Raw genomic sequence first — 115,343 nt, 5'->3', positions numbered from 1 at the left:
TGGCGCGTCGATCAGGATGTGCTGTACGAGCATCGCGCGCCACGCGACGAAGCGGGCCCGGCGACGCATTGAGCGCGTGGCGCCACGCGCGTAAAACCGCCCCTTATCTGACGCCGAGCTTGTTCGAGAGCTCGGCCAGCAGCAGCGAAGGACGCACGGGTTTCTCGACGCACGCGACGTCGTAACGCTCGATCACGCCGGCGATGTCGTTCTCGTCGGCATTGCCCGTCACGAGTTCACCGGTCAGCAGGAAGATCGGCGCCTCCTCGTCTTCCGATTCGCGAATCGTCCCGATCACGTCGGCCGCCGTCTCGTTGCCAAACAGCCAGTCGAGCACGAAACCGTCGAACATCTCGGTCTCCAAGGCCTCGCGAAAGCTCTGGAGTCCGTAATAAGGCTGGGCACGCAAGCCGCGCGCGTTGAAGTAATCGCAGATCGATTCGGCGATGTCGTGGCTGTCGTCGACGACCGCGATCAGAGGCTTGTCGGCCTCGGCATGGCGCCCCACGATCTCGATGCGCTCGACGTCGAAGCGCTGCCCCCCCGTTGGCGCATCCTGAACCGGATACACGAGCCACTGCCCCGCCTCGTCGACGGCCACGAGATCGCCGCCGGCCGGCCTCGCATCCAAGGCCTCTGCACGCCACAGCAGGCAAGCGAAACGTCGTCCGCCGACGACGAACTGCCCCTCTTGCGCCGTGCCCGCGAGGCCGCCTTCCTGAGTCGTTGCAGCGCCCAGCAGCACGCTGGCCGGCTCGCCGAAAGCGCTCGCCACCTCGCCTATCTGCTCGAGCTTCCACGGCAGTTGCCCTTTGATCTTGCGCGTGGCGGCCGAGTAGCTGATCGCGAGAATGCGCGCCAACTCCTTCGCCTGACTGCGCTTCGGTACACCATGAGCGTCCATCAGCTCCCTTACCCGTTGACTGATCTGCAGGTCGTCGGTGCCCATGTTTTCGCGTGCCTCCTCGCGCTGTTCTTTTAGAGGTACACAACGTACGCTTAAATTGCGCGGCGCGCAACATCAGCGAGAATATCGACTATATATTGCTTGACGCGTCACATTCTCAGCGATACATTGTCCCTCGCGCAACTTTTCCGCCGGAAGAACAAAAACCCTGGAGCGACGCTCCCCGGCACCCAACGTAAGGAAGGAAAGGTTAGCCGAGGGCAGGACCAACCGGCGCCGATGTTGCGAGCATCGGTCCCGGCATAGCCACGGATGTTTGAACGAGACCACCCGTGGCTGTCCAGTGTGATGAGGCAAGGCCTGCGTGGCGAAGCGCGATGCTTCGCCACGCAGGGCCGCCTCCCGATTTTTGAGCGGGCGCACCGCGTCAAGGTGTGCGCCCGCCGCAGCTCAACGCTCGACCTCACGATGGCCCCAGGGCCGCGATCGTCGACAACGTTCCCTACCGGCACACGCCGAACGCGTCGTGTCCCGTCTGCTTGAAGACCCCGATCCAGCGTCGGAATGCAGACGGCTTTTGCCGCGCGGCGCCCGCTTCTCGAGCGAGCGTGCGCGGCGCTATTTATTCCTGGCCGGGTCGATCACGAACGTGTCGGTCACGGCACCGGCAACGGCGGCTCTTCAAGCACTTCGATACGGGTCGCTTCGGCCTCCTCATAATCGCCGCCCCGCTTCGACACCATCCGCACTGCCGACAAGACCGCTTCCTCACGCGCAGCGCGCGTCATACATAGTTGCGCGGCAACAGACTTTACAGACTGTTACGCAGCGCCTCGCATACACGACGGTCGGCTTTTTCTATACTCACGCCGGATTTCCAAGCGGGCCCGATCCCGCGCTCCACGAACCCACCGGATGTCGAGACTTGCCATGACGCGCCTCACCCTCACCAAGACCGCTGTGCTTCTTCCCCTGGCTGCTGGTTTAGCGCTGTCGCTAAGCGCGTGCGTGGCACCGAATCCGTATGCGTCGTATCCGGGATATGCGGCGCCGCAACCGCAGTACGCGCAGCCGGCTTATGCACAGCCGCAGCCGGCCTATGCCCAACCCGCCTACTCACAGCCCGCTTACGCTCCTCAGCCGGCTTATGACCAAGGACAGTCCTCGTACCAGCCGTACGCCCCGGTGTACGGCACGATCGTGGCCGTGCAACCGATCGGCGGCGCCACGAGCCCGTCGGGCGTAGCAGGCACGGTCGTTGGCGCCCTCGTGGGCGGTGTGCTCGGCAACCAGGTCGGACGCGGCCACGGACGCGACGCAGCCACCGTCATCGGCGCGCTCGGCGGTGCCGTCGCGGGTAATCAGCTCGGCCAGCAACTCGGCCAGCAAACGGCCGGCTATCGCGTCGACGTGCAGTTGAACGACGGGACGTCGCGCTCGTTCGACATGCCGAGCCCCGGCGATCTGCGGCCCGGCGACCGCGTCCGCGTCGACGGCGGCCAGCTCTCGCGGTATTGAAACGCTGCGCGTTCTTATCGCCTAGGGTGCGAGTTCGCTCCCACGAACAGGGGGCGAACCTCCGTCGGCAGCGCACGCCGCGCAATCGTAGGAGGAAATTTCCATGCGCCAGCTGCCTGATCGTCTGCCTGTGCAGACGCCGGGCCGCGGCCTCGTCGAGATCACCTCGCCAGGCCGCACACGCGCGACCTCGTGCTACATGCGATCGGCACCTGGCAGCCTTCCGCAAGCCCCCGCTCCTACCCACATCTCCCCGAACGCGGCATCCGGAAAAACGCTTAGTGCCTGAATAGTAAAGAATCCGCGCGCGTTTGCCGATAAGCTACGGGGTGCTCGCCGAATCTCGGGCGAGCACCCCGATGTCCGTGCCTTGCGCTGCATCGCCAAGCAATAAAGCCGTTGCGCGTGTCGCGCGTGCCGGCCGGACCCACCATGATCAAGATCTTGTTGCCCGGAATGCCGGTGAGCAGGCGCTTCGGCGTCAGCGTCGCACTCGCCCTCGTACCGATCCTTTCGTTGTCCTACTGGCTTCTCGTGCACGAGTGGTTCGCCTATCGTGCCGCCAATACGTCCGCCATCCGCTTCCATGCCGTCCAGGCGACCCTGCTGTCGATGGAAAAGGTGTCGGCCGAACGCGGCCCGACCAACGGCGTACTCGGCGAGGACCTGCCGATCCCGCCGGCCCGTCTCGCGGCGCTCGCTCGCGCGCGCGCCGACAGCGACAACTTGCTCGCCCGGTTGATCGGCACCTTGCGCCCCGAACACTGCTCGGGCTGCGCAGACGATTTCGCGGCCGTGACGAAGCTGCGCCGTGATCTTGCCGCGGCGCGCGCGAACGTCGACCGGCTCGCGCGCCTGCCGCGCACGTCCCGGGGCGACTGGGCCGTGCAGAATGCCGTCGACCGCATGATCGCGCTGGTGCCCGAGTTTCTTCCGGTCGCAACGGCCCAGACGTCGGTCATCGGCCAGGGTGCCCCCAATACGCTGAACAGTCTGATCATTGCCCGCCTGGCTGCCGATCTGCGCGAGCAGGCCGGGCAACTGGGCTCACGCTTCACGAGCGCGCTGGCGATGCACCGGCCGCTCACGAACGCCGAGCGCTTCGAGATCGAGCGCACGCGCGGCCGCATCGATCAACTGCATGACATGATCGACGCGCGCATGGTCGACCGCCTCATGCTGTCGAACACGCCCTATACCGCGATGAACACGCTGTATTTCGGCGACGGCCAACGCTACGTCGACACCGTGCAAGCGCTCGCGGACGAGGCCGGCGGCGTCGCGACCACGACCGGCGAATTCGCCGAGCAATATGTGCCGACGATGCACCCGATCTCCGTGTTCCGCGACGACGTGCTCGAACGCTCGCACGACGAGCTGCGCCGCAACCGCGACGCCGCACTCGCCGCAGTCGTCGGCACGGCCGCCGGCGAGGCGCTGATTCTGGCCGCCTTCGTCTGGATGATCTTCAAATTCCGGCGCGACGTCATCACCCCTTTCATTTCGGCCACACGCGCGATCCGCGCCATCGCGAAAGGCGACTTGACGACCGAGATCCCCTCTTCGTTCACGCGCGAGGAAATCCGCAACATGTTCGATGCGATCCGCGTGCTCAAGGCCAACAGCGAAAAGCGCATGCAACTCGAGATCGAGCGCGCGCAGCTGATGCAGGAGCTCGCGCACATGGCCGAGACCGATTCGCTGACCCAACTGCTGAACCGTCGCGCGTTCGAGAGCCGCGCCCGCGAGCTGTGCAGCCGCACCGACACAGGCCTGCCCCACTTCGCGCTCGTGATGTTCGACGTCGACCACTTCAAGACCATCAACGATACCTACGGGCACGCGGTCGGCGACGAGGCGTTGCGCACGATCGCCACGCTGTGCCGCACGCACTGGCGCCAGTCGGATATCGTCGCGCGGATCGGCGGCGAAGAGTTCGCGATCATGACGCGCGTACGCGCTCCCGAGGACGCCCGCGCGCTGGCCGAGCGGATGCGCGCGAGCATCGGCGAGGCCTATGTGTCGACCGACGACGGCACCGGCTGCCGCATGACGGCGAGCTTCGGCGTCGCCGTCACCGGTGCCCATGCGCCCGAGCAGCCCGATCTGGCGCTGCTCCTCAAACGCGCCGATCGTTTGCTCTACGAAGCGAAGGTGGTCGGACGCGATCGCGTGATGTGCGATGCGGACGACGCCATCGTCAGCCCCTCGTAAGCTCGCGCACCGGGCACGGAGATTTGCCGATTTTCGATAACGCCCCCGATATATGGCTCACTACCATCGAACGAACCTTTCTCGTTCAGGCTGCACCGCGCAGCGATATCAGGGGAGATTCCGATGGGAGCAACATCGACAGACCGGCCTGCAGGTGTCATCACGCACCATGAACTCAAGCAGACGCTCGGCACCTGGCAGTTGTGGGGTATCGCCGTCGGGCTCGTCATCTCGGGCGAGTACTTCGGCTGGAGCTACGGCTGGGCCAGCGCCGGCACGCTCGGCTTCGTCGTCACCGCGCTGTTCATCGCCGCGATGTACACGACGTTCATTTTCAGCTTCACCGAACTCACGACCTCGATCCCGCACGCGGGCGGCCCGTTCGCGTATGCACGCCATGCCTTCGGGCCGGTGGGCGGCTACGTTGCGGGCGTAGCGACGCTGGTCGAGTTCGTGTTCGCGCCGCCTGCCATCGCGCTCGCGATCGGCGCCTATTTGCACGTGCAGTTTCCAGGTCTCGAGCCCAAGCATGCGGCCATGGCTGCCTATCTGGTGTTCATGGCGCTCAATATCGTCGGCGTGCAGGTCGCGGCCGCCTTCGAGCTGTGCGTGACGCTGCTCGCGATCTTCGAACTGCTCGTCTTCATGGGCGTCGTCTCACCGGGCTTTCAGTGGGCCCATTTCGCCAAGGGCGGCTGGGCCGGTGCCGAGCACTTCAGCGTCGGCACCTGGCACGGCATCTTCGCGGCCATCCCGTTCGCGATCTGGTTCTTCCTGGCCATCGAAGGCGTCGCGATGGCCGCCGAGGAAGCCAAGCAACCCAAGCGCTCGATTCCGATCGCCTACGTGACGGGCATTCTCACGCTCGTGGTGCTGGCGATCGGCGTCATGGTGTTCGCGGGCGGCGCCGGCGACTGGACCCGCCTCTCGAACATCAACGACCCGCTGCCGCAAGCGATGAAGTACATCGTCGGCGAACACAGCGGCTGGATGCACATGCTCGTGTGGCTCGGCCTGTTCGGCCTCGTCGCGTCGTTTCACGGGATCATCCTCGGCTACTCGCGGCAGATCTTCGCGCTCGCGCGTGCCGGCTATCTGCCCGATTGGCTCGCGAAGGTGCATCCGCGCTTCAAGACCCCGCATCGCGCCATCATCGCGGGCGGCGTGATCGGCATCGCCGCCATCTACAGCGACGAGCTGGTCCAGTTCGCGGGCCAGACGCTCACGGCCAACATCGTGACGATGTCGGTCTTCGGCGCGATCGTCATGTACATCGTCAGCATGCTCGCGCTGTTCAAGCTGCGCCGCGCCGAGCCCCACCTGGAGCGGCCATTCCGCGCGCCGCTGTTTCCGTACTTCCCGGCGTTCGCGCTGTTCGCGGCCGTGGTCTCGCTCGCGACCATGATTTACTTCAATTGGCAGGTGGCGATCGTCTTTGCGGTCTTCGTCGCGCTCGGCTATGGTTATTTCCTGACGACGCGCGAGCAGCGCGCGCTCGCGCCGACCGACGCACTGCTGGAAGAATGAGTCCGCCACGCGGCCCGGGGGCGGCAAGCGCCTCGCGCACCGGCCGCGCTTGCGCTACGTTGGCGATCGCCACGCGACGATGTGGAGCACCCAAGCATGAGCTATACGGAGCGAATCGGCACGCGCACTTACCGCTTCGCCGATCTCAAGACGCTGCTCGCCAAGGCCAGCCCGCTGCGCTCGGGCGATCAGCTCGCCGGTATCGCCGCCGAACGTGAGGAGGAGCGCGTCGCGGCCAAGATGGCGCTCGCCTGCGTACCGCTGCGCACGTTCCTCGACGACGCGCTGATCCCCTACGAAAGCGACGAAGTCACCCGTCTGATCGTCGATACGCACGATGCGAACGCCTTCGCCGAGATTGCCCATCTGACCGTCGGCGATTTCCGCGACTGGCTGCTCGCCGGCACCACCGGCACCGATGCGCTCGTGCGCATCGCCGGAGGCCTCACGCCCGAGATGGTCGCGGCTGTCTCCAAACTCATGCGCAACCAGGATCTCATCGCCGTCGCGCGCAAGCGCCCCGTCGTCACGCGCTTTCGCAACACGATCGGACTGCCCGGACGCCTGGCCGTGCGCCTGCAACCGAATCACCCGACCGACGACGTCAAGGGCATCGCCGCATCGATGCTCGACGGGCTCATGTACGGCTGCGGCGACGCGGTCATCGGCATCAATCCGGCCACCGACAGCCTGCAAGCGATCACGCGACTCCTCGAGATGATCGACGAGTTCCGCCAGCGCTACGACGTGCCTACGCAATCGTGCGTGCTCACGCATGTCACGAACACGATCGCGGCGATCGAGCGCGGCGCGCCCGTCGATCTGGTGTTCCAGTCGATCGCCGGCACCGAAAAGGCCAACGCGGGCTTCGGCATTTCGCTCTCGCTGCTCGAAGAGGCGCGCGACGCGGCACGCTCGCTCAAGCGCGGCACCGTCGGCGACAACGTGATGTACTTCGAGACCGGCCAGGGCAGCGCGCTGTCGGCCGATGCGCATCACGGCGTCGATCAGCAGACCTGCGAGGCGCGCGCCTATGCGGTCGCGCGACGCTTCGCCCCGCTGCTCACGAACACCGTAGTGGGCTTCATCGGCCCCGAGTATCTGTACGATGGCAAGCAGATCACGCGCGCGGGCCTCGAAGACCATTTCTGCGGCAAGCTCCTCGGTGTGCCGATGGGTTGCGACATCTGCTACACGAACCATGCACAGGCCGATCAGGACGACATGGACGATCTGCTCACGCTGCTCGGCGTAGCCGGCGTGAACTTCATCATGGGCATACCGGGCGCCGACGACGTGATGCTGAACTACCAAAGCACGTCCTTCCACGACGCGCTCTACGTGCGTGAGGTGCTGGGCTTGCGCCGTGCGCCCGAGTTCGAGGCCTGGCTGCAAACGATGGGCATCGTCGACGCACACGGCGCGCTGCTGCCCGCATCGCCGCGCCAGCCGCTGCTCGAAGGCACCCGGCAGTGGGTGGAGGCGCGATGAGCGAGCCACTCGAACCCGATCCGTGGCAGGCGCTGCGGCGCTTCACTCAGGCACGCATCGCGCTCGGCCGCACCGGCAACGGCTTGCCCACCGCGCCGCTGCTCGCGTTCAACCTGTCGCATGCGCAGGCCCGCGACGCCGTGCATCAGCCACTCGACAGTGCGAAGCTGCACGAGCAGTTGCATGCGCACGGCTTCGCCACGCTCGATGCCCATAGTGCCGCGCCCGACCGTGAGCACTACCTGCGGCGGCCCGACCTCGGGCGTCGGCTGTCGGATGCGAGCCGCGCCGAGCTGGCCCGGGCCGCACCAGGCGAGCCCGACGTGGTGTTCGTCGTGGCCGACGGCTTGTCGGCCTCGGCTGCTTCCAAACAAGCGCTGCCGCTGCTGCTCGAAGTGCGAGCGAAGCTCGCCGACTGGCGCATCGGGCCCGTCGTGGTCGCGCAGCAGTCGCGCGTAGCGCTCGGCGACGAGATCGGCCAGGTGCTGCGCGCGCAATTGGTCGTCATGCTGATCGGCGAGCGGCCCGGGCTCAGTTCGCCCGACAGTCTCGGCATCTATGTCACCTACGCGCCGAAGATCGGGCGCAGCGACGCCGAGCGCAATTGCATCTCGAACGTCCGCCCTGAAGGACTCGGCTATGAAGCTGCCGCGCACAAGCTCCACTACCTGCTCACGCGCGCGCGCCGACTTCGCTTGACCGGCGTGGCACTGAAGGACGACAGCGATACGGTGCTGGCGGCCGCGCCCGCGCCTCAATCGCTCGGCGCGCAGGTGCCGGAGGCAAAGCACAGATGAGCGTCGCCCCCCGACGCGAGGCGATGCGTCGGGCACGGTAATTGCATGCTGGATGTGTTTCGCGCGACGTCGCACGCATCGGGTCAGGTTGCGTCGCGTCGAGCGCCGTTCCCGACCCACTTCGCGCGTGCGCGACTTTCGTGCTGATTCCCGCCATGACGATCGACCTCTCCTGCCTTGATGCGCCCGTCCACGTCACGGCACCGCGTCCGCCTGCACGCGTCACCGCCTGCGCGCGTGTGCACACGTCGGTGGCTCATGACGCCGACGAACAAGCGCGCAACTTGCATGGCTGGCGCCAGACCTACGATCAGCTGAGCCCGGGCCGCTTCACGGGCACGTTGACGGAGTGCTTTCTCGACGACTTGACGGTGTTTCGCGAAGTGACGAGCCACGCGTTGCGACAAACCTGCGAGATCGATTCGGATGCCTACTGGTTCGGCATCCCGATTCTCCGCGACGGCATGGGACGCATCGACGGCCATGCGATCGACGGCGAGGCGCTGGCGTTCCGGCCCGGCGGCATCGAGTTCGAGTTGACGACGCCGGCCGACTACGAATTTTTCGGGATCGTGATCGGCGGCGAACGACTGCGCCGACATGCGGCTGCACTCGCGCATCTGGGCCTGGTCGACCGTGCGCCGCGCACCGAGCTCGTGCATATCGACGAGCCGCACAAGGTGCAGTTGTGCGCGTGGCTGCGCGCCGTGCTCGAAGAAAGCACGCGCGGCGCATTGTCGCTGACGGGCTGCGCGCTCGAGCATCTGCAAGCATCGGTGCTCGAGACGCTCGTCGCGTTGATCGAGCCACGCCAGCCCGAGCCGCTTGCAGCCAGCACACATCAAAGGCGCCAGGCGATCGTCGCGCACGCGCGCGAGTACGCGATCGCCCATCGCGAGCGCGCGATCAACGTGCCGGAGCTGTGCGAACAGCTGCACGTGAGCCGGCGCACGCTTCAATACTGCTTTCAGGATGTGCTGGGCATGACGCCGGCTGCTTATCTGCGCACGCTGCGTCTGAACGGTGCGCGCCGCGATCTTGCCAACGCGGCGCGCGGGACGCTTGATCCGCGTGCGACGCACTCGGTCCAGGAAATCGCGGCAAGCTGGGGCTTCTGGCATCTGAGCCAGTTCGCGGCGGACTATCGGCGCCTGTTCGGTGTGCGACCGTCGGAGACGCTCAAGGGCATGGCTGGTGCGCCGCTGCGCTCGAACTGAGCGACGGTAACGGCAGTCCCCCTTAGATTGAGATCATGTGCGTTACACCATGCGCAAGAAGGCGCAGCTCGTCGAATTGCGTCGTGAGCTCGAAACTCAGCGCGAACGCGGCGGCGAAGAACGTGCCCGGATAGCGCTCCGCGAATGCAAGGAACGGCGCGGCCAAACGTGTACGAACGGGCTGCGCGTTCAGCATGCAGGCGATGCCAAAGCCGAGCACGCAGCCAGCCAGGACGTCGCTCGGATAGTGCAGGCCCAGATAGATGCGCGGCAAGCCGATCAGCAACAGCGTGTGCAGCCATGCGTAAAGACCGACCGGCCGCGACGCGAGAAAGATGCCGGTTGCAATCGCAGACCAGAGCATCGCGTGATCGCTTGGAAACGCGCTCCAGGTGCGTGGCAGCAGCTCGTGAATGCTGGCCACCGGATACAGTGACTGCAGTTGCGGCTCGTAGATCGGCCGCAGCCGGAACGGCATGTAGTGAGCCAGCAGACGCCCCGCGGCCAGCGCGATCAGGCCGCTGGCGATCGCCACGACGACGATCTCACGCTCGCGGTGCCGCACGGCCTCACTCGAGCGCGCATCCGCGCGCTCGTGGCGGAACCAGACCCACCACAGCAGCGCCATCAGCACGAGACCCTTGCAAACGTACAGGTTCGTGATCATCTCGACGGCATGCGTAAAAGCAGGTGAATGCTGCCCCATGCCGGTGATCAGCGCGATCAGACGCGTGTCGAACGCGTGCATATTCGTTTGCCCTCCTGATCATCTCCTACCGATGGCGCCACGTATCGTTGGACCTTGGCGGCGGTCCTTGTGCGTCGTCGCATTGTCCGGCGCGCATAAAACGTGCCGCATCATGTTGCCGTGCATCATGCGCGCCGTCCGCCGACTGCTCCACCTGCCCCGATATCACAGGACAAGACGCAAGACGATACGGCAAAGCCCGCAGAACCTACACGTCCTGGGCGGCAACATCAGCGGCGGCTAAGGGATGGGATACAACGGAGCCCGAACGGGTCCTGGGCGGAGGAGACGGCAGACATCGGGGTCGCGGAGGCAACTGCGGGGTTCAGTCGCAATGAAAAAGCCAAGGCGACGACGAAGTCGTCACGGCATGCAGCGCGGCGACAAGCCGGGCACTCGATCGTGAGCCGGGCTTGTCGCCGCAGCAAGGCTTAGCTTTGTTCGAACAAATCCGCGCCAGCGAGGATCGACTCCCAGAAGTTCGATGGGTCCTGCGGCGTGCTCGACATATTCCAGAGGCTGTAGATATAGAGATCGCCTTGCGGATCGCTGAGCAGCAGACCGTTCCAGCTCGTCACCGAGCTGTATGTCGGCTGCCAGTTGACGGTGAACGCGAGTGCGTCACCGGCAATCGTGCCGGCCAGCGTGCCCTTCACCGATTGCCCGCCGCTGCTGACCGCGCTCTTGTAGGTCCCCCCGAACGTCGAACCACTTGTTTGCGTGATCAACATCGTCGAGCCCAGTTCGTTGGTCCACGTGCCCTCGAGACTGCTCGTCGCGGCCTGCTCGGACTTGAGCTGGAGCGAGAAAGGTTTCAGCTTCTTGCGATCGACCGCCATGATGGCCTCCTCTGCCTTGTAACAAAGCAATGTCGCAAAGCACGCCCGATCACGTGCCTGCGCGGTGCGTCGGGAACCCCAGCCAACGCTACTCGCGCAGTCCGCGGGCGGGTACTGTCAAAGATGACAGGCCATCCGCGAGTCGCTGGCAAAGACCGCTTAACCTGCCAACCCGAGGTCGATAAAAAAATGGGACACGCCTCTCGCGTGTCCCCAAGTCCCAGCGTTGCCTCGTTGCATCCCATGCTGTGGTTGGTAGGAGTTAGCGCTTCAGCACTTACCCCTGCCCCATGCAGAGCACTTACTCCTACCCCTCAGCGGTCGACCAGAGTTAGCGCTTCATCACTTACTCTGGTCCCATGCAAAGCTGTCCGGCCACCGCCGTGGCCGTGCCCTCTAAAAATCGCATTCAGCCGTGTACCGCCTCCGGCACAGGCATGGACGCTTCATGCTCTGCGACGGCCCGTGCGCGCCCCACCGGCGCCTGCTGCGACGCGCCGAGCAGATGAAACACGCTGACGGCCGATTCGAGCGACTGCGTCTGCTGACGCAATCCCATCGACGCGGCCGCCGATTGCTCGACAAGCGCCGCGTTGCGCTGCGTAAGCTCGGCCACCTGCCCCACCGCGTCGTTGATCTGCGCGATCTGCGCGCTCTGGCCGCGGCTGGCACGCGCGATATCGGCGAGCGTATCGGTGAGCCGCGTGACGAAACGATCGACCGTGCTCATCGTTTCGCCAGCGCTGCTCGCGGCCTGCGCCGCCACCCCGACCGTATCGAGCGATGCATCGACGAGCGCCTTGATCTCCTTGGCCGCCGCCGCACTGCGCTGCGCAAGGCTGCGCACCTCGCCGGCCACCACCGCGAACCCCCGGCCCTGCTCGCCCGCGCGCGCCGCCTCGACGGCCGCATTGAGCGCCAGGATGTTGGTCTGGAAAGCGATGCCATCGATCAGCGTCGTGATCTCGGCGATCTTGCTCGCGTGGTCGCGCACGCGCGCCATCACCTCGACCGTGCGCTGCACCTCGCGTGCGGCCATCTCGGCCGATTTGGCCGTTTCGATCCCGGTCGCGTTGGCTTGCTCCGCGCCGAGCGCGTTGTGCTCGGCCGTCTCGGTGATCTCGGCCAGGCTGGCCGTCGTCTGCTCGATCGCGCTGGCCTGTTCGTCGGTGCGATTGGCGAGATCGGCCGTCCCGTTGGCGAACTCCTGCGTCGCACGCTCAATCACGTCGATCGAGAGCTTCGCGTCGATGAGGATGCCCACGAGCTTCGCGTTCATCTGATTGAGCATGCGGCCGAGCCGTCGCGCCTGCGCGTCGCCCTGCTCGGGAAAAGCTTCCTGAATATGACCGCACAGCACGTTGAGCGCACTGCGGTTGAGCGCCTTGAGCGGCTCCAGTACCGCACGCATGAGATAGAGGCCCATACCGGCTGAGCAGGCGATGCCGAGCGCGCCGATGAGCCAGCCCTGCGCCGACGGCGGCAGGCCCGGCCACACCGCCTGCGCGCCGAGCGCTTGCAGCAGGAACAGCAGCATCAGCAGCGCGATGACGCCCCACAGCCGCAGCGCGACGGGCAGGCCCAGCGCGCGGTCGAGCAGGCCCGGCATGCCGTTGCGCAAGACCTCGCCGCCCACCAGACGCACGCGTGCGCTGGCCGGCTCGCGCAGCGCATCGTAAAGGCGCGTGGCTTGAGCGATCTGCTCGCGCGAAGGCTTCGTGCGCACCGACATGTAGCCGACCTTGCGCCCGCCTTCGAACACGGGCGTGACGTTCGCGATGACCCAATAGAAACGGCCGTCCTTGCAGCGGTTCTTGACGATGCCGGTCCAGGGCCGGTTACGGCCGATCGTCGCCCACAGGTCGCGAAACACGTCCTTGGGCATGTCGGGATGACGCACGATGTTCTGCGGCTGGCCGATGACTTCATCACGCGTAAAGCCGCTGGTTTTGAGGAACGCCTCGTTGGCGTACAAGATGCGGCCCGATACGTCGGTCCGCGTGATGATGACGTCCTGCTCCGACAGGACAGACTCTTCGCCGGCTGTAGCCAAGTTCTCGCGCATGTTCTAAAGGCCGCCGCGAAAGGCAGCGATAAGGGAATCGAACGCAATGCGATCGTGGCGCGCGACGGGTGGGTGCGGTCACGATCGATCAGACGTCGATGCGTACCTTATCGAAAAACCACAGGGCGCCACCTTGACCCAGATCAAGATCGCTCGGAAAGCAATGGGCGGGTGGCCTCGCGTTCGTGCTAAACGCAACACCGTCGTGCATACAGGTGGGTTCCGCTCGAGCTTGGGCGCTTATGCGCTGCTGGCGAGTGAGAAAGAGGGGAGCCGAATGCCGGCGTCAAACGTTTGCCATCGAACTGAGGGGGCGGACGACCGCAGGTGCGGTCCCCGGGCCGTCGCACCGGTGTGCGACGTGCGTGACGCTAGCGCGCGATGCGAAAAAACAGAACGGTACTGCCGGTGAAGATGCCGAACAGCGCGATTCCCATTGCCATGGCGAGATCCATAGGTCCTCCTGAGACGCCGCCGGCGCGCCAAGGCGCCGGGTGCCGCATACGAGCGGCCATTATGCGTGCGTGAAAGCGTTGCGCGGCAGTCGCGATTTCCCGACCAAGGGTTTGCCCGTAACACGACTCACGGCACAATGGCCTCTTTACGTTCCACGGCGCCACACGCCGCTTCCCCGATTCGCCATGACGCGCTTTCAACAGCAAGACATCGTAGAACTCCATTGCGACGGCGCCCGCGTGCGCGTCGCCCCTCAATTCGGCGGCCGCTTGCTGTCGTGGAGCGTCGGCGGCGAGCCGATCATCCACTGGCCCGACGACGCCGACTGGTCGAACGTCGCTCGCGTGCGCGGCGGCAATCCGCTGCTGTTCCCGTTCCTCGGGCGCCACCGCGTGGACGGCCGCATCGGCGAGTGGCGCGACGGCGCGGGCGTCGTGCGCGCGCTGCCGGCGCACGGCTTTGCGCGCGACCTGCCGTTCACGCCGACGCTCGACGCCGACGGCCGGGGCCTGCGCATGACGCTCGTCGACGACGCCGCGACCCGCGCGCAATATCCGTTCGCGTTCAGCTTCGAGGCCGCCTACCGCTGCGTCGACGCGCATACCCTCGAGGTCGCGCTGACGACCACCAATCGCGGCGATGAGGCACTGCCCTACTACGCTGGCCATCACTTCTACTTCGCGCTGCCGCACACCGTCCGTGCACAGACGACGCTCGAGCTGCCGCCGACCGAACGGCGCCTCCAGCGCGAGGACGGCTCGATTGCTCCGGCGGTGTCTGGCGCACCGCGCTATACGCTCGATGACCCCGAGATCCACGACCGCTTTCATTGCCTGACCAGCATCCCGAGCGAGCCCGTCCGCCTGTCGTGTCCGCCGCTGAACCAGCACATCGAACTCGATCTGCACCGCCCGGGCTCGGTGCCGTGGTACGCGATCACGACGTGGACCGAAACGCCGGCCTCGAACTTCTACTGCGTCGAGCCGTGGCTCGGCCTGCCCGATGCGATCCACAACGGCTTCGGCCTGCGCTGGCTTGCACCGGGCAGCACCGAAACGGCCGCGTTGCGCATCAAGGTCGTCGCTGGCGCTGCCTGAGTGGGCGAGGCTCGGCCTTCACGACCCGCGCATGATTGCTGTGCGCGCCGATTGCGCGCCATGCACGACGGCCCGTTAAAATCTCCTGTTTTTTTACCCGCCGCGCGGCTCGCGCGCGGCGCAGCTTCATGAAGTTCGAGCGAGGTTCAATGTTGCGAAAAACCATTACGCGGCTCGCTTGCCTGCCGCTCGCGGCCGTGCTGGCCGCATGCGGCTCGGCCCCGGTCGCGCCGGGCTACTACCGCGTCGAGCAAGGCGACACGGTCACGAAGATCGCGCGTGTGCACCGTCAATCGGTGCAAAGCATCGTGCGCTGGAATAATCTGCCGAACCCCGATTCGATCGAAGTCGGCCAGACGCTGCGCGTGGTGCCGCCCGGGACCACGCCGGCTGCAGGCGGCCCGGCACGCACCGGCAACGCCCCCGTGACGGCGGCGACCGCGCCCGGCGAAGCACCGGCTCGCACGCCAGCCGCGAGCACCGCGCCCACCAGCGCCCCGGCCACCGGCATCGCGTTGATCTGGCCGACCCAGGGCACCGTCGTGCGCACGTTCAACGGCGCGAACTCGAAGGGCATCGACATCGCCAACGCGGCGGGCACGCCCGTCGTCGCGGCAGCGCCAGGCACGATCGTCTATGCAGGCAACGGCTTGCGCGGCTACGGCAATCTGCTGATCGTCAAGCACAACGCCGACTTCCTGACCGCCTACGCGCACAACCGCGCGCTGCTGGTGAAGGAAGGCGATCGCGTGACCCAGGGGCAGAAAATCGCGGAGATGGGCGATACCGACAACGACCGCGTCGCGCTGCACTTCGAACTGCGTTATGGCGGCAGTTCGATCGACCCGTCCCGCTACCTGCCGACCCGCTAAGCGCAATACACTGACGACTGACGACCGAGGGCTGCCGTATGCGCGATCCGCCTACGGCAGCGGCACATGGACAAAAAAAGCCCGGACGCAGCCGGGCAAACGGGGGTTCGGCGCATTGAGGCAAAGGACCGGTTCGCCATGCGCCAATAGCAATCTAATCGCCATTGAAAACATCAGCAACGGCGTTGATTGGTGAAGCGAACATAATTTGCCAATTAAATTTCAAATCAGGTCGGAGCAATGCGAAGAAACATGCAAAAAAGCAGGCAAATGGCGCATGCCGATCGGGCGAACCCCTCGCACCACAAGGCAGCGAAGACCTCGTCAGGCTAAAATCATTCCATCAATCAATAACCTGATTTTTAACTCGAAAAGCAAGCAATCTTCTGGACTATCGGATATCGAAAATCAAACCGAATAATCGGAAATATCCAACCCAATATATAGGAGGAGACGACGGCATGCTGACCCGAACCGATAGTTACGAGGCGCTCGCAGCAGGATTCGCGTGGCGTATTCCGGCGCGCTACAACATCGGCGTCGACGCCTGCGACAAGTGGGCGGACGGCAACGCACGCCTCGCGCTCATCTATGAGCGACGCGACGGCTCGGTGCACCGCTACAGCTTCGACGAGCTCAAAGCCTGGTCGAACCAGCTCGCGAACAGCTTCGCGCGGTACGGCGTCGCGCGCGGCGAGCGCGTCGGCATCTTCCTGCCACAGGCACCCGAAACGGCGCTTGCCCATCTGGCCACCTACAAGCTCGGCGCCGTTGCCGTGCCGCTGTTCGCCCTGTTCGGCGTCGAAGCGCTGCAATACCGGCTAGCCAATAGCGGCGCCGTCGCGCTCGTCACCGACCTGGCGGGCCTCGAAAAAATCGCGGCCATCCGCGCGGCGTTGCCCGAACTCAAAACCGTCTACTGCATCGATGGTGATGCTGCGGCCGTCGAGGCTGCCGGCGCGATGCCGTTCGCCCGAGCCGTCGCTAACGAATCGACGTCGTTCACGCCCGTCGACACGGCCGCCGACGACCCGGCCGTCATCATCTACACATCGGGCACGACCGGCAAACCGAAGGGCGCCCTGCACGCGCATCGCGTGCTGTTGGGTCATCTACCCGGCGTCGAGATGCCGCAAGCGTTCTTCCCCGATCAGGCCCGCCTCATGTGGACGCCGGCCGACTGGGCCTGGATCGGCGGCCTGCTCGACGTCCTGTTGCCGGCCTGGCACCACGGAGTGCCCGTGCTGGCGAGGCGCTTCGAGAAGTTCGATCCCGAGGCGGCGTTCGATCTGATGGCGCGTCACGGCGTCACGCATGCGTTCCTGCCCCCGACGGCACTCAAGATGCTGCGCACGGTCGAGCAGCCGCGCGAACGTCATGCCCTCTCGCTCGTCGCGGTTTCGAGCGGTGGCGAGTCGCTCGGCGAAGAGCTCATCGAATGGGGCCGCGCCGCGCTGGGTGTCACGCTCAACGAGTTCTACGGGCAAACCGAATGCAACGTGGTGCTCAGCTCGTGCGGCACGCTGTTCGAACCGCGCATCGGATCGATCGGCAAAGCCGTGCCGGGCCACGTCGTAGCCATCGTCGACGACGCAGGACTCGAGCTGCCACGCGGCACCGAGGGCAACATCGGCATCCGCGCGCCGGACCCGGTCATGTTCCTCGGCTATTGGCGTAACCCCGAGGCCACGCGCGAAAAGTTCGCCGGCGACTATCTCGTCACCGGCGACATCGGCGTGATGGACGGAGAGGGCTTCGTGCGCTTCGTCGGGCGCAACGACGATGTGATCACGAGTGCGGGCTACCGCATCGGCCCGGGGCCGATCGAGGACTGCCTGCTCGGCCACCCGGCCGTGCGCATGGCCGCCGTGGTCGGCGTACCCGATGCGACGCGGACCGAGATCGTCAAGGCGTTCATCGTGCTCAACGACGGCTATGCCGCCAGCGATGCGCTCGTGCGCGAGATCCAGGAACACGTGAAGACGCGCCTGGCGGCGCACGAGTATCCTCGTGCCATTGCATTCGTCGACAGTTTGCCGATGACGACAACGGGCAAGATCGTACGCAAGGCGCTGCGCGAAGCGGCCACCTCGCCACATTGAAGGCGGCGCTCGCCTGCTGTCAGGCCATGCGTCGCAGCACGCCGTCGCGCAGAACGAAGTGATGAAAGAGCGCGGCGGCGACGTGCAGCCCGATCAGCCCCAACATGGCCCAGGCGAGCACGCCATGCAGGTCGCCAAGCACGTGGCCGAGCCGCGAGCCGGTCGGTGCGAGCGCCGGCAGCGGCACCGCGCCGAACAACGTGAGCGACCAGCCGCGCGACGAGGCGTTCGCCCAGCCCATCAGCGGCTGCACGATCAGGAGTGCGTAGAGCAACCCATGCGTGAGATGCGCCACCTGACGCGTGAACGGCGAACCTTCGGCGGCGTCCGGCTCGCGCCGCACGATGCGCCACACCGTGCGCACGACCATGACGGCCACGATGGCCGTGCCGAGTTCGAGATGCCAGGCGATCAAGCCGACCGGCTGCGTGCCGTGATGAATTCCGGGCATCGTCCATGCGACGACATACTGCGCGACGACGAGCAGCACGATGAGCCAATGCAGCAGGCGGGCAAACGGATCGTATTGGCGAGAAGCGTCGGAGTGCATGCAATCCTCGGGAAGCGTGGAAGCGATAACGGACGAATCGGACCGCTGGCGAAGCCGGTCCAGGCGATTCTAACGTAGCGCCATTCGTCAGACGACGCGCCACCGGCGACTCGCACAGCGCAAAGCTCGACACCCCGCGCTATGGTTTATAGTGACGCCCCTTTCGGCGCATCCTCTTCTGTTTCTGTTCCTGTTCGAGTTCCTTCAGCCATGACCTCCGGCAACGACATCCCCGCGGGCGAGCACAGCCCGCTCTACTTGAAGCTCCTCGCGGAAACGGCCAAGATCGGCTGGGGCGAGCTCGAGCGCTTTTTCGCGCGCGGCGTGCTGCTGCGCGTCACGCGCGATCTCGATCTCGTGAGCGTCGCCGAAGCGATCGCCGCCGACGATACCGCGCAAGTCACGACATGGCTCTCGAGCGGCCTGGTCGAGCGCGTGCAGGCCGAGACGGCTGCCGATTTCGCGGCGCGCGATCCCGACCTGTGGGCGGTCGTCGTCTCGCCGTGGGTCTGCGTGCAGGAGCGCGGCTGACCTGCACGACGCACGCGTGCCGTCAATGAGCCGGCGCGGTCGTACTGGCGGCGCTGGCAGCGGCGGCAGGTGCAGATAACGCCGGCGCCTCGTCGAGCATCGCGGGCGGCCGGTCGTCGGTCGGCACGCCGCGGTAATCAGGCGGATCCTGCGGCACGCGCGCGCGATGTCCGTTGTCGGCGGCGGCGCATCCTGCCAGCACACTCACGGCAGCCAATACGGCGATCGGGGCGGACCATGCCATTCGCTTCATCCAAGACTCCCGCAGTGAAAAAGTAAGAGAGCGGCGAGTCTAAACGAAAACTGCCGCGAAAACCGCGGTCGCATTGGTCACACCAATGCATACCGCCCCCTTCGATTTCACGCGCGGTGTCCTAGTATGTATTCGTGGCAATCCTCATCAAGGAGGCTGTCATGGATGCTGAATCGATCGCCGGCCTCGTCGGCCTCGCAGTGGGCTTGCTCGTGCTGCTCGCGCTGACGATTTTCGAATCGCGCAGCTACAAGCGCGAACACAACGGCGAAGGGATGATCCATCACTGGCTCGCGGCGCACCATATGCTCGACTGGCGGCGGCCGAAGCACTGAGCCGTTTCACGTCGCCCAACGCGTCAAACGCGTTCAACGCCCCCAAGCGACGCCTCCCGTGCGCGCATCGTGCGCGCATCGTGCGCGCACGGGTACTCATGCGCGCGTGAATTCGCGCAACGCCGCTTGCTCGGCCGCGAGCGTTGCCGGCAGTTCGTCGTACAGGAAATCCACCCAGGTACGAATCTTCGCGTCCAGATATTGCCGCGACGGATAGAGCGCGTAGATGCTCATCGGCTGCGACGTGTACTCGGGCAGCACCCAGACGAGCTGACCGCTCTTGAGCCAGTGCATCGCCGCATAGGTCGGCAGCACGGCAATGCCCATCCCCTCGCTCACCGCAATCGCCATCGCCTCGGCGCCATTCACTTGAAAGGTCGAGGTCGGCAAGGTGTACGTCTCGACGCCTTTCGGGCCGTCGAAATTCCATCTGTCGAACGAGAATGCCGGCGTGGCGAGGCGCAAGCAGACATGATGCGCGAGGTCGGCCGGCGTCCTGGGCACGCCGCGCCGCTCGAGATAGGCCGGCGACGCGCAGGCGATGCTGAAGGCGGTGCCCAGGCGCTGCGAGATCAACCCCGAATCGGGCAGGTCGTAGCCGAGCACAAGGGAGACGTCGTAACCTTCATCGAGCAGGTCGGGGATACGCTGCGACAGCGTCAGCTCGATGTGCACGTCGGGATAGCGCTGCTGATAGCGGCCGATGGCCGGCACGACATAATGCGCGCCGAAGCTGGCCATCGCGTGCATGCGCAGCTTGCCGCACGGCCGGGCGTGGGCGTCGCTGGCCTCGGCTTCCGCCTCCTCGACGTAGGCGAGGATCTGCTGGCAACGTTGCAAATAGCGCTCACCGGCTTCGGTCAGCGCGATGCGGCGCGTCGTGCGGTTCAGCAGGCGGGTGTGCAGATGCGCTTCGAGATCGGAGACGGCGCGCGAGGCATAGGCCGTCGTGGTGTTGAGGTGCTGCGCCGCCGCCGTGAAACTGCCCGATTCGACGACGCGCACGAACACTCGCATGTTTTGAAGCGTATCCATCGCTCTCCCCTTGGTCTTCGCGCCGCGATTGTTGCACGATCAGCAACGGCGATTATCTCAATATCGGTAAAAATGCATTGCATTTTTACGGCTTATTCACTAATTAGGTCAAAAATATAATTCATTCTGATCTATATCGTCGCCCAGGGAGAAAATCGTGCAGTCGCCGATCGGAAAACGCAATGTTTCACTCGCGTTTCTTGCACTGTCGATAATAATTGCAGGCTGCGCCGATACCCAAGGCATCGCACCGCAAAGTCGTGCGCTCCCCCCTGCCTCGCTCGATGCCGGCGCTGCCGTGCGCGCCGCCGCAGCAAGCGCCCGTTGGCCCGAATCCGACTGGTGGCGCGCCTATGGCGACGCGCAACTGAACACCCTGATCGAAACGGCCGAGGCCGGCAGCCCGACGCTGGCCGCCGCGCGTGCCCGCGTGCGTGAGGCTGCCGCGTTCGCCCAGGCCGCTGCCGGTGCGCTCGCGCCGCAGGTCAACGGCAATCTGTCCGTCACGCGCCAGCACTGGCCCGACAACGTCTATTACGGCCCCGGTCCACTGGCCGACACGAACACCTGGAACAACACGGGCGCGCTGAGCCTGTCCTATGGACTCGATCTGTGGGGCCGCGACGAGCACGCCGCCGAGCGCGCCCTCGATGCGGCACAGGCACGCGCGCTCGACGCGCGCGCCGCGCAACTCGAACTCGAAGTCAACATCGTGCGCACCTATGTCGAGCTGTCGAAGCAGTACGCGCTCGTCGACATCGCCACGACCACGCTCGCACGCCAGCGCCAACTCGTGGAGCTCGCGCGCAAGCGGCTCGCCGGCGGCATCGGCACGCAACTCGATCTCAGTCAGGCCGAAGCACCGCTGCCCGAGTACGAACGGCAGCTCGACGCGCTGCGTGAGCAAATTGCGCTGGCGCACAACGAGCTCGCCGCGCTGGCCGGCAAAGGTCCGGGCGCCGGCGACGCCTTGCTGCGCCCGACGCTGCAATTGAATGCCGATGCTGCCCTGCCCTCGACACTCCCGGCCGAACTGATCGGCCATCGTCCCGACGTCGTCGCGGCACGCTGGAGCGTCGCGGGGCAGGCGCGCGGCATCGAAGTCGCACGCGCGGCGTTCTATCCGAACGTCGACCTGATCGCGTCGCTCGGCGGTTTCGCCGTCAGCACGTCGATGCTGCAGTTCCTGCATGCGGCCAACGGCGGCTGGAGCGCCGGTCCCGCGCTGTCGCTGCCGATTTTCAATGGCGGCACGCTCAGGGCGCAACTCGGGGCAGCCTCGGCCGGTTACGACGAAGCGGTCGAGCACTACAACGCGACGCTCGTGACGGCCCTCAAGCAGGTCGCCGATGCGATCGTGCGCGTGCGTTCACTGGCGACGCAAGCGCAGGACGCCGAACGCTCGGCCGACCTCGCCGAGCGCAGCTTTCGCTTGTCGGAGACCGGCTTTCGGCGCGGTCTCAGCGACTACGTCAACGTGATCGTCAGCGAAACGCGCTGGCTCGACGCGCAGCAGCGCGTGGCCCAGATTCGCGCCGAGCGGCTGGCCGCCTATGCTTCGCTGATGAGCGCGCTCGGCGGTGGCCTCGCCGTGCCGAGCGACGGCCCTGGCGATGCCAGCCTGGTGCCGGCGCGACGCCTCTCGTCGCTCGACGCGCTCGTGCACGGCGAAGCACCACGCGCGCACGAAGCAAAAGGCCACGAGTAACCACGGCAACGGAGCGCACGATGTCCACCAGCCCTTCTTCCGCGTCACGCATGCTGGCCGGCCTGCGCGAAGCCGCCGTGCAATGGTGGCGCACCGATCGCCTGACGTGGATCTATCTGCTCAAGGCGCTCGCGGCCGCTTTTCTCGCGCTCGGCGTGGCGATGAAGCTCGATCTGCCGCAGCCGCGCACGGCCATGACGACGGTGTTCATCGTCATGCAGCCGCAAAGCGGCGCGGTACTCGCCAAGAGCTTTTACCGGATCGGCGGCACGTTCGTGGGCCTCGTCGCGACACTCACGCTGATCGCGCTGCTCTCGCAGCAGCCTGAGTTGTTCCTGGCCGCACTCGCGGTCTGGACCGGCATTTGCACGGCCGGCGCCGCGCGCAACCGCAACCTGCGTTCGTATGGCTTCCTGCTGGCCGGCTACACGGCCGCCCTGATCGGCATTCCGGCCGCGCAGCACCCCGACGGTGCCTTTCTGGCTGCGCTCACGCGGGCCGCCGAAGTGACGCTCGGCGTGCTGAGCGCGGGCTTCGTCAGCGCGCTCGTGCTGCCGGAACATGCGAGCGAGCAAATACGCGGCACCGTGCGCGCGCGCTTTTCGAAGTTCGTCGAATACGTCGCAGCCGCGCTCGGCGGACGGATCGAGCGCGACCAGATCGAACGCACGAACGCCCGGTTTCTGGGCGAAATCGTCGGCTTCGAAGCGATGCGCAGCATCGCCGTGTTCGAAACCCATGACTCGCGCGTGCGCAGCGGACGTCTGGCGCGGCTCAACAACGAGTTCATGACGGCCTCGACGCGCTTTCACGCACTGCACCAGCTGATGAACCGACTGCGGGCGGCCGGCGCGACCCAGGCTGTCGACGCGCTCGAGCCCTACTTCCGCGAGCTGGCGCCACTGCTATACGAGCCGAGCGAGCCCGTCCTGACGGCGCTCGATGCCGCGCGTTCGGCCGCCAAGCTCGACACGTTCAAGGCCGCGCTGCCGCGCCGCGTGCGCGAGACGCGCGCCCTGCTCGCCGCGCAGCCCGATTTTCCGCTGCTCGACTTCGATACGGCCGCCGAGCTGCTGTACCGGTTCGTCGACGACATGCATGCGTACGCCGACACCTACGCGTCGCTCGCGACGGCCTCGCATGAGCGTGAGCGCTCGCCCGAGCGCTACGAGCCGAAGACGAGCGCATTCGTGACGGCCGTGGCCGGGCTGCGCGGCGCCGTCGTGATGGCCGCGCTGAGCGCTTTCTGGATCGCGTCGGCGTGGCCGAGCGGCTCGACGCTCGTGCTGAACGCGGCGGCCGTGTGCGCGCTGGCCTCGTCCTCGCCGCGGCCCACGCGCATGTCGTTGCAGATGGCCGGCGGCACCGCGCTCGCCGCACTCGTGGGCTTCATCGTCGTGTTCGGCGTGTATCCGCACATCGACGGCTTCGTGCTGCTGTGCCTGGCGCTTGCCGCGCCGCTCGCACTCGGCATCCTCCTGTCCACACGGCCGACGCTGGCCGGCTATGGCGCCGGCTACTGCATTTTCTTCTGCGTGCTCGCGGGTCCTGACAACGTGATGCACTACGACCCGGCCGGCTACATGAACGATGCGCTGGCGCTGTTGGTGTCGATGGCGGCGAGCGCGCTGGCGTTCGCGGTGCTGCTGCCGCCGTCGGCGCCGTGGCTGCGCCGCCACTTGACCGCCGAGCTGCGCCGCCAGGTCGTGCTGGCATGCCGCGCGCCGCTCGCCCGCGTACGTTCGCGCTTCGAAACGCGGGCACGCGATCTGGCCTTCCAGACGCATGCGCTGACCCCAGACGCGCCCGAGGCGCAGCAGCAGACCCTGGCCTGGCTCGTCGCCGTGCTCGAAGTCGGCCACGCGGTGATCGACTTGCGCCGCGAGCTGGCCGACCTGCCACCCGATGCGCGCTACGCGCCGACGATGCCCTGGCGGCGCAGCATCGCCCGAACCCGCAAGGCGCTCGTCACGCTGTTTGCGCAGCCGGGCGCGGGGCGTCTCGACGCCGCCCTGGCCGCGAGCTTCGATGCGATCGCGGCCGTGCAGCAGACGCTCGCCGCCTTTGCGCCGCCGCGCGAGGAACGGCATCGCCTGCAACGCATCCTGAGCCACCTGCATTTCGTGCGCACCGCGCTGATCGATCCGCAGTCGCCGCTGGCCGCGTTCGCGGGCCAAGCGCGCCGCAGCGATACGCCGAACTCTCCGGGAGCCCTCCATGCCTCGTGAAATCGCCATTCTCGGCGCCTACGTGCCGGCCGTCGTCGTCTTGTGCCTCGGCGGTGCCGCGCTCACGTGGGTACTGGACCGGTTGCTGGCCGCGACCGGCCTCTATCGCTTCGTCTGGCACCCGTCACTGTTTCGCGCGAGCCTGCTCGTATGCGTGTGCGGCCTGCTCGGTCTGGCCGTCTATCGTTGACCGTCGTTCGTTTGTTATCGCCCTGAGCCGAACCATGACACTAAAAAAACTCCTTGGCTTCATCGCGACGGCGCTCGTGTTCGTCGTCGCGCTGACGATCGGCCGTGCCCTGTGGATCCACTACATGGACGAGCCGTGGACACGCGACGGCCGCGTGCGGGCCGAGATCGTCAACATCGCGCCTGACGTCTCGGGCGCCGTCGTCGAGCTCGATGTCGCCGATAACCAGCTCGTCAAGAAAGGCCAGGTGCTCATGCGCATCGATCCGGCCCACTATCAGGTGGCCGTCGAACAGGCCGAGGCGGCCGTGGCGGCCCGTCTCGCCGAATGGCAGATGCGCCGCCAGGATGCCGCGCGGCGCGCCGACCTCGACAGCCTCGTCGTCTCGAAGGAAAGCCGCGAGAACGCCTCGCAGACGGCAGCGAGTGCCGAAGCGCAATACCGGCAGGCGCTCGCCGCGCTCGATGCCGCCAAGCTGAACCTCGCTCGCACGACGATCAATGCGCCGGTCGACGGCTACGTCACGAACCTCGCCGTGTACCGCGGCGACTACGCGACGGCCGGCACGCCCAAGCTCGCCATCGTCGACAGCCATTCGTTCTGGGTCTACGGCTACTTCGAAGAAACCAAGCTGCCGCGCGTGAAGATCGGCGCCAAGGCCGAGATGCGGCTCATGAGCGGCATCACGCTGAAGGGCCACGTCGAAAGCATCTCGCACGGCATCTACGACCGCGACAATCCGCAAAGCCGCGAACTCGTTGCCGACGTCAACCCGACGTTCAACTGGGTGCGCCTCGCGCAGCGCGTGCCCGTGCGGATCCACATCGACGAAGTGCCGGCCGGCGTCGAGCTGTCGGCCGGCACGACGTGCACGGTGGTCGTATCGCCGAAATGAGCGACCGGATCGATCGCGTGTGCGTGCGATCGGCCCTAGCCTACCGCTACGGCGCCGGACCGCGGAACCCAGGTAACTGCGGCAGCTTCTCGGCCAGGAAGGCCAGTAACGCGCGAGCCCTCTGCGGCTGATATCGCCGGCTCGAGTACACGAGGTGCATCGATTGCGGCGCCATCTCCCAGCGTGGCAGCAGGCGCACGAGTGTGCCGGCGTCGATCAGATCCTGAACGAGCCACGCGGGAGCCGACCCCAAGCCGATGCCCTCGACAAAACACTGCCGCAGCGCGAGCGAACTGTTCACGCGATAGCGTCCCGTCGTCGCAACGGCGACCGTTTCGGTGCCCTTGAAGAATTCGATCCGATCACCGGGCGCGAGCCCGGCGAAGCGAATGTATTCATGGGCGCTCAAGTCTTCCGGTTTCCGCAGGACCGGCGAGCGCCGAAGGTACGCCGGCGTCGCGACGAGCACGCGCGGCGAGACACCGAGCGAGCGTGCCACGGCATTGGGCGGTAGTGCTCCGCCCAGCCGGATCGCGACATCGACGCCCTCTTCGACGAGGTCGATCATGCGATCGTTGAGGATCAGCTCGATGTCGATCTCGGGATGGGCCGCGAGGAACTCGACGAACAGGCCGTTCAAGCGCAGCTCGCCGAGTCCTACCGGCGCGTTGACCCGCAGCGAGCCGGACAGCCGCTGCACCTGCCCCTTCGCCTCCGCGACGGCCTCGGCATACGCTTCGATCACACGCTTGCCGCGATCGTAGAACTGCTTGCCTTCCTCGGTCGGCGTCATGTGCGTCGTCGTCCTTTCGAGCAACCGGACGCCGAGGCTGCGTTCCAAGGCCGCGATGGCTTTGCTGACGGCGGGCTGTCCGATGCCTTCTTCGCGGGCGACGGCCGAAAAGCTCCCTAGCTCGAGTACACGCGTGAACAGTCGTAGCGAATCGAGTGAATCCAAATCATTCCCCCATGGAATGAGCCACATTCCATTGCAGCCCATATCTGACTTGAGGAGAATAACCTAGGCTTCGTCTGACGTTCCATCCCTTATCGAAAGGACAACTCAGATGAACGCAGGAGCACGCGCCGCACTCGACGGCGCTCATGTGGTCGTGATCGGTGGAAGTTCGGGAATCGGCCTGGCCGCGGCGGCGGCAATCAAGGCCCAAGGCGGGCACCTGACGCTCGTCGGCCGCTCGGCTTCGAAGCTCGAGGCTGCGGCCCAGCAGCTCGGCGGTGCACGGACCGTCGTCGCAGATATCGCCAGTCGGACGAGCATCGAAGCCTCGTTCGCCAGCATGACGCGCATCGATCATCTCGTGATCACGGCAGGCAGCCTGCATACGGGCAAACTCGTCGACACCGATCCCGACCCGCTGCTGGTCGATCTGCACGAGCGCCTCGCGGGACCGCTGTACTCGATCAAGGCGGCCCTGCCGTGGCTGCATGCACGCAGCTCGATCGTCTTGACCGGAGGGCAGTATGCGGACCGGCCGCCCAGCAGCGGCGCAGCGATCGTAGCGGCGGCCGTGAGCGGCGTGGAAGCGCTCGCACGCGCGCTGGCGCTCGAGCTCAAGCCGATCCGTGTCAACGTCGTCGCGCCCGGCCTCGTCGATACGCCGCTATTCGATGTTTTCGGCCAGGAGACGCGCTCGGCGATCTTCAAGCAGGCGGCCGACAGCTTGCCCGTCGGCCGCGCGGGCCGGCCCGAGGAGATCGCCGAGGCGATCTCTTTTCTGATGAGCAACGGCTATGTGACCGGCGAGGTCCTGCACGTCGACGGAGGCGGACGCCTCGTCTAAGCGAGCACACCGTGGCGCACCGTATTCGAGGCCGGCCGACCTGCCCGATTACGCGCGCAGCAGCGCCACGGCCTGCCGCCCGTAGCGCACGACGTAGCCGCCGTGCTGGGCCTGCCAGGCGCGCGCGGTCGGCTCATCGGGAAACCAGTTCAAGGTGAAATCGCCGGGCGGCGCCGCCTCGAACCGATAGGCGTCGAGCACGGCCGGATCGCGACCGTCGATGTCGTTCTTGCAGGTGTGCCAGTCGGCATAGCCGAGTTCGGTCGCCAGCATCGAGAACACGTGTTTCAAGCGCACCTCGGTACGCGCGGCGTAAAGCGCCGTGAGGCTATGGGCGGGAATCACGCCGGCCGCCACGATACGCCTGAGCACCGGCAAGGCGCGGGTCATATCGCCGTGGACCGCGCGCAGCAAACGGCGCGCGTGATGACGCAGGAACTGCGTGTGACTCGGCGTGGAATCGAAAGGACAGGTGGTGGACCACATCAACGTTTCTCCTTTGGTCGTGCCGTTCTCGCTGCGGCTCAAAGGTTCGACGTCGGAATACGTCCGGGGGGTGATGCGGATGACGGCAGGTGCGGCGGCTTTCGCGAGAATGGGCGCCCTGCCGCGCCCGCTGCGCATTGTAGCCGAGATACGCCTCGCGCCGCCATACCCTTTGCGCAACGTGCTAGGTATGGCGGCGCAGCGTCCCCCACCGCGGTGCGATGTCTCTGCCCGGCTGCGGCTTACAAGCTGAACTTGCCGACGAGGCGCTTGAGCGCCTTGGCCTGATCGTCGAGCGAACGCGCGGCGGCCGTCGCCTCCTCGACGAGCGCGGCGTTCTGCTGGGTGCCGGCATCCATCTGCGTGACTGCTCGATTGACTTCTTCGATGCCGGCGCTCTGCTCCGACGATGCCGCCGAAATCTCGCCCATGATGTCGGTCACGCGGCGCACGGCCTTCACCACTTCGTCCATCGTGCGGCCCGCATCCTCGGCCAGATGCGAACCGTTGGCGACGCGATCGAGCGAGGCGCTGATCAGCGTCTTGATCTCCTTGGCCGCCGCGGCGCTACGCTGCGCGAGGCTGCGCACTTCCCCGGCCACCACGGCGAAACCGCGACCCTGCTCGCCCGCACGCGCTGCTTCGACGGCCGCATTGAGCGCCAGGATGTTGGTCTGGAAGGCGATGCCGTCGATCACGCCGATGATGTCGCCGATGCTCTTGGCGCTGTCGTTGATCTCGCCCATCGTCGTGACCACGCGCGAGACGACGTCGCCGCAGGTCGAAGCGATCTCCGACGCGTTGTTGGCGAGTGAGCTGGCCTGCTTCGCGTTGTCGGCGTTCTGACGCACGGTCGAGGTCAGTTGCTCCATGCTCGTGGCCGTGCGCTCGAGCGAAACGGCCTGTAGCTCGGTGCGCTGCGACAGGTCGAGGTTGCCCATCGAGATCTCGCCTGCCGCCGAGGCGATCGCCTCGGCACTCGCGGAGATTTCGCCGACGGTCGCGGCAAGCCCCGTCTGCATGTCCGACAGTGCGTACAGCATGCTCGAGCGGTCGTTCTTCGCGAGCGCGATCGGATGCGCCAGATCGCCGGCCGCGATGTGCGTCGCGATGTCCTTGGCGTAGCCGGGCTCGCCGCCGAGCTGACGCGTCAGGCGGCGCACGACCCACTCGCTGACGACGAATGCGACGACGATCAACACGCCCGTCATGACCGCCATCATCACGAACGACGACTTGAAGATGAACGCAGAAGCATCGATCGTGGCCTTGGCCGCCGTGCCGCGCTGCGACACGAGCTCATCGACGAGTTTCTCGAGCTTGCCGGTTTCGACGAGCAGCGACACGTCCTGCATGCCGACCTGCCAGTTCATCTGCGACAGATCCAGCGACTGGGCCTTCACGAGCGTCACGAAGTCGTGCAAATGCCCGCTCCAGGTCGTGACGGCTTGCGCGAACTTCTTCTGCTGGTCGATTTGCGCACTGTCGGAGGCGTCGGTGTACTCCTGCAGCGTCGCCAGCTCGTGATTGATCGCGCTCAGGCCGCTTTCGATGTCGGTGCCGAGGTCGTCACGCTCCTTGGCCGTCGTCGCCGTCAGCAGCATCTTCTGGGCACGGCTCGCGCGCACCACGTTCGCGCGCACCTCTTCAGCCGCGCGGCTCGCCACGTGGCCTTGGTCGTAGATCGATTTGGTCGAGGCATTCAGACGGCTGATCTGCATGAGCGAGAACAGGCCGATCACCAGCGTGCCGATCAAAAGCAGCGCAAACGCAAGCCGCAGCGATGCCTTCACCGACAAGCCGTTGAGCTTGGCCTGCACCCCGCGCTTTTGCGATCGACCGCCGGTTCCTGGGTCATCCGGAACAAAGTTCGCCCCTGAACGCCTGCCCAGCGAAACTGCCTTCATATTCATTTCCCCTGTCGTAACTGCCGCCGTGATGGTCGGTTCACGGCGTTGCATGCTTGTCTTCCCTGTTCGGGTCAACGGCAACCGGTATCTCGGTCTTTAGTAGGTACTTGCCCAATGTCGACACCAGCATCGCCCGTGGGACGGGCCTCGACGCTTTATACCCGGACAAAAAGCCGCACGGCAAAACGGGCATCCGACCCGCTATTTATGACCGTATTTCATCACATGAATAAGCCACTTTGCACCTTGTGGTTGCTCCTCCAATGTCTCGTTCGCGACAAACTTTGTCCGTATATTTCGTTCGAGCCAAACTACACTGCTGAAGTACTCAGCAACAGCCTGTCGCGCGCCGCCTCGGCGACGCGCGTTTTTTATTTTTCATTCGGTCCGTCCCACGATGCAAACGAGTGTTCAAAACGAGACGCTTGCCGCAGGCTCGGCGAGCGAGATGCCCGCCCCGGCACAGCCAGCGGCCTCGAAAGTTCAACGCACCGCCTACTCGGTGCTCGGCGCGATCAGCTTCTCGCATCTGCTCAACGACATGATCCAGTCGCTGATCCTCGCCATCTATCCGATGCTGAAGCAGAACTTCTCGCTTTCGTTTGCGCAGATCGGCCTCATCACGCTCACGTATCAGATCACCGCGTCCCTGCTCCAGCCGGTCGTCGGCCTGTATACCGACAAGCGTCCGATGCCTTATTCGCTGCCGGTCGGCATGGGCTTCACGCTGACGGGCCTGCTGCTGATGTCGGTCGCACCGAGCTTTCCGGTGCTGCTCGTGGCGGCCGCGCTCGTCGGCTGCGGTTCGTCGGTGTTTCACCCTGAGTCGTCGCGCGTTGCACGCATGGCCTCGGGCGGCCGCTACGGGCTCGCGCAATCGCTGTTCCAAGTCGGCGGCAACGCGGGTTCCTCGCTGGGGCCGCTGCTGGCCGCGCTGATCGTCATTCCGCACGGCCAGCGCAGTATCGCGTGGTTCTCCGCGGCGGCGCTCGTGGGGATGTTCGTGCTGTTCAACATCGGCCGCTGGTACAGCCAGCACCCGGCAACGAAGAAGAAGAGCCAGGCGCCCGCCGCGCATCCGACGCTCTCGCGTCACCGTGTCGCACTCGCAATCGGTGTGCTCGTGCTGCTCGTATTCTCGAAGTACTTCTACTTGGCCAGCATCAACAGCTATTTCACGTTCTATCTGATCGACAAGTTCCACTTGAGCGTGCAGGCCGCGCAGATTCACCTGTTCGTGTTCCTCGCCGCCGTCGCGGCCGGCACCATCGTCGGCGGGCCGATCGGCGACCGCGTGGGCCGCAAGTACGTCATCTGGGTATCGATCCTCGGCGTCGCGCCATTCACGCTGCTGCTGCCCTACGCGAACCTGTTCTGGACCGGCGTGTTGACGGTCGTCATCGGCGTCGTGCTGGCCTCGGCATTCTCGGCCATCCTCGTCTATGCGCAGGAGCTGATTCCGGGCAAGGTCGGCATGATTGCCGGCCTGTTCTTCGGTTTCGCGTTCGGGCTCGGCGGTGTCGGTGCCGCGGTGCTCGGCCACCTGGCCGACGCGACGAGCATCAGCTACGTCTACAAGGTCTGTTCGTTCCTGCCGCTGATCGGCCTGCTGACGGTGCTGCTGCCCAACCTCGAACGCAAAGAAAAGAAAGCGTGACGGGATAGGGCCAGCCGCAGGTCGGCAGGCCCGGTGCTCAAACGCAAGAAAGCGCCGCGGCTACTCGAGCCGCGGCGCCTTTCGTTTTGGCGTGCCGTGTGTCAACGCGCCGCCCGTCAGGCGGGTGCGTACGCGGCCAGGAACCGCCGCAGGATGCCCGACGAGTAGGCCCCCGCGATGTCGGTCAGAAACGACGTGAACGACGCGGTGGCGTGATCGTCGGCCGTGTCGGAAATCGTCCGCACGATCGCGCATGCGACATCGTGCTCGTAGCACACCTGCGCAATGGCGGCGCCCTCCATCTCGACCGCGAGCGCGTCGGGCAGCGCGGCTGCAAGCGAGCGCACTTCCTGCGCGCTCGACACGAAGCGGTCGCCGCTCACGATGAGCCCGCGATGCACGCGCGCGCCGTGCAACCGAAAGCGCTCGACGAGCGCAGCGCCCTCATCGGCCACGAAGCGCTCGCAGGCTGCCGCAAGCTGGTTCGAGAGCCCGGTATCGGCCGCAAAGCGCGCGTGCCCGAGCAGCGGCACCTCGTAGCGCGGAAACAGCGGCGAGGCATCGAGATCGTGCTGCATGAGCGTTTCGCCAACCACGATGTCGCCCACGCGCACACCGGGGCCGACGCCGCCCGCCACGCCCGTGAAGATCATCTGCCTGACGCCGAACACGTGAATCAGCGCACTCGCGCTGGCCGCGGCCGCCACCTTGCCGATGCGTGCAAGCGTGACGACGCACGGCGTACCGTGCACGGTGCCGACGTGATAATCGCGCCGGCCGATGGTGACCGTGCGCATCGTGCCCTCGGCACGCATCGCATCGACGAGATCGCCGAGCTCCTGCGGCAGCGCCGCGAGTACGCCGAGCGGCGGCGTGCTTGTTACTGGATCGTGAGGATTCACCGTTGCCTTATGCCTTGGCGTTCGTTGGAGTGGGAGTGGGCGCTCGATCGAGGCGGTGCGATTCGACCTGCTTCGGTTCGATGCATCGCCTCACTCGACGACTTGCAGCTTCGCGACCGACAGCGCCAGCCACTTCTCGCCGTGCCGCTTGAAGCGCACCTGCGCGCGCGCGTCCGGGCCGCTGCCTTCGAGCGCCGTGATCGCCCCTTCGCCGAACTTCGTATGGAAAACTTGCTGGCCGACGCGAAAACCCGTCTCGGCCGCGCGCTGTTCATTCGCGAATGCCGGCAGCGGCGCCGACACGGCCGCGTCCCCAGCGTAGCTGCCATAGCCGCCGTGGCGCGCTTCACGATCGGGCCGCGAGAACCAGTCGCGCCCCCAGCCTGCGTTGTCCGAGCGGCCGCCCCAGCGCGTGCCGGCCTCGACCTTCGGCGTGAGCCACTTGAGCGTCGCCTGCGGCAGCTCGTCGAAAAAGCGCGAGCGCACGTTGTAGCGCGTCTGGCCGTGCAGCATGCGGCTTTGCGCGAACGACAGGTACAGGCGCTCCTTGGCGCGCGTGATCGCGACATACATCAGGCGGCGTTCTTCTTCGAGACCGTCGGCCTCGATCGCGCTGTTCTCGTGCGGGAACAGCCCTTCCTCGAGGCCCGTGATGAATACGGCCGTGAATTCGAGGCCCTTGGCCGCATGCACGGTCATCAACTGGATGGCATCCTGCCCCGCCTGCGCCTGATTCTCGCCGGCCTCGAGCGAGGCATGCGACAGGAAGCCCGCCAGCGGCGTCATCGTGTCGGGATTCTGAGCGGGCTCGGTCAGGCTGGCCGCATCGAGCACGACCACCTCACCCTGCCCGCCGACCTCGGGCGCGGCCGTTGCGCCGGGCGCCAGCGGAATCGAGCGCGCCGGCGTATCGAGGCCGTAGCCTTCTTCGCTGACGAACGCGGTGGCCGCGTTGACGAGTTCCTGCAAGTTCTCGAGCCGGTCCTGGCCTTCGCGCTCGCCTTGGTAAAAATCCGCAAGCCCGCTTGCACGCACGACGTATTCGACGGTCTCGGGCAGGCTCATGCGCTCCGTTTCGGCGCGCATCTTCGCGATCAGATTCGCAAACGCGCCGAGGCTCGAACCGGCCTTGCCGGTCACGTAAGGAATCGCCGCGGCCATCGAGCAGTTGTACAGGCGCGCCGCATCGGCGAGCTGTTCGATCGAGCGCGCACCGATGCCGCGCGTCGGGAAGTTGACGACGCGCGCGAACGCCGTGTCGTCATTGGGATTGTCGATCAGACGCAGATACGCGAGCGCGTGCTTGACTTCCTGGCGCTCGAAAAAGCGCAGGCCGCCATAGACGCGGTACGGAATGCCCGCGTTCACGAGCGTGTGCTCGATCGTGCGCGATTGCGCATTGCTGCGATACAGGACGGCGATCTCGGTGCGCGCGAGACCGCTCTGGTTCATCAGCGCGCGGATCTCCTCGACGATCCAGCCGGCTTCCTGCGTATCGGTGGCCGCCTCGTACACGCGCACGGGCTCGCCATGGCCTGCGTCGGTGCGCAGATTCTTGCCGAGGCGCCGCGAGTTGTTCGAGATGAGCTCGTTGGCGGCATCGAGAATGTGACCGTGCGAGCGATAGTTCTGCTCGAGCTTGATCAGATGGCGCACGTTGAACTCGCGCTCGAAGTCGAGCATGTTGCCGACGTTCGCGCCGCGAAACGCATAGATCGATTGATCATCGTCGCCGACTGCGAAGATCGCGTTCGACTGCCCCGCGAGCAGCTTGAGCCACGCGTACTGGAGCTTGTTGGTGTCCTGGAACTCGTCGACGAGGATATGCCTGAAGCGCGCCTGGTAATGCGCGCGCAGCGGCGCATTGTGCGCAAGCAGCTCGTAGCAGCGCAGCAGCAGCTCGGGAAAGTCGACGACGCCCTCGCGCTGACACTGCTGCTCGTAGGCGCGATAGAGCTCGACGAACTTCAGGTTGAAGTTGTCGCTCGCGTCGACCTGATCGGGCCGCAAGCCCTGCTCCTTCGCGTTGTTGATGAAGTACTGCAGATTTTTCGGCGGGTACTTTTCATCATCGACATTCAGGCCCTTCATGAGCCGCTTGATCGCCGAGAGCTGGTCGGCCGTATCGAGAATCTGGAACGTCGCGGGCAGCCCTGCGTCGCGGTGATGAGCCCGCAGCATGCGGTTGCAGAGCCCGTGAAACGTGCCGATCCACATGCCGCGCGTATCGATCGGCAGCAGCGCGGAAAGGCGCGCCATCATCTCGCGCGCGGCCTTGTTCGTGAACGTGACCGCGAGCACCGTCGAGGGCGACGCGAGCCCCTGCTGGATCAGCCATGCGATGCGCGTGATCAGGACGCGCGTCTTGCCGCTGCCGGCACCGGCCAGGATCAGCGCCGGTTCGTTCGGCAGCGTGACGGCCGCATATTGTTCAGGGTTCAGGTTCGCGAGCAGTTCGGGCATGGAAGACGGTGAGAAGCGACGAGGGAGCGCACTACGGTGGCGCACAAGCGAGGCGCGGCGCTCATTATAAGTCGCCATGTGCGGTCCCGTGCGGCGCGCGACGCTGCCGTCCCTTTATAATCATCGGTTTCTGTGCTGTTGCACCCGGCGGCACACCACGATATTCACACGCATTTTTCGGCGGATTTCCAACCATGACCGACACCACGCTGGCGAAGAGCTTCGAGCCCCAGACGATCGAGGCCCAATGGGGCCCCGAATGGGAAAAACGCGGCTATGCGGCGCCCCAATTCGAGCCCGGCCGTCCCAATTTCTCGATCCAGCTTCCGCCGCCGAACGTCACGGGCACGCTGCACATGGGCCACGCGTTCAACCAGACGATCATGGACGGCCTCACGCGCTACCACCGCATGCTCGGCGCGAATACGCTGTGGCTGCCCGGCACCGATCACGCGGGCATCGCCACGCAGATCGTCGTCGAGCGCCAGCTCGATGCCCAAGGCATCTCGCGCCACGACCTCGGCCGCGAGAAGTTCGTCGAGCGCGTCTGGGACTGGAAGCAGGAATCGGGCTCCACGATCACGCGCCAGGTGCGCCGGCTCGGCGCCTCGATCGATTGGTCGCGCGAGTACTTCACGATGGACGACAAGATGTCGCCCGTCGTCGCCGAAGTGTTCGTGCGGCTCTACGAGCAGGGCCTCATCTATCGCGGCAAACGGCTCGTGAACTGGGATCCGGTGCTGATGACGGCCGTCTCCGATCTCGAAGTCGCGAGCGAAGAGGAAAACGGCCATCTGTGGCACATCCGCTACCCGCTCGCCGACGGTAGCGGCCATCTGACGGTCGCCACGACGCGCCCCGAGACGATGCTCGGCGACGTGGCCGTGATGGTGCACCCCGAGGACGAACGCTACGCCCATCTGATCGGCAAGCAGGTGAAGCTGCCGCTGACGGATCGCGAGATTCCGATCATCGCCGACGACTACGTCGACCGCGAATTCGGCACGGGCGTCGTGAAAGTCACACCCGCGCACGACTTCAACGATTACCAGGTGGGCCAGCGCCACGGCCTGCCCCAGATCGAAATCCTCACGCTCGAGGCCAAGATCAACGACAACGCGCCGGCCGCATATCGTGGTCTCGACCGTTTCGACGCGCGCAAGGCGGTCGTCGCCGATCTCGACGCGCTCGGCGTGCTCGAGTCGGTTCAGCCGCACAAGCTGATGGTTCCGCGCGGCGACCGCACGGGCGTCGTGCTCGAGCCGCTGCTGACCGACCAATGGTTCGTCGCGATGAGCAAGCCGGCGCCCGAGGGCACGTTCAATCCGGGCAAGTCGATTGCCGGGGCCGCGCTCGACGTCGTGCGCAGCGGCGAAATCAAGTTCGTGCCCGAGAACTGGACGACCACCTACTACCAGTGGCTCGAGAACATTCAGGATTGGTGCATCTCGCGCCAGCTCTGGTGGGGCCATCAGATTCCGGCCTGGTACGGCGAGAACGGCGAAGTGTTCGTCGCGCGCAGCGAAGGCGAGGCGCGCGAGCAAGCTCAGGCGCGGGGCTACACGGGCGCGCTCAAGCGCGACGCGGACGTGCTCGATACGTGGTTCTCGTCGGCGCTGGTGCCGTTCTCGTCGCTGGGCTGGCCGAACGACACGAAGGAGCTCCAATGCTTCCTGCCTTCGTCGGTGCTGGTCACGGGCTTCGACATCATCTTCTTCTGGGTCGCCCGGATGATCATGATGACGACGCACTTCACGGGCCGCGTGCCGTTCCACACCGTGTACGTGCACGGCCTCGTGCGCGACCACGAAGGCCAGAAGATGTCCAAGAGCAAGGGCAACACGCTCGATCCGATCGACATCGTCGACGGCATCGATCTCGAGTCGCTCGTGAAGAAGCGCACGACGGGCCTCATGAATCCGAAGCAGGCCACGACGATCGAGAAGAAGACGCGCAAGGAATTCCCCGATGGCATCGCCGCCTTCGGCACGGACGCGCTGCGCTTCACGATGGCCTCGATGGCCACGCTCGGACGCAACGTCAACTTCGACCTTGCGCGCTGCGAAGGCTATCGCAACTTCTGCAACAAGCTCTGGAACGCCACGCGCTTCGTGCTGATGAATTGCGAGGGCCATGACTGCGGCTTCTCGAAGCCCGGCGATTGCGCACCCGGCGATTGTGGCCCCGGCGGCTACACCGATTTCTCGCAGGCGGACCGCTGGATCGTCTCGCTGCTGCAGCGGGTCGAGGCCGAAGTCGAGAAGGGCTTCGCCGACTACCGCTTCGACAACATCGCGAACGCGATCTACAAGTTCGTTTGGGACGAGTACTGCGACTGGTACCTCGAGCTCGCCAAGGTGCAGATCCAGAACGGTACGCCCGAGCAGCAGCGGGCCACGCGCCGGACCTTGCTGCGCGTGCTCGAAACCGTGCTGCGCCTCGCGCACCCGATCATCCCGTTCATCACCGAAGCGCTGTGGCAGAAGGTTGCGCCACTGACCGACGCCTATCCGCGAGGTGTGGCCGAAGGCGCCAGCTCGATCATGGTGCAGGCCTACCCGCGCGCCGAAAGCAAGAAGATCGACGAGACGGCCGAGCAATGGGCCGTCGATCTGAAAGCCGCCATCGATGCGTGCCGCAACCTGCGCGGCGAGATGAGCCTGTCGCCGGCCACGAAGGTGCCGCTGCTCGTGCACGGCAATGCCGACGCCTGGCGCACGTTCGCGCCGTATGCGCAGGCGCTCGCGCGGCTGTCGGAAGTGCGCGTGATCGCCGACGAGCAAACGCTCGATGCCGAAGCACAAGGCGCACCGATCGCGATCGTCGGCGGCGATAAGCTGGTCCTGAAGGTCGAAATCGACGTCGCAGCCGAGCGTGAACGGCTGGGCAAGGAAATTGCTCGTCTTGACGCGGAAATCACCAAATGTGCGGCCAAGCTCGGCAATGAGGCATTTGTCGCAAAAGCACCGGCAGCCGTCGTGGAGCAAGAGCAAAAAAGGCTGTCACAATATCGGGACACCATCGCCAAGCTGAACGCTCAGCTGGAGCGTCTGCCCGCCTGACGCCACGATCGTCAGGTGTAACAGTCAAGGAATCGAGATAACCAGGGTAATTGTCATGCTAAAAGTCACCAAGGCAGTCTTTCCGGTCGCCGGCCTCGGCACCCGCTTTCTTCCGGCTACCAAGGCCAGCCCGAAGGAAATGCTGCCGATCGTCGACAAGCCGCTGATTCAATACGCGGTCGAAGAGGCCATGGCGGCCGGCATCACGGAGATGATCTTCGTGACGGGTCGCAGCAAGCGCGCCATCGAGGATCACTTCGACAAGTCATACGAAATCGAAGCGGAGCTCGAAGCGCGCGGCAAGGAGCGCCTGCTCGAACTCGTGCGCAGCATCAAGCCGAGCCACGTCGACTGCTTTTACGTGCGCCAGCCCGAAGCGCTGGGCCTCGGCCATGCCGTGCTGTGCGCCGAGAAGCTCGTCGGCGACAACCCGTTCGCCGTCATTCTCGCGGACGACCTGCTCTATGCGGTGCCACCGGTCATGAAGCAGATGATCGACGTGTTCGATCACTATCACAGCTCGGTCATCGGCGTCGAAGAGATCCCGCCGCAGGACACGAAGTCGTATGGCATCGTCGACGGCAAGGAGTGGGAAGACGCGATCATCAAGATGTCGGGCATCGTCGAGAAGCCGGCGCCCGAAGTCGCGCCGTCGAACCTCGGCGTCGTGGGCCGCTATGTGCTCAAGCCGCGCATCTTCGAGCATCTGCGTTCGATCAAGCCCGGTGCCGGCGGCGAAATTCAGCTCACCGACGCCATCCAGTCGCTGCTGGCCGATGAGCAGGTGCTCGCCTACAAGTACCACGGCACGCGCTTCGACTGCGGCAGCAAGCTCGGCTACCTGAAGGCGACGGTCGAGTTCGCGCTGCGTCACCCCGAAGTGGCTGAGGAGTTCGCGACCTACCTGCGCACGCGTGCGCCCGTGATGGACAGCTGAGGCGCTCCCCACCGCTTCCGGCGTGCCAGCGCTTCAACGGGCTGGCACGCTGCCCCGTTGTCCTGTTTCACGGCATCAAAAAAGAACCCGCCGGTGCTGCCGCATTCGATGAGAACATGCAGCGGCACGCGGGCGGGACCGAACTGATGGCGAGGTGAACCAGGGCACCCCGCAGCACACCTTAGAAGCGGTACGTCACGCCGATCTTCACGATCGGATAGATACGGAGCCGGTCGACCTTGTCGCGCAGTTGCTGCTCTTCCGCATCGACGTTGGACTGCCCTGCTTCGGCGACGATCGCCGGCGGCACGTCGAAATCCAGATGCGGGCGGCCGTACGCGATGCCGGCGTCGAAGAACATCCCCCACCCCTTCGTGGCTTGCGGCGAGTGGCCGAAGCCGATGCCCACATACGGGCGCAGCGTCGGATAGGTCGCCTTCGCGTGGATCTGCTGACCCAGCGACGAGTAGGCAGTGCCGTTGATCGTGTAGGTGCCCGACGGCGCGTTGGCCGTTGCATCGATGTTGTCGCCGCCGATCAGCACGCCGGCCGTCAAGCGGAACGGCACGTGATTGGGCACCGGAAAGAAGTCGAGATACAGGCCGCCGTGGTAGAGGTTGAGCTTGGCATCGTAGTCGATATTGCCAGCCGTGAAGTTGTGCGAAAGGCTGAATCCGTTGAACTCGGCCCGGGCATTGAACATCGAGCCGAGCACGTGGCCGTAGCCGAGACCGAACCCTTCGGTGCCGACCTGTCCGTAGATTTCTTGCGATACCTGCGCCTGCGCAGCCGACCCACCTGCGAGAGCGAGTGCGGCAACGGCGGCACCCATCCACTTCTTCATTGCATCATTCCTTGTTTGCGAAACGCCGGAGAGACTTCGCGCGGCGGCGCGCGAGGTCAAAGCACGCACACGTTTGCGCTTGCATGCGAGCAACGGAGCAAGCACTTGTGTACGAGCAGGTTTACGGCGTGCACAAGACGTTCTTGAACAAACAAGTCCGTCAAGTCACAAGGAAATTTCGTCGTCCGAATTGATTGATTTCGTCGTACGAATTAATGCAATGAGCGGTATGGGGGACGCGCGTGTCAGCGGCGCCGCATCAGAAAGACGAACGTCTTGTCCTGCGTCGAACTCTCGACGATCTCGTTGCCCGTCTGCTTCGCGAACGCGGCGAAATCACGCTGCGAACCGGGATCGGTGGCAAGCACCTTGAGGATCTGACCGCTCTCCATGTCGGCGAGCGCTTTTTTCGCGCGCAGGATCGGCAGCGGACAGGTCAGTCCGCGCGCATCGACTTCCTTGTGAATTTGCATCGGCAATCGGCCTTTGAATGGAAACGTCCCCGGCGCATCCCGCGGCAAGCGCGGCGCGAAACGAGGCGAACGCAAAGCGAGAGCGCATTTTACCGCAGGCAGGGCGCACCCCTTGCGCACGAAAGCCGCCAGCGAAGCTGGTTGCACCCTTTTACCGTACTTCAGTAGTCCTTCAGTAGTCGGCGGCCGATAAAAGTGCAACCTTTTACGAGTTTCGAGCGTAGCCGCTCCGTCATCCACCTTTCATACTTTTCCGGTATCGACGCACACCCGCATCGGCATATCGCATGAGGCCCGCCGGCGAGGTCCGCGTCACTTCCTCGCCCACCCTTACATTTGGAGCTCTCATGGGAGTACTCGTGGATCGCCCCGATGGCACGACCTTCGTCTACCATCCGCCCGTCGTCCCCCCCGCCCCTCAAACTACGCCGGCAGCCAGCACGCAGGCTCCCGCACCAACAAACGCGACGCCTGCCTCGAGCACGACGCCGGCTGCTCAGGCGCCGAGCCCTGGCACGGGCTTCCTGACTTCGGGCACGACGCTCAAACCGGGTCAATCGATCCGCTCGCCCAACGGGCAATACGAGCTGATCATGCAGACCGACGGCAATCTCGTGTTGCACGATCTAGCGAACGACAAGGCACTCTGGTCGTCGAACACGGCGGGCAAAGGTGCTCAGAGCGCCACGATGCAGGCTGACGGTAACCTCGTCGTCCTCAAGGGCGATCAGGCGGTCTGGTCGAGCAACACGGGCGGCAAGCCCGGCTCGTTTCTGAAGCTTCAGGACGACGGCAACGCCGTCGTTTACACGCCCAACCCCAATGGTGGCCCGAGCGTGCCGGCCGCCAACTGGAGCTCGGGCACGAACGCGCTCCCCGTCGACGCACCGAATAACGCCCCCCCGTCAGCGCTGCCGCCCGTGACGTCCCCGACGGCCGGACTGTTCCAACCCGGCCTTCCTCCGGTGGGCGAGCAACAGGTCGATGGACAAGGGAAGCCGGTGCTCGATCAGCATCGGCAGGATCTTGCGACACAGGAGAATCAGCTGGTCGACCAGATCAACAAAGAAACCGATCCGGCCAAGCAAGCCACCCTCAGGCAGCAACTGAGCGGGGTGTTCTATCAGGAGCTCGACTATGCCGGCTCGCAAGAGTCCGTGCCGGACCCGAACCAGCTCGCTACAACTATCGCCTCGCACAAGCCGGAGCTCGATCCGCAGGCCCAACAGCGCCTGAACTTCATCAAAGCGCACGATCCGGACGCCAGACTCGCCCCCGACGAATTCAACGACGCACTCGCCACCGCCAAGGCCAGCTATAACGCCGATCTCCAGAAACAGGGCCGCACGGCCGATCAGATCGGCAAGATCAGCGATGCCGCGAAGTCAGGCAACTGGCAGCAAGTCACGGACCTGACCAAGCAACAGCTCACCGACTTCGCCAAAAACGATGAGGGCACGGCGGCACTAGGCGATGTCTCGGCGCGAGGCTCCGTCTATTTGACCTATGCCGGCGGCGGCGACCCGAAGTTCATCAAGGCCGTCCAGGACGGCATCCAGCAAGCGCAGCAGTACGTTGGAGTCGACAAGCCCATTCAGGAGGTGCAAGACGCCTATACGAAGGGCGGCCTCGGCGACGCGGCGAAGGCGCTCGACGAAAAGACCGACCCGCAGACCACGACGCCCGATCAGGTACGTCTGATCATGAGCGATCCGCGCGTCCAATCACTCATCAAGGACGGACTCGGCAAGGTCGATTGGAAGGACCCGAAGTCCAACGCCGTCATCACCCACCTCTCGGCGGCGTGCCAGCATGCCATCGAAAGCGATCAAGGGAACCCCGGCGCCGGCAAGAAGGCAGCGGACCAGATCGCCGACACATTGCTGGCGCAGAGCGATGTGAAGAGCGACCCCACGTCCAACGCCTACACCTTCGCGGACTACGCCTCGCCCGGCGTGGGCGGCGCCCCGTCCAGGCTGTTCGACGCGCTCTCGCTCGCCACTGCGCACGGCAACGTGGGGCTGTCGCTCGCCCTCGCCTCGCAAGCCGGCGCGACGAACCATCCGGATCTTCAAAAAACCGCCATTGATGCTGCCCGCACCGGGCTCGACGGCTACGCGCATGGCGTGAGCGATCTGAACAAGCAGACCGACGCGGATGAGCAATTCCTCAAAGACGCGATCCACAACTTCGGCGGCGACAGCACGCAGGACCAGCTGTTGCAGCACATCAAGACGGTAATCGACAAAGACCCCGACGACGCAAAGAAGCTCAACGACGACGGCTTGAAGGTGATCCAAGAGGCCGACCAGGTCAATTCCCTCAAAATGGCAGTAGCCGCCTATTCGCCCGATCTCAATGGCGTGCAGGGCTTCAATCAGGATGGCAAAACGGACATTCCGGGCTTGGGAGTGAAGATGCCGAGCGTGGTTCAGGCGCTAGGCAGCGTGCCGACCATCATGGGCCCGATGGGTTCGGGCGACTCGGGGCCTGGCAATACGCCGCCCACCAGCACGCTCTGGCTCCAGCGCTCGACGCGCAACCTCGTCTATACGTCCGCTCAGGCGCTCTTCGAAGACAACCCCGACAACGTGCCGGACAAACTCTTGAACAAGGTCGCGACGATGGGCGAGGATGGCAAAGCCACGCTCAAACCCTTCGTCCAGAAAGCGAACAAAATCCTGAGCGCGGGACTCTTCTTCGAGAACTCGGCGTGGGTAAGCAAAAGCTGGAACGGCGGCATCCTCACCCGAAACTTCCTCGAGAACGGATCGTATGCGCTCATGCATGGCGCAATGGGCACGTCGCACGCGATGCAAGGAACGCTTCCCGAGTCGGCCCTTCGTCCCGGGTCGGACAATACCTTGTTCGCCAAAGCGCTCGACAATGCGTTGGGGAGCCTCAAAGATTCCGACAAGGGCGACTTGACCAAAAAGCTATTTGGAGGCGCGCTGGGCGCGGTTGCCAAGGACGGCTCCGATGCCATCTACCTCCCGTTCGACACGTACAACGCCTACGACAGCTTCTTCCAGCAACAGGGCCCGGGGCACGATTTGCATGGCGCCGGCATGACGCTCAGCGCGCTGGGCGACGCCGCCTTCCTCACGAACAGCGGCATGGACGCGCTTGCCGGTGCTGGAATCATTGGGACGGATGCCACCTTCCTCGGCGTGGGCATGGGCGCCGTGGGCTGGACCGGCATCGGTGCCGTTGTGATGCTTGCGGGCGCCGGCATTTATACGATTGGCAGCGAAGAGTCGAATTCGCATGCGTTCGACGCCAGCAACAAAGATTTCCTCATCGGGATGGGCGTGCACGAGAACATTGCCGAGCAGCTCGCGAAGCACAAGTTCGGCGGCGACTCGGCGGGTCCGTCGATGATGGATTACATGAAGTACGGCAAGCTATCGGAACAAGACGCGGTGAAGTGGCTCAACACGCTGACGCCGGACCAGGCCGACCATTTCGCTACGGCGCTCAAGGACGCCGTAAACGTGTGGGGAGACACCGATGCCGATCACAAGGCGGCCGATGTCAATCAGTATCTGAAGGACCAAGGCATCAAACCGCCGTTCGACGTGGCATCCAACAGCAAGCCGGACCAGTTGAATCCGCTGGAGCCGTGGCGGTACGACACTGGGATCATCCTGCCGTCATAACCGCACGCCGTCGGGCCGGCCAGGAAAGAGCGCCAACGCGCAAGGTGAGCCGCTCCGGCTCGATCGCAGTTGGCGAGCTACAACGTAACCGGCACCCCGCTCGCCAGCGCCTCGCGCATGGCATGGCCGATGCGCGTCGCTTCGAGCGCATCGGCCAGCGTGGCACCGGCATCCTGCGTATCCGCCCTGCCCGCCTGGCGCACTGCGATCGCTTCGACGAACGCCTGTGCCTCGCGCAGGAACGCCTCTTCGAAGCGGTCGAAGAACGTCGGCGTGCACGCGTTGCGCACGCCGCCGGCATCATAGATCTCGACACGGTTCGCACGCGGATTGTGGCCGATCGCGAGCGCGCCGGCCGTGCCGATCACCTCGCTCTGCGTATCGCAGCCGTGCGCCATCGTGCGCGAGGCATAGAACACGGCGAGCCGCCCACCTTCGAATTCGACGACAGCGACGCCGTTGTCGACGTCGCCGCATGCGCGCAACCCCTCGTGCAATGCGATCGTCCCCGTCGCGTAGACGCGCGTGGCACGCGCATTGCCGAAGAACCAGCGTGCCACGTCGATGTCGTGCACGGTGCAGTCGAGAAAGATGCCGCCCGAGGTCGGAGCAAAGCGCACGAAAAAGCCGTCGGGGTCGTTCTTGTCGGTGGTCTGCGAGCGAATCATGAACGGCCGCCCGATCGCACCGGCCGCAGCCTGCTCGTAGGCATCGCGATAGCTGGGATCGAAGCGACGCATGAAACCGATCGTCGCCTGCAGATGCGGATACTCGCGCGACAAGGCCAGCACACGCTCGCACTCGGCCACATCGAGCGACAACGGCTTCTCGCAGAACACGTGCTTGCCCGAGCGCAACGCCGCGACGATCTGCTCCGCGTGCAGCGACGACGGCGTGACGAGCCATACGGCGTCGAGCTCACGATCGTCGAGCATGGCCTCGTAATCGGCGTAAAGGCGAGGTGCGGGCAGCGTCTCGCGCGCCCACGCGCGCTCCTCGTCGAGCGGACTGCAGGCGGCCGCCAGCACCGCGCCGGGCACGCGATACGCGAGATTCATTGCATGCCGCTTACCGAGCCGCCCGAGCCCTGCCACGCCCATTCTCACGGGCGCGCTTGATGCGTTCGTCGTCATCGCCCCTCTCCCGCCTTCAGGTCTTCATGTCGTCGTCATACCGGCTCTTACGCGCCGCAGCCGACGCGCACCGTGCGGCCTTCGCGCCACGACAGCGAGGCGGCTTCGGCCAGCTCGAGCGCCTTCACGCCATCGGCGATCGTCGTGCGCACGGGTGTACCGCCCGTGATGGCCTCGAAGAAATGCGCGATCTCGTTCGCATAGGCAGCGCGATAGCGTTCGAGAAAAAACGGCTCGGGCACGTCGGTCGACACGGCGCGCGCGGAATAAGCCGTCACCTCGGTCGGTCGCACGTTGCCGGCTTGCAGCATGCCGCCGCTGCCGAGCACCTCGAAGCGCTGGTCGTAGCCGTAAGCGGCGCGGCGCGTCGTGTTGATCTGGCACAGGCGCCCGCGCTTCGTGCGAATCGTCACGGCCGTGCAGTCGATATCGCCCGCATCGAGAATCGCCGGATCCGTCAGGCAACTGCCCGTCGCGTGCACCGTGTCGGCTTCGTCGTCGAGAATCCAGCGGAAGATATCGAAGTCGTGGATCAGCATATCCTTGAAGATGCCGCCCGAGCGCCGGATGTACTCGACGGGCGGCGCACCAGGATCGCGGCTCGTCACGACGAGCATCTCGGGCGTGCCGATCTCGCCTGCATCGAGCCGGGCCTTGACGGCCGCGAACGTCGGATCGAAGCGCCGCTGAAAACCGATCATGCAGACGACGCCCGCCCGCTCGACGGCCTGCGCGCAGCCACGCGCGCGGTCGATCGCGAGATCGACGGGCTTCTCGCAGAACACGTGCTTGCCCTGCGCAGCCGAGCGTTCGATCAAGTCGGCGTGCGTGTCCGTGCTCGAGCAGATGACCGTTGCGCCCACTGCACCATCGGCCAGCGCCGCGTCGGCGTCGACCGCTTGCGCGCCGTGCTGCGCGGCCAGCGCGCTAGCGGCCGCGCGATCGACGTCCACCACGTATTTGAGCCGCACACCGCGCTGGCGTGCGAGATTGGCCGCGTGGATGCGGCCAATGCGTCCTGCGCCGAACACCGCGACGTCGATTTGAGCGCCGCGTTCGTGATCAGTCATCGTATCCTCCGGTGTCCTTGGATTCCTCTACGTTCAACTCGAGCCTGTATGCGAGCGCCACGAACAGCGCCTGACACAGGCAGATCGTGCTCGTCAGCGCGCGAAACGCGAACGCGCTGCCTTCCTTCACGAACAATTGCGCACTCGCGTAGCGCGCGAGCGGCGACAAGCGGCTGTCGGTGATGACTAGCGTCTGCGCCTGGTGATGGTGCGCGACGCGCAGGCAGTACTGCGTCTCGCGGCCATAAGGCTCGAAGCTGATGGCGATCACCACGTCGCCCTTTTTGACGCCGCGGATCTGCTCGCGGAACATGCCGCCGAAACCCGACACGAGATGCACGCGCTTGGCCGTGTGCTGCAACGCATAGACGATGTAGCTCGCGACCGGGAATGAGCGGCGCACGCCGATCACGTAGATGTTCTCGGCATGCTCGAGCATCGTCACGGCGGCCTCGAACTGCTCGTCGTCGAGCGACTGCTCGAGCTCGTCGAGCCCATGCCGGCAGGCGGCCACGAACTCGCGCGCGACCGAGCCGCCGGAGAGCCGCCCGGGCTTGTCGTCGATGAGCTTGCGAATCCGTTGCTGGTAGGTCTGCCCAGACGAACTCTGGCCCGTGTAGGCCTGCTTGAACACCTCCTGCAGATCGGAGAACCCCGAGAAGCCGAAGCGCTGCGCAAAGCGCACGACGGCCGACGGGTGGACGCCGCAGCGCTCGGCGATGTCGCTGGTGCGATCGACCATCACGCTCGAGCGGTGCTGCTCGAGATACGAGGCCACGCTCTTCAGCTGCCGCGGTAATGCGTCGTACGAATCGGCGATGCGCTGCATCAGCTCGTCGACGCTCGGCAATTCGTCGCTCTGGTCGTCCTGCATGGCTCGTGGTCCTCTTCAAATGGCGCGTGTCGTCGGGCGCTGCTTTCCCCGCGTCTTCTCGCGACGGCACGGTAGACGATGCGGATTATAGGCAGCCACGCGGTGAAATGGAAATAATTTTCCATTTTCTTTGATCGTGAAATTTTCTTTGCAATCATTCTTAAGTTCGCCTACTCTTTTTCGTGAGTGGTGCAACGCCAGCCGATCCGCTTGCCACTCGCCGACGAAAAAAACTTCGAACAGGTGGAGACAAATGAGACTTTGCAACCGCAAGGCCGCCCTCAGAACGTTCGCCGTCACGCTGAGCAGCGCGCTCTCTTTCGCTTTCGGCCCGTTCGCGGTGCCGACGGCGCATGCAGCAGAAGCGAATTTCGTGCTGATCAGCCACGCGCCCGATTCGGACTCCTGGTGGAACACGATCAAGAACGCGACCCAACAGGCGGACGAGGACTTCAACGTCAAGACCGACTACCGCAATCCGCCGAACGGCGACATCGCCGAAATGGCACGCCTCGTCGAACAGGCCGCGGCGCGCAACTACGACGGCGTCATCACGACGATCGCGGACTACGACGTGTTGAAGAACTCGATCGAGAAAGTCACGCAAAAGAAGATCCCCCTCGTGACGATCAACTCCGGCACGGAGGAGCAAAGCGAGCAGCTCAAGGCCATCATGCACGTGGGGCAGCCCGAATACGCCGCGGGCAAGGCGGCCGGCGAGAAAGCCAAAGCGGCGGGCATCAAGTCGTTTCTGTGCGTGAACCACTACGCCACGAATCCTGCCTCATTCGAACGCTGCCGCGGCTTTGCCGAGGCGATCGGTGCCGATCTCAAGCGCTCGGTGCTCGACTCGGGCCAGGATCCGACCGGCGTGCAAGCGAAGGTGAGCGCCTATCTGCGCAACCATCCGCAAACCCAGGCGGTGCTCACGCTGGGGCCGCTCTCGGCCGAGCCGACGATCAGCGCGCTCAAGCAAATGGGCATGGCCGGCAAGATCTGGTTCGCGACGTTCGATTTCTCGAATGAAATCGCCAAGGGCATCGAGGACGGCACGATCCGGTTCGCGATCGATCAGCAGCCCTATCTGCAAGGCTATATCCCGGTGGCCGTGCTCGCGATCGTGAAGAAGGAGCACACCACGGACCCGGCGAAGATCGAAAAGATCCTGCAGGCCAATCCGAAGTTCCAGCAGCGGCTCAAGGAATACGGGCTCCAGCCCGTGTACGAGCCGAAGACCATCCGCTCGGGCCCCGGCTTCATCACCAAGGCCAATCTCGACAAGGTCGAGAAATACGCAGGCCAATATCGCTGATCGTGTGCCGGCGGCTGATCGGGCAACACGCCGCCGGCCTCGTTCGCCATTCGCAAGCATGACCCCGAGCGCGGCGCGAACCGCCTCGAACCGCACCGCGTCAAGGAGACATTCGATGGGCGTCGTCGATCACTTCCACTTGAACTTGCGCAAGCATGAGCCGCCTGCTCCGCCGCCTGGCGCGATAGCCGACGAGCGCATGCGTCGCGAATCGTGGGTGAAGCAATTGCTCAATCGTCCCGAGTTTGCCGCGCTCGCGGGGACGGTCATGGTGTTCGTCGTCTTCGCGATCGGCGCGGGCGACTCCGGCATGTTCAATCTCGACGGCATCATGAACTGGTCGCAGGTCGCCGCGTACCTGGGCATCATCGCCGTCGGCGCGTGCCTGCTCATGATCGCCGGAGAGTTCGATCTATCGATCGGTTCGATGATCGGGTTCGCCGGCATGATGGTCGCGTTACCGACGATGTACTTTCACTGGCCCATCGAGCTCGCGATCGTGTTCGCGTTCGCCGGCTCCATGCTGCTCGGCGCCCTGAATGGGTATCTCGTCATGCGCACGCGGCTGCCCTCGTTCATCGTCACGCTCGCGTTCATGTTCATCCTGCGCGGCTTGACGCTGGCGCTGTCGGTCATCTTCGCGAACCGCACGATCATCTCGGGTGTCGGCGACGTCGCCGCGCACAGCCCGCTAGCGCATGCGCTGTTCCAGGGTGTCGCCTTGCACGGCCTGTTCCGCTGGCTCGGCCATGCCGGCTTCGTGCACTTGCTCGAGAACGGCGAGCCACTCGTGCCGGGCGTGCCGAAAGTGATCGTCTGGTGGCTCGCGCTCGCCGCCATCGGCGCCTTCACGCTGGCCCGAACGCGCTTCGGCAACTGGATCCTGGCCGCGGGCGGCGACGCCAATGCGGCCAAGAACGTCGGCGTGCCCGTCAAGCGCGTGAAGATCCGTCTGTTCATGCTGACCGCATTCTGCGCGTGTCTGTTCGCGGTGCTGCAAGTGTGCGACATCGGCTCGGCCGCCGCGGACCGCGGCCTGCAGAAGGAATTCGAAGCGATCATCGCGGCCGTGATCGGCGGCACGTTGCTCACAGGCGGCTACGGCTCGGTCATCGGCGCCTGTTTCGGCGCGCTGATCTTCGGCGTCGTGCAGATCGGCATCACCTACACGAACATCGACTCGGACTGGTTCCGCGTCTTCCTCGGCATCATGCTGTTGCTGGCCGTGCTGTTCAATCACTATGTCCGAAGCCGCGTAGCGGCTTCGCGTTGACGCGATGGAGGAAACGATGATGAACGACGTCGCCCTCTCGCCAAGCGCTGAAGACACCATCCTCGCGCTCGAAAACGTGAGCCGCTATTTCGGCAACGTGATCGCGCTGAAGGACGTGACGCTCAAGTTGCGGCGCGGCGAAGTGCACTGCCTGCTCGGCGACAACGGCGCAGGCAAGTCGACACTGATCAAGACGCTGGCGGGCGTGCATGCGCCCAGTGAAGGCATCTACCGCGTCGATGGCCAGCCCGTGCATTTCGCTTCGCCCAAAGATGCGTTGGATCTCGGCATCGCAACCGTCTATCAGGACCTCGCACTCGTGCCGCTGCTCTCGATCGCACGCAACTTCTTCATGGGGCGCGAGCCGCAGAAGAAACTGTTCGGTATCCTGAATACGATCGACATCGAGCTGGCCGCAACGACGGCGCGCGAGAAGCTCGCCGAGATGGGCATCCATGTGCGTGACCCGCATCAACCGATCGGCACGATGTCGGGCGGCGAACGGCAATGCCTCGCGATCGCGCGGGCCATTTACTTCGGCGCCCGCGTGCTGATTCTCGACGAGCCGACGGCCGCCCTGGGCGTCAAGCAGAGCTTCAACGTGCTCAAGCTGATCCACAAGGCGCGCGAGCGCGGCATCTCGGTCATCTTCATTACGCACAACGTGCACCACGCGTACCCGATCGGCGATTCGTTCACGCTGCTGAACCGCGGACGCTCGATGGGCACGTTCACGAAGGACACGATCAGCAAGGAAGCCGTGCTCGACATGATGGCCGGCGGTGCCGAGATGCAAAAGATGATCGCCGAACTCGACGGCGCCACGATCTGACGCGAACCACGACGATCCACAAGGACTATTCATGGCTGCCTCTCCCCCTCCCTCGGCCGGCGCGAGCCGCTTTGCCAGTGGCCGAGCGCTCGACATCATTTGCCTGGGCCGTCTGGCGGTCGACCTGTACGCCGAGCAGATCGGCGCGCGGCTCGAAGACGTGACGAGCTTCGCCAAGTATCTGGGCGGCTCATCGGCCAACATCGCGTTCGGCTGCGCGCGGCTCGGCCTCGCCTCGGCCATGCTCGCGCGCGTCGGCGACGACCACATGGGCCGCTTCCTGACCGAGACGCTCGCGAACGAAGGCTGCGACGTGAGCCACACGCGCATCGACAGGGAACGGCTCACGGCGCTCGTGCTGCTGGGCATCAAGGACCGCGACACGTTTCCGCTGATCTTCCACCGCGAAAACTGCGCCGACATGGCGCTCGACGAGCACGACTTCGACGAAGCCTTCATCGCCTCGAGCAAGGCCCTCCTCATCACCGGCACGCATTTCTCGACCGAGACGGTCAATCGCGCGAGCCGCCGGGCGCTCGATTACGCGCGCCGCAATCAGGTCCGCACGGTACTCGACATCGACTATCGTCCTGCGCTGTGGGGCCTGACGGGCAAGGCCGACGGCGAGACGCGCTTCATCGCTAACGAAGGCGTGACAGCCCATTTGCAGCGCATCCTGCCGCTGTTCGATCTCGTCATCGGCACCGAGGAGGAGTTTCGCATCGCGGGCGGCAAGCACGAGCTCATCGATGCGCTTGCGATGGTGCGCGCGGTCACGAGTGCGACGCTCGTCATCAAGCGCGGCCCGCTTGGCTGCACGATCATCGACGGCAAGGTGCCGGCCTCGATCGACGAAGCCCCCACCGAGCTCGGCGTCGAAGTCGAGGTGCTGAACGTGCTCGGCGCCGGCGATGCGTTCGCGTCAGGCTTTTTGTCGGAATGGCTACACGATGCACCGTTGCCGCGCTGCGCGCAGACGGCCAATGTGTGCGGCGCGCTCGTCGTGTCGCGTCACGGCTGCGCCCCGGCCATGCCGACGCTCGCCGAACTCGCCTATTTCCGCGACGCCGCCGCGCGCGAGCCAGTTCGCCTGCGCCGCCCTGACCTCGACGTCAAGCTCGCACGCCTGCATCGCGTCAGCGTCAAGCGCCGCGCTCACGAGGAAGTGCTGGGCTTCGCCTTCGATCATCGCAATCAGTTCTTCGAGCTCGCGCAGCAAACGGGCTCCGGCGAAGCGCGTATCGCGCAGCTCAAGCGCCTGTTCGTCGAAGCCGTCGCACAGACCGAAGCCGAGCTGGGCCTGCAAGGACGCATCGGCGTGCTCATCGACGATCGCTATGGCCAGGACGCGCTGAACGCCGCCACCGGCCGCGGCTGGTGGATCGGCCGCCCGGTCGAACTACCGGGCTCGATGCCGCTCGTGTTCGATCACGGCCGCTCGATCGGGACCACGCTCGCGAGCTGGCCGCGCGAGCATGTCGTCAAATGCCTCGTGCACTACCACCCCGACGAACCGATCGAGGAACGGCTCGAACAGGAAGCGCAACTGCGCACGCTCTACGACGCCGTGCAGGCCAGCGGCCACGCGCTGCTGCTAGAAGTGATTCCGCCCAGACGCACGCCGTTGAGCGATGCCCCCGATACCGTCTATCGCGCACTCAAGCGCCTGTACAACATCGGCATCCAGCCCGAATGGTGGAAGCTCGCGCCGATGGATGCCCAGCAATGGCTGGCCGTCGATGCCCTCGTCACCGAGCGTGATCCCTACTGCCGCGGCGTCGTGCTGCTGGGGCTGTCGGCCGGCGTCGAGCAATTGAGCGAAGGCTTTCGCGCGGCCGCGGCCTCGAAGACCTGCAAGGGCTTCACGGTCGGCCGCACGATCTTTCACGAGCCGAGCCGCGCCTGGCTGGCCGGCGAGATCGACGACGCGCAAGCGATCGCTAGCGTGCGTGCCATCTTCGAAACGCTGATCGGCGCTTGGCGTGCAGCCCACGCGGAGCCAAGCCCGGCTGCGGCACGACGGGAGGCGGCGTAATGAACACTCGCGACAGCCATGCCGCTGCGATGGGCGCAGCGCACGCGCAATCGAGTACCGTGCGGCTGACGGCCGCCCAGGCACTCGTGCGCTATCTGGCCGCACAGCAGGTCGAGATCGAGCACGACAGGGGCCGACGCGTGACCGTGCCGCTGTTCGGCGGGGTGTTCGCGATCTTCGGCCACGGCAACGTGGCCGGCATCGGCGAAGCGCTGCATCAGCATCGCGACGTCCTGCCGACTTACCGTGCGCACAACGAACAGGCGATGGCGCACAGCGCGATCGCCTATGCCAAGGCACACATGCGCCGCCGCATGATGGCGGTGACGACCTCGATCGGCCCCGGCGCGACCAACCTCGTCACGGCAGCGGCGCTCGCGCACGTGAACCGGCTGCCCGTTCTGCTGCTGCCCGGCGACACCTTCGTCTCGCGCGCGCCGGACCCGGTGCTGCAACAGGTCGAAGACTTTCACGATGCGGGCGTGTCGGCCAACGACACACTCAAGCCCGTCTCGCGCTACTTCGACCGCATCGTGCATCCGGCCCAGTTGCTGACCGCCCTGCCACGCGCGCTCCGTGTACTGACCGATTGCGCCTTGTGCGGCCCGGTCACGCTCGCGCTGCCCCAGGACGTACAAGCGATGGCCTACGACTATCCGCGCGACTTCTTCGCGCCGCGCGTCGTTCCGTTCCCTGCGCCCATGCCCGATGCGGCCGAGCTCGATGTCGCGCTGACGCGTTTGCGCGCGGCCAAGCGCCCGATGATCGTCGCCGGCGGCGGCGTGCTCTACAGCGAAGGCGGCGCGCACGCGCTGCGCGCGTTCGCCGAGCGGCATGGCATCCCGGTCGGCGAAACGCAGGCGGGCAAAGGCGCGCTCGCGTGGGACCATCCGCTCAACGCGGGCGCGATCGGCGTGACGGGCTCAAGCGCATCGAACACGCTCGCGCACGAGGCCGATTGCGTCCTCGCCGTCGGCACACGTCTGCAGGACTTCACGACGGGCTCCAACACGCTGTTCACGCAGGCCTACGTCATCGGCCTCAACGCCAACGCGTTCGACGCCATCAAGCATCGCGCGACGACGCTCGTCGCCGATGCCCGGCACGGCCTCGACACGCTCAGCGCACTGCTCGGCGACTGGGCCGCCGACCTGGCCTGGACCGAACGCGCCCGCCTGCTTGCCGTCACCTGGCGCGACACGGTCACGCACCGCACCCATGCGCCACCAGCCGCGGACACGCTCCCCTACGATGCCGACGTGATCGGTGCCGTGCAACGCTCGGCCGCCCGCTCGCCCGAGGACGACATCGTCGTGTGCGCGGCCGGCACGCTGCCCGCCGAGTTGCACAAGCTGTGGCGCGCGGGGCGTCCGGGCGCCTATCACGTCGAGTACGGCTACTCGTGCATGGGCTACGAAATCGCGGGCGGACTCGGCGTGAAGCTGGCGCGGCCCGAGCGCGAGGTCGTCGTGATGGTCGGAGACGGCAGCTATCTGATGATGAACAGCGAGATCGCGACGTCGGTCATGCTCGGCGCCAAGCTCATCGTCGTCGTGCTCGACAATCGCGGCTACGGCTGCATCAACCGCTTGCAGCAAGCGTGCGGCGGCGCCCCGTTCAACAACCTGCTCGAAGACTGCCTGCAAGGACCGCACGGCGCGCCGGCGATCGACTTCGCCGCGCATGCGCGCGCGCTCGGCGCGCAGGCCGAGCATGTCGCGAATCTGGCCGAACTCGCCGAGGCGCTCGAGCGAGCCCGTGCGGCCGATCGCACTTATGTCGTCGTCATCGACACCGACCCGGCCCGCACGACCGACGACGGCGGCTGGTGGTGGGAAGTGGCCGTGCCGGAGGTATCGACACGTGACGCCGTACGGACGGCGCGCGCGGCCTATGACGCGCATGTCGCGGCCCGCGAACGCGATTGACCGAGCCCGGACAGGGTGCCCTGAACGTTGAAAACCGCAACTCATGCCCGAAAGGAATCCAGCATGACCGACTTTGAAGTGCGCATCGGCATCAACCCGCTGTCCTGGATGAACGACGACCTGCCCTCGCTCGGTGGCGAGACGCCGCTCGACGTCGCGCTCGGCGAAGGACGCGCGATCGGCTATACCGGCTTCGAGCTCGGCAACAAGTTTCCGCGCGAGCCGCAGGCACTCAAGGCGCTGCTCGCGCAATACGATCTTGCCCTCGTGTCGGGCTGGTACTCCGGGCGGCTCGCCCAGCGTAGCGCCGAAGAGGAGATCGATGCGGTCGGCCCACATCTGGAGCTGCTCGCGAAAGCCGGTGCCACGGTGATGGTCTACGGCGAAGTCGCCGATGCCATCCAGGGTGAGCCCCTACCGCTCTATCAGCGGCCGCGCTTCTTCACGGCCGCGCAGTGGGACGCGTATGGCGAGCGCATCGACCGCTTCGCGCGCTATACGTTGTCGTGCGGCGTGCGTGTGGCCTATCACCATCACATGGGGGCCTATGTCGAAACGCCCGCCGACGTCGACAACCTGATGGCGCGCACGAGCGAAGCCGTCGGGCTGCTGCTCGACACGGGTCACATCACGTTCGCGGGCGGCGATCCGCTGGCCGTGCTCGAGCAGCATTTCGCGCGCGTGTGCCACGTGCATTGCAAGGACGTGCGACCCGCCGTCGTGCAGCTCGCACGCAATCGCAACTGGACGTTTCTCGAAGCCGTCATCAACGGCGCGTTCACGGTGCCCGGCGACGGCGCCGTCGATTTCGCGGCCATCGTCGATCGGCTCAAGCACGGCGGCTATCGTGGCTGGCTCGTCGTCGAAGCCGAACAAGATCCGATCGTCGCGCCGAGCTTCGAGTACGCGCAAAAAGGCTATCGCACGCTGCGCTCGCTCGTCGATGCGCCGCTTGCGCCATGCCCGATATCGTAGGAGGTCGTATGAGCCTGCTCGTAAAAGCCCAGCGCGAGGGCATGACGATCGCGCGCGTGACGCCCGAAACCGCAGAGTGGCGTTATGTCGGCTTCGTGGCGTACCGCTTGCAGCGCGACGAGGTGCTTTACGTGTACGAGAAGGCGCGCGAATCGTGCCTCGTCGTGCTGGCAGGCGCCGTGACGATCGAGGTCGACGGCACGACCTGGACCAGCGTCGGGGCACGCGACAGTGTGTTCGAGGACGCCGCGCCGTACGCCGTCTATCTGCCGCCCAACCTGCGCGCGACCGTGCGCGCCGAACGCGATGCCGAGCTCGGCGTGGCCAGCGCGCCGGCCCAGGGGCGCTATGGCGCGCGCCTGATCGAGCCCAGGCAGATGCAGCGTTCGGTGCGCGGCAAAGCGCTCAACACGCGCTACGTCTGCGATATCCTGCCGCAAACCGAGCCGGCCGAATCGCTGCTCGTCGTCGAAGTGCGCACGCCCGGCGGGCATTCGTCGAGCTATCCGCCGCACAAGCACGATGCCGACAACGTCCCGCTCGAAAGCGCGCTCGAAGAGACCTACTACCATCGGCTGAACCCGCCACAAGGCTTCGCGTTCCAGCGCGTGTACACCGATGCGCGCGACATCGACGAATCGATGGCCGTCGAAGATCACGACGTCGTCATGGTGCCGCGCGGCTATCATCCCGTCGTCATACCGTACGGCTATGACTCGTACTACCTGAACGTGATGGCCGGCCCGCAGCGCGCGTGGCACTTCAAGAACGACCCCGCGCACGAATGGATCTTGACGCGCGATACGCGTTGAGGCCCCTGCGGACGAATGGCGTCGTCAGGTATCGCCGAGCACCGGGCGACCGACTCAGCGGCCCAGCGCAAGCCACTCGTCGACGACGCCCGGCTCGAGCAGGCCCTCGCGCGCCGTCGCCACGATGCGCCCGTGCCCCATCACGGCCACGCGCGAAGCGATCTCGCGCGCGATCGAAAGACGCTGTTCGATCAGCAGCACCGCACCGCCCTCGTCGCGCAGTGCCGTCAAGCACGCCATGACCTGTTCGACGGCACGTGGCGCGAGGCCCTCGGTCGGCTCGTCGACGATCAGCACACGCGGCTCGCCGAGCAACGCGCGCGCGAGCGCGAGCATCTGCTGCTCGCCGCCCGACAAGACGCCCGCCTTGGTCGTACGGCGCTGAGCCAGTAACGTAAAGCGAGCGAATGCCGCCTCCACCGCTCGACGCGCGGCGCGCGCCGCCGTGCGCGGCTTCACGCCGAGCAACAGATTCTCCTCGACCGTCAACTCGGCGAATACGTCGCGTTGCTCGGCGACGTAGCCGAGGCCGCGCTGCGCGATCTCGAACGTCGGACTAGCGATCAGCTCGTGACCGTCCAGCTGCACCGAACCCGCACGCTCGACGAGCCCCATCAGCGCTTTCGCGCACGTCGAACGGCCTGACCCGTTGCGACCGCACAAGAGCACGATCTCGCCCGCGTGCAGGTCCAGATCGACGCCATGGAGCACCTGGGCCTCGCCATACCAGGCGCGCAGACCGCGCACCGCCAGGTGCGACGTCATCATGCTCGCGCCTCGCCGAGGTAAGCCGCGCGCACGGCTGCGTGCTGGCGGATCGCCTGGGGCGTCCCGGTCGCGATGATGCGTCCCTGTACGAGCACCGATACACGATCGGCGAGCCCGAAGACGGCCTCCATGTCGTGCTCGATCATCACGAGCGTCTTGCCCTCGCTAACTTTACGCAGCAGCCCGATCGCGCGTGCGGCTTCCTCGCGGTTCATGCCGGCCGTCGGCTCGTCGACGAGCAACGTATGCGCGCCGCTCGCCAGCGCGATGCCGAGATCGAGCGCACGCTGCTCGCCATAGCTGAGCGCGCCGGCCAGCGCGTCTTCGACGTGCTCCAGCCCGAGCGCCTCGAGCACGTCGCGCGAGCGCTTTTGCACCTCGCTCGAATGCCGCCACCAGCGTCGCCAGCGCGCCGGCCCGTTGCCGCCACACAGCACCGCGCAGCGCAGGTTCTCGATCACGCTCAGGCGCGGGAACAGGTTGGTCGTCTGAAAACTGCGCGCCAGGCCCAGGCGTCCGAGCTCGTGCGGCGCATGGCCCGTGACGTCACGGCCGTTCAATTCGACGCGCCCCGCATGAGGCCGCAGCACGCCGCCGATCACCTGAAACAGCGTCGACTTGCCGGCACCGTTCGGCCCGATCAAGGCATGCCGCTCGCCCGCCTCGATCGACAAGCTCACGTCATCGAGCACGCGCGTCTTGCCGAAGCGCTGCTCGATGCCGGTCAACACGAGCGCCGCGCTCATCGCCCGTCCTCGCGGTCGCGACCACGTCCGCGGCCAACGATGCGTGAAACGCCGAACGCAGCCAGTGCCCCGGCTGCGGCGAAGCCCACCACCGCGACCCACGTCGACGGCGCCGCTGCATCGAACGCGAGCGCGCCGACCCGCCAGACGCCGCCGCCCTCTACCGCCAGCGCGCGCGCATAGACCGACTCGACTGCGATCACGAGCGCGACAAGCCAAGCGAGCGCAGCCAAGGCACGCAGCGCATACTCGCGTGCCAGCGCCGGCCACGTCCCGCGTGCGCAGTGTGCGGCGTGGCGCTCGAGGGCGCCGGCTAGCCCACCCGGCGCCCGCATGACGACCGCGATGAAAACCAGCCCCAGATAAAGCGGCCACGCTCGCGTGACCGTCGCGAGCGCGACGCTGAAGAACGTCAGCACGAACGCGCCGAGCACGGGGCCGAAGAACGTCGCGCTGCCGCCAATGACGGTCGCGATCAGCACCGCGCCCGAGCGCGCCATGCCGACGCCTTCGGCCGAAGCCAGCTCGACGTTGATGAGACTCAACGCACCTGCGACGCCAGCGAAGAACGATGCCGCCACGAACATCGCATAGCGGATGCGCCGCGGATCGGTACCCAGAGAGGCGACGCGCATCGCGTTGTCGCGCACGGCATTGGCGAGTCGCGCGAACGGCGTACGGGTCAGCGCAATCATCGCAGCGCTTGCGAGCAGGCACCAGAGCGCGACGACACCGTACGCCTCGCGCGCCGGGCCAAAGCTCAGCGCGCCCCACGACGGGCCGCTCGCGCGATCGATCGCGATACCCGCCGCGCCGCCGAATCCCTCGGGCAGCGTCCAGGCCGCTGCGGCAGCCAGCTCGCCGATACCGAGCGTGATCATCGCGAACGCGGTGCCCGCGCGACGGGTCGCGACGAAGCCGAAGACACTGCCTGCACAGGCTCCCGCCGCACCGCCCACGAGCGGCAGCAGCGGCAACGGCACCCCACCGCGATTGAACAGATGGGCGGCCGCGAAGGCGGCCAATCCCGCATAGGCCGCGTGACCGAACGACAGCAGCCCGGTCTCGCCGAGCAACAGGTTGTAGGACAGCGCGAAGACGATCATCGTCGCCGTCTGCGCGAGGTACGCGAGCAGCCAGCTCTCGCGCACGACGAATAGCGGTGCCGCCAGCACCGGAAGCAGGATCAGCCAAGGCACGAAGCCGCGGATCGTACGTTGCGAAGTCATGTCGGATGCCCCATTACGCGTCGGCGCCACGCTGGCCGAACAGCCCGCGCGGACGACAGGCGAGCATCGCCACGAGCAGCACGTACGGCACGAGCGGCGCCAGTTGCGCGACCGACAGCTGCGCCCACGCCGGCGCGAGCGGCAGCCCTGCGGCGGCCGCCAGCGTACCGAGCGAAAGCGTGCTCGTCGCGGCAAACGTCTGCACGAATCCAATCGCCAGCGATGCGACAAAGGCACCGACGAGCGAGCCGAGCCCACCCACGATCACGACGACGAACACGATCGACCCGACGGCCTCGGCCATGCCGGGCTCGAGCACCGCGAGCGGCGCGCCGATCACGCCGGCCAGGGCAGCCAGCGCGGTGCCGAGCGCGAACACGAGCGTCGCGATGCGGGGCACATCGTGGCCGAGCGCTTGAACGGCATGCGCATGCGTGAGCGCCGCGCGCAGCACGAGCCCCGTGCGCGAGAAGCGCAATACGACGGCCAGCGCGCCGAGCGTCGACACCGACGCGGCCATCATGAACGCGCGATAGCGAGAGAACGCCGTGCCGTGCCAGACGAACAACGGCGCATCGAGCGCGGGCGGCAACGGTATCGACAGCGTGCCGAGTCCCCAGATCAACTTGACCGCCTCGGCGAGCAGATAGGCGACGCCGAACGTCAGCAGCAACTCGTGCAGCGGCCCATGGGCGCGCACGCGGCGCAGCAAGTGTCGTTCGAGCATCGCGCCGACCGCACCGACCGCAAGCGGAGCCAGCACGAGCGCAGGCCAGAATCCCGCGCGCGCGGCGACGGTATAGCCGACATAGGCCCCGAGCATGTAAAAGCTCGCGTGCGCGAAATTGAGCACGCCGAGCATGCTGAAGATCAGTGTGAGCCCCGACGACAGCATGAACAAGAGCAGCCCGTAGCTGAGCCCGTTCAGTGCCGCGACCATCCACGACTGCACGTTCGTCCGCTCCTTGCGCCGCGCGCGTTATGCGACGACGAGCGGCTACTGGCCGGCTCGCTCGACGAACTCGAACGGCAACCCGCGGCGGCGCATCCACTCGCCGAGCGCCTGCCCGGTACCGGCGCGCCACGGACGCAGCATGGCCGGCTCGACGAGACGATACTCGAGCAGTTCGGGCGACAGCGAGATCGTGCCGTGCGCGCGCACGTGATACGCGATGATGAGCTCGTTCTTGCGGATGAACTCATAGACACCGATCAGCTCGGTCGTGTCGACATGGAGCGAAGTCTCCTCGAGCACCTCGCGCGCGACGCCGTCTTCAGGCGTTTCGCCGTTTTCGAGAAAACCGGTGATCAGCGCAAACACGCCTTCTTCCCAAGCCGCGTTGCGCGCGAGCAGGATCTTGCCTTCGTACTCGACGATCGCCGCGACGACAGGCACCGGGTTGTTCCAGTGCACATAGCCGCACTCGGTATCGGGACAAAGACGGCGCAGCCGGGCGCCGTCCTCTTCGGGATCTGTCCGGTCGATCAGAGGTGTCGCGCAATGCGGGCAGAAACGGTAGTCGCTCATGGGCGTGTGAGGGAGAGGTCGGGAAAACGGCGCCCGAAGGCTGAAACGCGCACATTCTAGCGGCTTTGCGTGACCGGCGCCCACGGGCTGCCGCGGACGCTAGCGTCGCGGCCGCCTGCGCGCCGCGAGCACCGTCAAGCCGGCCGCCCCCACCATCAACACGGCTGCCGCGAGCCACAGCGCGAGCCCGAACGAGCCCGTGCGCGCGGCGATCGGCGCAGCCACGAGCGGTCCCGCTATCTGGCCGACGCCATAGGCCGCCGTCGCATAGCCCATCAACCCCGCCGCGTGATCGCCGCGCAGACGCCGGGCCTCGCGCATCGCAAACAACGTGATCGCCGTAAAGGGCGCGCCGATCAGCATGCTGCCGAGGGAGAAGCCGGCCGCGTTCGGCCATACGATGCCGAACACGATACCGAGCGCCTGCACCACGTAGCAGGCCGCGAGCAGCAGGCGGTTGTCCCATGCCGACGGCAGGCGCGCCGCAAACAGCGCACCGGGAATCAAGGCGGCGCCGAACATGGGCCAGAACAGATCGGGCCATGCCGAGCCTGGCAAGGCCTGCCGCGCGATCACGGGCAGGAACGTCGCCGTGATGATGTAGCCGAAGCCCGGCATGCCGTACAGCAGCACGAGCCATGCGCCTTCGGCACGCTGCGCGCGCCCCGCTGCGGGCGCTTCCGCCTGGGTATGGCCCACCTGCAGCTTGCCGCTGCCGGCAGCGCTGGCCGGCGTTGCGGGCCGATCGTCGCGTGAGCCCAATGCGCGCGGCGCAAAGGTTCGCCACACGACCACGGTCAACAGCGCCGAAAGCACGCCGAAGCCGAGCCACCCGACTGAGGCGCCGCGTTGCGCAAGCGCGCTGGTGACGAGCCCCGTCGCCACGATTCCGATGCCGGGACCGGTGTAGATGAGGCCGCTCCAGGCAGGCTCGCCGAGTCGCGCCAGCCGCGCGAGTCCCCATTGCGAAGCAAACACGAACGTCCACGCACTGACGGCGCCGGCCACGAAGCGAATCGCAGCCCAGACCCAGAACGTGCCGATCAGCCCCATGCCGAGCGTCAAGCACACCGTCGCCACGAGTCCGGCGCGCACGACACGCCCCGGCTCCACGCGCAGCGCCGCGCAAGTCATGGCCCCGATGAAGTACCCGGCGTAGTTGGCCGAGGCCAGCCAGCCGCCTTGCCGCAAGTCGAGCCCACCGCCGTGCAGCATCAGCGGCAGCAGCGGCGTAAACGCAAAACGCCCCACGCCGAGCGCAACCGCCAGTACCACCATGCAGGCCAGCGCCACATGCGCGGGGCCAGGCGTTGCCGTGAAGCGGCGCTCACCCGTATCGCCAACGATATCGCCCATGAAAAATCTCGTCCGAAGAAAATCAGACCGCACCGCGCGGAGCGGTTCCCAGACGGATCGAGCACGCACCGAGCCGATGCCTCGGCAATTGGACGAATCTATCTTCATCACCGATGCTACTCCGCGCCACCCATCTCTAAAAATGAATTATATTGATCGAACTGATCTCCAGGAGAGAACCATGGATCTGGCCGCGCTCAACATCTTTCGCGCCGTGGTGCACGAGAACGGCGTGACGCGTGCCGCCGCCAAGCTGAACCGCGTCCAGTCGAACGTGACGATGCGCATCAAGCAGCTCGAGGAACAGCTGGGCACCGAGCTGTTCGTACGCGACGGCCGCCGTCTCGTGCTGACGCCGGCTGGCGAGACGCTGCTGCCCTACGCCGAGCGGCTGCTCGCGCTGGCCGACGAAGCGCGTCATGCGTTGCGCGCAGACCGCCCGAGCGGGCGCCTCGCGCTCGGCACGATGGAGAGCACGGCCGCGAGCCGCCTGCCCGCCGTCCTCGCGCGCTACCACCAGCAATGGCCCGAAGTCGCGCTCGAGCTGACCACCGGCACCACCGGGTGCCTGATCGAGCGTGTGCGCAAGTTCGAGATCGATGCGGCCCTCGTCGCCACGCCGCCCGAGCTGGCCGAGCAAGGCGGCGCCTTCGGCGAGCCGTTCGAGGCCGTGCCCGTCTTCCGCGAAGCGCTCGTGATGCTGACCCCGCGCGGCCATCGGCCGATCCGCTCGGCCCGCGACATCGCACTCGCGACGCTGATCGCCTTCGAGCATGGCTGTGCCTATCGCGGCTATGTCGAGCGGTGGTATGCCGAGCACGGCATCCGCCCTGCCCGCGTGCTCGAGCTGGGCTCCTATCACGCGATCGTCGCGTGTGTGGCAGCGGGCGCCGGCGTGGCTGTGGCGCCGCGCTCGGTGCTAGATTTGCTGCCTGGGGGGACGAACGAGGTGACGCTGCATTCGCTGGGCGAGCTGGGTGCCGTCGACACCCAGCTGATCTGGCGCCGAGGCCATTTTTCGGCCGCGCTCAATGCGCTGCGCACCGCCTTGCTCGAGCCTGTACCGGCCGCTCCGGCCGGTAGCGCGGCGGTGCTTCAACCTACCTGACCAAGCGGCCAAACAGCCGAGGTCGGCTGCCGAACCTGCACACTCGACCGACGAAAAAAACCGCGAGCAACGCTGCCCGCGGTTTTTCGATCTTGATCCTTCCTGCTCGCGATGCCGCCTCGGCGGCATCGCAGGCGATCACAGCTGGGCTTGCACCCAATCCTTCACGCCGGCCAGCGCTGCCGGCAGCTTGGCCGGTTCAGTCCCGCCCGCCTGAGCCATGTCCGGACGGCCACCACCCTTGCCGCCCACTTGCTGCGCGACGAAGTTCACGAGCTCACCGGCCTTGACCTTCTTGCTCGCATCGGCCGTCACACCCGCAATCAGGCTGACCTTGCCGCCATCGACCGCCGCCAGCACGATCGCCGCATGCTTGAGCTTGTCCTTGAGCTTGTCGACGGTTTCGCGCAGCGTCTTCGCATCGGCGCCTTCGAGCGTGGCGGCCAGCACCTGCACGCCGGCCACGTCGACAGCCTGCGCCGCGAGCTCGTCGCCCTGGCTCGACGCGAGCTTGGACTTGAGCGCCGCCAATTCCTTCTCGAGCGACTTGACCTGATCCTGCACTTGGCCAATACGCTGCGTGAGCTCCGACGGCTGCGCCTTGAGCGCCGCGGCGACCGCGTTCACGCGCGACTCGAGCGTCTGCACGTAGTGCACGGCGTTGTCGCCCGTCAGCGCCTCGACACGGCGCACGCCGGCTGCGACGCCGGTTTCGGCGACGATCTTGAAGAAGCCGATGTCGCCCGTGCGATGCACGTGCGTGCCGCCGCACAGCTCACGCGAGAAACCGAGGTCGAGCACGCGCACTTCGTCGCCGTACTTCTCGCCGAACAGCGCCATCGCGCCGCCCTTCACCGCTTCGTCGAACGGCATCACGCGCACGACGCCGGGCGCGTTCGCGAGCACTTCCGCGTTGACGATAGCCTCGACGCGACGGATTTCCTCGTCACTCATCGGCGCGTTGTGGACGAAGTCGAAACGCGTCTTCTCGGCATCGACGAGCGAGCCCTTTTGCTGGACGTGCGAACCCAGCACTTCGCGCAGCGCCTTGTGCATCAGGTGGGTGGCCGAGTGATTACGGGCCGTGCGGGCGCGGCGAATCGCATCGATCTCGGCCTTCACGACGTCGCCGACCTTCAGCACGCCTTGCTCGAGCGTGCCGTGGTGACCGATCACGTCGGCCTGCACCTTCAGCGTGTCGGCGACCGCAAAGCGCACGCTCGCGTTCGCGAGCACGCCCGTGTCGCCAACCTGGCCGCCCGATTCCGCGTAGAACGGCGTGTGATCGAGTACGACGACGGCATCCTGCCCCTTCGCGACTTCCTGTACCGCCGAGCCATCGACGTACAGCGCGATGACCTTCGCATCGTCGAAGATCTGCTCTTCGTAGCCGTGGAACGTCGTTTTCGCGCCCGAATAGTCGAGGCCTTGCGCCATCTTGAACTTGCCGGCCGCGCGCGCCTGCTCGCGCTGACGCGACATCGCCTCGTCGAACGCCGGTTCGTCGACGCTCATGCCGCGCTCACGGCATACGTCGGCCGTCAGGTCGAGCGGGAAGCCGTAGGTATCGTGCAGCTTGAACGCGATCTCGCCGTCGAGCACCTTGCCGCCCTTCGCTTCGAGCTCGGCCAGCGCCGCTTCGAGAATCGACATGCCGTGCTCGACGGTTTCGAGGAAGCGCTCTTCCTCCTGACGCAGCACGTCGGTCACGCGCGCCTGCGCGTCGGCGAGTTCCGGATAGGCGTCGCCCATCTGCGCGACGAGATCGGCCACGAGCTTGTGGAAGAACGCGTGCTTGCAGCCGAGCTTGTAACCATGGCGGATCGCGCGGCGCACGACCCGGCGCAGCACGTAGCCGCGGCCTTCGTTGCCCGGAATCACGCCGTCGACGATCAGGAACGAGCACGCGCGGATGTGATCGGCGATCACCTTCAGCGAGTTGTTCGTCAGGTCGGCTACGCCGGTCTCGCGTGCTGCGGCCTTGATGAGCGCCTGGAACAGGTCGATCTCATAGTTGCTGTGCACGTGCTGCAGCACCGCCGCGAGACGCTCGAGGCCCATGCCCGTGTCGACGCACGGCTTGGGCAGCGGCGTCATGTTGCCCTGCGCATCGCGGTTGAACTGCATGAACACGAGATTCCAGACCTCGATGTAGCGGTCGCCGTCTTCTTCAGGCGATCCCGGCGGGCCGCCCCAGACGTCGGGACCGTGGTCGTAGAAGATTTCCGAGCACGGACCGCACGGACCCGTATCGGCCATTTGCCAGAAGTTATCGGACGCATAGCGCGCGCCCTTGTTGTCGCCGATGCGGATGATGCGCTCGGTCGGCACGCCGACTTCCTTCGCCCAGATGTCGTAGGCCTCGTCGTCTTCCTGATAGACCGTGACCCACAGCTTTTCCTTCGGCAGCTGGTAGACGCTCGTCAGCAGCGTCCAGGCGTAATGGATCGCGTCACGCTTGAAGTAGTCGCCGAACGAGAAGTTGCCGAGCATCTCGAAGAACGTATGGTGGCGCGCGGTATAGCCGACGTTCTCGAGGTCGTTGTGCTTGCCGCCGGCGCGCACGCTGCGCTGCGCGGTGGTCGCACGCGTGTACGGACGCGACTCGGCGCCGAGGAACACGTCTTTGAACTGCACCATCCCCGAATTGGTGAAGAGCAGCGTCGGGTCGTTGCCGGGCACGAGGCTCGACGAGCGGACGATCGAATGGCCCTTCGATTCGAAGAACTTGAGGAATTTCTCGCGGATTTCGGCGGCTTTCATAGAGGACTGGGGGACGACGGTCTCGACCGGAAAGCAGCCACGCCTGGACAGGCCGGGCTACTCTCACCTAAACGACCAATTATACGGAAATGTCGCGCGTGCGCCCTCACCGGGCGCTCACGCGGTTGGGCTACCGTCGCAAAAACGCTTAAGATGCGGGGCGGCTCCGGCCAACCCGGGCCTTCGTGAACGTGGACGACTTCGAGGAGACATCGACCGACATGGGAGCGCTCAGCCATCTTCGCGTACTCGATCTGACCCGCGTGCTGGCGGGTCCGTGGTGCGCGCAAACGCTCGCCGATCTTGGCGCCGACGTGATCAAGATCGAGCGGCCCGGCGCCGGCGACGACACGCGCCACTGGGGGCCGCCGTACCTGAAAACGCCAGAGGGGGCGGATACGCGCGAGGCCGCCTACTACCTGTGCGCGAACCGCAACAAACGCTCGGTCACCGTCGACATCGCGACGCCCGAAGGGCAGCGCATCGTGCGCGAGCTCGCGGCGCAAAGCGACGTCGTGCTCGAGAACTACAAGGTCGGCCAGCTCAAGAAATACGGCCTCGACTACGCCTCGCTGGCCGAGGTCAAGCCCGACATCATCTACTGCTCGGTAACGGGCTTCGGTCAGACCGGGCCGCTGGCCGAGCGCGCCGGTTACGACTTCATCGTGCAAGGCATCGGCGGCTTCATGAGCATCACGGGCGAGCGCGACGGCCAGCCCGGCGGCGGCCCGCAAAAGGCAGGCGTCGCGATCGCCGATTTGATGACCGGTATGTATGCGACGGTCGCCGTGCTGGCCGCACTCGCGCACCGCGACCGCACCGGCACCGGCCAGTACATCGACATGGCGCTGCTCGACGTGCAGGTGGCCATGCTCGCGAACATGGGCGCGAACTACCTGACCAGCGGCAAGGCGCCCGTGCGTTGGGGTAACGCGCATCAAAACATCGTGCCCTACCAGGCGTTTCAGACGCGCGACGGTTGGATCATCGTCGCGGTCGGCAACGACGCGCAGTTTCGCAAGTTCGTCGAAGTGGGCGGACGGCCCGAGCTCGCCGACGATCCGCGCTTCGCGACGAACCCCGAGCGCGTGCGCCACCGCGACACGCTCGTGCCGCTCGTGGCCGAGATGGTCAAGACGCGCGGCAAGCACGAATGGATCGCCAGCCTCGAGCAGGCCGGCGTGCCTTGCGGCCCGATCAACGATCTGGCCGAAGTGTTCGAGAACGAGCAGGTGCGCTCGCGCGGCATGCGCGTCGAGGTGCCGCATTCGAGCGGGGCGACGGCCGCGCTCCTGCGCAGCCCGATCCAGATGAGCGAAACGCCGCCGCAGGTGCGTACGGCCCCGCCCATGCTGGGCGAGCATACCGACGAAGTACTGCGTACGCTGCTCGGCTACGACGACGCGACGCTCGCCCGCTTACGCGAGCGCGCCGCGATCTGAGGGCGGCGGCACGATCGCCGGGCAGGCCGGCCTGCCGGCCTGCTGACTTGCGAACAGGATTCGCGGCTTGGCGCGTAGGATGAGCACCGACTAAGCACCGACACGCAAGAATCAGCACGCCCTGACCGAAAGGAGATGCACGCTATGAGCATGGAACAGTGGAACGCCGTCGACGACTATCTGTGCAGCACCCTCGTGCCGCTCGACCCTGCGCTTGATGCCGCCTTGGCCAGCAGCAGCGAGGCCGGCCTGCCGGCGATCAACGTCGCGCCGAACCAGGGCAGGTTTCTGCATCTGCTCGCGCGCATCCAGGGCGCGCGCCGCATCCTCGAGATCGGCACGCTGGGCGGCTACAGCACGATCTGGCTGGCCCGCGCGCTACCGCAGGGCGGCACGCTGACGACGCTCGAAGTGAACCCCGACTATGCCGAGCTCGCGCGCCGCAACGTCGCGCACGCCGGGCTTGCCGACGTGGTGACGGTGCGCCTGGGCGACGCCGTCGCAACACTGCGCCAAATGATCGAGGAAAAGACTGCGCCGTTCGATTTCATCTTCATCGACGCGAACAAGGAGAGCAATCCCGACTACCTGCAGGCCGCCCTGAAGCTCTCACGCGCCGGCACGGTGATCGTCTGCGACAACGTCGTGCGCAATGGGCGGGTGGCCGATCGCGACAATCAGGACCCCGATGCGATCGGCGTGCGCCGCTACTTCGAGATGGCGAGCGCGAACCCGCACTTGCCCACGACCGCGATTCAGACGGTCGGCAGCAAGGGATGGGACGGCTTCGCGATTTCGATCGTGGAAGGTTGAACGCGGTCAGTGACCCGCGCCGATGAGGCCGCCGACGGCCGCGCCGGCGATCGTGCCGATCGGCCCGCCGGTGAGCACATAGCCGATCGCGCCACCTGCCGTGGCGCCGATCGCGGCGTGCTTCTGCGAGCGCGACATCGACGAGCACGCACAGAGGCTCGACAAGGCCACGGCAACGATGGAGAGCTTGGCAAACGTCGAAATCTTCATGGCTGATCAGCAGAATTCTTGAAAACGAAACGGTAAAAGCGAGAGCGCAGCGCGCGCGTGGCGAGCGCCTTCACACCTTATGCGGGTCGCATCGTAGAGAACGATGTGTAGGTGAGCAAAACGATTTACGTCCTGTTACAGCGGCGCCGCACGCGGCCCGCGCCACGGGAGACGCCACGCAACGGGCCCGAACCGGGCCGCTCAGGGTAGAATTGCCGGATCAGAGAGGGCGCGCCCGCGCTCTTCAAGCCGATTTCCACTTTCGCATGAACACCGAACGCAACGAAGCCCTGGCGGCCACGCCGTCGAATTTCATCCGCAACATCGTCGACGAGGACAACCGCACCGGCAAATGGGGCGGGCGCATTGAAACGCGCTTCCCGCCCGAGCCGAACGGCTATCTGCACATCGGCCACGCCAAGAGCATCTGCCTGAACTTCGGCATCGCACGCGACTACGGCGGCGTGTGCCATCTGCGCTTTGACGACACGAACCCCGAGAAGGAAAGCGTCGAGTACGTCGACTCGATCGTCGACGCCGTGCGCTGGCTCGGCTTCGAGTGGGAAAAGAACGGCACCGAGCACCGCTATTACGCGAGCGACTACTACGACGAGCTGTATCGGTTCGCCGAGCTCCTGATCGAGCGCGGCAAGGCTTATGTCGACAGTCAAACGGCCGAGCAGATGCGCGCCACGCGCGGCTCGCTGACCGAGCCGGGCATGCCCTCGCCCTATCGCGACCGCACGCCCGAGGAGAACCTCGACTTGTTCCGCCGCATGAAAGCCGGCGAGTTCAAGGAAGGCGAGCACGTGCTGCGCGTGAAGATCGACATGGCCTCGCCGAACCTGAACATGCGCGACCCGGTCATCTACCGCATCCGCTTCGCGCATCACTACCGCACGGGCGACCAATGGTGCGTGTATCCGATGTACGACTACGCGCACTGCATCTCGGACGCGATCGAGAACATCACGCACTCGCTGTGCACGCTCGAATTCGAAGACCATCGTCCGCTCTACGACTGGGTGCTCAATGAACTGGCCGATGCCGGCCAATTCACGCGGCCGCTGCCGCAGCAAATCGAGTTCTCGCGGCTCAATCTGACGTACGCGATCACGAGCAAGCGCAAGCTGCTGCAACTCGTGACCGAAGGCCACGTCGACGGCTGGGACGATCCGCGTATGCCGACGATCGTCGGCGTGCGTCGGCGCGGCTTCACGGCCGACGGCATCAAGCTCTTTTGCGAGCGCATCGGCGTGACGAAGGTCGATTCGTGGATCGACATGAGCGTGTTCGAAGGCGCGCTGCGCGACGACCTCGACGACAAGGCACCGCGCTCCGTGGCCGTGCTCGATCCGCTCAAGCTGATCATCGACAACTTCCCGGCCGATCTGGCCGAGCCCTGCAGCGCGCCGGTGCACCCGCACCACCCCGAGCGCGGCACGCGCGCGTTCCCGATCTCGCGCGAGCTGTGGATCGAACGCGAGGACTTCGTCGAAACGCCGCCGAAGGGCTATTTCCGGTTGTTCCCCGGCAACAAGGTGCGACTGCGCTACGGCTACGTCATCGAATGCACGGGCTGCGACAAGGACGAGCATGGCAACATCGTCGCCGTGCATTGCAACTACTTCCCCGACAGCAAGTCCGGCACCGAAGGCGCGAACAACTACAAGGTCAAGGGCAACATCCACTGGGTCAGCGCCGCGCATGCGGTGCCGGCTGAAGTGCGCCTGTACGACCGGCTGTTCAAGGAACCGCAACCCGACGCAGGCGGCCGCAACTTCCTCGAGGCGCTGAACCCTGACTCCAAGCGCGTCGCCAAGGCGTACCTGGAACCGGGCGCCGACGCGATGCAGCCCGAAGACCGTTGCCAGTTCGAGCGCCACGGCTACTTCGTGGCGGATCGCTACGATTCGAAGCCGGGCCAGCCGGTGTTCAACCGCATCGTGAGCCTGCGCGACAGCTGGGGCAAGCCGGCCTAAGCGATCAGTACGTGCGCTCGGGCAGGCGGTGTCGCACCGCCTGCCCGCTTCTTCATCTTCATAGCGTGCGATGCAGCTCGGCGAGCGAAAGCGTGGTCTGGAACACGCGCGTGAGACTGCGGCTCGCATACTGCTCGACCTGTTCGGGCTCGACCCACCGAAACGCGTCCATCTCCGGAATCATCGATCCGTCGCGCCGGCTCGGGAACAGCGACGTGCAGACGCAACGCTCGATGGCCACTTCGCCGAGCGCCACGCGCGCGGCGAACAGGTGCAGATCCTTGTCGCGCCGATAGACGAAACGGCCGAGATCCGTGAGCCGCTCGGGCGCGAGCGCGATGCCCGTCTCCTCGAACAGCTCCCGCAGCGCTGTGTCGATCGGCGCTTCCCCCTCCTCGCCGTGTCCTTTCGGAATGTCCCAATGCGTGGTATCGGTTGCGTGCGCGAGCAGCACACGACCTTGCTCATCGAGCAAGACCACTCCGCAGGACACCGTGCGTGCGTGTGTCATCGCGCAACCTCCTTGGGCAACACTTCGCCGCCCCCCTCTCGATAGCCGTCCGTCAACGTTCCGAGAAACGCGATCACGTCGCGAATCTCCGCGTCGTCGAGCGCCGGCGCATCACCTGGCTTGCGATCGAACGGCGGGTCAGTATTGACGTTGCCCCAGTAGCGCTGCGGCAGATCGTCGAACTTACGTGTGCGTCCAGCCACGACGCGATAGAACTTCTCGGGATAAATGTCACGCTCGACGTAAAAGCGCAATACGTCCTCGAGCGAGCGATAAACGCCGTTGTGGAAGAACGTGTGCCGAGTCGCGACGTTGCGCAGCGTCGGTGTGCGAAACAGGCCGCAAAAGTCGTCGCGCCCTTGCAAGTCGGTGCGCAGCGGCCCGCATGCGCCGAGATCGAAGAAATGCGGATCGCGATTGACGGCCAGCGCCTCGTTACGCGGCACGCCGAGTGCGATCAGGCCGAAATCGGTGAACTGGGGTGCCGCACCCGATGCCGTCGGCTCACTCGGATGGCAACTCGCGCAGTTGCCCTTGCGCTCGTCCTCGAAGAGCCGCAGGCCGCGCAGTTCAGCCGGACTCAGGCTCGCGCGGCCAGCCAGATACGCGTCGTACTTGCTCGAATACGGCTCGAACACGGCCGGCGTCTGCTCGTAAACTGCCAATGCGTCGAGCACTGCGTCGAACGCGGCCGCATCGTCATCGAGCACGTGCGGGCCGTACGCATCGCGAAACGCACGCGCATACGGCGCCGCACGCACGGCTCGCGCCACGTGCGCGGGCGAGCTCGCCATCTCGAATGGCGACATCAAAGGAATGCGCGCCTGTGCTGCGCGCCGATCGACGCGACCGTCCCACGTGAGACCGCCAGTCGGCCCGGCGTCGATGCTTTCGTCGCCGTCGTCGTCGGACTCGTGAAAATGCTCGACGAACGGTGGCACCGATTGCAGATACTTGAGCGACGGCACTGCGCGAAAGCCCGACTGCTTCATGTCGAGGCCGCCGAGCTGCGCCGGCAACGCGTTGGGCGGACCGAACGCGTGACCGGGGCTATGACAGGACGCGCAAGCGAGCCTGCCCGAACCCGACAGCGACGCATCGAAAAAAAGCTGACGGCCGAGCGCCGCCTTCTTGCGCACGGCTTCGTACACTTGCGCGCGCGTTTGCGGCGCACTGCCCGATGCGACGGTATCGGAGGCCGGGCCACGCGGATCGCATGCCGCCACGCAAGACACGACCACCAGCAGGGCAAGCGCGCGCGCCAACGTCCATCTCGTCACCCGGCGGGCCGCCGCATGGCCCTCGCGCACGCGCCACCGCAAACTCGTCGCCACTTCGCTCCTCCTTGTTCGAGCAGGCCGATACGCGGGCCACGGCACGATAGACTGCGACGTGGCACGCGCGGCCGATAGCCTAGCTCATGCGCGAGCGCAGCGTCCAACTTGGCGAAAAAACGAGCCTGACGTGAATCCGTCAAACGATGCTGCCATACTCCCCCGCTGCACCGCCTGGGTGTGCCGCCGCTCGATCAGGCCCACCAAGACGACGAACCCAAGGATGCCCATGAACGCCACTCGACCGCTCTTTCGCATCGCCCCGCTCGCGCTCGCGGCCGTCGCCGCCGCCACGTTCGGTGCACTCGCCGGTTGCGCCGAAACGCCGGCACAGGCCCAGCCGACGCTTTCCGACGTGCGCAACATCGTCGTCATCTATGCGGAGAACCGCAGCTTCGACAACCTGTACGGACGTTTTCCCGGCGCCAACGGCTTGCAGAACGTGACCAGCGCGAGCGCCGTGCAGCGTGACCGCGACGGCAAGCCGCTGGCGACGCTGCCACCGATCTGGGGAGGGCTCACGCAAGCGGGTGTCGTGCCGGCCGTCACCGAAGCCATGACGGAGCGACTGCCGAACGCGCCGTTCGCTATCGACGATCCGCAGGGATTCGACACGTCGCAGCACGTGACCACGCGCGACTTGTGGCACCGTTTCTATGAGAACCAGATGCAGATCGACGGCGGCAGGAACGACATGTTTGCCGCATGGGCCGACTCGGGCGCGCTGACGATGGGCCATTACACGCTCGACGCCGAGAAATTGCCGCTATGGCGCATCGCGCAGCGCTACACGCTCGCCGACGACTTCTTCATGGGTGCGTTCGGCGGCTCGTTCCTCAATCACCAGTGGCTCGTGTGCGCATGCACGCCGATCTACCCGCATGCCGACAAGAGCCCTGCCGCCGGTTCGATCTCGGCCGTCGAACCCGACGGCGTCATATTGACGGTCGCGAAAAACTCGCCGCCTTCGGCGCTCGACGGCCCGCCCAAGTTCATCAAGTCGGGCAACCTGACGCCCGACTTCTACGCCGTCAACACGATGCAGCCTCCCTATCAGCCGAGCGGCAACAAGCCTGCGCCAGGCGGCGATGCGCGCTTTGCCGACCCCGCCAATCCGACCACGCTGCCGCCCCAGACGCAGCGCCATATCGGCGACTCCCTGAGCGACGCCGGCGTGACGTGGGCATGGTATAGCGGCGCATGGGATGCAGCACTGGCGGCAACGCAGGAGCGTAAGACCGGCGTCGTCTATGGCCCTAACCGCTCGACGCCGAACTTCCAGCCGCATCATCAGCCGTTCAACTACTTCGCCGATCTGGCGCCGGGCACGGCTGCGCGCGCCGAACACCTGCTCGACGGCGGCATCGACGGTGCCCAATTCCTGGCGACCGTCGACGCGGGCAAGCTGCCGCAGGTCGCGTTCTACAAGCCGCAAGGCAATCTGACCGAGCATGCGGGCTACACCGACGTGGCCTCAGGTGACGCGCATCTGGCCGAGGTCATCGCGCACCTAGAAAAGAGCCCACAGTGGCCGCATATGGTGGTGATCGTGACCTACGACGAGAACGGCGGCTTCTGGGACCACGTCTCGCCGCCCAAAGCCGACCGTTTCGGGCCTGGTACGCGCATCCCCGCACTGGTGATCTCGCCTTTCGCCAAGAAAGGCTACGTCGACCATACGCAGTACGACACGACATCTATCCTGCGCTTCATCACGCGCCGCTACGGGCTGCCGGTGCTGCCGGGCGTCAAGGAACGCGACGAAGCGCTCGTCGCGAACGGCCATGCACCGATGGGAGATCTGACGAACGCGCTCGATCTGGCGCCGGCGCATTGATGCGCTCGAGGTCCGCCCAAGTTAAGCAACGGCCGCTTCACAAGCGACCTTCAGGCGGCCTCGGCCGCCTTTTTTTCTCCTTGCAGCGGCTCTTGGGCAGCAACGGTTCACGCCGCCCCCACCGGGCGCTCCGACGCGGGTAACCCCGTCCTATTTCCATATCAAAATTGATTTCCGCAGACAGGCGAACTCAAAGATTCGGCGTCGAAAACAAATTAGATTTCATTCGAGCCAATGATTTTGACGCCCTGGGATGGATCGAAGTCGTCCGCCGCCGATCGAGCCGCATCAGCCGAATTCGATGGCTGGTATCGCATGCATGGGCAAGCAATCTATCGCTTCATCATGCGGCGTGTAGGCAGCGCGGAAGATGCCCGGGACATCTTGCAGTCCACTTACCTGGGCGCCTGGGAAAATCGCGCGCTCTATCGAGGCACGGCGCAACCGAAAACGTGGCTGACCGCCATTGCGCTCAGTGTGCTGCGCAACCACGTCATGCGCGCCTATGACGCCCGCGTTGTCGTGGTGAGCATCGACGATCACGAGGAGGAATTGATCGATACGCGCGCCCCCGAACGTTGCATCGCGGTCAAGCAGAGCTTTTCCAAATTGGTCGACTTCGCGCAATCGCTGCCCGCCGAGCAGCAACGAATGCTCGAATTGCTGTTTATCGATAACGGCAGTTATGTCGAGGTGGCGGCCGCACTCGGCATTCCTGTCGGCACGGTTCGCTCACGGCTCTCGCGCCTACGCGCACGGCTCGACAAGTACATCGAAACAGGCGGGGCCGTGTGACGATCGCTGGGCTGTCAGCGCTCGAATTCGAGCGACGCACAATGATCATCGAGCGCGTGGGCGAAGGCACCAAGAAGCCGGCATGCCGCAGGCAGTGTCTGGGCGATGAGGGTGATGTCCTCGGCGCGCAGCGCCCGCTCCGCACGATGAAGTGTATCGAGGTCGCAGGCTTGCCCACCAAAGAACGCGACCGTTCCCTTCAGCCGATGCAAGGCATCGGCTGCTTTCACAAAGGCCTGCGACGCGACATGCGCATCGAGTGCCGCACGCTCCTGGGCCAGCTGCTCCAGCGCGCGCACGATCAACCCGTGCAGGTCCGCGGCGCCATATAGCGCCGTCAACTCCGACAACTCGAGCGGGATGCCATACCGCATTTCAATGGGCCCGATCAGCTTCGACATCCCGCGCCTCCATCCACTTGTCGAGCACCGCGGCGAGTTTCGCACGCGTGATCGGCTTGATCAGGCAATCATCCATGCCTGCTGCTCGGCATGCCTGGGCGTCCTCGAACGTCGCATTCGCGCTGATCGCGACGATCACCGTTCGAGCGCACCTATCGCGCTCGTGCACTCGCACTTCGCGCGCGAGTGCATAGCCGTCCATCCCTGGCATATGGCAATCGAGCAGTATCAGTCGCGGACGCGTCTGCCGCCAGCACGCATAGCCTTCGAGGCCGTCGCTGGCGGCAGTCGCCGTCACGCCAAGTGCCGCCAGCTGCCTGACGATGATGTCGCGATTGACAGGGTTGTCCTCGACCACGAGCACGCCTGCGGTCCCGGCGAAGCGCGGCAATGCCGGCTCGCAGGCGATCTCCGGCCCCGATCGCTCGCAGCTCGCATGGGCCTCCCGTGTTGGCCGGACATTCGCAAGCACCTGCGCCAGTTCGTCGATCGAGCGCAGTACCTGCGGGGGCGCCGTCCGGCGAGCGGCCACGACGGCGCCAACCGCATCGACGTTCAAATGCACGTCTGCCTGGTTTCGCTCGCGCACGAGCTGCATGCCGGTCTTGCGAGCTGCGGCTCGCAGCGCGCGCGCCAGCGCCGGTATGGGCACGCAAACCGACGCTTTCGACGACGCTGCGACCGGCCAACGGCGGCAGGGCTGGCCCCACACGACCGGTAACCGCACGCACACGCGCGTACCGACACCAGGCGCGCTCGCCACGTCGATCGTGCCGTCCATTCGGTCGACGAGGCGCTTGACGATCGACAATCCCAAACCTGTTCCACCGTACCGGCGCGTCGTCGAGCTGTCCTGTTGAGTAAAGGGCGTGAAAAGGCGTGTGCGGTATTCGTCGGAAATACCGGTCCCGGTGTCGCTGACGACGATTTCGAGCCAGCTTTGTCCGCGTACATGCCGGTGACGCACTTCGACCAGCACATAGCCTTCGCTCGTAAAGCGAATCGCATTGCTCAGCAGGTTCGTCACGATCTGGTTGATGCGAGCCTCGTCGCCGACGATGTGACGATCGAAATGCGGCATGACCGCCAGATAGAGCGGCAGCCCCTTGCGTTGCGCGAGGGGCACGTGCAAATCGACGACGGCCGCAGCCTGCGCGCAGATGTCGAGCGGTGCTTGCTCTAGCGGCAGCGCGCCCTGCTCCATCTTCAGATAGTCGAGCGTGCCGTCGATCGCGCGCAGCATCAGTTGCGCCGAACGCTGCGCCACGTTCAGGTAGCGTCGCTGTTCGGACGTGACGGTTGTCGTTTCGAGCAAATCGAGCACGCCCACGACGCCGTTCATCGGCGTGCGAATCTCGTGGCTCATCACTGCGACAAACGCCGACTTCGCGCGATCGGCCGCTTCAGCCTGCTCGCGCGCAATGATCGCCTCGCCGTGCGCTGCTTCGGCTGCCCGCCGCGCCCTACGCATACGGCGATACGCCCACAGCAGCGTCGCGAGTACGGCCGCCACGATCGACGTGACGGCGATCGAGAGCTCGATCACGACCCCTTTGTCATAACCAAGCACGACGGACGCCGGCCGGGAATGGCTCGCGAGCCGTGCCAGTTCATGCTGGCTGTACGAGGCCAGATAGCGATCGAGCATGGTCGCCAGGGTGCGATTGCGCGCATCGACCGCAAACCCGATGCGCTCGATGCCGGCGATGGAGGCATCGATCGTCAGATGGCCGCGCGCATCGCGATCGGCCAGTTGCTCGGCGGCGATCGCGTTCACGAGCGCGATGTCCGCATTGCCTGCCCTCACCGCCCTTAGCGCGTCGGCAGCACTCGTGCGCGCTACGATCGTTGCCCTGTCGAACAACGGCAACGGCATGACGCTGTGCAAGCGCCACGGATTCGTGGCGATCCGCGTGGCGAGCGCCGGCTCGTCGGCACGCCGCACGATCGACCACGGGAATGCATCATAGGCACGCGTGAGCGCGACACCGTCGGGCGCTTCATCCGCGCCGACCGGAAACGAAGCGGCAAGCGCGACGGTATCGTCGCGCAGTGCGCCGGCGAGCGAGCGTGAGTCGTCGATCAGCACCGGCTTGAACTGCACATGGGCGCTCTCCGCGAAGCGACGCAGCAGCGCACCGGCCAGCCCTTGCCATACGCCGCGATCGTCGAGGTAGTCGTAGGGCGGACCCACGCGCTGCACGCCGACGCTCACGACCGGATGCCGTTGCAGCCACGCCCGCTCTTCGCTTGTCAACATGAAGGGCTTCGCCGCCGCGTTGAGCATCGAGGTGCTGGGCGGCGTCTGAAGCTCCCGGCGCCGCGCGGGTGTCAGCCGCGCGAGGCCGTGCTCGATCAGCGAAACGACGCTCGCGTTGTCACCTCGCACCGCGAAGCATAGCGGCACGGTGGATGGCAACGGCGCCGTACGCAGCGTACCGCTCGCGAGCGTGCCCAGCATGCCGGCGTTGACGTCGTCGATATCGACGAACGCGTCGGCCCGCCCGCTTGCGACCGCTTCGAGCCCGGCCAGCGTGTCAGCCACCTCGATCAGCTGAGCGCTGGCGGCGTGTGCCGCGAGCACGGCGCCGCCGAGATTGCCGGGTGCCACGGCCACGAGCCGGCCAGCCAGATGCGCGAGCGAATGCGGCGCCGGATACTCGCGCGCCACGATGACACCGGCAGCCGGCGTCGCATAGGGCTTGGATACCCATAGGTCCATGCCCGCCCGCTTATCGGCGCAGGCAATCGGCATGGCGTCGATCTTGCCGCTGCGCAACTCCGCGAGCGCCTCATCGACCGACGCGACGGGACGGTATGCAAGCGCGATGCCTCGAGGATCGACGATCTCGCGCAGCACACCGGGAATGACGCCCTGACGCACACCGGCGTAGTCGGTGTACTCGAGCGCGCTGGGCGGATGGCGGTAGGTGGCCGCCCGCAAGACCGCATCGGCCCCCGACGCTTGGGGAGAAAGCACGCTCACGCCTGAACACAGCACGACTCCTGCGAGCCGACCGCGCCAAGACGGCGGTAGCCGAGAGGGAACGCGCGTAATCGTAAAGGCCCAGGCAGACATCGCACACGCTCGATGCGGTCAGTAGCGGAATTTCTCTTTCAGAAACAGCGCCAGCCCCAGGTCGTCGGCCACTTTCAGCTTGCGCATGGCACTACGCTTGTGGGTACTGACGGTCTTTTTGCTGCGCCGCAAACGCATGGCCGTTTGCGTGACCGATAGCCCTTCCGCGATGTGCCGAAGGATCTCGATTTCGGCGGCCGACAACGTGTCCTCGCGTGGCAGCGGAGTGCTGGCCTGGATCTTTCCTTCCCGAATGACAAAGAACTTTTTCGGCGAGGCGACGGCTTGACGCACTGTCTCGGCGATCAACGGCAATGGCGTAGCCTTTTCCAGAAACGCATTGGCGCCGGCGCGATGGCACACGCACTCGGCATCGTCAGGCCGCGCGGCCGACAGCACGACGAGCGCGAGCGAAGGCGCGTGCACCCGCAAGCGCTTGATGAACGCAGCGCCGTCAAGGCGATCGTTGGGCAAATAGAAATCGACGAGCGCGACGTCGTAGGCGTCGTGCTCGAGCACCGCGAACAACTCGTCGACAGTCTCGACGTTCGCGGCGACCTCGAAATCGGCGTGATCGCGCAAATACGTCGCGACGCCAAGCGCGACGATCGGATGATCGTCCAGCAATGCAACGCGAATACGATGCTTGGGACGAGACAGCAACAAGATCTTTCGGATGGTCATACGTTTTCGCCCTCGTTATTGCGACTCATCTCACCAATAAAATCACTGCCGAGCCATTTGATTTCACCACACCGCAATCAAAAACACAGATCAGCGCATGCCGATTTTATGAAAAAACATTCGATATTTTTATGACCGCACGCAGAAGTCGCACGAGTTCTTCTCGCAAATCACCCTCTCCAAGCCACCGATCGGACGGGCGATGGGCGCTGATTCTAGCCCATGCAATCCGCACAAACAACGCCATTCATCATTGAGATACATCTCAAAGACAACGAGAACAACGATCGAACTTCACTTAGTCCTAAATTATCTTTTAGATGATCAATCGCCGATTTTTTGTGATTGAAATACCACCCCATTTAACAACAAGGCAATAAAACTCAAGCGAGAAAAAGGGAATAGGCCGCTCCATCCAAAAGCAGCGCTTGGCCTTCGAGGGTTATATCGAATAGCCAGACAGCCCAGCCCGTGCCGTACTACCGATACGCGCTGGCGAACGCGCCCGGTGCTGCTCCGCCGTTACGCGTGAGCCCGATGACGTACGGGAGGCGTCATGTCGATCAAGATCGGCACTGCGTCGTGGACAGACACGACGCTCATCCAGTGTGGGCGGTTCTACCCTGCGGGCTGTTCGACGTCAGAGGATCGTCTGCGGTTCTATGCAAGCCAGTTCCCGTTGGTGGAAGTCGACTCGTCGTATTACGCGATTCCGAGTGCTCCGACTGCCGCTTTGTGGAATACACGGACACCGCCGGACTTCACGTTCGACATCAAAGCATTCCGACTCTTCACAGGACACCAGACAGAGCCGAAATGTCTGCCGAAGGACCTGCAGACCGAGCTGCCGAAAACCGACGCCAAGTATCTCTACTACCGGGATGTGCCGGCCGCAGTCGTAGACGAGCTATGGCGACGTTTTTTTGAGGTGATAGAACCGCTGCACGCAGCCGGCAAACTGGGGGCGGTGCTGTTTCAGTTCGCGCCGTGGATCACGAGCGCCCCCCGCGAGCGTGCACATCTCGAGGATTGCGCCGATCATATGCGCCTGTACCCAACCGCCTTCGAATTCCGCAACCGCAGTTGGTTAGACGAAGCACATTGGGAGGCGACGCTCGCATTCGAGCGCGCGCATGGGCTCGTGCATGTCGTCATGGACGCGCCGAACGGCGTGCGAACGCGAGCCAGTACCGTATGGGAAACAACCTCGCCCGACTTGGCGATCGTGCGCCTGCACGGGCGCAACGCCGAAACGTGGGCGGGTAGCGCGTCCGCCGCTGAACGCTTCAACTACGACTACAGCGAAACCGAGCTGACCGAGGTGGCCACCCCGATTCGCGCGCTCGCGCAGCGCGCCGCGCAGGTGCACGTGATTTTCAACAACTGCTACGAGGACCTGGCGCAACGCAATGCGGCGGCGCTTTCTCGCATGCTGAGCGACTGACGCGCGCGAGCGAGCGCCACAACCAAGCAGGCGGATCAATGAACGAGTTTGGCTGCTGCAAAGGCCAGGCTCGTCAATGCAATGGCCGTCGCAACGAACCACTTCAGGAGCGTCGATTCCACCGATGCGACGTCCTGCTTGGTCGCCACGTACGCCAGACCTGCCTCGACGCGAGCCGTACGCTCGCGAATGTCCGCCGTCAGTTTCTCCAGTTGGTTTAAGCGTATTTCCATGCTGTCTTGCTCCTTGTCACCGGACCCGGTGCCGAACATTGCGCCATCACCCACGCCGCACACGCGGCGCAGCCTGCCTTGCACGTAGCTGATTTTCGCCATCCACTGCCTCGCCTATCACGTGGTTGCCGCTCGCTTGCAGTCGAGCGCGCGTTTCTGGAGGCATCGCGCAGGCGCGCGATGCCGTATCCGGCTTGGGGCGAAATACTGCCTGTTGCCACGTCATGATGGCGGCAAAGCGTCTCGGAAGTTCATGATGACCACGACTTCGGACATCTGCCCGAACATCTCAAAACCAACGCCTGCCTCAAACGAGCTGACCACCTCGTCAAACCGGGAAGAGCCAATCTACCCCGCAGGCAGGCGTGTGTGCGACGAACCAACCCATTCGGCTATCTCGGATCGGTCCGAAACTGGTAGGCGGCGTCAAGCGACTCGGTTTGCGCGCAATCGACCGCCAGCGAAACCGGTGGACAAACTCGGAACGAATACGGGAACGGAAACGAATACGAAGCGACACGCCCATGCGCGGCCGGGAGCGCGGTCTGGCGTATTGTCAGCGAGGAAAATGGGGAAGCCGCGGCGTGAAGGGTTAGCGTGCCAGCGGTTTGTGGCCCCCCCACGAGGAATCGAACCTCGATTTCAGGTTTAGAAGACCCGTGTTCTATCCGTTGAACTATGGGGAGGCGGAGCCAGAATTGTACGGCGACGCTGCGCATTGCGTGCCGGGGGCCGGATTATACCCGATCCCCCGTACCAAGCTTGAACGCGGACCGCGAAGATACGCGGCCCCGCGCCGTCAAACCGGCTGGCCGTGCGTCATGAACCAGGCCAGGCACAACCCGCCCGCTACCACGCAGTACAAGCCGAACGCAGCGAGGCGGCCGCGGCCTTCGAAATAGCGCATGAGAAACCGCACGCTCAGGTAAGCGGCGATTGCCGTCAGCACGCCGCCGAGCAACGCGTCGGCAAGTTGGCCAGGCGCATGAAACAGCTTCGGCACTTCGAGCAGGCCGGCTGCGAAGATGATCGGCGTGCCGAGCAGGAACGCGAACTCCGCCGCGCTCTCGGCCGTCAGGCCTGCCGCATTGCCCGCGATCATCGTGAGGCCGCTGCGCGAAAAGCCCGGGATCAACGCGCCCACTTGCGCCAAGCCGACGAGAAATGCCTGCTTGAACGTGAGCTTCTCGGGCGGGCGATGCGCACGCGAACGTTGCAGTCGGTCGCCGAGCCACAGCAGCAGGCCGTTGACGATCAGCGCGAGCGCGACGATGCGCAGGTCGTGAAACACGCGCTCAAGGCGCTTCTCGAGCAACAGGCCGACGAGCCCCGCCGGAATCGTGCCGATGATAAGGGCCCACATCATGTGACCGTCATCGCTGCGGCGGCCGGCGAACGTGCCGAGCCACCCGCAGAAAAGCGCGACCCAACGCTTGCGGAAGTACCACAGCAGGGCGAACGCGGTGCCCAGGTGGAGCGCCACGAGAAACGGAATCAGCTGCGGCGCGTGCTTGTCGATGTGCATGCCGGCCAGCGCCGGCGCCAGCAGCGTGTGGCCGAGGCTGCTGACGGGGAACAGCTCGGTGACGCCTTGCAGCACGCTTAAGAAAATCAAAAACCAAAGGCTCACGCGTCGATCCTTTTTCTCTGAGGAAAGGGGGTGAATAAGGAAGAATCGGCTGCCCCGTGCGTTCGTCGGGGCCGACCGCGACCGATTATGCCTACGGGCGGCCAACGCGCCAAGCCGCCGGCGTAACTTTTCCGCTGGATTTCGCAAGCCAAAGCGTCATTGCTCAGTCATAATCGACGCGGATAATCGTTGAGGCGTAAACGTTTTCATTCGAGCACTACCGGACGGTACCGACTGCAATGAAACACACGATCAAGGATGTAGCCGCCTATGCCGGCTTCTCGATTGCGACGGTCTCGCGCGCGATCAACGCCCCACACACCGTCAATCGCGTGACCCTGGCGAAAATCCGGGACGCGATCGAGGCGCTGCAGTTCCGCCCGAGCCCACTCGGCCGTCAGCTGCGCGGCGAGCGTACGCGGCTCATCGGCGTCGTCCTGCCGACGCTGGCGAACCCGGTCTTCGCCGAGTGCCTGCAAGGCATCGACGACCTCGCTGCGAGCCAAGGCTACCGGCTCATGCTGATGACCACGCAATACGATGCCGATCGCGAGCGCCATGCCATCGAGACGCTGCTCGCGCAACGTGTCGAAGGGCTCATCCTGACCGTCGCCGATGCCGATACCCACCCGCTGCTCGACGAGCTCGACCGCGACGGCTCTCTGTATGTGCTGATGCACAACGATACCGCACGGCGCCCGTCCGTCTCGGTCGACAACCGCCGGGCCGCCTTCGACGGCGTGCGCATGCTGATCGAGCACGGTCACGAGCATGTGCTGATGCTGGCCGGCACGCTCGCCGAGTCCGATCGCGCGCGGCTGCGCTACCGCGGCTATACCGAAGCCATGAAGCTGGCCGGCCTGACGCCCAGGCCGGCGCTCGAAGTCGATTTCAATGCCGACGAACTCTCGCCGGCGGTGCTTGCCCATCTGACGTCGGGTCCGGCGCGTCCCACCGCCCTCTTTTGCAGCAACGACCTGCTCGCGATGGTCGTCATGCGCGGGCTGCGGCGGGCCCGCTTCTCGGTGCCCGAGGACATGTCGATCCTCGGCTTCGACGGACTGGCCGTCGGGGAACTGCTCTCGCCGCCGCTTGCAAGCATCTGCGCGCCCAACCGCGAGATCGGCTGCGCGGCCTGGCAGCGGCTCATCGCTCGCATCGAAGGGGCCGATGACGGCGACTCGCTCTCCCTCACCCTGCCGCACACGTTGCGCAAAGGCGCCACCGTCACGGCGCTCTCGGGGGCAGCCGGTACCGCGTTACCCGCTCAACCCCTCGCCTGAACGAGCCCTGCGCAGTCCATTTGCGCGCCGTTGCCCTCAGCCGGCGCGTGCAGCAATCAACGTCCCATCATCCCCTTTGCTCACGAGGAGACCTTCCGTGACACGTCGTTTTCGTTTCCTCCGCACGCACGTTGCGCGGCTCGTCTGCGCAGGCGCCGCGGCCATTGCGGCCTTCGCCGCCCCGTTTGCCGGCCAGGCGCACGCCGAAGAGACGGCCATCTGCTACAACTGCCCGCCCGAGTGGGCCGACTGGGCCAGCCAGCTCAAGGCGATTCAGGAAAAGACCGGCATCCATGTGCCGTCCGACAACAAGAACTCGGGCCAGGCCATCGCACAGTTGATCGCCGAGCAAAAGAGCCCCATCGCCGACGTCGTCTATCTGGGCGTATCCTCGGCCTTCCAGGCGAAAGACAAGGGCGTGATCCAGCCCTACAAGCCCGCGCACTGGGACGACATCCCGGCCGATCTGAAGGATCCGCAAGGCTACTGGTTCACGATTCACTCGGGCACGCTCGGCTTTTTCGTCAACAAGGACGCGCTTGAAGGCAAGCCCGTGCCCCGCTCGTGGGCCGATCTGCTGAAACCCGAATACAAGGGCATGATCGGTTATCTCGATCCGTCGAGTGCGTTCGTCGGCTATGCCGGCGCCGTTGCCGTCAATCAGGCGCTGGGCGGCACGCTCGACAACTTCGAGCCGGGCCTCGACTGGTTCCGCAAACTCAAGGCCAACGCGCCGATCGTGCCGAAGCAAACGGCCTATGCCCGCGTGCTCTCGGGTGAGATTCCGATTCTGCTCGACTACGACTTCGACGCCTATCGCGCCAAGTACAAGGACCACGCCAACGTCGAATTCGTGATTCCGAAGGAAGGCACGATCTCGGTGCCGTACGTGATGAGCCTCGTCAAGGGCGCGCCGCACGAAGCCAACGGCAAGAAGATGCTCGACTTCGTGCTGTCGGACGAAGGCCAGAAGCTGTGGGCCAACGCGTATCTGCGTCCTGTCCGCGCCAGCGCGATGACCAAGGACGCTGCCGCGAAGTTCCTGCCGGCCAGCGAGTATGCGCGCGCCAAGGCCGTCGACTTCGCCAAGATGGCCCAGAAGCAGCAAGCGTTCGGCGAACGCTATTTGCAGACCATGCATTGACCGCATCGTCTTGACGCCGCGGCGGCGGCCCACCGGGCAATGCGCGCCGCGGCGCAGGATGCGCCTGCCGTACCGAGCCGTTCCCCACCATGCACGACATTACCTTCCCGCTACGCTGGCGCCTGGCGCTCATTGCCCCCGCGCTCGCGGTCTTCACCGCTTTCTGGCTACTGCCGATGACCGTGCTCGTGCACGTGAGCGGCGACGGCCACCCGCTCGAAACGTACCGCGCGCTCGTGACCGACGCGCGCTACATGGGCAGCCTCGGCGCGACGGTGGCGCTGTCGGCGGCCGTCACGGTCGCGACGCTCGTCGTGTCGGTCATCGCCGGCATGCTGCTCGCGCGCCGCGAATTCCCGGGCAAGCGCATGCTGCTTGCGCTGCTCACGTTCCCGCTCGCCTTCCCCGGCGTCGTGGTTGGCTTCATGGTCATCATGCTGGCCGGCCGGCAAGGGCTCATCGGTGCCGTCAGCGCGCGCCTGACCGGTGACAAATGGGTCTTCGCCTACTCGATGACGGGCCTGTTCGTCGGCTATCTGTACTTTTCGATTCCACGCGTGATCGTCACCGTCATGGCCTCGGCGACGAAGCTCGACCCCTCGCTCGAGGAAGCTGCGCGCTCGCTCGGCGCCTCGCCGTGGCAGATCACGCGCGACGTCGTGCTGCCAGGGCTCGCGCCAGGGTTGGTGGCGGCCGGCGCGATCTGCTTCGCCACGTCGATGGGCGCATTCGGCACCGCCTTTACGCTGGCCACCGACATCGACGTGCTGCCGATGACGATCTATACGGCGTTCACGCTGAACGCGAGCATGGTCACGGCCGCGGGCCTGTCGATCATTCTCGGCCTCGTGACCTGGCTCGTGCTCGCGCTCGCCCGCACGATGACCGGCTCGGCCGTTGCCGCCACCGCGTAAGGAGCCGAACATGAACGCATTGCTCGACGCCCCGCGCCGGCTTATCTCGCTGGGCCAGTGGGCCGTCACGCTCGCGCTGTGCGCCTTCCTGATCGTGCCCGTGGTCATGTCGGTCATGGCCGGTCTCACGGTCAACTACTTTCGCGGCATCTCGAGCGGGCTCACGCTGCGCTGGCTCGAGCAGGTCTGGACGCAGTACCGCCCATCTGTGTTCCTGTCGCTCGAAGTGGCGCTCGCGACGCTCGCGATCACGCTCGTCATCGGCGTGCCCGCCGCCTATGCGCTCGCGCGCAGCAAGACCCGCATGGCGCGCCTCGTCGAGGAACTGCTCGTGCTGCCGATTGCCTTGCCGGGCCTTGCCTCGGCGCTCGCGCTGATCGTCGTATACGGTGGCTTCACGGCTTTTCGCACGAGCGCGGCGTTCATCGTCGTCGGCCATGTGGTGTTCACGCTGCCGTTCATGGTGCGCGCCGTGGCTGCCGTGGCGGCCAGCGCCGACCTGCGCACGCTCGAAGAAGGCGCAGCCAGCCTCGGCGCGACGTTCTGGCAACGCTTCACGACGATCGTGCTGCCGAACCTGAAGCCCGGGATCGTCGCGGGCGCACTGGCCGTCGTGACGTTGTCGATCGGCGAGTTCAACCTGACCTGGATGCTGCATACGCCCGACACCAAGACCCTGCCCGTGGGGCTCGCCGATACCTATGCGTCGCTGCGCATCGAAATCGGCAGCGCCTACACGATCGTCTTTTTCCTGATGACGATGCCGCTGCTCATCGCCATGCAATGGCTCGGCGTCGACGTCACGGGCCAACGCGCGTTGCGCGGTCGCGCCCGCTCACGCCGCTGACTTCGCCTCCCGGATTGCCCGTTCGCTTACGAATTTCCCTGATGAAACTCACCCCTGTCCCCATCTCGCTCTCGCGTTGTGCGAAGACGTTCCACGGCCAGCGCGTGCTCGAGCCGCTCGATCTGACGATCGGCGCCGGCGAAACGATCGTGTTGCTCGGCCCGTCCGGCTGCGGCAAGACCACGACGCTGCGCATGATTGCCGGGCTCGAAACGCCCGATGCGGGCGGCACCGTGCACTTCGGCGACGACGACGTGACGCGTCTGCCGATCGAGCGCCGTCAGGTCGGCATGGTGTTCCAAAGCTATGCGCTGTTTCCGAATCTGACCGTGCGCGGCAACGTCGGCTACGGCCTGAAGATCGCGAAGACGGAGCCTGCGCTCGCGCGCAAGCGTGTAGACGAGCTGCTCGCGATGATGCAGCTCGAAGCGCATGCGGACAAACCGATCGACCAGCTCTCGGGCGGCCAGCGCCAGCGCGTTGCGCTAGCGCGCGCATTGGCGCGCGAGCCCCGTGTGCTGCTGCTCGACGAACCGCTCACGGCGCTCGATGCGCGGCTGCGCGACACGTTGCGCCGCGACATGAACGCGCTGCTGCGCAGCCTCAACGTGACGACGGTCTACGTCACGCACGATCAGGCCGAAGCGATGGAGCTCGGCGACCGCATCGTCGTGATGAGTGCCGGCCGCATCGAGCAGATCGGCTCGCCGCGCGATATCTACTACCGCCCTGCGAACCGCACCGTCGCGCAGTTCGTCGGCACGATCAACCGGCTTGCGGGACAATGGCGCGACGGTGTGCTCGCGACGACGGGCGGCAGCATCGCCGCACCCGCCGGATCCGCTGCGCAGGCTGGCGCGGGCGGTGAGACGGAGCTGTTCTTCCGCCCCGAAGACGCACGCTTGACGGCGCCTGACGGCGCCTCGCTGCGCGGCACGGTCGAAGCGCAATCGTTCCTCGGCGAGCGCACGCGCGTGACGGTCGGTGGAGCCGCGCCCGACGCGCTGATCGTCGACGTGGCCGGCCGCGTGGACCTGGCGCGCGGCGCCGTCGTCGGCATCGAAATCGCGCCCGAAGGACTCATCGCGCTCGCCTGATGGCGGGCCGCGTTCACCCCATCTCGACAACGGAATCTGCCCATGCTGTTGGCTCAAATCAGCGATCTGCACATCAAGCGTCCCGGCATGCTCGCCTACCGGCGCGTCGATACGGCAGCCGCGCTCGCACGCTGCGTCGCCCGGCTCAATGCGCTCGTGCCGCGCCCGGACGCCGTCGTCATCACGGGCGATCTCGTCGACCTCGGCAACGTCGACGAATATCGCCATCTGCAGACGCTGCTCGCCTCGCTCGCGATCCCCTACTACCTGCTCGTCGGCAATCACGACGAGCGCAACGCGCTGCGCGAAGTGTTCGCCGATCACGCGTACCTGCAAGGCGGCGGCGAATTCGTGCAATACGCCGTCGATGTAGGCCCGCTGCGCCTGATCGCGCTCGATTCGCAAGTGCCGCGCCAAAGCGCCGGCCATCTGTGCGAGACGCGGCTGGCGTGGCTGCAAGCGCAGCTCGATGCCGCGCGCGAGGCGCCTGTGGTCGTCGCGCTGCACCATCCGCCGTTCGTCTGCGGCATCGGTCATATGGACCGGCTGCGGCTCGGTGCGGAATCGAGCAAGCGGTTCGCGGCCATCCTGCGCCAATACGACAACGTCGAACGCGTCATATGCGGTCACGTGCATCGGCCCATCTTCACGCGCTTTGGCGGCACGATCGCCTCGGCCGTGCCCGCGCCTGCGCATCAGGTCCAGCTCGACCTGCGCGAGGATGCCCCGTCGGCGTTCCGTCTCGAGCCGCCCGCCTTCGCGTTGCACCACTACACGCCGGAAACCGGTCTCGTCACGCATCACGCGTACGTCGACGAAGGCGATGGCCCTTATCCGTTCTACGCGACCGACGGCACGCTGATCGACTAAGTACGGGCGAAGTACGGGCGATTTTCGGAAAATTCCGAGCATGAAGCCCGGATAAAATCGAGAGCCCCATACAAAATTCAGCGACATCATGATGTCTGACGATAATACTGTGTGCGTTCAGGCGGCCCCCGTCGAAGCGCGTCCCGAAAGCGGCGCAAGCCACTATTCGCGGGGCCTTCTGCTATTGCTCGCGACGATCGCCGGCGTCTCGGTCGCCAACATCTACTACAACCAGCCGTTGCTCGACAGCCTGCGCGCCTCGTTTCCGGGCAGCGCGTCGTGGATCGGCGTCGTACCCACGGCTACGCAGCTCGGCTACGCGGCCGGCATTTTCCTGCTTGCGCCGCTTGGCGACCGCCTCGACCGCAAACGCCTGATCCTCGTGCAAATCGCCGGCCTTGCGCTCGCGCTGGCCGGGGCCGCATTCGCGCCCACGCTCGCAGTGCTGACCGTCGCAAGTCTTGCCATCGGGATGCTCGCGACGATCGCTCAGCAAGCCGTGCCGTTCTCGGCCGAGCTGGCGCCGGCAGCCGAGCGCGGCCGTGCCGTGGGCACGGTCATGAGCGGGCTCTTGCTGGGCATTCTGCTCGCCCGCACGGCCGCGGGTTCGATCGGAGAGTACTTTGGCTGGCGCGCCGTGTTCGCGGCATCGCTGGTTGCGCAACTCGCCTTGGCAGTCCTCGTGGCGATGCGCCTGCCGAACAGCAAGCCGACGTCGACGCTCCCCTACGGCAAACTGCTCGCTTCGATGTGGCATCTGACGCGCGAGCTGCCCGGCCTGCGTGAGTCCTCGTTCACGGGTGCGGCCATCTTTGCCGCGTTCAGCGCGTTCTGGTCGGTGCTCACGCTGCTGCTGGCCGGTTCACCGTTTCATATGGGGCCGCAAGCCGCTGGCCTGTTCGGCATCGTCGGCGCGGCCGGCGCACTGGCTGCGCCGCTTGCGGGGCGCTCCGCCGACGCACGCGGGCCGCGCGCGGTCCTCTCGCTCTCGATCGCGCTCGTGGCTGTTTCGTTCGTGATCTTCGGGCTGTCGTCCACGAGCATCGCCGGGCTCATCGTCGGCGTGCTGGTGCTCGACGTCGGCGTGCAGGCAACGCAGATCTCGAACCAGTCGCGCATCTATGCGCTCAAGCCCGAGGCGCGCAGCCGCATCAACACGGTCTATATGGTCTGCTATTTCATTGGCGGCGCTACCGGTTCAGCCGTGGGAGCCTTCGCATGGCGCGCGTATGGATGGACGGGCGTATGCGCAGCGGGACTCGTCTTCGCGCTCGCGGCTGCGGCGCGCCATATGCAAGGGCAGCGCGCGGCTTGAGCGCCCGATGCTTGGGGATCCTGACCGTCCGGGCAGCGCACGCTGTTCGACGGCAGGACATGGCCCCCGACGCGTCGTCGATGAAATCGAATTAGAGCCCCTTCTCCAGCAGCCTGGCGGGCTGCGCGCGGTATCGTTCGCACGCGTTCCACTTCTACGACCCGCCAGCCTATGTCCTACCCTCACCTGCTCGCCGAACTCGACCTCGGCTTCACGAAGCTCCGCAACCGCGTCGTCATGGGCTCGATGCATACGGGCATGGAGGATCGCTTCTGGCACTATCCGTCGCTGGCGGCCTACTATCGCGAACGCGCGAAAGGCGGTGTGGGCCTCATCGTGACGGGCGGCTTCTCGCCGAATCGCCAAGGCTGGCTGCTGCCGTTCGGCGGCACGCTGAACACGCGCCTGGACGTGCCCAATCATCGCCGCCTGACCGAAGCGGTCCACGAGGAAGGCGGCAAGATCGCGCTGCAAATCCTGCATGCCGGCCGCTACGGCTACCACCCGTTCGTCGTGTCGGCCTCGGCGATCCGCTCGCCGATCGCGAAGTTCACGCCGCGTGCGCTCAGCCTCGCCGGCATCGAGAAGACAATTCGCGCCTACGCGCGCACGGCCCGTCTCGCGCAGCGCGCCGGCTATGACGGCATCGAGATCATGGGCAGCGAAGGCTATCTGCTCAATCAGTTCCTGTGTGCCCGCACGAACCATCGCACGGATCGCTACGGCGGCAGCATCGAAAATCGCATGCGCCTGCCCGTCGAGATCGTCGAGCGCATCCGCGCCGAATGCGGTGAACGTTTCATCGTCATCTATCGGCTCTCGCTGATCGATCTCGTCGAAGGCGGCAATACGTGGGACGAAACCGTTCAAGTGGCGAAAGCGCTCGAGGCGGCCGGCGTCACGCTGTTCAACAGCGGCATCGGCTGGCATGAAGCCCGTGTGCCGACCATCGTCACCTCGGTGCCGCGCGCCGCATTCGCCCCGCTCACCGCGCGCCTGCGCGAGCAAGTCAAGGTGCCGGTCATCGCATCGAACCGCATCAACACGCCTGACCTCGCCGAAGCGCTGATCGCCGATGGCAGCGCCGATCTCGTCTCGATGGCACGGCCGCTGCTTGCCGATCCCGAGTTCGTCGCGAAAGCCGCCGCTGGGCGTGCCGACGAAATCAACACCTGCATCGCCTGCAATCAGGCATGCCTCGATCACACCTTCCGCAACATCCGCGCGAGTTGCCTCGTCAATCCGCGCGCGGGCCGCGAAACGGAGCTCGTGTACCGTCCCAGCACCCAGCCTCGCACGTTGGCCGTTATCGGAGCCGGGCCCGCGGGATTGTCGGCAGCCTGTGTTGCCGCGTCGCGCGGTCATCGCGTCACGCTGTTCGATGCGGCTGCCACGATCGGCGGCCAGTTCAATCTGGCACGCCGCATTCCGGGCAAGGAAGAATTCAGCGAGACGCTGCGCTACTTCGGTACGCAGTTGCGCAGGCACGGCGTCGACGTTCGGCTCAATACGCGCGTGACAGCCACTGACCTGGCCGGCGCGCAGTACGACGACGTGATTCTGGCAACCGGCATCGTGCCGCGGCGCCTTGCGATTCCCGGCGTCGACGGGCCCAACGTGCTCAGCTATGTCGACGTGCTGCGCGGCGCCCCCGTGGGCCGCTCGGTCGCCGTGATCGGCGCGGGCGGTATCGGCTTCGACGTCAGCGAGTTTCTGCTCCATCGCGACGGCGAGCCCCTGCCGCAGCCACGCGAGGCATGGCTCGACGAATGGGGCGTCGATCTCGACGTGCGCGAGCCCGGTGGCTTGAAAACCGCGCGCCAGGATCAGGCACCCGCGCGCCGCATCTGGCTGCTGCAGCGCAAGGCCGGCAAGCTGGGCGCGGGACTCGGCAAGACCTCGGGCTGGGTGCATCGCGCCACGCTGCAGCGGCATGGCGTGCAAATGCTCGATGCGGTGACCTACCTCGAGATCGCCTCGCGCGGCTTGAAAATCGCGCGGCAAGGCGTCGAACAGTGGTTAGAGGTGGAGACGATCGTCGTCTGTGCGGGCCAGGAGTCGCTGCGCGAATTGCTGCCCGCTTCGCCGAGTGAGAACGGCCCGCGCTATCACGTGATCGGCGGTGCGGCTCTGGCGACCGAGCTCGATGCGAAGCGGGCCATCCGCGAAGGCGCCGAGCTGGCCGCGAAGCTATGAGCGGCAACGACGGCGCGCGAACCTGCGCTAGCTAGCGTACCGCGCGCCGTCGGTCGAACCAGAACGACAGGGCAACGCTCGACAGAATCGCCGCGGTGGCGAAGACGGTCCAGCGCGTCACGGGTTCGCCGAGCATCAGCGCGCCGAGCGCGACGGCAACGATCGGATTCACGTACATGCAGCTGCTGGCGACGAGTGGGCTCGTATGTCGGATCAGGAAGCCGTACGCGAGGTAGGCCGCCATCGTCGCCATCAGCATCAGATAGAGGAACGCGAACGCTGGCAGAAAGCCGAAGTGCGTCACCCGCTCGCCGCTGAGCCACGCAAGCGCGGTCGAGATGGCGCCGCCGAGGCCAATCTGCAGCGCGGTCGACATGAACAGATCGGACGGCAATGCAAGGCGGCTAGCCAACTGTGAGCCACCGGCCCAAAACAGCGCACCGCACAGGATCACGATGGTGCCGCTTGCCGGTGCCGTCGACCCACTGCCCTGATTGAGCACGACCGTACCGAGCAGCCCGAGCGCCACCGCGACCCATTCGCCCTTGGCGACGGGCCGCCCCGCCACGGCCGAGATGACGGTCGCGAACAGCGGCACCGTTGCCACCATGACAGCCGCCGCTCCCGTGCCGACGCTGCGCATGCCGAAGGTCAGCAAGCCGCTCGAGAGGCCGACCAACATCGTGCCGACGATGCCGGCGTTGAATACCTGAACGGGTGTCGGCCAGACGCGCCGGCCATGCGCGGCATACAGGAACAGGCCGATGCCGGCCACGAGATTGCGCAAGCCCGATAACAGCAGCGGCGGAAAGGCCCCCAGCGCGACGTGCACGGCCAGGTAAGCGGAGCCCCACGCCAGGTAGACGATGGCCAGGGCCAACGCAATGCGGCCGCTGCGCGAACGCGGCAGGCGCAGATGCAAACGCAGCCCACGCATGACGGCGCTTGCTGGCGCCGCAACCGCGGGCAACCGTGCACCGCGTGACGAGCCCTCGCCTCGGCCCTCGCGCAGGTGCCCCGTATCGCGAACGAAACGGTTCGGGCTCTCGCTGGGCGGCATGGCGGCGGACGATAAGGCTAGGGTCGGAGCACAGATGAAACGCGCCACACCGACAGCGCCAGTCAAGCGCCGTCATGCGTGGGCTGCGTTTGCATTATGTACGCGGAGCCTTGCCGATGCGCAAGGCGTCTTGGGTGCACAGGGGCTCCGCCTCGGCATTCATGCCATGCGTGGGAGGCGCGCCGGCCGCGCCTGGCCGCTACCGCCCGCAGGCAGCCAGCGCCGTCGCCTGCACGATTTCCCCGGTTGCCGCGTCCTCGACGAAAGCCGCCACACCGAATCGGCCTTCTGCCACCTGCGTCAGCGCCGCCGGGGAGCCGCGGCGCTCGGCGGGGCCGTCGAGCGCAATCGTCCGCTGGATGTGTGCAGCCCCTGCCTCGAGCGGCAGCGGCCCGAGCCACTCACGCACGACCCGCTCGTGATGCAGCGTCGCACCACGGTTCTCGCCTGCGCCGACATGCGACTCGAGTCTGTTCTCGTAAACAGCGACATAGGCATTGAGACGCGACGGCGCATCGGCATGCGCGGCAAAGCGCGCGTCGACGTCGATCGCGCCGGCCGTCCCCGCGGGCGCAAGCCGCAACGCGATATCGGCGCGTGCCGGCTGCGCGGCCAGCGCGCGCACGCGCTCGTCGAAGCGCTTGGCCGCGCCCCACTCGCGCATCTCGCGGCCCGCGACGAACACTTCGGGCGTGTAGACGACCTGCGTGCCGCCGTAGGCCGCCAGTGCCTGCTGACGCTCCGTAAAGCGATGCTGCGCAAAGCGGTCGCGCCAGCCGAGCCCGTCCCAGTAATCGACGTGCAGCGCAAGCGGTACGACGTTCCCCCGCGTGTCGGCTGCGAGGTGCCCGAGCCAGGCGTCGGCAGGCGGACAACTGTTGCACCCCTCGCTGCTGTACAACTCGACGAGTGCCACGCGATAGGCGGGGCTGCGTACCGCGCATGCCTCGTCGGCGTGTGCCGCCGCGGTGCCGGCCAAAATCGCGAGCATCGCGGCCGCCACCGTCAGGAAGGTTCGAATTCGCATCGTGATCTCCGCCCAACAGTCGTTGAGGTGTCGTGAACGGGCGGGCGTTGCGCCCTCCCCGGCCCTGCGGGGCCCATCGCCGCCGCCTTGCCACGCATATACGCGCCAGACAGTGAGCCGGATGCATCGTCATCGGCCGCATCGGGCACATTTTTGTGCTCCAGACGGCTTGCCGGCGCTTCGGTTGCCAAAGCCCTGTCAGGCGGTGTATCTTCTGCGATGCTAACGCGGGGGTCCTGCGTCGCGTGGCCGTTGGTCGACGGCGGCGGTGCGCGCGGGTGAGAAATACCCTTTGAACCTGATCTGGATAATGCCAGCGCAGGGAAGCGTACGAGCTTCGCGGTACGCCGCCATCATTCGCTCGTCCTTCCCCTCTCGTCTCCTGCATTAGCGCCCCACGTCAGGAGATTTGCATGAGTGCCAACCCGAAGTTCGTTTCCGCCGACGCGCGCGTCGACGCCGCCGCGGTCGCGCCGCTGCCCAATTCGCGCAAGGTCTACGTAACCGGCTCGCAGCCGGACATCCGCGTGCCGATGCGCGAAATCACGCAGTCGGACACGCCCAGCGCGTTCGGCGGCGAAAAGAACCCGCCGATTTACGTTTACGATACTTCGGGTCCGTACACCGACCCCGATGTCAAGATCGACATCCGCTCGGGCTTGTCCGCCCTGCGCCAACGCTGGATCGAAGCACGCGGCGACACCGAGGCGCTGCCGGGGCTCACGAGCGAATACGGCCGCGAGCGCGCGGCCGACCCGGCCACGGCGCAACTGCGCTTCCCCGATCTGCATCGCACGCCGCGCCGCGCCAAGGCCGGTGCCAACGTCACACAAATGCACTACGCGCGTCGCGGGATCATCACGCCCGAGATGGAATTCATCGCGATCCGCGAGAACCAGCGCCGCACCGAATATCTGGAAAGCCTGCGCGCGAGCGGCCCGAATGGTACAAAGCTCGCCCAGATGATGGGCCGCCAGCACCCGGGCCAAGCCTTCGGCGCCGCCGCTTTCGGTGCCGACGCGCTCCAGGAGATCACGCCCGAGTTCGTGCGTGACGAAGTCGCTTGCGGGCGCGCGATCATTCCGGCCAACATCAACCACCCCGAAAGCGAGCCGATGATCATCGGCCGCAATTTCCTCGTGAAGATCAACGCGAACATCGGCAATTCGGCCGTTACGTCGTCGATCGGCGAGGAAGTCGACAAGATGACGTGGGCCATCCGCTGGGGCGGCGACACGGTCATGGATCTGTCGACCGGCAAGCACATCCACGAAACGCGCGAGTGGATCATCCGCAACAGCCCGGTGCCGATCGGCACGGTGCCGATCTACCAAGCGCTCGAGAAGGTGAACGGCAAGGCCGAAGACCTGACCTGGGAAATCTTCCGCGACACGCTGATCGAGCAGGCCGAACAAGGCGTCGACTACTTCACGATCCACGCCGGCGTGCTGCTGCGCTACGTGCCGCTGACGGCCAACCGCATGACGGGCATCGTCTCGCGCGGCGGCTCGATCATGGCCAAGTGGTGCCTCGCGCACCACAAGGAAAGCTTCCTCTACGAGCACTTCGAGGAAATCTGCGAAATCATGAAGGCCTACGACGTGAGCTTCTCGCTCGGCGACGGCTTGCGCCCCGGCTCGATCTACGACGCGAACGACGAAGCGCAACTCGGCGAGCTGCGCACGCTCGGCGAGCTCACGCAGATCGCCTGGAAGCATGACGTGCAGGTGATGATCGAGGGCCCCGGCCACGTGCCGATGCAGCTCATCAAGGAAAACATGGACTTGCAGCTCGACTGGTGCAAGGAAGCGCCGTTCTACACGCTGGGGCCGCTCACGACCGACATCGCGCCGGGCTACGACCACATCACTTCGGGCATCGGCGCCGCGATGATCGGCTGGTTCGGCACCGCCATGCTGTGCTACGTCACGCCGAAGGAGCACCTGGGCCTGCCGAACAAGGACGACGTCAAGGAAGGCATCATCACGTACAAGCTCGCGGCGCATGCGGCCGACCTCGCCAAGGGGCACCCGGGCGCACAGGTGCGTGACAACGCACTGTCGAAGGCTCGCTTCGAGTTCCGCTGGGAAGACCAGTTCAACCTGGGCCTCGATCCCGATAAGGCGCGTGAGTTCCACGACGAGACGTTGCCGAAGGATTCGGCCAAGGTCGCGCACTTCTGCTCGATGTGCGGCCCGCACTTCTGCTCGATGAAAATCACGCAGGACGTGCGCGACTTCGCAGCCGCGCAAGGCGTGTCCGACGAAGCGGCCCTGAAAAAGGGGATGGAAGTGAAGGCTGTCGAGTTCATCAAGAGCGGCGGCCAGATCTATCAGCCGCAATAAGCAGTAAGCGGGTACTCGGTAGGCACGACGCGTGCGTCGCTTGCATGCGACGCATCGGTAAGCTGGAAAGGGGGGGCCTTCGCGCCCCCCTTTTTCTTCACACGAACCCGATAGCGCTGCGAATTTTTCCGCAGGATCGCGTCGTGATCCGCCCTCTTTTCCCACTTCTTGCCGTTTCATCGCACGCTGAAGCATTACGCATAACAGCGGTGTAAGATGCGCCCGTTACATGCGAAAAGCTGCCGTTGGCGCATTTCCCGATGAAAACCAGACATGTTGTCCAATTGCTCGTGCTCGCCGCGTTGTGGGGCGCGTCCTTCCTGTTCATACGCGTAGGGGTTGCCGAGTTCGGTGTGGCCCCGTTGATGGCGCTGCGCGTGACGATCGGCTCGGCATTCCTGCTTGTGATGCTGATCACGCGCGGCTCACCCCGCGCCGCATTCGCAACGTTGGGCAAACGCGCCGTGCCGTTGTTCATCGTCGGCGTGCTCAATTCGGCCGCGCCGTTTTGTCTGTTCGCGTTCGCAGAGCTCACGCTATCGGCAGGCGCGACGTCGGTCATCAACGCGACGACGCCGTTGTGGGGCGCACTCGTCGCTTACGTCTGGCTCGGCGACCGTCTGACCGCGCTGCGCACGCTAGGCATGGCGCTCGGTTTCGCCGGCGTCGTGACGCTCGTATGGGATCAGGTCGCGTCCGCGCACGGCGCGCTCGCGCCGGCACCGGCCACCACCGCCCTTGCTGCGGCGGCCGCGATGGGCGCCGCGCTGCTGTATGGCATCGCGGCCAACTACACGAAGCGCCACTTGACCGGCGTCGACGCGCTGACGATCGCCACAGGCAGCATGCTCGGCTCGAGCCTCGCACTGGTGCCGTTCGCGATCGCGACCTGGCCCGCCGGACATATCTCGGCCTACGCGTGGGGCTCCGTGCTGGGCCTGGGCATCGCATGCACGGGCGTGGCCTACCTGATTTACTTTCATTTGCTCAACGTTGCCGGCCCCGCTCGCGCGATGACGGTCACCTTCGTGGTCCCCGTGTTCGGCATTTTGTGGGGTGCCATGTTCCTGCACGAGCAGGTCTCGCTCGTCATGCTCGAAGGCTGCTCGATCGTGCTCGTTGGTACGGCACTGGCCACGGGTGTCATCAAGCGCATTCCAGGCTTTGGCCAGCACACCCGGCGCACGAGCTGACCTCGTTTCGTTTCTTGCGCGGCGGTCGTCCGTCGACGACCGGCGATCGCCGCCGCCCTCTTCCTGCCCCTCTTTCCTTTCCGCCGGTCTGACCTGGCCGGACGAGCGTTCGCTCGCTCACGCGCTGCGCGCAGACACGCCGCCCAAACCCCGCCGACGGTGCTCAATCGAACATTGCTTGCGATAGCACGCCCCTTACGCTGCGTCCATCGTCAACGCGTTCGTTTGCTAAACTGGCATCCCGTCATATGGGCATTGTTCGACATGCTGGGCTTCCCCGATCGCATCGCCGCGCGCGCACACCCCTGCGCCATAGGCACGATCCCTTCCCAAGTCTTGTGCGACGGCACGCCGGCTCGGCCGCGCGCCAGCGCGAACGCCGCCCGCTTGCCATGGCATCCAAGCGCGAACTGACCCTCGAGGGCATCCTGCCCCACCTCAGACGCGACGACGAAGGCTGGCGCATCGCCTATCAAGGCGTGACGTTGCGCAGCGTGTTTCAGCCCATCATCTCGATTACGCATAAGCGCGTGGTCGGCTATGAGGCGCTGCTGCGGCCGACCGATGCGGCAGGCCGGCCCATCCCGCCCGACGAATTGTTTTCGCGCGCACCGTCGATGGGCGACGCCCTCGCGCTCGAGCGCCTCGCGCGCTGCGTCCATTTCGCCAACTTCGCCGAACAGAACGTCGAAAAGAGCTGGCTCTTCGTGAACGCGCTGCCGCGGCTGTTCCGCACGGGCTGGCCATACCGTCCGTTCATCGACGAGTTGTGCGACCACTTCGGGCTGCCGCCTCAGCGCATCGTCATCGAGATGATCGAGCAGCCCGCGAGCGATGAAGCGTTGTTCGAGCGCACGATCGACACGCTGCGCGAACGCGGGCTGCTGATCGCGATCGACGATTTCGGCACGGGCTTCTCGAACTTCGACCGGATCTGGCGTGTGCGGCCCGACATCGTCAAGCTCGACCGTTCGCTCGTGTGGCGCATGGCGACAGCGGGCAACGATCATCAGTTCGCCACGGAGCTCGTGACGATGCTGCATCGCGCGGGCACGATGGTGCTCGGTGAAGGCGTCGAATCGGAGAACGAGCTGCTGACGATGATGGAAGCCGACGTCGATTTCCTGCAAGGCTATTGGCTCGGCCTTCCGCACGCATCGATCACACAAGCGAGCGCCGCGGCGCCGGCGCTGATCGAATCGATATGGGAGCGCTTCCACGCGCGTGAAAGCACCGCGCCGCGCGCGCCCGTCACGTATGCGAGTTTCGAGGAAGCCGTACTGATCGGCTCACGCATCTACCAGACAACGGGCGACCTCGCGCTCGCCGCACGTCAGACGTTCAAGATGCCTCATGTGCGGCGGGTGTTCGTCGTCGATGCGCGCGGCAATCAGACCCAGCCGTCGGTCGCGCTAAGCCCGAATGCCGAGCCGCTGCGACTCGCACCGCTCTTTCCCGATACGGACAGCAATTGGTCGCGGCGCGCCTACTTCAAACGCGCGCTCGCATCGCCGGGGCGCGTCGCCGTCATGGGGCCGCACTATTCGCTGACCGAAGGGAAGGATTGCTATACCGCCGCCGTTACCGTCCAATCGGACAAGGCGCTCGACGTGTTTTGCGTCGACTTCGTGCTCGACGCGAGCTGACGCAGGCACTGCCGCATCGGCTTGCCGACTGTGCGGCGTTGCTTAGTCGACGACCCTCGCGCGGCCGGCTTTCACTCCCGCCCGGTGCGTCTTGCCCTCGAGGCGCCGCGTGATCGACGAGCGCGTCGGACGCGTGGCGACGCGCGGACGCCGCGTGACGCTCACGCTGGCGATCAGTTCGTCCAGACGCGCGAGCGCCGCGGCGCGATTCATCTCCTGAGTCCGGTACTCCTGCGCCTTGATGATCACGACGCCGTCACGCGTGATGCGGTGATCGTGCAACGCGAGCAACCGCATCTTGAGCGGCTCGGGCAGCGACGAGGCGCGAACGTCGAAACGCAAATGGATCGCGCTCGACACCTTGTTGACGTTCTGCCCGCCCGCGCCTTGCGCGCGCACGGCCGTCAGCTCGACCTCGCTGGGAGCAATGCTGTAGCGAAACGTCATGGCCTGGGAGCGCGTTAAGCGACGAGTGAAAAGGGTTGCAGTGTGGCACAAGCCGTGGCCGGCGTCACACTCATGGCGGCGATCGATCATCTACGCGGCCCGGCGTCATGCTGAGCTCGCCTGCATCATGCGCGCGACGAGGCCCGAATCGCGCCGCGTCGGCGTCGCGATCGCCTGGGCCAGCACGCGGCGCGCGCCGACGATGCGCACGGCCACGCGCGCGCGCGTCACGGCCGTATAGACGAGCTCGCGCGAGAGCACGCGGCTCGCCGAAGCCGGCAATACCAGTGCCGCGTGATCGAACTCGGAGCCCTGCGACTTGTGCACCGTCAGCGCGAACGCCGTGTCGTGCGGCGGCAAGGCTGCCGGCGTCACGGCGCGCAACCCGCCGTCGGCCGTGCGCAGATACACGCGCAGCGCACCATCCGCGCCGGGCAGCGCGATGCCGATGTCGCCATTGAACAGACCCAGCGCGTAATCGTTACGCGCGATCATCACGGGACGGCCGGCGAACCACGTCGCCCCCACCGCCAGCGGCACCCCTGCCTCGCGCCGCACGTGCGCAGCCATCAGCGCATTGAGCGCATCGACACCGCGCGTGCCCACGCGCGTCGCGCACAGGATGCGGTAAACATTGAGCGCATCGAAGAGCGGCGTCGGGTCGGGTTCGCGCTGCGCGAGCGCCGCCGCCAGCGCGGCGGCGTAATGCGAGAAGCCCTGCGCGAGCCGTTCGACGGTACGCGTGGCGAGTGTCTGGCCACCGTCTTCGTCGAGCACCGCGACGGCTCCTTCGTCGCCCGCGTGCCCGAGCGTATCGAGCGCCGCATCGGCATCGCCACGGCGAATCGCCAACGACAGGCGGCCGATCGGCGAGTCGAGCCCGAAGCGATAGTTGCGCTCGAGCCAGATCACGCTATCGACGAGCGGCGCGGCGACGCTCCCTGGCAACGGCGAGCGCTCTGGCGCAGGCTCCTCGGCGAACAATGTCGCCTGGTGCCACGCGCGCGCGCCGCGTTCGGCCGGTACCGTATGCATGGTCTGAGCAGCCCGCTTTCGCGGCTCGGCAAGAGGCTCGCCCGGCGACGGCACCTCGGACGCCGAGGCTCGAGCGACGGACGGTGCGAGCGGTGCAACAGGTGCGACAGGCCGTTCACTCAAGGATTGCGCGCCCCAATCAGAGAACTCGGGCAGCAACGTATCGTCGTCGAATACCTCGACGTCGGCCTCGGTCGTCATCGATGACTGTCGTGCATCGCACGCGTTCGCGCCGGCGCCGGTATCGGCATTCGGCAACGCGGCCGCAATGCGCGCTTCGTCGAAGCCGGTCGCGCTTGCGATACAGGCGAGGCCCGCCGCGCTGAAGGCCGGCTGCGCGCTCAGTTCGGCGAACACGGCCCCCGCTTCGACGGCTGCGAGCTGGTCCTTGTCCCCGAGCAGCACGAGCCGCGTCTCGGGTGCGAGCGCGTCGAACAGCTGCGCGGCCATCGCGACGTCGATCATCGATGCCTCGTCGACGACGAGCACGTCATACGGCAGCGGATTGTCGCGATGATGACGCACGCGCGTGCCGTGGCCCGCTCCGAGCAGGCGATGCAGTGTCTGCGACGTGCGCGGCAGGCGCTCGGCAATCGCCTCGGGCAGTGTCGTCGCGCGTGCGAGCAGCGCCTCCTGCATGCGTTGCGCGGCCTTGCCGGTTGGCGCCGCCAATGCGATCGAAAGCTGCGGGTTCGCGTCGAGCAGGCACGCCAGCATGCCGACGACGGTCGTCGTCTTGCCGGTGCCGGGGCCGCCGCTCACGATCGTGAGCCGTCCCGACAACGCCAGCGCCGCCGCCGCACGCTGCCAATCGATATCGTCGGTCGACGGCGGTCCGAAGTATCGCGCGAGACGCGTGCCAAGCGGAGCGTCGTCGCCACCGGTGCGATGCACGCCCGCATGTGGCGCCGAGCCTGCGGCGGCATGCGCGACGATGGCGTTCGCGAGCGCGCGTTCGTAATCGAAATAGCGCGCCAGATAGAGGCGCCCTTGTGCATCGACGACGAGCGGACGCAAGGCATCCGACGCCACGCTCTGGTCGGAGACGACGCCGCTCGCGCGTAGCGCCGCGCAGGCTTCGTCGTACGCCTCACCATAACGACGCGCGAGACCCGGCAACGAGACGCAGACATGACCGACGCTCGTCGCACGGCTCGCGGCGTACGCGGCTCGGCGCACCCAGCGTACGCTCGCCGCGTCTGCGCCGAGCCGCTCGGCAAGCTCGCCGACGCGGCGCGCAAAGCCTTCAGCCAGCGCGGTGCCGAATTCTCCGGCCCCGAACGAAGCCGATGTGGGCGACGCGCTCATCGCGTCCTCCCGTTCTTCGCTGCGGTCTTGTCGTACGCGTTTTTGGCCATCGCTGAGATCGTCGTTGTCTTCTTCTCGGTCATTGCCGCGCTCCTTGGCTCATCAGAGCGTCGAGCGCTTCGACGAGCGAGCGCTGCGGACGATGCAAATACACGCCGGCCGGTTTGTCGCCCTCGCGCCAGCCCGGACGGACACCGCGCAGGAACACGTAGGCATAGCCGCCGATATGCGCGTCGTAGTCGTAGTGCGGCTTGCGTGCGCTCAGGTAACGATGCAGCGCGACGGTATAGAGCAGCGCTTGCAAGTGGTAGGCATGCTGCGCCATCGCTGCCTCGAGCGAGGCTGTGCCGTAATCGACCGCACGCATGCCCAGATGGTTCGACTTCCAGTCGATGATCCAGTAGCGTCCCTCGTGCTCGACGAGCATGTCGATGAAACCCTTGACGAACCCGGTGAGCAAGCTCGGCTCGAGCGCGACGTCGGGATAGCCGTGCGCGGTCAGCAGCCGCCGCAACGCCGTCAGGTCGAGCGACGGCGAGACGAACAGGAACGGCCATTCGACCAGCTTGCGCTCGGGATCGAGCGCGCCGAGCGCGAGCCCTGGTGCAAGTTCGGTCGCCACCACATCGGTGAGCAGACGCGCCATCATCGCGGGCATTCGCCGTGCCGTGTCGGCGTCGGCGGGCACAGGGCGCTCGACCAGCGCGCGCTCGATCGCCTGCGGCCAGCGTTCGGGCTCCGCGAAGTCGACGATTTCGAACAACCGATGCAAGCACTCGCCCGCCGCGGCGCCGCGCGGGAATCCCAGGATGTCGTCCGCGTCCGGTGTGGTCGCCGGTCCGGCCAACGCGTAGGCGGCCGTCTCGTCGTCGAGCGGTAACGCGGCAAGCGCGTCGTGATCCGGGCGCGGCTCGTCCTCTGGCGTATGGCTGCCGTGCCGCCCGGCCGCCGAGGCGAGCGCACTGAAACTGGCGATCCGCCACGTCTCGGCCAGCACGCGACGCATTTCGCGCGCCGCCAGACGCCGCCCTTCGACACTCGCGCGCGCGAGCGGCGTACGCTCGCGCGGCACAGGCAGCGGTGCGAGCGTGATCGGCCCGCCGGCAAGCGCGTGCCAGCCCGTGTCGATGAACTCATCGTCGGGCGGTTCGACACTCCACGCGTCGAAGTCGCGGCCGTCGGGCACGACGAGCCAGTTCAGCACGCTGCGCCGCGACTCCTTCGTCGAGCGCGAGCTCAGGTAGGCCCCCGCGACGACATAGCAGCGATAGACGGCGCGCGTCAGCGCCACGTAGACGAGACGCGCACGCTCCGCCGCATCTTCACGTGCCGCCTCGCGTTCGGCGCGTGCGGCTTCGTCACCCTCACAACCGTAATGCAGCACGGCCACATTGCCCGCCTCCGTCTCGTCGTGATACTCGCTCGCATCGGGCAACGCGGACCCCGACCCGGCGAGACGCGCGCCGTCGTTGAGGAACGGGCAGAACACGACCGCATACTCGAGCCCTTTCGATTTGTGCACCGTCACGATCTGCACGAGATCGCGGTCCGATTCGAGCCGCAACTGCGCTTCTTCGCCACCGCCTTGCGCACGCTGCGCCGAGAGCCAGCGCAACGTCGGCGCGATACCCGGGTACTGCACCGAACGCGCGGCAACGAGCTCGGCCAGATGATTGACGTCGGTCACGCGGCGCTCGCCGTCGACGCCGGCAATGAGGCGCATGCCGATAGCAAGTTCGCGCATCAGCGTACGCCACATCGCCGCGAAGCCACGCTCGTGCCATAGCATGCGATAGCGCGAAAAGCGCTCGACCCATGCGGTAGCGTCATCGGCATGCGCGAGCGCGGCCGCCCCCGACAATTGCTCGAGTTGCCAAAGCGCGGCGGCATCGAGCCCGAACCAGTCGGAAGCGAGCGCAGCACGCAGCCGGCGCAAGTCGCCCGGCGTATCGATAGCTGCCAGCACGCGTTCGAGCTGTTCGGCATCGCGCGTCGCAAAAACCGAAGCCTGTGCGAGCTCCACGCTGCCCACGCCCCAGGCCGCGAGCACGCGCTTCATCAAGCTACCTTGCTTGTGCGTGCGCACGAGCACTGCGATGTCGGCCGGCGCCAGCGGCACATCGCCGACACGCACCGCGTGTTCACGCGCACCGCGCAACAGCCGCGCGATCTCGGCTGCGCAGGCTTCGGCAGCCTGGCGTTGCGCCTCGCGCTTGCCGAGCGCCGCCTCGCCAGAGGGCAGCAGCCACACGCGCAGGTCGCCGCTGCCGGCATCAAGACCTTCATCGACGAACCCGGCACGCACCCGCGCCCCCGCCCGCACGGGCTGATAGTCGAGGCCCTCGAGCACGAACGCACGCGAGTTCGCACTGAAGATGCGGTTACAGGCCGTCACGAGCGGCGCCGTCGAGCGCTGGTTCACGGCAAGCGTATAGCGCGCACTGGCCGCATGGCGCGCGCTCAGATAGGTGTGCAGGTCGGCCGCGCGGAAGCTGTAGATCGCCTGCTTCGGATCGCCCACGAGAAAGAGCGGCGCGCAATCGCTGCCGGGCTGCGCGAAGATCGTCCGGAAGATCGCGAACTGCAGGGGATCCGTGTCTTGAAACTCGTCGATGAGCGCTGCCGGATAGCGCGCGCGCAATGCATCGGCCAGCCATGGATGCTCGATCAGCGCGCCGTGCAAGTTGGCGAGCAGATCGTCGAACGACGCGACGCGGCGCGCGCGCTTCATGTCCGCCAGCGCAGTCGGCGCCTCGGCCAGCCATGTCGCCAGCAGCGCGAGCCAACGCGCGCGATGCGCGGCCTCTGCGCTCTCGGCGGCCGCGGCCAACGTGTCAGCCAGCACGAAGAACGGATGCTCGGGCGTCGCGCATTTGGCCTTCGTCGCCTTGGCCAGCGCCGTGGCCGTCAGCTTCAGCGCAGCACGCTCCGGCGGCGCGTGCCAATCGCTTTCGTCGAAGTAACGATGCCATGCGTCGAGCGCCGCGCGTATCGCGTCGGGCTTGTGCGTGGTCTGCTTGAGTGCGGCCTGTGCGCCGTCGATCAGCTGTGCGATCGATTCGTGCTCGGCCTGCCATAGCAGGCGCGCCTCGTCGAAGCGCGCTTGCGCGGCGGCGTCGTCGAGGTCTGCTTCGATCTCGGGCGTGACGTCCCCCGCCCCCCAGCGTAGCTCGGCAAGCGGTTTCTTCAAGCGGCGCGCAAGCTGCGCATCGAGTGCCAGCGGTCCTGCTCCGCAGGCGACGAGCCATGCCGCGAACGCCGGATGCGCGGCCGCCACGGGCTCCACGCGCTCACGCCAGAAATCGGCCGCCAGCTCGTAGCGCAGCGGCGCATCGTCGGCCTGCATCTCGAACGCGAACGGCATCGCAGCCGCGAACGGCGCCTCCTGCAAGGCCCGCTGACAGAATGCGTGAATCGTGTGAATCGCAGCCTGATCGAACGTCGACAGCGCGCGCCGCACACGCTTGGCCGCCAGCTCGAGATCGAGCCCGTCCGTCGTGGCCAGCGTCGTCTCGAACAGGCGTGCCACGAATGGGTCGCCACCGTCGTCGCCGGTTTCGATCGCACGTGCGAGTTCGGCCAACCGTCCGCGAATCCGCTCGTGCAGCTCGGCCGTGGCCGCTTTCGTAAACGTGACGACGAGGATCTGATCGGCGTTCAGATTCTTTTCGAGCAGCAGGCGCACATAGAGTGCGCAGATGTTCCACGTCTTGCCCGTACCGGCCGACGCCTCGATCTGATTGACGCCGTCGAGCGCGCACGTGAATACGTCGAGCTCCAGTGGCGCGGGCGGCAGCGCTTGGGCGCGCGGGTCGACAAGCGCGTTCATGCGTCACCTCCGTTCAGATGCTGCAGCAGCGGTTCGAAGACCACGCGCGCGAGTGCGGCATAGGTTTCGTCGAGCGTCAGGCTCATGCCGCGCCAGGCGATCGAGAGCGCGGCGTCGTCGGACTCGCCGCGCACGCGGTCGTTGATCCAGACGCCGAGCGCTTCGGCATCGCTGCCGTTGGCCTTCGCCCACGCGGTGCGGGGGAAAAAGGGCAACGGCAGGCGGCGCCCCGCGACGAACAGGGCGGCCAGCGGCTCGAGCAATTCGAGCGGCGAAGCGACAGGGGCGAATTCGAAACGCTGGCCGCCCCCGTGCCACACCGTACGGCATGGCCCCTCGGGATCGGCCGCACAGTAGGCAAGATGCTGGAGCCAGGCGCTCAGGTAATCGCGTGCGCCCGGGTTCGCGTAACGGAACAGCACCTGTCCGGCCTGGGTGACGCGATTGAGCGTGCCGTGCAACGACAACGGCCCATGCTCCGCGAGCGAGCGGCGCAACAGCGTATCGTGCCGGCCGAACAGCGCGACGCCGTCCGTCTCGGGCCAGCGCGGCACTACCTCGAGCACGAACGGCAAACGTGTCACGCCGGTCGACAGCTCGCTGCGCACGTCGCGCGCGAGCCGCGTGAGCGCCGCCAGCTCGCGGCGCTTGAGCACATCGCCAGTCGCACCGCCAGGCAGTTCGGGGCTCGCGTCGGCAATGCGCGCCGCACGGGCGAGCACCGACGTATCGTCGGACTCGACGAGGCGCGGCAGCAAGCGGTCGGCGAGCGCATCGCGCCCCGCGTAGTCGAGGTCGAACGGCTCGATGTCGCTGAGCTCGCCCTGCGCCGCTTCGAGCACGATGCCGAGCCGCTCGCGCAACAGCGCACGCGCGGGATGCTGCCAGAAGCGCACGAAGTCGGCGAACGCGACAGGCTCCTCGGGCTCGGGCGGCAGCGGCTCGGCGAAGAACGGCGCGACGACGGACGGCGCATCGGACGTGAGCCGTTCTGCCCATTGCGCGCGCTCGCTGTCATAAGTGAACAGGCCGCTAGCCGGGTCGAAGTACGCAGCCGAAAACGGCTGTAGCGGATGCTCGACGATGAAGGCGCGCCGCATGGCGTCGACTTCAGCCTGCGCCGCATCTGGCCCGGCCGCGGCACGCGCGAGGTGATCGAGCAGTTCGTCGACGAGCGCCGCGGGCGGCAGCGGCGCATTGTCGCGAATACTGCGTCCCGTATACGAAATGAAGAAGCGATCGCGCGCGGCAAGCAGTAGATCGAGAAACAGGTTGCGCTCGTCGGCGCGCCGCTGGCGATCGCCGAACATAGGGCGCTGCGCCATCAGATCGAACTCGTCGGCTCGCGCTAGCGACGGCAGCACACCATCGTCCATGCCGATCAGACAGATGACGCGGTACGGCAGACCGCGCAGGCTCGACAACGACGAAAACGTCACGCCACCCCACGGCACGCCGCCGTGCGTGGCGTCGTCGAGCGCGACCGTGAGCGCCGCGCGCATCACGGCCGCGGGCACCTCGGCCTCGTGTGCGCCGTCACGCATGGCTTCGAGCGAGGCATCGAGCGCATCGCGCACGCCGGCCAACGTATCGGCATGGGTCACGCCGGCGTCAAAAAAGCGCGCGAGCGCATCGGACAGCAGCACGCCCCACGCATCGCACGTGAGCGCCTGCCGTGCGCGATGCACGAACGACTCGAGATCGTCGACGAAGCGCGCGACGCGGCCCAGCAGTTCGCTTTCGGCACCGACCGCGCCGCCCACCGGTAGCCACGCATCGACGGGCTCGCCGTCGTCGGGCATCGCATAGCCGAGAAAGAGGCGCCTCAAAGCATCGGCGAACGTATGGCGAGCCGCTGGAATCGCCGCATCCGGACTCGGCTCGGGCGCGAGGCCGCGCCGCGCGCCGGCTGCCGCGAGCCAGGACTGGATCGTATCGAGCGCAGCGGCATCGATGCCGTAGCGCGCCGCAATCGCATCGACGCGCAACCATTCGACGAGCTCGGGCGCCGCCACGCTGCGCTCGGTCAATGCGAGCCAGTCGAGCAGCACACGCGCCACCGGGTTGGTCTGAGACGGCGGCAAGCCCGTGATGCGATAGGGAATACGTCGCCCTTCTTCGGCTTGCGCCGTGCCGAACACGGCGTCGATGAGCGGCGCGCAAGCGGCGAGATCCGGGCACACGACGAGCACGTCGGACGGCCGCAACTGCGCCACGCCCTCCCCCTCGCCGGTGCCCGCCGCGCGGCGCTCGTCGAACCAGGCCAGCAACCGGTCGTGCAGCACTTCGAGCTGACGCGACAGGCTGTGACAGACGTGCACTTCGATGCCGCGCACGTCGCTCGCCGCAAGCTCGGGCGCACACGCCAGCTCGGGTTCGAGATCGAGGATCGCGTTGTGCAGTTTTGCAAGCCAGGTCTGCCCGTCGTTCTCGGCAAAACGCGTCGCTTCGCCCGAGGCCGCCCCTTCGGTGAGCTCGTGCAGCAGATGCAGTTGTGCCTGCGTCTGCCTCCCCCACTCGGCAAGCAGCGGATGGCCGACTTCGTGAAAGTCGAGCTGGTCCGCCGCATCGAGCGCCAAGGCATTGCCCTCGCTGACGATGTCGAACCAGAACTGCCGGCACGGGTTCATCACATAGAGCCGCACGTCGATCCAGCGCGACAGCTCGCGCAACAGCGCAATATGCAGCGGCGCGATCGTCGGTAGCGAGAACACGCTGACCGAGGCAGGCCAGCGCGCACGCATGACGGCGTCCAGATCGAGCGTGCGCACGACATGCAGGAAGCGGTGTGCGGGCGGCGTGGCGTCGGCAAGCGCTTGCGCATCCGTGCCGCCGGCGAGCTCGCCGAGCACGGCGCGCCAGAGCGCGGCCTGCCAGCGTTCGTCCTCGCTCGCCGTGCCGGGGCCGGCCGCGTTGAACACGGCGCGCCCCTCCTGCCAATACGCGAGCCATTCGGGACGATAGGTCAGGTAATGATCGAACACTGCCGCCACGCGCCGGGCGAGTTCGTAGCGCATCGGCGCATCGGCCGCGTCGAGATAGGCCGCGAGCCGCGGCGAATCGCGCCATGACACGCCAGCGCCCTCGCCGTCTTGCCGGCCCTCGCCGCGCGTGTCCCGCTCGCCGAACAGCCGATAGCAGCGCCAGGCGAGACGATCGGGCGAAAGCGGCGAATGGGCGGGCACCTCGAGCACGCGCCCGATCTGCGCCCACAACCACTGGGCCAGATAGCTGAAGTTGACGTTCGCGCAGATGCCGCGGCGCGCGGCGAGCTGAAGTTCGATATGGCGCCTTGCCGCGGCACTCGGCACGATGATCTCTTCGCTGGCCCAAGGGTCCGAGGACGTGGCCGAGAGATCGTCGCAGAGCGCGTCGACAAGCGTTTCGTAGCGGTTCGAATAGAGAAGCTGGAGCATGAGCCCTTGAGGCCGGCAAAGCCGGAGATTCAGGCCGGAGCGGCGAAAGACGTCAGCATAGCAAACGCCTCCGGTGCCGCCTGCCTGGCCACTCGGCCACCCCTCGCCGCGTGACGCGAATGCGCTTAAATACGATAGACTCATCGCCAGTTCGCAAGCCGTTCGCGCGCCGCGCTGCCTTGCCCCCTGCCGCCTGCCCTGCATAGCGATGCGCTATTCGATAGAACTCAAAAAATTTCTCTACAGCCAGTATTTCTTCGGTGGACTGCGCATCGCGCTCGGCGTCTCCCTGCCGGCTGTCTTGTCGCTGCTCGTATTGCATGACGCCGACCTCGGCTTCACGATCGCGACCGGCGCGCTCGGCGCCTGCGTCGTCGACATGCCTGGCCCGCTCAAGTACAAGCACAACGAGATGCTCGCATGCAGCGTGCTCGGCTTTCTGTCGGCGCTCGCCACCGGCCTCGCGACGTTCAACGTCTTCGCGCTGTGGAGCACCGTCGTCGCGCTCACGTTCGTGCTGTCGCTGACCGTCGTCTATGGCAACCGCTGGCCGCAGATCGGCTTCGCGACGCTGTTCATGATGGTCGTCACGCTCGAGGAGCACTTCACACCGGCACACGCGCTCTCCAATGCGGCACTGATTCTCGCGGGCGGGCTCTGGTACACGTACTGGGCGACGCTGCTACTGCGATGGCAGGCCTATCGCATCGAGAAGCAGGCGCTGGCCGAGAGCGTGTTCGCGTGCGCCGACTATCTGCTCGCCCGCGCGGACTTCTACGACATCGATGCCGATCTCGACGAGTGCTACCGCAACCTCGTCGCCAAGCAGATCGCGGCCGTCGAATTGCAGGATGCCGCGCGCGAGATCGTGCTGCGCAACTTGCCGAAAATCGAGCGCGGCAAGCTCGATCCGCGTCGCGTCGCGCTGTTCAATCTGTTCATCAATTCGGTCGATCTACACGAGCTGTTCGTCGGCACGCACACGGACTATCCGCTGTTACGCAGCACGTTTGGCAACGCCGACGTGATGCTGTTCTACCGCGATCTCGTTCGCAAAGCGGCGCTCGATCTCGAGGAGATCGGCCTTGCCGTGCTGCAGAACCGCAAGCCCGATTCGCGCATGAGCATGAAAGCCGAAATGCGCGCGATCGAGTACGAGATCGAGCTGATGCGCAAGCGCGCGCTGCCCGAGACGAACCCTGAGGCGTATGCGGCCGTCTCGGCGACGTTCAGGCGTATCTGGAGCGGCATCCGCCTGATCGAGAAGACGAAGAAGGCCGTGGCGAACCCCGGTGACACCGTGCAGACGGCCATGCGCATCGACCGTCGATTGTCGCGCTTCCTGTCAGGCCGTCGCGTACCGCTGCGACAGATCTTCTCGAACCTCACGATGGCCTCGCCGAGCTTCCGTCACGCCCTGCGCGTCACCATCGGCGTGGCGGTCGGTTTTTTGGTGGGGCGCGTGCTGCCGCTCACGAACGCGTACTGGATCGTGATGACGACGCTGATCATCATGAAGCCCGGCTACTCGCTGACCAAGCAGCGCAATACGCAGCGGATCGTCGGCACCGCGATCGGCTGCACGGTCAGCATCGCGCTGATCCTGCTCGTCAAATCGCCCGCGGTGCTCATCGCCTTCATGTTCGCGTCGATGGTGATGAGCTACAGCCTGCTGCTGTTCAATTACGGGGCCAGCGTCGTGTTCACGTCGTCGTACGTGCTGCTGCTGTTTCATCTGCTCGCGCCGGGCAGCCTGCGCATCGTCGGCGAGCGCGCGATCGACACGGGTATCGGCTGTGCGCTCGCGATCGCCGCGAGCCATTTGTTCCCCTATTGGGAATACCGGCTCATGGGCAAGCTCGTCGACGACATGCTCGCGGCCACGCGCCAATACCTGGAAACCAGCTGGTGGTGGAGCGACAAGCCGGCCGCACCCGCCACCGGCACGGCTCCCGATCGCGACTTTCGCTACCGTCTCGCGCGCAAGAACGTGCATGTGGCCTTCGCCAACCTGGCGCAGGCGTTTCGCCGCATGATGATCGAGCCGAAGGCGCACCAGAAGTTCGTGCCCGAGCTGAACGACATGCTCGTGCAGAGCCACGTGCTGGCCGCACAGATCACCGCGGCCGCGCCGCTGCTGCACAGCGTGGCGGTGCAGGAGGCGACCGACGGGGCGCAGGCGCTGCAGCGTGCACTGTCGGCCGTGAGCGACAATCTGACGCGCGCGCAGGCCGGCGAACCGCCGCCGGAGAATCAGGCCGAAACCACCAAGCAGTTGACGCGCGAACTCGATTCGATGGTCGTCGATCTCGAGCAATCAGGCGCGCGCCCCCCCGAGTTCGTCAGCGAGATCAAGCTGCTCGCGCATCAGTGCAAGCAGATGCTGGCGGCCTCCTTCCTGATCCGCAAGGATGCCGGCGTGATCCGTTTGCCCGCGCCGTAACGCCGACGGCGTCGCGCTCCAGCCGTTCGCCCTACTGCGACGCCGAGGCCGCCAGGGCCGCCGAAGCTGCGCCGGTGCCGCTCGCGGCAACAGCCGGCGAGCTCGCTTCCGCCGCGAGCTCGCGGTCATATTCGCGCTTGCCCTTGAGGGCGTTGTAGACGAGTGTCGCGATGACGATCAGCACGGCGACGACGATCAGTGCGCCGACGCGCGAGGCGGAGTTCGAGGAGTGACGCGGGTCGTTCATGGTCTGAGGAGCAGGCTGGAAACGCGCAGCAAGCAGGACATCGCTTCATGCGCGGTTCGGGATTGGCAATGAAAGCCGGCATTCTACGCGCATCGTTCACCGTCAGCGCGCGGCGGGTGGCGGGCGCACGGGCAGCGCCGTCGAATACTTGATCTGCTCCATCGCGAAGCTCGAGCTCACGTCGAACAGCGGCAGCGCGCGGATCAACTGCTTGTAGACGCGATCGTAGTCGTCGATGTCCGAGACGACGATGCGCAGCAAATAGTCGGTTTCTCCGCTCATGCGGTAAGCCTCGACGATCTCGGGAAGGTCGCGCACGACCTGCACGAACTGGCGCGCCCACTCCTCGGTGTGCTGATTCGTGCGCACGGCCACGAACACGGTCGTGCCGACGCCAAGCTTGCGCGCATCGCACAACGCCACCTGCGCGCGGATCACGCCTTCTTCCTTCAAGCGCTGCAGGCGCTTCCAGCAAGGCGTTTGCGAGAGATTGACCCGCGCCGCGAGCTCGGCGATCGGCAGCGTCGCATCCTCCTGAAGCAGCTCGACGAGCTTTCTATCGACAGCATCCATTTATCAGTCAGCCTCGCGGTAGAAGTTTTTTCTCTTTTTCCCTCAATACGAAGAATTATAGGAAAACTCTTTTTCCGCGCAAACCGATATAAATAGAACTAGCGACAACGCCCGACCCAACCCCTTCGCCCGACCCAGATGAACCGAGATCTCGAACCGAGCGTGCTTGAAGCCGCTCAGCTTGGCGCCTGTACCGGCCACCTCGCGAACACGATCGAGCGCCTCGCAGTTACACGCCTGTGCGATGCGCTCGATGCCGCGTTTGCCGCCGCAGCCGGCTCGCCCGACCCGTCGCAGCAAGCCGAGTTCGCGCGCAGCGTCCGGGCGGCGCTCGCGCAAGCAGCCGACGACGACACCTTGCTCACCCCCAGCCAGCGCGAAGGCTCGCCCGACTGCTACCGCCGCCATATGCTGGCCGCCGATCCGCAGGGTCGCTATGCCATCGTCGCGCTCGTGTGGCAGCCCGGGCAGGCCAGCCCCGTGCACGGACACCACACCTGGTGCGGCTATGCCGTGCTCGAAGGCTCGCTGACCGAAACGCTCTACGCCTGGGACGACGCACAAGGCTGTGCCACGCCGACGCGCACGCATGCGCGCGACGCCGGTGCCGTATCGTACGTCCGCGCCGGCAACGGCGGCATTCACCGGCTCGGCAACACCGGTGCGCGCCCAGCCGTCTCGCTGCATGTGTACGGTGTGCCGGGCGAGCAGGTCACCACGCACGTGAACGACCTCGTGCGCGTGGCGCTCGCCGAGGCCGTGGCCGCTTAAGGCCTACGGCCACCCAGTGCCGCCGGCGATGCACGCCAATCAGTAACCGACGGTCGCGAGCTTGCGCGTGAAACGGGCGGCTTCGAGCTCGTCGACGAACGCCACGGCGTAATCTTCAGCCGAGATCGCGCTCTTGCCTTCGGCATCGACGATCAGCGCATCCGTGCCCGTGCGGAACGTGCCCGTGCGCGTGCCCGGCGCAATCAATGCGGCCGGCGCGAAGAAGGTCCAGTCGACGTCCGACACCGAGCGATAGAAGCCGAGCGCATCGCGATGCGCAAGCGCAATCGCCTTGTAGGCGGCAGGAAAGCTGTCCGTGTCGACGAGTTGCTTGCCCGGCGCGACCTCGAGCGATCCCGCCCCGCCCACCGCCACTACCCGCTTGACACCGCTTGCGCGCGCCAGCTCGACGAGCGCACGCGACGCGTCGACGATCTTCGCCAGATCGTCTTGCGGCGGCGCATAGGCGCTCGCGATCACGTCGTAGCCCGCAAGCGTCGCGGCCGTCGCACCGGTATCGAACAAGTCGCCTTGGCGCACCGATACGTTGGCCCCGAGTTCGGCGAGCCGCTCGGGACGACGCGCGAACGCCGTCACCTGGTGCCCGCGGCGCGCCGCTTCGGCCGCGATACGCGAACCGATCATGCCCGTGCTTCCAAACAGCGCAATCTTCAACGTCTTTTGCATGTTGCTTCTCCTATCGATAAAAATGTTACTGCATTAGTTACATAAAACGGCAAAAAAAATGGATGCCTGAGATGGCAGCCAGGCGCTGAAGCGCCAACTACCATCGACACCAATCGACCATCAAACCGCCGACGGCTCATGATGTGCCGCCTCGCTTGTGCTGCTGCTCGTGCTCGGCCTCTACGACGCCGGCCGTCACGTCCGCCAGCGTGCGTGCGGCCAGCGATGCCACCATCGCCCGCTGTGCATCGTCGACGATGTCGACGAGCACCTCCTGGATGTGCCGCCCCACGAGACACGCCGGATTCGGCGTATCGCGGTGCAGGCCGAACAGCTGCGCCTCCTCGACGGCATGGTAGACATCGGCCAGCGTGATGTCCTTCGGCTCGCGCGCAAGCAACGCACCGCCGCCGGCACCGAGTTGGGCCGTCGTGAGCCCAGCCTGCGCGAGCATCGACAACAAGCGCCGGATCAGCGCCGGGTTCGTATTGACGCTGCCCGCGATCATGTCCGACGACAACGGCACGCCCTCTTGCAGCGACAGCAACGCCAGCACATGGATGGCATAGGCAAAGCGGCTGCTCGTGTTCATGACGGATTCATCGGCCCAGCGCGAAATATGTAACCATAGTAATTACATTTATTCGATCGCGCAAGCCGCTTGTGGCGGTCCAGCGCCCTGGCCGCATTCCCTCAAATGTCAGGAGTACACTGCCCGTTCGTCCCGATTGTTGGTCCCTAATGCGGAGAAGGCAATGGCAGCGAAGAAGATTCTGTTCCTCACCGGCGATTTCGCCGAGGACTATGAAACGATGGTGCCGTTTCAGGCACTGCAGGCCGTGGGACACGCGGTCGACGCCGTATGCCCTGGCAAGAAAGCCGGCCAGAAGATAAAGACAGCCATTCACGACTTCGAGGGCGATCAGACGTACACGGAAAAGCCCGGGCACCAATTTACGCTGAATGCGACGTTCGACGACGTCGACGCCACCGCCTACGACGCGCTCGCGGTGGCAGGCGGACGGGCACCCGAGTATCTGCGCCTCGACCCGAAAGTGATTGCGCTCGTGCGCGCTTTCGCCGAGGCCGGCAAACCGATCGCGGCCATCTGCCATGCGGCGCAATTGCTTGCCGCCGCCGACGTGATTCGAGGCAAGCGCATCTCTGCCTATCCTGCCTGCGCGCCCGAGGTACGTCTGGCCGGCGGCGAATATGCGGAGATTCCCGTCGATGCCGCCGTGACCGACGCGCCGTTCGTCACGGCCCCTGCATGGCCAGCGCATCCCGAATGGCTGCGTCAGTTCCTCGCGTTGCTTGGCACGCGCATCGAATTGTAATCGCCGCTCAAGCGCTATCGCCGCTCGCCATCGCCGTCGTGCGCCCGGCGAGCGCAGCCACGACGACCACGAGCTCGAGCGGATCGACGGGCTTGGCCACATGCGTCTGGAAGCCCGCCAGCAGCGCGCGGCGCCGGTCCTCACTGCGTGCGAACGCCGTGAGCGCCGCAGCCGGGGTCGTGCGGCCGCGCTGCGCCTCGAACGTACGCAGACGCCGGATAAAGTCGTAACCATCGACGCCTGGCATGCCGATGTCGCTGACGATCACGTCGGGCGGCTCGGCCATGCAGGCGGTCAGCGCATCAAGCGCGTTGCCGAAGCCAAGCGTCTGCGCCCCACGCTCTTGCAGCACGCGCTCGACGAGCTCACGCGCGTCGGGCTCGTCCTCGACGATCAGCACGCGCAG

The 115,343-nt window shown here is 66.0% G+C and carries 93 protein-coding genes, 1 tRNA gene and 1 riboswitch (2 of these 95 only partly in view); of the genes, 49 read left to right on the top strand and 45 right to left on the bottom strand.

The genetic code is table 11. The features are described 5' to 3' along the window. Positions 1-72, top strand: the final stretch of a protein-coding gene (locus D7S89_RS01480; protein ID WP_121274950.1) for an SDR family oxidoreductase. 723 nt of this gene lie to the left of the window's left edge; the window shows 72 of its 795 coding nt (coding positions 724-795); its start codon lies beyond the left edge, outside the window; the stop codon is at positions 70-72. Positions 73-103: 31 nt separating this feature from the next. Here the strand turns inward: D7S89_RS01480 and D7S89_RS01475 are convergent, their stop codons facing one another. Together D7S89_RS01475 and D7S89_RS28110 are read right to left on the bottom strand one after the other, a co-directional pair. Continuing rightward, positions 104-949 carry a helix-turn-helix domain-containing protein gene (locus tag D7S89_RS01475; RefSeq protein WP_121274949.1) on the bottom strand — a complete coding sequence of 282 codons (846 nt, stop codon included), beginning with the start codon at positions 947-949 and terminating at the stop codon, positions 104-106. A 614-nt stretch (positions 950-1,563) separates the two neighbouring features. Next, positions 1,564-1,695: a hypothetical protein gene (locus D7S89_RS28110; RefSeq protein ID WP_281273070.1), complete on the bottom strand. Its 132-nt coding sequence runs from the start codon at positions 1,693-1,695 to the stop codon at positions 1,564-1,566. Between the two features lie 142 nt (positions 1,696-1,837). On the opposite strand from D7S89_RS28110, the gene D7S89_RS01470 reads away from it, so the two are divergent. The 6 genes from D7S89_RS01470 to D7S89_RS01445 all read left to right on the top strand — a co-directional run bounded on the left by D7S89_RS01470 (position 1,838) and on the right by D7S89_RS01445 (position 9,671). Next, complete coding sequence (locus D7S89_RS01470; protein ID WP_121274948.1) at positions 1,838-2,425, top strand: outer membrane lipoprotein; 588 nt, start codon at positions 1,838-1,840, stop codon at positions 2,423-2,425. A gap of 432 nt (positions 2,426-2,857) precedes the next feature. Then, positions 2,858-4,639, top strand: coding sequence for a GGDEF domain-containing protein (locus tag D7S89_RS01465; RefSeq protein WP_245982584.1), 1,782 nt, complete (start codon positions 2,858-2,860; stop codon positions 4,637-4,639). A 123-nt stretch (positions 4,640-4,762) separates the two neighbouring features. Further along, the gene (gene eat / locus D7S89_RS01460) at positions 4,763-6,166 is read left to right on the top strand and encodes an ethanolamine permease (protein WP_121274947.1); all 1,404 of its coding nucleotides are present in this window, start codon (positions 4,763-4,765) and stop codon (positions 6,164-6,166) included. Positions 6,167-6,262: 96 nt separating this feature from the next. Next, a complete protein-coding gene (locus D7S89_RS01455) occupies positions 6,263-7,657 on the top strand; it encodes an ethanolamine ammonia-lyase subunit EutB (RefSeq protein WP_121274946.1) in 1,395 nt (464 codons plus the stop codon). Beyond that, a complete protein-coding gene (gene eutC / locus D7S89_RS01450; RefSeq protein WP_121275976.1) occupies positions 7,654-8,454 on the top strand; it encodes an ethanolamine ammonia-lyase subunit EutC in 801 nt (266 codons plus the stop codon). The genes D7S89_RS01455 and eutC overlap by 4 nt, the downstream gene beginning before the upstream one ends. 155 nt (positions 8,455-8,609) lie before the next feature. Beyond that, positions 8,610-9,671: a helix-turn-helix domain-containing protein gene (locus tag D7S89_RS01445; protein ID WP_121274945.1), complete on the top strand. Its 1,062-nt coding sequence runs from the start codon at positions 8,610-8,612 to the stop codon at positions 9,669-9,671. A 22-nt stretch (positions 9,672-9,693) separates the two neighbouring features. Here D7S89_RS01445 and D7S89_RS01440 read toward each other — a convergent pair whose 3' ends face one another. From D7S89_RS01440 to D7S89_RS01430, 3 genes are all read right to left on the bottom strand, one after another. Continuing rightward, positions 9,694-10,419 carry a phosphatase PAP2 family protein gene (locus tag D7S89_RS01440; protein ID WP_121274944.1) on the bottom strand — a complete coding sequence of 242 codons (726 nt, stop codon included), beginning with the start codon at positions 10,417-10,419 and terminating at the stop codon, positions 9,694-9,696. Positions 10,420-10,850: 431 nt separating this feature from the next. Further along, positions 10,851-11,258: an avidin/streptavidin family protein gene (locus D7S89_RS01435; protein ID WP_121274943.1), complete on the bottom strand. Its 408-nt coding sequence runs from the start codon at positions 11,256-11,258 to the stop codon at positions 10,851-10,853. Positions 11,259-11,667: 409 nt separating this feature from the next. Then, positions 11,668-13,323: a methyl-accepting chemotaxis protein gene (locus D7S89_RS01430; protein ID WP_121274942.1), complete on the bottom strand. Its 1,656-nt coding sequence runs from the start codon at positions 13,321-13,323 to the stop codon at positions 11,668-11,670. Between the two features lie 641 nt (positions 13,324-13,964). Between D7S89_RS01430 and D7S89_RS01425 the strand changes: the two genes are divergently transcribed. The 3 genes from D7S89_RS01425 (at position 13,965) to D7S89_RS01415 (ending at position 17,850) form a co-directional block, all read left to right on the top strand. Beyond that, complete coding sequence (locus tag D7S89_RS01425) at positions 13,965-14,876, top strand: aldose epimerase family protein (protein ID WP_121274941.1); 912 nt, start codon at positions 13,965-13,967, stop codon at positions 14,874-14,876. A 149-nt stretch (positions 14,877-15,025) separates the two neighbouring features. Beyond that, positions 15,026-15,748: a peptidoglycan DD-metalloendopeptidase family protein gene (locus D7S89_RS01420; protein WP_121274940.1), complete on the top strand. Its 723-nt coding sequence runs from the start codon at positions 15,026-15,028 to the stop codon at positions 15,746-15,748. Positions 15,749-16,209: 461 nt separating this feature from the next. Then, complete coding sequence (locus tag D7S89_RS01415) at positions 16,210-17,850, top strand: acyl-CoA synthetase (RefSeq protein WP_121274939.1); 1,641 nt, start codon at positions 16,210-16,212, stop codon at positions 17,848-17,850. Between the two features lie 19 nt (positions 17,851-17,869). Here D7S89_RS01415 and D7S89_RS01410 read toward each other — a convergent pair whose 3' ends face one another. Next, on the bottom strand, positions 17,870-18,400 hold the full coding sequence (locus D7S89_RS01410) for a cytochrome b (protein ID WP_121274938.1): 531 nt from the start codon (positions 18,398-18,400) through the stop codon (positions 17,870-17,872). Between the two features lie 210 nt (positions 18,401-18,610). Between D7S89_RS01410 and D7S89_RS01405 the strand changes: the two genes are divergently transcribed. Then, entirely contained in the window at positions 18,611-18,931 is a 321-nt protein-coding gene (locus D7S89_RS01405; protein WP_121274937.1) for a DUF2288 domain-containing protein, read from the top strand. A gap of 22 nt (positions 18,932-18,953) precedes the next feature. Here D7S89_RS01405 and D7S89_RS01400 read toward each other — a convergent pair whose 3' ends face one another. Beyond that, positions 18,954-19,184, bottom strand: coding sequence for a hypothetical protein (locus D7S89_RS01400; protein WP_425470715.1), 231 nt, complete (start codon positions 19,182-19,184; stop codon positions 18,954-18,956). A 161-nt stretch (positions 19,185-19,345) separates the two neighbouring features. Between D7S89_RS01400 and D7S89_RS27335 the strand changes: the two genes are divergently transcribed. Beyond that, entirely contained in the window at positions 19,346-19,519 is a 174-nt protein-coding gene (locus D7S89_RS27335; protein ID WP_183085063.1) for a hypothetical protein, read from the top strand. A gap of 96 nt (positions 19,520-19,615) precedes the next feature. On the opposite strand, the gene D7S89_RS01395 is transcribed toward D7S89_RS27335, so the two are convergent. Continuing rightward, positions 19,616-20,554, bottom strand: a complete 939-nt coding sequence (locus D7S89_RS01395; protein ID WP_121274935.1) for a LysR family transcriptional regulator — start codon at positions 20,552-20,554, stop codon at positions 19,616-19,618. Between the two features lie 157 nt (positions 20,555-20,711). On the opposite strand from D7S89_RS01395, the gene D7S89_RS01390 reads away from it, so the two are divergent. From D7S89_RS01390 to D7S89_RS01375, 4 genes are read left to right on the top strand one after another with little or no spacing between them, the layout of a single operon-like run. After that, the gene (locus D7S89_RS01390) at positions 20,712-22,262 is read left to right on the top strand and encodes an efflux transporter outer membrane subunit (RefSeq protein WP_121274934.1); all 1,551 of its coding nucleotides are present in this window, start codon (positions 20,712-20,714) and stop codon (positions 22,260-22,262) included. A 20-nt stretch (positions 22,263-22,282) separates the two neighbouring features. Continuing rightward, on the top strand, positions 22,283-24,490 hold the full coding sequence (locus D7S89_RS01385) for an FUSC family protein (protein ID WP_121274933.1): 2,208 nt from the start codon (positions 22,283-22,285) through the stop codon (positions 24,488-24,490). Beyond that, on the top strand, positions 24,480-24,680 hold the full coding sequence (locus tag D7S89_RS01380) for a DUF1656 domain-containing protein (RefSeq protein WP_121274932.1): 201 nt from the start codon (positions 24,480-24,482) through the stop codon (positions 24,678-24,680). The genes D7S89_RS01385 and D7S89_RS01380 overlap by 11 nt, the downstream gene beginning before the upstream one ends. Before the next feature lie 34 nt (positions 24,681-24,714). After that, complete coding sequence (locus D7S89_RS01375; RefSeq protein WP_121274931.1) at positions 24,715-25,575, top strand: efflux RND transporter periplasmic adaptor subunit; 861 nt, start codon at positions 24,715-24,717, stop codon at positions 25,573-25,575. A 46-nt stretch (positions 25,576-25,621) separates the two neighbouring features. Here D7S89_RS01375 and D7S89_RS01370 read toward each other — a convergent pair whose 3' ends face one another. Then, a complete protein-coding gene (locus D7S89_RS01370; RefSeq protein ID WP_121274930.1) occupies positions 25,622-26,533 on the bottom strand; it encodes a LysR family transcriptional regulator in 912 nt (303 codons plus the stop codon). 109 nt (positions 26,534-26,642) lie between these two features. Between D7S89_RS01370 and D7S89_RS01365 the strand changes: the two genes are divergently transcribed. Then, the gene (locus tag D7S89_RS01365; RefSeq protein WP_121274929.1) at positions 26,643-27,377 is read left to right on the top strand and encodes an SDR family oxidoreductase; all 735 of its coding nucleotides are present in this window, start codon (positions 26,643-26,645) and stop codon (positions 27,375-27,377) included. A 48-nt stretch (positions 27,378-27,425) separates the two neighbouring features. Here D7S89_RS01365 and D7S89_RS01360 read toward each other — a convergent pair whose 3' ends face one another. Then, complete coding sequence (locus D7S89_RS01360; protein WP_121275974.1) at positions 27,426-27,863, bottom strand: hypothetical protein; 438 nt, start codon at positions 27,861-27,863, stop codon at positions 27,426-27,428. A 242-nt stretch (positions 27,864-28,105) separates the two neighbouring features. Continuing rightward, positions 28,106-29,770 (bottom strand): methyl-accepting chemotaxis protein, encoded by a 1,665-nt coding sequence (locus tag D7S89_RS01355; protein ID WP_121275973.1) that lies wholly within the window; start codon positions 29,768-29,770, stop codon positions 28,106-28,108. Positions 29,771-30,221: 451 nt separating this feature from the next. On the opposite strand from D7S89_RS01355, the gene D7S89_RS01350 reads away from it, so the two are divergent. Further along, entirely contained in the window at positions 30,222-31,430 is a 1,209-nt protein-coding gene (locus D7S89_RS01350; RefSeq protein WP_245982665.1) for an MFS transporter, read from the top strand. 116 nt (positions 31,431-31,546) lie between these two features. Here the strand turns inward: D7S89_RS01350 and D7S89_RS01345 are convergent, their stop codons facing one another. Next, on the bottom strand, positions 31,547-32,332 hold the full coding sequence (locus D7S89_RS01345) for a 5'-methylthioadenosine/adenosylhomocysteine nucleosidase (RefSeq protein WP_121274927.1): 786 nt from the start codon (positions 32,330-32,332) through the stop codon (positions 31,547-31,549). Between the two features lie 90 nt (positions 32,333-32,422). Continuing rightward, the gene (locus D7S89_RS01340; protein ID WP_121274926.1) at positions 32,423-34,795 is read right to left on the bottom strand and encodes a UvrD-helicase domain-containing protein; all 2,373 of its coding nucleotides are present in this window, start codon (positions 34,793-34,795) and stop codon (positions 32,423-32,425) included. Between the two features lie 194 nt (positions 34,796-34,989). On the opposite strand from D7S89_RS01340, the gene D7S89_RS01335 reads away from it, so the two are divergent. Together D7S89_RS01335 and galU are read left to right on the top strand one after the other, a co-directional pair. Beyond that, the gene (locus D7S89_RS01335; RefSeq protein ID WP_121274925.1) at positions 34,990-37,857 is read left to right on the top strand and encodes a valine--tRNA ligase; all 2,868 of its coding nucleotides are present in this window, start codon (positions 34,990-34,992) and stop codon (positions 37,855-37,857) included. 55 nt (positions 37,858-37,912) lie between these two features. Then, positions 37,913-38,794: a UTP--glucose-1-phosphate uridylyltransferase GalU gene (gene galU / locus D7S89_RS01330; protein WP_121274924.1), complete on the top strand. Its 882-nt coding sequence runs from the start codon at positions 37,913-37,915 to the stop codon at positions 38,792-38,794. A 181-nt stretch (positions 38,795-38,975) separates the two neighbouring features. On the opposite strand, the gene D7S89_RS01325 is transcribed toward galU, so the two are convergent. Together D7S89_RS01325 and D7S89_RS01320 are read right to left on the bottom strand one after the other, a co-directional pair. Then, positions 38,976-39,638, bottom strand: coding sequence for a hypothetical protein (locus D7S89_RS01325; RefSeq protein WP_245982582.1), 663 nt, complete (start codon positions 39,636-39,638; stop codon positions 38,976-38,978). 245 nt (positions 39,639-39,883) lie between these two features. Then, a complete protein-coding gene (locus D7S89_RS01320) occupies positions 39,884-40,111 on the bottom strand; it encodes a sulfurtransferase TusA family protein (RefSeq protein ID WP_121274923.1) in 228 nt (75 codons plus the stop codon). Positions 40,112-40,458: 347 nt separating this feature from the next. Between D7S89_RS01320 and D7S89_RS01315 the strand changes: the two genes are divergently transcribed. Then, positions 40,459-43,770 carry a hypothetical protein gene (locus tag D7S89_RS01315; protein WP_183085062.1) on the top strand — a complete coding sequence of 1,104 codons (3,312 nt, stop codon included), beginning with the start codon at positions 40,459-40,461 and terminating at the stop codon, positions 43,768-43,770. A gap of 77 nt (positions 43,771-43,847) precedes the next feature. Here D7S89_RS01315 and D7S89_RS01310 read toward each other — a convergent pair whose 3' ends face one another. From D7S89_RS01310 to D7S89_RS01300, 3 genes are read right to left on the bottom strand one after another with little or no spacing between them, the layout of a single operon-like run. Next, on the bottom strand, positions 43,848-44,903 hold the full coding sequence (locus tag D7S89_RS01310; RefSeq protein WP_121274921.1) for a Gfo/Idh/MocA family oxidoreductase: 1,056 nt from the start codon (positions 44,901-44,903) through the stop codon (positions 43,848-43,850). A 47-nt stretch (positions 44,904-44,950) separates the two neighbouring features. Next, the gene (gene iolG, locus D7S89_RS01305; RefSeq protein WP_121274920.1) at positions 44,951-45,973 is read right to left on the bottom strand and encodes an inositol 2-dehydrogenase; all 1,023 of its coding nucleotides are present in this window, start codon (positions 45,971-45,973) and stop codon (positions 44,951-44,953) included. Further along, a complete protein-coding gene (locus tag D7S89_RS01300) occupies positions 45,966-46,847 on the bottom strand; it encodes a MurR/RpiR family transcriptional regulator (RefSeq protein WP_121274919.1) in 882 nt (293 codons plus the stop codon). Before D7S89_RS01300 ends, iolG begins: the two co-directional genes overlap by 8 nt. Positions 46,848-47,100: 253 nt before the next feature. Here D7S89_RS01300 and D7S89_RS01295 point away from each other — a divergent pair, with 253 nt between their 5' ends. The 7 genes from D7S89_RS01295 to iolB all read left to right on the top strand — a co-directional run bounded on the left by D7S89_RS01295 (position 47,101) and on the right by iolB (position 56,014). Then, complete coding sequence (locus D7S89_RS01295; RefSeq protein WP_121274918.1) at positions 47,101-48,159, top strand: sugar ABC transporter substrate-binding protein; 1,059 nt, start codon at positions 47,101-47,103, stop codon at positions 48,157-48,159. Between the two features lie 115 nt (positions 48,160-48,274). After that, positions 48,275-49,432: an ABC transporter permease gene (locus D7S89_RS01290; protein WP_121274917.1), complete on the top strand. Its 1,158-nt coding sequence runs from the start codon at positions 48,275-48,277 to the stop codon at positions 49,430-49,432. A 19-nt stretch (positions 49,433-49,451) separates the two neighbouring features. After that, positions 49,452-50,264, top strand: coding sequence for an ATP-binding cassette domain-containing protein (locus D7S89_RS01285; protein ID WP_425470714.1), 813 nt, complete (start codon positions 49,452-49,454; stop codon positions 50,262-50,264). Between the two features lie 31 nt (positions 50,265-50,295). Beyond that, positions 50,296-52,299 carry a bifunctional 5-dehydro-2-deoxygluconokinase/5-dehydro-2-deoxyphosphogluconate aldolase gene (locus D7S89_RS01280; RefSeq protein WP_121274915.1) on the top strand — a complete coding sequence of 668 codons (2,004 nt, stop codon included), beginning with the start codon at positions 50,296-50,298 and terminating at the stop codon, positions 52,297-52,299. Next, positions 52,299-54,227 carry a 3D-(3,5/4)-trihydroxycyclohexane-1,2-dione acylhydrolase (decyclizing) gene (iolD, locus tag D7S89_RS01275; RefSeq protein WP_121275970.1) on the top strand — a complete coding sequence of 643 codons (1,929 nt, stop codon included), beginning with the start codon at positions 52,299-52,301 and terminating at the stop codon, positions 54,225-54,227. Before D7S89_RS01280 ends, iolD begins: the two co-directional genes overlap by 1 nt. A 63-nt stretch (positions 54,228-54,290) precedes the next feature. After that, entirely contained in the window at positions 54,291-55,202 is a 912-nt protein-coding gene (gene iolE / locus D7S89_RS01270; protein ID WP_121274914.1) for a myo-inosose-2 dehydratase, read from the top strand. An 8-nt stretch (positions 55,203-55,210) separates the two neighbouring features. Continuing rightward, a complete protein-coding gene (iolB, locus tag D7S89_RS01265; RefSeq protein ID WP_121274913.1) occupies positions 55,211-56,014 on the top strand; it encodes a 5-deoxy-glucuronate isomerase in 804 nt (267 codons plus the stop codon). Positions 56,015-56,068: 54 nt separating this feature from the next. Here the strand turns inward: iolB and D7S89_RS01260 are convergent, their stop codons facing one another. The 6 genes from D7S89_RS01260 to D7S89_RS01235 form a co-directional block, all read right to left on the bottom strand. Continuing rightward, entirely contained in the window at positions 56,069-56,779 is a 711-nt protein-coding gene (locus D7S89_RS01260; RefSeq protein WP_121275968.1) for an ABC transporter ATP-binding protein, read from the bottom strand. After that, on the bottom strand, positions 56,779-57,528 hold the full coding sequence (locus tag D7S89_RS01255) for an ABC transporter ATP-binding protein (protein ID WP_121274912.1): 750 nt from the start codon (positions 57,526-57,528) through the stop codon (positions 56,779-56,781). Before D7S89_RS01255 ends, D7S89_RS01260 begins: the two co-directional genes overlap by 1 nt. Continuing rightward, positions 57,525-58,757, bottom strand: coding sequence for a branched-chain amino acid ABC transporter permease (locus D7S89_RS01250; protein WP_121274911.1), 1,233 nt, complete (start codon positions 58,755-58,757; stop codon positions 57,525-57,527). Before D7S89_RS01250 ends, D7S89_RS01255 begins: the two co-directional genes overlap by 4 nt. A gap of 13 nt (positions 58,758-58,770) precedes the next feature. Then, entirely contained in the window at positions 58,771-59,709 is a 939-nt protein-coding gene (locus tag D7S89_RS01245; protein ID WP_121274910.1) for a branched-chain amino acid ABC transporter permease, read from the bottom strand. A 45-nt stretch (positions 59,710-59,754) separates the two neighbouring features. Beyond that, entirely contained in the window at positions 59,755-60,285 is a 531-nt protein-coding gene (locus D7S89_RS01240; protein WP_121274909.1) for an NUDIX domain-containing protein, read from the bottom strand. A 99-nt stretch (positions 60,286-60,384) separates the two neighbouring features. Beyond that, positions 60,385-61,641: a YbfB/YjiJ family MFS transporter gene (locus tag D7S89_RS01235; RefSeq protein WP_245982580.1), complete on the bottom strand. Its 1,257-nt coding sequence runs from the start codon at positions 61,639-61,641 to the stop codon at positions 60,385-60,387. 181 nt (positions 61,642-61,822) lie between these two features. Between D7S89_RS01235 and D7S89_RS01230 the strand changes: the two genes are divergently transcribed. Then, a complete protein-coding gene (locus D7S89_RS01230) occupies positions 61,823-62,749 on the top strand; it encodes a LysR substrate-binding domain-containing protein (protein WP_121274908.1) in 927 nt (308 codons plus the stop codon). Positions 62,750-62,887: 138 nt separating this feature from the next. Here D7S89_RS01230 and alaS read toward each other — a convergent pair whose 3' ends face one another. Beyond that, on the bottom strand, positions 62,888-65,512 hold the full coding sequence (gene alaS, locus D7S89_RS01225; RefSeq protein ID WP_121274907.1) for an alanine--tRNA ligase: 2,625 nt from the start codon (positions 65,510-65,512) through the stop codon (positions 62,888-62,890). A 221-nt stretch (positions 65,513-65,733) separates the two neighbouring features. Between alaS and D7S89_RS01220 the strand changes: the two genes are divergently transcribed. Together D7S89_RS01220 and D7S89_RS01215 are read left to right on the top strand one after the other, a co-directional pair. Next, positions 65,734-66,954, top strand: a complete 1,221-nt coding sequence (locus D7S89_RS01220) for a CaiB/BaiF CoA transferase family protein (RefSeq protein ID WP_121275964.1) — start codon at positions 65,734-65,736, stop codon at positions 66,952-66,954. A gap of 144 nt (positions 66,955-67,098) precedes the next feature. Further along, entirely contained in the window at positions 67,099-67,767 is a 669-nt protein-coding gene (locus D7S89_RS01215; protein ID WP_121274906.1) for an O-methyltransferase, read from the top strand. 6 nt (positions 67,768-67,773) lie between these two features. On the opposite strand, the gene D7S89_RS01210 is transcribed toward D7S89_RS01215, so the two are convergent. Beyond that, entirely contained in the window at positions 67,774-67,977 is a 204-nt protein-coding gene (locus D7S89_RS01210; RefSeq protein ID WP_121274905.1) for an ornithine carbamoyltransferase, read from the bottom strand. Positions 67,978-68,243: 266 nt separating this feature from the next. Between D7S89_RS01210 and D7S89_RS01205 the strand changes: the two genes are divergently transcribed. Beyond that, complete coding sequence (locus tag D7S89_RS01205) at positions 68,244-69,959, top strand: glutamine--tRNA ligase/YqeY domain fusion protein (RefSeq protein WP_121274904.1); 1,716 nt, start codon at positions 68,244-68,246, stop codon at positions 69,957-69,959. A gap of 58 nt (positions 69,960-70,017) precedes the next feature. Here the strand turns inward: D7S89_RS01205 and D7S89_RS01200 are convergent, their stop codons facing one another. Both D7S89_RS01200 and D7S89_RS01195 read right to left on the bottom strand, forming a co-directional pair. Continuing rightward, a complete protein-coding gene (locus D7S89_RS01200) occupies positions 70,018-70,470 on the bottom strand; it encodes an NUDIX hydrolase (protein WP_121274903.1) in 453 nt (150 codons plus the stop codon). Next, the gene (locus D7S89_RS01195; RefSeq protein WP_121275963.1) at positions 70,467-71,780 is read right to left on the bottom strand and encodes a cytochrome-c peroxidase; all 1,314 of its coding nucleotides are present in this window, start codon (positions 71,778-71,780) and stop codon (positions 70,467-70,469) included. Before D7S89_RS01195 ends, D7S89_RS01200 begins: the two co-directional genes overlap by 4 nt. A gap of 253 nt (positions 71,781-72,033) precedes the next feature. Here D7S89_RS01195 and D7S89_RS01190 point away from each other — a divergent pair, with 253 nt between their 5' ends. Next, entirely contained in the window at positions 72,034-73,641 is a 1,608-nt protein-coding gene (locus tag D7S89_RS01190) for an acid phosphatase (protein ID WP_183085061.1), read from the top strand. Between the two features lie 234 nt (positions 73,642-73,875). Further along, positions 73,876-74,436 carry an RNA polymerase sigma factor gene (locus D7S89_RS01185; RefSeq protein ID WP_121274901.1) on the top strand — a complete coding sequence of 187 codons (561 nt, stop codon included), beginning with the start codon at positions 73,876-73,878 and terminating at the stop codon, positions 74,434-74,436. A 14-nt stretch (positions 74,437-74,450) separates the two neighbouring features. Here D7S89_RS01185 and D7S89_RS01180 read toward each other — a convergent pair whose 3' ends face one another. The 3 genes from D7S89_RS01180 to D7S89_RS01170 form a co-directional block, all read right to left on the bottom strand. Then, entirely contained in the window at positions 74,451-74,837 is a 387-nt protein-coding gene (locus tag D7S89_RS01180; RefSeq protein WP_147426576.1) for a hypothetical protein, read from the bottom strand. Beyond that, on the bottom strand, positions 74,812-77,817 hold the full coding sequence (locus D7S89_RS01175; protein WP_183085059.1) for an ATP-binding protein: 3,006 nt from the start codon (positions 77,815-77,817) through the stop codon (positions 74,812-74,814). Before D7S89_RS01175 ends, D7S89_RS01180 begins: the two co-directional genes overlap by 26 nt. Positions 77,818-77,934: 117 nt before the next feature. Continuing rightward, entirely contained in the window at positions 77,935-78,600 is a 666-nt protein-coding gene (locus D7S89_RS01170; protein WP_183085058.1) for a response regulator, read from the bottom strand. A 556-nt stretch (positions 78,601-79,156) separates the two neighbouring features. Between D7S89_RS01170 and D7S89_RS01165 the strand changes: the two genes are divergently transcribed. Then, positions 79,157-80,044: a DUF72 domain-containing protein gene (locus D7S89_RS01165; RefSeq protein WP_121274898.1), complete on the top strand. Its 888-nt coding sequence runs from the start codon at positions 79,157-79,159 to the stop codon at positions 80,042-80,044. A 35-nt stretch (positions 80,045-80,079) separates the two neighbouring features. Here D7S89_RS01165 and D7S89_RS01160 read toward each other — a convergent pair whose 3' ends face one another. From D7S89_RS01160 to D7S89_RS01150, 3 genes are all read right to left on the bottom strand, one after another. Beyond that, positions 80,080-80,379: a hypothetical protein gene (locus tag D7S89_RS01160; RefSeq protein ID WP_245982577.1), complete on the bottom strand. Its 300-nt coding sequence runs from the start codon at positions 80,377-80,379 to the stop codon at positions 80,080-80,082. A 509-nt stretch (positions 80,380-80,888) separates the two neighbouring features. Beyond that, positions 80,889-80,963 (bottom strand) — tRNA-Arg (locus D7S89_RS01155). A gap of 113 nt (positions 80,964-81,076) precedes the next feature. Then, positions 81,077-81,907, bottom strand: a complete 831-nt coding sequence (locus D7S89_RS01150) for an undecaprenyl-diphosphate phosphatase (RefSeq protein WP_121274897.1) — start codon at positions 81,905-81,907, stop codon at positions 81,077-81,079. 239 nt (positions 81,908-82,146) lie between these two features. Between D7S89_RS01150 and D7S89_RS01145 the strand changes: the two genes are divergently transcribed. The 8 genes from D7S89_RS01145 (at position 82,147) to D7S89_RS01110 (ending at position 91,573) form a co-directional block, all read left to right on the top strand. Continuing rightward, positions 82,147-83,190 carry a substrate-binding domain-containing protein gene (locus D7S89_RS01145; RefSeq protein ID WP_121274896.1) on the top strand — a complete coding sequence of 348 codons (1,044 nt, stop codon included), beginning with the start codon at positions 82,147-82,149 and terminating at the stop codon, positions 83,188-83,190. 97 nt (positions 83,191-83,287) lie between these two features. Next, positions 83,288-84,334, top strand: coding sequence for an ABC transporter substrate-binding protein (locus tag D7S89_RS01140; RefSeq protein WP_121274895.1), 1,047 nt, complete (start codon positions 83,288-83,290; stop codon positions 84,332-84,334). An 89-nt stretch (positions 84,335-84,423) separates the two neighbouring features. After that, entirely contained in the window at positions 84,424-85,248 is an 825-nt protein-coding gene (locus tag D7S89_RS01135; protein ID WP_121274894.1) for an ABC transporter permease, read from the top strand. Between the two features lie 10 nt (positions 85,249-85,258). Further along, positions 85,259-86,095: an ABC transporter permease gene (locus D7S89_RS01130; RefSeq protein WP_121274893.1), complete on the top strand. Its 837-nt coding sequence runs from the start codon at positions 85,259-85,261 to the stop codon at positions 86,093-86,095. Between the two features lie 41 nt (positions 86,096-86,136). Beyond that, on the top strand, positions 86,137-87,192 hold the full coding sequence (locus D7S89_RS01125) for an ABC transporter ATP-binding protein (RefSeq protein WP_121274892.1): 1,056 nt from the start codon (positions 86,137-86,139) through the stop codon (positions 87,190-87,192). 42 nt (positions 87,193-87,234) lie between these two features. Beyond that, on the top strand, positions 87,235-88,062 hold the full coding sequence (locus tag D7S89_RS01120) for a phosphodiesterase (protein WP_121274891.1): 828 nt from the start codon (positions 87,235-87,237) through the stop codon (positions 88,060-88,062). 91 nt (positions 88,063-88,153) lie between these two features. Further along, entirely contained in the window at positions 88,154-89,377 is a 1,224-nt protein-coding gene (locus D7S89_RS01115; RefSeq protein ID WP_121275957.1) for an MFS transporter, read from the top strand. Between the two features lie 171 nt (positions 89,378-89,548). Next, positions 89,549-91,573 (top strand): NADPH-dependent 2,4-dienoyl-CoA reductase, encoded by a 2,025-nt coding sequence (locus tag D7S89_RS01110; RefSeq protein WP_121274890.1) that lies wholly within the window; start codon positions 89,549-89,551, stop codon positions 91,571-91,573. A gap of 31 nt (positions 91,574-91,604) precedes the next feature. Here the strand turns inward: D7S89_RS01110 and D7S89_RS01105 are convergent, their stop codons facing one another. Beyond that, complete coding sequence (locus D7S89_RS01105; RefSeq protein WP_121275956.1) at positions 91,605-92,510, bottom strand: EamA family transporter; 906 nt, start codon at positions 92,508-92,510, stop codon at positions 91,605-91,607. Between the two features lie 322 nt (positions 92,511-92,832). Beyond that, entirely contained in the window at positions 92,833-93,660 is an 828-nt protein-coding gene (locus D7S89_RS01100; protein ID WP_121274889.1) for a DUF1223 domain-containing protein, read from the bottom strand. Between the two features lie 219 nt (positions 93,661-93,879). Continuing rightward, a riboswitch (TPP riboswitch) is annotated at positions 93,880-94,003 on the top strand. Between the two features lie 70 nt (positions 94,004-94,073). On the opposite strand from D7S89_RS01100, the gene thiC reads away from it, so the two are divergent. The 3 genes from thiC to D7S89_RS01085 all read left to right on the top strand — a co-directional run bounded on the left by thiC (position 94,074) and on the right by D7S89_RS01085 (position 98,844). Continuing rightward, positions 94,074-96,005, top strand: coding sequence for a phosphomethylpyrimidine synthase ThiC (gene thiC / locus D7S89_RS01095; protein ID WP_121274888.1), 1,932 nt, complete (start codon positions 94,074-94,076; stop codon positions 96,003-96,005). 260 nt (positions 96,006-96,265) lie between these two features. Continuing rightward, positions 96,266-97,198 carry a DMT family transporter gene (locus tag D7S89_RS01090; RefSeq protein ID WP_121274887.1) on the top strand — a complete coding sequence of 311 codons (933 nt, stop codon included), beginning with the start codon at positions 96,266-96,268 and terminating at the stop codon, positions 97,196-97,198. Between the two features lie 392 nt (positions 97,199-97,590). Further along, entirely contained in the window at positions 97,591-98,844 is a 1,254-nt protein-coding gene (locus tag D7S89_RS01085) for a sensor domain-containing phosphodiesterase (protein ID WP_121275954.1), read from the top strand. A gap of 42 nt (positions 98,845-98,886) precedes the next feature. Here the strand turns inward: D7S89_RS01085 and arfB are convergent, their stop codons facing one another. The 4 genes from arfB to recC all read right to left on the bottom strand — a co-directional run bounded on the left by arfB (position 98,887) and on the right by recC (position 108,879). Then, positions 98,887-99,291, bottom strand: coding sequence for an alternative ribosome rescue aminoacyl-tRNA hydrolase ArfB (arfB, locus tag D7S89_RS01080; protein ID WP_121274886.1), 405 nt, complete (start codon positions 99,289-99,291; stop codon positions 98,887-98,889). 105 nt (positions 99,292-99,396) lie between these two features. After that, the gene (locus D7S89_RS01075; protein ID WP_121274885.1) at positions 99,397-101,634 is read right to left on the bottom strand and encodes an AAA family ATPase; all 2,238 of its coding nucleotides are present in this window, start codon (positions 101,632-101,634) and stop codon (positions 99,397-99,399) included. A 79-nt stretch (positions 101,635-101,713) separates the two neighbouring features. Next, entirely contained in the window at positions 101,714-105,463 is a 3,750-nt protein-coding gene (gene recB, locus D7S89_RS01070; protein ID WP_121274884.1) for an exodeoxyribonuclease V subunit beta, read from the bottom strand. After that, positions 105,460-108,879, bottom strand: a complete 3,420-nt coding sequence (gene recC, locus D7S89_RS01065; protein ID WP_121274883.1) for an exodeoxyribonuclease V subunit gamma — start codon at positions 108,877-108,879, stop codon at positions 105,460-105,462. Before recC ends, recB begins: the two co-directional genes overlap by 4 nt. A 208-nt stretch (positions 108,880-109,087) precedes the next feature. Between recC and D7S89_RS01060 the strand changes: the two genes are divergently transcribed. Next, positions 109,088-111,322 carry an FUSC family protein gene (locus D7S89_RS01060; protein ID WP_121274882.1) on the top strand — a complete coding sequence of 745 codons (2,235 nt, stop codon included), beginning with the start codon at positions 109,088-109,090 and terminating at the stop codon, positions 111,320-111,322. A 31-nt stretch (positions 111,323-111,353) separates the two neighbouring features. Here the strand turns inward: D7S89_RS01060 and D7S89_RS01055 are convergent, their stop codons facing one another. Next, on the bottom strand, positions 111,354-111,569 hold the full coding sequence (locus D7S89_RS01055) for a hypothetical protein (protein ID WP_121274881.1): 216 nt from the start codon (positions 111,567-111,569) through the stop codon (positions 111,354-111,356). A gap of 102 nt (positions 111,570-111,671) precedes the next feature. Further along, the gene (locus tag D7S89_RS01050) at positions 111,672-112,142 is read right to left on the bottom strand and encodes an Lrp/AsnC family transcriptional regulator (RefSeq protein ID WP_121274880.1); all 471 of its coding nucleotides are present in this window, start codon (positions 112,140-112,142) and stop codon (positions 111,672-111,674) included. 138 nt (positions 112,143-112,280) lie between these two features. Here D7S89_RS01050 and D7S89_RS01045 point away from each other — a divergent pair, with 138 nt between their 5' ends. After that, positions 112,281-112,913 carry a cysteine dioxygenase family protein gene (locus D7S89_RS01045; RefSeq protein WP_121274879.1) on the top strand — a complete coding sequence of 211 codons (633 nt, stop codon included), beginning with the start codon at positions 112,281-112,283 and terminating at the stop codon, positions 112,911-112,913. A gap of 39 nt (positions 112,914-112,952) precedes the next feature. Here the strand turns inward: D7S89_RS01045 and D7S89_RS01040 are convergent, their stop codons facing one another. Together D7S89_RS01040 and D7S89_RS01035 are read right to left on the bottom strand one after the other, a co-directional pair. Then, positions 112,953-113,600, bottom strand: a complete 648-nt coding sequence (locus D7S89_RS01040) for an NAD(P)-dependent oxidoreductase (protein ID WP_121274878.1) — start codon at positions 113,598-113,600, stop codon at positions 112,953-112,955. A gap of 136 nt (positions 113,601-113,736) precedes the next feature. Next, positions 113,737-114,192, bottom strand: a complete 456-nt coding sequence (locus tag D7S89_RS01035) for an Rrf2 family transcriptional regulator (protein ID WP_121274877.1) — start codon at positions 114,190-114,192, stop codon at positions 113,737-113,739. 163 nt (positions 114,193-114,355) lie between these two features. On the opposite strand from D7S89_RS01035, the gene D7S89_RS01030 reads away from it, so the two are divergent. Further along, complete coding sequence (locus D7S89_RS01030; RefSeq protein WP_121274876.1) at positions 114,356-114,937, top strand: DJ-1/PfpI family protein; 582 nt, start codon at positions 114,356-114,358, stop codon at positions 114,935-114,937. A 7-nt stretch (positions 114,938-114,944) separates the two neighbouring features. Here D7S89_RS01030 and D7S89_RS01025 read toward each other — a convergent pair whose 3' ends face one another. Beyond that, a protein-coding gene (locus D7S89_RS01025) for an ATP-binding response regulator (protein WP_245982576.1) crosses the window boundary here: on the bottom strand, positions 114,945-115,343 show its 3' portion. 1,254 nt of this gene lie beyond the right edge of the window; only the last 399 of its 1,653 coding nucleotides appear in the window; the start codon falls outside the window, past its right edge; it ends in the stop codon at positions 114,945-114,947.

Source organism: Trinickia fusca (assembly GCF_003628145.1).
In the GTDB taxonomy this organism is placed as follows: domain Bacteria; phylum Pseudomonadota; class Gammaproteobacteria; order Burkholderiales; family Burkholderiaceae; genus Trinickia; species Trinickia fusca.
This window is presented reverse-complemented; position numbering and strand designations above follow the sequence as displayed.

What these genes read in the sequence shown, in the direction of transcription:
- D7S89_RS01475 (WP_121274949.1), bottom strand. Translation starts at nt 949, where the DNA reads ATGGGCACCGACGACCTGCAGATCAGTCAACGGGTAAGGGAGCTGATG.
- D7S89_RS28110 (WP_281273070.1), bottom strand. Translation starts at nt 1,695, where the DNA reads ATGACGCGCGCTGCGCGTGAGGAAGCGGTCTTGTCGGCAGTGCGGATG.
- D7S89_RS01470 (WP_121274948.1), top strand. Translation starts at nt 1,838, where the DNA reads ATGACGCGCCTCACCCTCACCAAGACCGCTGTGCTTCTTCCCCTGGCT.
- D7S89_RS01465 (WP_245982584.1), top strand. Translation starts at nt 2,858, where the DNA reads ATGATCAAGATCTTGTTGCCCGGAATGCCGGTGAGCAGGCGCTTCGGC.
- eat (WP_121274947.1), top strand. Translation starts at nt 4,763, where the DNA reads ATGGGAGCAACATCGACAGACCGGCCTGCAGGTGTCATCACGCACCAT.
- D7S89_RS01455 (WP_121274946.1), top strand. Translation starts at nt 6,263, where the DNA reads ATGAGCTATACGGAGCGAATCGGCACGCGCACTTACCGCTTCGCCGAT.
- eutC (WP_121275976.1), top strand. Translation starts at nt 7,654, where the DNA reads ATGAGCGAGCCACTCGAACCCGATCCGTGGCAGGCGCTGCGGCGCTTC.
- D7S89_RS01445 (WP_121274945.1), top strand. Translation starts at nt 8,610, where the DNA reads ATGACGATCGACCTCTCCTGCCTTGATGCGCCCGTCCACGTCACGGCA.
- D7S89_RS01440 (WP_121274944.1), bottom strand. Translation starts at nt 10,419, where the DNA reads ATGCACGCGTTCGACACGCGTCTGATCGCGCTGATCACCGGCATGGGG.
- D7S89_RS01435 (WP_121274943.1), bottom strand. Translation starts at nt 11,258, where the DNA reads ATGGCGGTCGATCGCAAGAAGCTGAAACCTTTCTCGCTCCAGCTCAAG.
- D7S89_RS01430 (WP_121274942.1), bottom strand. Translation starts at nt 13,323, where the DNA reads ATGCGCGAGAACTTGGCTACAGCCGGCGAAGAGTCTGTCCTGTCGGAG.
- D7S89_RS01425 (WP_121274941.1), top strand. Translation starts at nt 13,965, where the DNA reads ATGACGCGCTTTCAACAGCAAGACATCGTAGAACTCCATTGCGACGGC.
- D7S89_RS01420 (WP_121274940.1), top strand. Translation starts at nt 15,026, where the DNA reads ATGTTGCGAAAAACCATTACGCGGCTCGCTTGCCTGCCGCTCGCGGCC.
- D7S89_RS01415 (WP_121274939.1), top strand. Translation starts at nt 16,210, where the DNA reads ATGCTGACCCGAACCGATAGTTACGAGGCGCTCGCAGCAGGATTCGCG.
- D7S89_RS01410 (WP_121274938.1), bottom strand. Translation starts at nt 18,400, where the DNA reads ATGCACTCCGACGCTTCTCGCCAATACGATCCGTTTGCCCGCCTGCTG.
- D7S89_RS01405 (WP_121274937.1), top strand. Translation starts at nt 18,611, where the DNA reads ATGACCTCCGGCAACGACATCCCCGCGGGCGAGCACAGCCCGCTCTAC.
- D7S89_RS01400 (WP_425470715.1), bottom strand. Translation starts at nt 19,184, where the DNA reads ATGAAGCGAATGGCATGGTCCGCCCCGATCGCCGTATTGGCTGCCGTG.
- D7S89_RS27335 (WP_183085063.1), top strand. Translation starts at nt 19,346, where the DNA reads ATGGATGCTGAATCGATCGCCGGCCTCGTCGGCCTCGCAGTGGGCTTG.
- D7S89_RS01395 (WP_121274935.1), bottom strand. Translation starts at nt 20,554, where the DNA reads ATGGATACGCTTCAAAACATGCGAGTGTTCGTGCGCGTCGTCGAATCG.
- D7S89_RS01385 (WP_121274933.1), top strand. Translation starts at nt 22,283, where the DNA reads ATGTCCACCAGCCCTTCTTCCGCGTCACGCATGCTGGCCGGCCTGCGC.
- D7S89_RS01380 (WP_121274932.1), top strand. Translation starts at nt 24,480, where the DNA reads ATGCCTCGTGAAATCGCCATTCTCGGCGCCTACGTGCCGGCCGTCGTC.
- D7S89_RS01375 (WP_121274931.1), top strand. Translation starts at nt 24,715, where the DNA reads ATGACACTAAAAAAACTCCTTGGCTTCATCGCGACGGCGCTCGTGTTC.
- D7S89_RS01365 (WP_121274929.1), top strand. Translation starts at nt 26,643, where the DNA reads ATGAACGCAGGAGCACGCGCCGCACTCGACGGCGCTCATGTGGTCGTG.
- D7S89_RS01360 (WP_121275974.1), bottom strand. Translation starts at nt 27,863, where the DNA reads ATGTGGTCCACCACCTGTCCTTTCGATTCCACGCCGAGTCACACGCAG.
- D7S89_RS01355 (WP_121275973.1), bottom strand. Translation starts at nt 29,770, where the DNA reads ATGAAGGCAGTTTCGCTGGGCAGGCGTTCAGGGGCGAACTTTGTTCCG.
- D7S89_RS01350 (WP_245982665.1), top strand. Translation starts at nt 30,222, where the DNA reads ATGCCCGCCCCGGCACAGCCAGCGGCCTCGAAAGTTCAACGCACCGCC.
- D7S89_RS01340 (WP_121274926.1), bottom strand. Translation starts at nt 34,795, where the DNA reads ATGCCCGAACTGCTCGCGAACCTGAACCCTGAACAATATGCGGCCGTC.
- D7S89_RS01335 (WP_121274925.1), top strand. Translation starts at nt 34,990, where the DNA reads ATGACCGACACCACGCTGGCGAAGAGCTTCGAGCCCCAGACGATCGAG.
- galU (WP_121274924.1), top strand. Translation starts at nt 37,913, where the DNA reads ATGCTAAAAGTCACCAAGGCAGTCTTTCCGGTCGCCGGCCTCGGCACC.
- D7S89_RS01325 (WP_245982582.1), bottom strand. Translation starts at nt 39,638, where the DNA reads ATGAAGAAGTGGATGGGTGCCGCCGTTGCCGCACTCGCTCTCGCAGGT.
- D7S89_RS01320 (WP_121274923.1), bottom strand. Translation starts at nt 40,111, where the DNA reads ATGCAAATTCACAAGGAAGTCGATGCGCGCGGACTGACCTGTCCGCTG.
- D7S89_RS01315 (WP_183085062.1), top strand. Translation starts at nt 40,459, where the DNA reads ATGGGAGTACTCGTGGATCGCCCCGATGGCACGACCTTCGTCTACCAT.
- D7S89_RS01310 (WP_121274921.1), bottom strand. Translation starts at nt 44,903, where the DNA reads ATGACGACGAACGCATCAAGCGCGCCCGTGAGAATGGGCGTGGCAGGG.
- iolG (WP_121274920.1), bottom strand. Translation starts at nt 45,973, where the DNA reads ATGACTGATCACGAACGCGGCGCTCAAATCGACGTCGCGGTGTTCGGC.
- D7S89_RS01300 (WP_121274919.1), bottom strand. Translation starts at nt 46,847, where the DNA reads ATGCAGGACGACCAGAGCGACGAATTGCCGAGCGTCGACGAGCTGATG.
- D7S89_RS01295 (WP_121274918.1), top strand. Translation starts at nt 47,101, where the DNA reads ATGAGACTTTGCAACCGCAAGGCCGCCCTCAGAACGTTCGCCGTCACG.
- D7S89_RS01290 (WP_121274917.1), top strand. Translation starts at nt 48,275, where the DNA reads ATGGGCGTCGTCGATCACTTCCACTTGAACTTGCGCAAGCATGAGCCG.
- D7S89_RS01285 (WP_425470714.1), top strand. Translation starts at nt 49,452, where the DNA reads ATGAACGACGTCGCCCTCTCGCCAAGCGCTGAAGACACCATCCTCGCG.
- D7S89_RS01280 (WP_121274915.1), top strand. Translation starts at nt 50,296, where the DNA reads ATGGCTGCCTCTCCCCCTCCCTCGGCCGGCGCGAGCCGCTTTGCCAGT.
- iolD (WP_121275970.1), top strand. Translation starts at nt 52,299, where the DNA reads ATGAACACTCGCGACAGCCATGCCGCTGCGATGGGCGCAGCGCACGCG.
- iolE (WP_121274914.1), top strand. Translation starts at nt 54,291, where the DNA reads ATGACCGACTTTGAAGTGCGCATCGGCATCAACCCGCTGTCCTGGATG.
- iolB (WP_121274913.1), top strand. Translation starts at nt 55,211, where the DNA reads ATGAGCCTGCTCGTAAAAGCCCAGCGCGAGGGCATGACGATCGCGCGC.
- D7S89_RS01260 (WP_121275968.1), bottom strand. Translation starts at nt 56,779, where the DNA reads ATGACGTCGCACCTGGCGGTGCGCGGTCTGCGCGCCTGGTATGGCGAG.
- D7S89_RS01255 (WP_121274912.1), bottom strand. Translation starts at nt 57,528, where the DNA reads ATGAGCGCGGCGCTCGTGTTGACCGGCATCGAGCAGCGCTTCGGCAAG.
- D7S89_RS01250 (WP_121274911.1), bottom strand. Translation starts at nt 58,757, where the DNA reads ATGACTTCGCAACGTACGATCCGCGGCTTCGTGCCTTGGCTGATCCTG.
- D7S89_RS01240 (WP_121274909.1), bottom strand. Translation starts at nt 60,285, where the DNA reads ATGAGCGACTACCGTTTCTGCCCGCATTGCGCGACACCTCTGATCGAC.
- D7S89_RS01235 (WP_245982580.1), bottom strand. Translation starts at nt 61,641, where the DNA reads ATGGGCGATATCGTTGGCGATACGGGTGAGCGCCGCTTCACGGCAACG.
- D7S89_RS01230 (WP_121274908.1), top strand. Translation starts at nt 61,823, where the DNA reads ATGGATCTGGCCGCGCTCAACATCTTTCGCGCCGTGGTGCACGAGAAC.
- alaS (WP_121274907.1), bottom strand. Translation starts at nt 65,512, where the DNA reads ATGAAAGCCGCCGAAATCCGCGAGAAATTCCTCAAGTTCTTCGAATCG.
- D7S89_RS01220 (WP_121275964.1), top strand. Translation starts at nt 65,734, where the DNA reads ATGGGAGCGCTCAGCCATCTTCGCGTACTCGATCTGACCCGCGTGCTG.
- D7S89_RS01215 (WP_121274906.1), top strand. Translation starts at nt 67,099, where the DNA reads ATGAGCATGGAACAGTGGAACGCCGTCGACGACTATCTGTGCAGCACC.
- D7S89_RS01210 (WP_121274905.1), bottom strand. Translation starts at nt 67,977, where the DNA reads ATGAAGATTTCGACGTTTGCCAAGCTCTCCATCGTTGCCGTGGCCTTG.
- D7S89_RS01205 (WP_121274904.1), top strand. Translation starts at nt 68,244, where the DNA reads ATGAACACCGAACGCAACGAAGCCCTGGCGGCCACGCCGTCGAATTTC.
- D7S89_RS01200 (WP_121274903.1), bottom strand. Translation starts at nt 70,470, where the DNA reads ATGACACACGCACGCACGGTGTCCTGCGGAGTGGTCTTGCTCGATGAG.
- D7S89_RS01190 (WP_183085061.1), top strand. Translation starts at nt 72,034, where the DNA reads ATGAACGCCACTCGACCGCTCTTTCGCATCGCCCCGCTCGCGCTCGCG.
- D7S89_RS01185 (WP_121274901.1), top strand. Translation starts at nt 73,876, where the DNA reads ATGATTTTGACGCCCTGGGATGGATCGAAGTCGTCCGCCGCCGATCGA.
- D7S89_RS01180 (WP_147426576.1), bottom strand. Translation starts at nt 74,837, where the DNA reads ATGTCGAAGCTGATCGGGCCCATTGAAATGCGGTATGGCATCCCGCTC.
- D7S89_RS01170 (WP_183085058.1), bottom strand. Translation starts at nt 78,600, where the DNA reads ATGACCATCCGAAAGATCTTGTTGCTGTCTCGTCCCAAGCATCGTATT.
- D7S89_RS01165 (WP_121274898.1), top strand. Translation starts at nt 79,157, where the DNA reads ATGTCGATCAAGATCGGCACTGCGTCGTGGACAGACACGACGCTCATC.
- D7S89_RS01160 (WP_245982577.1), bottom strand. Translation starts at nt 80,379, where the DNA reads ATGGCGAAAATCAGCTACGTGCAAGGCAGGCTGCGCCGCGTGTGCGGC.
- D7S89_RS01145 (WP_121274896.1), top strand. Translation starts at nt 82,147, where the DNA reads ATGAAACACACGATCAAGGATGTAGCCGCCTATGCCGGCTTCTCGATT.
- D7S89_RS01135 (WP_121274894.1), top strand. Translation starts at nt 84,424, where the DNA reads ATGCACGACATTACCTTCCCGCTACGCTGGCGCCTGGCGCTCATTGCC.
- D7S89_RS01130 (WP_121274893.1), top strand. Translation starts at nt 85,259, where the DNA reads ATGAACGCATTGCTCGACGCCCCGCGCCGGCTTATCTCGCTGGGCCAG.
- D7S89_RS01125 (WP_121274892.1), top strand. Translation starts at nt 86,137, where the DNA reads ATGAAACTCACCCCTGTCCCCATCTCGCTCTCGCGTTGTGCGAAGACG.
- D7S89_RS01120 (WP_121274891.1), top strand. Translation starts at nt 87,235, where the DNA reads ATGCTGTTGGCTCAAATCAGCGATCTGCACATCAAGCGTCCCGGCATG.
- D7S89_RS01115 (WP_121275957.1), top strand. Translation starts at nt 88,154, where the DNA reads ATGTCTGACGATAATACTGTGTGCGTTCAGGCGGCCCCCGTCGAAGCG.
- D7S89_RS01110 (WP_121274890.1), top strand. Translation starts at nt 89,549, where the DNA reads ATGTCCTACCCTCACCTGCTCGCCGAACTCGACCTCGGCTTCACGAAG.
- D7S89_RS01105 (WP_121275956.1), bottom strand. Translation starts at nt 92,510, where the DNA reads ATGCGTGGGCTGCGTTTGCATCTGCGCCTGCCGCGTTCGCGCAGCGGC.
- D7S89_RS01100 (WP_121274889.1), bottom strand. Translation starts at nt 93,660, where the DNA reads ATGCGAATTCGAACCTTCCTGACGGTGGCGGCCGCGATGCTCGCGATT.
- thiC (WP_121274888.1), top strand. Translation starts at nt 94,074, where the DNA reads ATGAGTGCCAACCCGAAGTTCGTTTCCGCCGACGCGCGCGTCGACGCC.
- D7S89_RS01090 (WP_121274887.1), top strand. Translation starts at nt 96,266, where the DNA reads ATGAAAACCAGACATGTTGTCCAATTGCTCGTGCTCGCCGCGTTGTGG.
- D7S89_RS01085 (WP_121275954.1), top strand. Translation starts at nt 97,591, where the DNA reads ATGGCATCCAAGCGCGAACTGACCCTCGAGGGCATCCTGCCCCACCTC.
- arfB (WP_121274886.1), bottom strand. Translation starts at nt 99,291, where the DNA reads ATGACGTTTCGCTACAGCATTGCTCCCAGCGAGGTCGAGCTGACGGCC.
- D7S89_RS01075 (WP_121274885.1), bottom strand. Translation starts at nt 101,634, where the DNA reads ATGAGCGCGTCGCCCACATCGGCTTCGTTCGGGGCCGGAGAATTCGGC.
- recB (WP_121274884.1), bottom strand. Translation starts at nt 105,463, where the DNA reads ATGAACGCGCTTGTCGACCCGCGCGCCCAAGCGCTGCCGCCCGCGCCA.
- recC (WP_121274883.1), bottom strand. Translation starts at nt 108,879, where the DNA reads ATGCTCCAGCTTCTCTATTCGAACCGCTACGAAACGCTTGTCGACGCG.
- D7S89_RS01060 (WP_121274882.1), top strand. Translation starts at nt 109,088, where the DNA reads ATGCGCTATTCGATAGAACTCAAAAAATTTCTCTACAGCCAGTATTTC.
- D7S89_RS01055 (WP_121274881.1), bottom strand. Translation starts at nt 111,569, where the DNA reads ATGAACGACCCGCGTCACTCCTCGAACTCCGCCTCGCGCGTCGGCGCA.
- D7S89_RS01050 (WP_121274880.1), bottom strand. Translation starts at nt 112,142, where the DNA reads ATGGATGCTGTCGATAGAAAGCTCGTCGAGCTGCTTCAGGAGGATGCG.
- D7S89_RS01045 (WP_121274879.1), top strand. Translation starts at nt 112,281, where the DNA reads ATGAACCGAGATCTCGAACCGAGCGTGCTTGAAGCCGCTCAGCTTGGC.
- D7S89_RS01040 (WP_121274878.1), bottom strand. Translation starts at nt 113,600, where the DNA reads ATGCAAAAGACGTTGAAGATTGCGCTGTTTGGAAGCACGGGCATGATC.
- D7S89_RS01035 (WP_121274877.1), bottom strand. Translation starts at nt 114,192, where the DNA reads ATGAACACGAGCAGCCGCTTTGCCTATGCCATCCATGTGCTGGCGTTG.
- D7S89_RS01030 (WP_121274876.1), top strand. Translation starts at nt 114,356, where the DNA reads ATGGCAGCGAAGAAGATTCTGTTCCTCACCGGCGATTTCGCCGAGGAC.